Annotated in this window: 94 protein-coding genes, 1 tRNA gene and 3 pseudogenes (3 of these 98 running past the window's edge); 61 read left to right on the top strand and 37 right to left on the bottom strand. The window is 60.8% G+C overall.

The features are described 5' to 3' along the window. The 4 genes from QA649_RS02890 to QA649_RS02875 form a co-directional block, all read left to right on the top strand. Positions 1-87: the 3' portion of a hypothetical protein gene (locus tag QA649_RS02890; protein WP_283022879.1), read on the top strand. The gene continues 51 nt to the left of window position 1, outside the view; only the last 87 of its 138 coding nucleotides appear in the window; its start codon lies beyond the left edge, outside the window; it ends in the stop codon at positions 85-87. A gap of 123 nt (positions 88-210) precedes the next feature. Then, positions 211-1,350, top strand: a complete 1,140-nt coding sequence (locus QA649_RS02885; protein WP_283022878.1) for a beta-propeller fold lactonase family protein — start codon at positions 211-213, stop codon at positions 1,348-1,350. A gap of 69 nt (positions 1,351-1,419) precedes the next feature. Next, positions 1,420-1,590 (top strand): hypothetical protein, encoded by a 171-nt coding sequence (locus QA649_RS02880; protein ID WP_260387545.1) that lies wholly within the window; start codon positions 1,420-1,422, stop codon positions 1,588-1,590. Positions 1,591-1,777: 187 nt separating this feature from the next. Next, the gene (locus QA649_RS02875; protein ID WP_283022877.1) at positions 1,778-2,671 is read left to right on the top strand and encodes an HlyD family efflux transporter periplasmic adaptor subunit; all 894 of its coding nucleotides are present in this window, start codon (positions 1,778-1,780) and stop codon (positions 2,669-2,671) included. 247 nt (positions 2,672-2,918) lie between these two features. On the opposite strand, the gene QA649_RS02870 is transcribed toward QA649_RS02875, so the two are convergent. After that, a complete protein-coding gene (locus QA649_RS02870) occupies positions 2,919-3,770 on the bottom strand; it encodes a caspase family protein (protein WP_018645919.1) in 852 nt (283 codons plus the stop codon). A 424-nt stretch (positions 3,771-4,194) separates the two neighbouring features. On the opposite strand from QA649_RS02870, the gene QA649_RS02865 reads away from it, so the two are divergent. The 3 genes from QA649_RS02865 (at position 4,195) to QA649_RS02855 (ending at position 8,176) form a co-directional block, all read left to right on the top strand. Beyond that, positions 4,195-5,922: a hypothetical protein gene (locus tag QA649_RS02865; protein ID WP_283022876.1), complete on the top strand. Its 1,728-nt coding sequence runs from the start codon at positions 4,195-4,197 to the stop codon at positions 5,920-5,922. 236 nt (positions 5,923-6,158) lie between these two features. Continuing rightward, on the top strand, positions 6,159-6,881 hold the full coding sequence (locus QA649_RS02860) for a thermonuclease family protein (RefSeq protein ID WP_283022875.1): 723 nt from the start codon (positions 6,159-6,161) through the stop codon (positions 6,879-6,881). Between the two features lie 107 nt (positions 6,882-6,988). Continuing rightward, positions 6,989-8,176 (top strand): aminotransferase class V-fold PLP-dependent enzyme, encoded by a 1,188-nt coding sequence (locus QA649_RS02855; protein ID WP_283022874.1) that lies wholly within the window; start codon positions 6,989-6,991, stop codon positions 8,174-8,176. A 174-nt stretch (positions 8,177-8,350) separates the two neighbouring features. Here the strand turns inward: QA649_RS02855 and QA649_RS02850 are convergent, their stop codons facing one another. Beyond that, a complete protein-coding gene (locus QA649_RS02850; RefSeq protein WP_283022873.1) occupies positions 8,351-9,457 on the bottom strand; it encodes a hypothetical protein in 1,107 nt (368 codons plus the stop codon). Continuing rightward, a complete protein-coding gene (locus QA649_RS02845) occupies positions 9,457-10,893 on the bottom strand; it encodes an MBOAT family protein (RefSeq protein ID WP_283022872.1) in 1,437 nt (478 codons plus the stop codon). Before QA649_RS02845 ends, QA649_RS02850 begins: the two co-directional genes overlap by 1 nt. 336 nt (positions 10,894-11,229) lie before the next feature. On the opposite strand from QA649_RS02845, the gene QA649_RS02840 reads away from it, so the two are divergent. Further along, complete coding sequence (locus tag QA649_RS02840; protein WP_283022871.1) at positions 11,230-13,329, top strand: S9 family peptidase; 2,100 nt, start codon at positions 11,230-11,232, stop codon at positions 13,327-13,329. A 123-nt stretch (positions 13,330-13,452) separates the two neighbouring features. On the opposite strand, the gene QA649_RS02835 is transcribed toward QA649_RS02840, so the two are convergent. From QA649_RS02835 to QA649_RS02810, 6 genes are all read right to left on the bottom strand, one after another. Beyond that, positions 13,453-14,544 carry an SMP-30/gluconolactonase/LRE family protein gene (locus QA649_RS02835; protein ID WP_283022870.1) on the bottom strand — a complete coding sequence of 364 codons (1,092 nt, stop codon included), beginning with the start codon at positions 14,542-14,544 and terminating at the stop codon, positions 13,453-13,455. Positions 14,545-14,619: 75 nt separating this feature from the next. Continuing rightward, positions 14,620-15,339, bottom strand: a complete 720-nt coding sequence (locus tag QA649_RS02830; protein WP_283022869.1) for a ribonuclease activity regulator RraA — start codon at positions 15,337-15,339, stop codon at positions 14,620-14,622. Positions 15,340-15,442: 103 nt separating this feature from the next. Next, positions 15,443-17,182, bottom strand: coding sequence for an L-arabinonate dehydratase (gene araD / locus QA649_RS02825; RefSeq protein ID WP_283022868.1), 1,740 nt, complete (start codon positions 17,180-17,182; stop codon positions 15,443-15,445). Next, the gene (locus tag QA649_RS02820) at positions 17,179-18,039 is read right to left on the bottom strand and encodes an ABC transporter permease (protein ID WP_283022867.1); all 861 of its coding nucleotides are present in this window, start codon (positions 18,037-18,039) and stop codon (positions 17,179-17,181) included. The genes araD and QA649_RS02820 overlap by 4 nt, the downstream gene beginning before the upstream one ends. Before the next feature lie 11 nt (positions 18,040-18,050). Further along, positions 18,051-18,812, bottom strand: a complete 762-nt coding sequence (locus tag QA649_RS02815) for an ABC transporter ATP-binding protein (RefSeq protein ID WP_283022866.1) — start codon at positions 18,810-18,812, stop codon at positions 18,051-18,053. Beyond that, complete coding sequence (locus tag QA649_RS02810; protein WP_283022865.1) at positions 18,812-19,828, bottom strand: ABC transporter substrate-binding protein; 1,017 nt, start codon at positions 19,826-19,828, stop codon at positions 18,812-18,814. The genes QA649_RS02815 and QA649_RS02810 overlap by 1 nt, the downstream gene beginning before the upstream one ends. Before the next feature lie 97 nt (positions 19,829-19,925). Here QA649_RS02810 and QA649_RS02805 point away from each other — a divergent pair, with 97 nt between their 5' ends. After that, entirely contained in the window at positions 19,926-20,639 is a 714-nt protein-coding gene (locus tag QA649_RS02805; RefSeq protein ID WP_283022864.1) for a GntR family transcriptional regulator, read from the top strand. 1 nt (position 20,640) lies between these two features. Here QA649_RS02805 and QA649_RS02800 read toward each other — a convergent pair whose 3' ends face one another. Next, complete coding sequence (locus QA649_RS02800) at positions 20,641-22,782, bottom strand: methyl-accepting chemotaxis protein (RefSeq protein ID WP_283022863.1); 2,142 nt, start codon at positions 22,780-22,782, stop codon at positions 20,641-20,643. Positions 22,783-23,176: 394 nt separating this feature from the next. Between QA649_RS02800 and QA649_RS02795 the strand changes: the two genes are divergently transcribed. Together QA649_RS02795 and QA649_RS02790 are read left to right on the top strand one after the other, a co-directional pair. Next, positions 23,177-23,596 carry a response regulator gene (locus QA649_RS02795; RefSeq protein WP_283022862.1) on the top strand — a complete coding sequence of 140 codons (420 nt, stop codon included), beginning with the start codon at positions 23,177-23,179 and terminating at the stop codon, positions 23,594-23,596. Next, positions 23,574-27,170, top strand: coding sequence for a PAS domain S-box protein (locus tag QA649_RS02790; RefSeq protein WP_283022861.1), 3,597 nt, complete (start codon positions 23,574-23,576; stop codon positions 27,168-27,170). The genes QA649_RS02795 and QA649_RS02790 overlap by 23 nt, the downstream gene beginning before the upstream one ends. Before the next feature lie 117 nt (positions 27,171-27,287). On the opposite strand, the gene QA649_RS02785 is transcribed toward QA649_RS02790, so the two are convergent. Continuing rightward, positions 27,288-27,923 (bottom strand): response regulator, encoded by a 636-nt coding sequence (locus QA649_RS02785; protein ID WP_283022860.1) that lies wholly within the window; start codon positions 27,921-27,923, stop codon positions 27,288-27,290. Positions 27,924-28,072: 149 nt separating this feature from the next. Between QA649_RS02785 and QA649_RS02780 the strand changes: the two genes are divergently transcribed. Next, entirely contained in the window at positions 28,073-28,378 is a 306-nt protein-coding gene (locus QA649_RS02780; protein ID WP_283022859.1) for a hypothetical protein, read from the top strand. A 45-nt stretch (positions 28,379-28,423) separates the two neighbouring features. On the opposite strand, the gene QA649_RS02775 is transcribed toward QA649_RS02780, so the two are convergent. From QA649_RS02775 to QA649_RS02745, 7 genes are all read right to left on the bottom strand, one after another. Beyond that, a complete protein-coding gene (locus tag QA649_RS02775) occupies positions 28,424-28,927 on the bottom strand; it encodes a response regulator (protein WP_283022858.1) in 504 nt (167 codons plus the stop codon). 138 nt (positions 28,928-29,065) lie between these two features. Next, a complete protein-coding gene (locus QA649_RS02770; protein ID WP_011083221.1) occupies positions 29,066-29,383 on the bottom strand; it encodes a hypothetical protein in 318 nt (105 codons plus the stop codon). Positions 29,384-29,385: 2 nt separating this feature from the next. After that, complete coding sequence (locus QA649_RS02765; RefSeq protein ID WP_283022857.1) at positions 29,386-30,264, bottom strand: protein-glutamate O-methyltransferase CheR; 879 nt, start codon at positions 30,262-30,264, stop codon at positions 29,386-29,388. A gap of 62 nt (positions 30,265-30,326) precedes the next feature. Further along, positions 30,327-30,713, bottom strand: coding sequence for a response regulator (locus QA649_RS02760; protein WP_018321619.1), 387 nt, complete (start codon positions 30,711-30,713; stop codon positions 30,327-30,329). Between the two features lie 32 nt (positions 30,714-30,745). Next, a complete protein-coding gene (locus QA649_RS02755) occupies positions 30,746-31,219 on the bottom strand; it encodes a chemotaxis protein CheW (protein WP_283022856.1) in 474 nt (157 codons plus the stop codon). A gap of 27 nt (positions 31,220-31,246) precedes the next feature. After that, positions 31,247-34,027: a hybrid sensor histidine kinase/response regulator gene (locus tag QA649_RS02750; RefSeq protein ID WP_283022855.1), complete on the bottom strand. Its 2,781-nt coding sequence runs from the start codon at positions 34,025-34,027 to the stop codon at positions 31,247-31,249. Positions 34,028-34,437: 410 nt separating this feature from the next. Beyond that, positions 34,438-34,857, bottom strand: coding sequence for a response regulator (locus tag QA649_RS02745; protein ID WP_283026239.1), 420 nt, complete (start codon positions 34,855-34,857; stop codon positions 34,438-34,440). A gap of 507 nt (positions 34,858-35,364) precedes the next feature. On the opposite strand from QA649_RS02745, the gene QA649_RS02740 reads away from it, so the two are divergent. The 4 genes from QA649_RS02740 to QA649_RS02725 all read left to right on the top strand — a co-directional run bounded on the left by QA649_RS02740 (position 35,365) and on the right by QA649_RS02725 (position 37,830). Then, entirely contained in the window at positions 35,365-36,072 is a 708-nt protein-coding gene (locus tag QA649_RS02740; RefSeq protein ID WP_283022854.1) for a Crp/Fnr family transcriptional regulator, read from the top strand. Positions 36,073-36,264: 192 nt separating this feature from the next. Then, the gene (locus tag QA649_RS02735; protein WP_283026238.1) at positions 36,265-36,963 is read left to right on the top strand and encodes a Crp/Fnr family transcriptional regulator; all 699 of its coding nucleotides are present in this window, start codon (positions 36,265-36,267) and stop codon (positions 36,961-36,963) included. 148 nt (positions 36,964-37,111) lie between these two features. After that, positions 37,112-37,489 (top strand): Hpt domain-containing protein, encoded by a 378-nt coding sequence (locus QA649_RS02730; RefSeq protein WP_283022853.1) that lies wholly within the window; start codon positions 37,112-37,114, stop codon positions 37,487-37,489. Positions 37,490-37,584: 95 nt separating this feature from the next. After that, a complete protein-coding gene (locus QA649_RS02725; protein WP_283022852.1) occupies positions 37,585-37,830 on the top strand; it encodes a hypothetical protein in 246 nt (81 codons plus the stop codon). Between the two features lie 55 nt (positions 37,831-37,885). On the opposite strand, the gene QA649_RS02720 is transcribed toward QA649_RS02725, so the two are convergent. Next, on the bottom strand, positions 37,886-38,509 hold the full coding sequence (locus QA649_RS02720; RefSeq protein ID WP_283022851.1) for a LuxR family transcriptional regulator: 624 nt from the start codon (positions 38,507-38,509) through the stop codon (positions 37,886-37,888). A gap of 338 nt (positions 38,510-38,847) precedes the next feature. Between QA649_RS02720 and QA649_RS02715 the strand changes: the two genes are divergently transcribed. From QA649_RS02715 to QA649_RS02705, 3 genes are all read left to right on the top strand, one after another. After that, positions 38,848-40,011, top strand: coding sequence for a hypothetical protein (locus tag QA649_RS02715; RefSeq protein ID WP_018646896.1), 1,164 nt, complete (start codon positions 38,848-38,850; stop codon positions 40,009-40,011). Between the two features lie 382 nt (positions 40,012-40,393). Further along, complete coding sequence (locus QA649_RS02710; RefSeq protein WP_283022850.1) at positions 40,394-40,792, top strand: hypothetical protein; 399 nt, start codon at positions 40,394-40,396, stop codon at positions 40,790-40,792. A 285-nt stretch (positions 40,793-41,077) separates the two neighbouring features. Beyond that, positions 41,078-42,292: an EAL domain-containing response regulator gene (locus QA649_RS02705; RefSeq protein WP_283022849.1), complete on the top strand. Its 1,215-nt coding sequence runs from the start codon at positions 41,078-41,080 to the stop codon at positions 42,290-42,292. An 11-nt stretch (positions 42,293-42,303) separates the two neighbouring features. Here the strand turns inward: QA649_RS02705 and QA649_RS02700 are convergent, their stop codons facing one another. Further along, positions 42,304-43,164: a DMT family transporter gene (locus QA649_RS02700; protein ID WP_283022848.1), complete on the bottom strand. Its 861-nt coding sequence runs from the start codon at positions 43,162-43,164 to the stop codon at positions 42,304-42,306. Between the two features lie 106 nt (positions 43,165-43,270). Here QA649_RS02700 and QA649_RS02695 point away from each other — a divergent pair, with 106 nt between their 5' ends. Beyond that, positions 43,271-44,680: a PLP-dependent aminotransferase family protein gene (locus QA649_RS02695; protein WP_283022847.1), complete on the top strand. Its 1,410-nt coding sequence runs from the start codon at positions 43,271-43,273 to the stop codon at positions 44,678-44,680. A gap of 13 nt (positions 44,681-44,693) precedes the next feature. Here QA649_RS02695 and QA649_RS02690 read toward each other — a convergent pair whose 3' ends face one another. Continuing rightward, positions 44,694-45,299 carry a GDYXXLXY domain-containing protein gene (locus QA649_RS02690; RefSeq protein WP_283022846.1) on the bottom strand — a complete coding sequence of 202 codons (606 nt, stop codon included), beginning with the start codon at positions 45,297-45,299 and terminating at the stop codon, positions 44,694-44,696. Further along, positions 45,296-46,567 (bottom strand): DUF2157 domain-containing protein, encoded by a 1,272-nt coding sequence (locus QA649_RS02685; protein WP_283022845.1) that lies wholly within the window; start codon positions 46,565-46,567, stop codon positions 45,296-45,298. Before QA649_RS02685 ends, QA649_RS02690 begins: the two co-directional genes overlap by 4 nt. Positions 46,568-46,861: 294 nt before the next feature. On the opposite strand from QA649_RS02685, the gene QA649_RS02680 reads away from it, so the two are divergent. Then, a complete protein-coding gene (locus tag QA649_RS02680) occupies positions 46,862-47,848 on the top strand; it encodes a tripartite tricarboxylate transporter substrate binding protein (protein WP_283022844.1) in 987 nt (328 codons plus the stop codon). Between the two features lie 123 nt (positions 47,849-47,971). Here QA649_RS02680 and QA649_RS02675 read toward each other — a convergent pair whose 3' ends face one another. Together QA649_RS02675 and QA649_RS02670 are read right to left on the bottom strand one after the other, a co-directional pair. Beyond that, the gene (locus QA649_RS02675) at positions 47,972-48,952 is read right to left on the bottom strand and encodes a tripartite tricarboxylate transporter substrate binding protein (protein WP_283022843.1); all 981 of its coding nucleotides are present in this window, start codon (positions 48,950-48,952) and stop codon (positions 47,972-47,974) included. A 78-nt stretch (positions 48,953-49,030) separates the two neighbouring features. Continuing rightward, on the bottom strand, positions 49,031-50,671 hold the full coding sequence (locus QA649_RS02670; protein WP_283022842.1) for an FAD-dependent oxidoreductase: 1,641 nt from the start codon (positions 50,669-50,671) through the stop codon (positions 49,031-49,033). 113 nt (positions 50,672-50,784) lie between these two features. On the opposite strand from QA649_RS02670, the gene QA649_RS02665 reads away from it, so the two are divergent. After that, positions 50,785-51,696, top strand: a complete 912-nt coding sequence (locus tag QA649_RS02665; RefSeq protein WP_283022841.1) for a LysR family transcriptional regulator — start codon at positions 50,785-50,787, stop codon at positions 51,694-51,696. Between the two features lie 153 nt (positions 51,697-51,849). Continuing rightward, entirely contained in the window at positions 51,850-53,439 is a 1,590-nt protein-coding gene (locus QA649_RS02660) for a DUF6538 domain-containing protein (RefSeq protein WP_283022840.1), read from the top strand. A 628-nt stretch (positions 53,440-54,067) separates the two neighbouring features. Here QA649_RS02660 and QA649_RS02655 read toward each other — a convergent pair. After that, on the bottom strand, positions 54,068-55,108 hold the full coding sequence (locus QA649_RS02655; protein ID WP_283022839.1) for a Gfo/Idh/MocA family oxidoreductase: 1,041 nt from the start codon (positions 55,106-55,108) through the stop codon (positions 54,068-54,070). A 5-nt stretch (positions 55,109-55,113) separates the two neighbouring features. Continuing rightward, a complete protein-coding gene (locus QA649_RS02650; protein ID WP_283022838.1) occupies positions 55,114-56,076 on the bottom strand; it encodes a nucleotidyltransferase family protein in 963 nt (320 codons plus the stop codon). A 199-nt stretch (positions 56,077-56,275) separates the two neighbouring features. On the opposite strand from QA649_RS02650, the gene QA649_RS02645 reads away from it, so the two are divergent. The 18 genes from QA649_RS02645 (at position 56,276) to QA649_RS02560 (ending at position 77,696) form a co-directional block, all read left to right on the top strand. Next, positions 56,276-56,512: a hypothetical protein gene (locus QA649_RS02645; RefSeq protein WP_283022837.1), complete on the top strand. Its 237-nt coding sequence runs from the start codon at positions 56,276-56,278 to the stop codon at positions 56,510-56,512. Positions 56,513-56,648: 136 nt separating this feature from the next. After that, a complete protein-coding gene (locus QA649_RS02640) occupies positions 56,649-58,559 on the top strand; it encodes a radical SAM protein (RefSeq protein WP_283022836.1) in 1,911 nt (636 codons plus the stop codon). After that, positions 58,556-59,230, top strand: a complete 675-nt coding sequence (locus QA649_RS02635; RefSeq protein ID WP_283022835.1) for a hypothetical protein — start codon at positions 58,556-58,558, stop codon at positions 59,228-59,230. The genes QA649_RS02640 and QA649_RS02635 overlap by 4 nt, the downstream gene beginning before the upstream one ends. Positions 59,231-59,411: 181 nt before the next feature. Next, positions 59,412-60,260: a hypothetical protein gene (locus tag QA649_RS02630; RefSeq protein ID WP_283022834.1), complete on the top strand. Its 849-nt coding sequence runs from the start codon at positions 59,412-59,414 to the stop codon at positions 60,258-60,260. A gap of 6 nt (positions 60,261-60,266) precedes the next feature. Continuing rightward, complete coding sequence (locus QA649_RS02625; RefSeq protein WP_283022833.1) at positions 60,267-61,076, top strand: inositol monophosphatase family protein; 810 nt, start codon at positions 60,267-60,269, stop codon at positions 61,074-61,076. Beyond that, entirely contained in the window at positions 61,073-62,800 is a 1,728-nt protein-coding gene (locus tag QA649_RS02620; RefSeq protein ID WP_283022832.1) for a carbamoyltransferase N-terminal domain-containing protein, read from the top strand. The genes QA649_RS02625 and QA649_RS02620 overlap by 4 nt, the downstream gene beginning before the upstream one ends. 16 nt (positions 62,801-62,816) lie before the next feature. After that, positions 62,817-63,884 (top strand): inositol-3-phosphate synthase, encoded by a 1,068-nt coding sequence (locus QA649_RS02615; RefSeq protein WP_283022831.1) that lies wholly within the window; start codon positions 62,817-62,819, stop codon positions 63,882-63,884. A 4-nt stretch (positions 63,885-63,888) separates the two neighbouring features. Further along, positions 63,889-64,509, top strand: coding sequence for a DJ-1/PfpI family protein (locus tag QA649_RS02610; protein ID WP_283022830.1), 621 nt, complete (start codon positions 63,889-63,891; stop codon positions 64,507-64,509). 32 nt (positions 64,510-64,541) lie between these two features. After that, a complete protein-coding gene (locus QA649_RS02605; RefSeq protein WP_283022829.1) occupies positions 64,542-65,159 on the top strand; it encodes a hypothetical protein in 618 nt (205 codons plus the stop codon). Continuing rightward, entirely contained in the window at positions 65,159-65,890 is a 732-nt protein-coding gene (locus tag QA649_RS02600; protein WP_283022828.1) for an SDR family oxidoreductase, read from the top strand. The genes QA649_RS02605 and QA649_RS02600 overlap by 1 nt, the downstream gene beginning before the upstream one ends. Before the next feature lie 12 nt (positions 65,891-65,902). After that, positions 65,903-66,322: a RidA family protein gene (locus QA649_RS02595; RefSeq protein WP_283022827.1), complete on the top strand. Its 420-nt coding sequence runs from the start codon at positions 65,903-65,905 to the stop codon at positions 66,320-66,322. Next, the gene (locus tag QA649_RS02590; RefSeq protein ID WP_283022826.1) at positions 66,319-67,290 is read left to right on the top strand and encodes a PfkB family carbohydrate kinase; all 972 of its coding nucleotides are present in this window, start codon (positions 66,319-66,321) and stop codon (positions 67,288-67,290) included. Before QA649_RS02595 ends, QA649_RS02590 begins: the two co-directional genes overlap by 4 nt. Further along, positions 67,287-68,228: a nucleoside-diphosphate kinase gene (locus QA649_RS02585; protein ID WP_283022825.1), complete on the top strand. Its 942-nt coding sequence runs from the start codon at positions 67,287-67,289 to the stop codon at positions 68,226-68,228. Before QA649_RS02590 ends, QA649_RS02585 begins: the two co-directional genes overlap by 4 nt. Before the next feature lie 237 nt (positions 68,229-68,465). Next, positions 68,466-69,941: a hypothetical protein gene (locus tag QA649_RS02580; RefSeq protein ID WP_283022824.1), complete on the top strand. Its 1,476-nt coding sequence runs from the start codon at positions 68,466-68,468 to the stop codon at positions 69,939-69,941. After that, positions 69,916-71,088: a hypothetical protein gene (locus tag QA649_RS02575; protein ID WP_283022823.1), complete on the top strand. Its 1,173-nt coding sequence runs from the start codon at positions 69,916-69,918 to the stop codon at positions 71,086-71,088. The genes QA649_RS02580 and QA649_RS02575 overlap by 26 nt, the downstream gene beginning before the upstream one ends. A 334-nt stretch (positions 71,089-71,422) precedes the next feature. Further along, positions 71,423-72,856, top strand: coding sequence for an amidohydrolase family protein (locus QA649_RS02570; RefSeq protein WP_283022822.1), 1,434 nt, complete (start codon positions 71,423-71,425; stop codon positions 72,854-72,856). Between the two features lie 429 nt (positions 72,857-73,285). After that, complete coding sequence (locus tag QA649_RS02565) at positions 73,286-75,976, top strand: molybdopterin cofactor-binding domain-containing protein (RefSeq protein ID WP_283022821.1); 2,691 nt, start codon at positions 73,286-73,288, stop codon at positions 75,974-75,976. After that, positions 75,900-77,696 (top strand): ferritin-like domain-containing protein, encoded by a 1,797-nt coding sequence (locus QA649_RS02560; protein ID WP_283022820.1) that lies wholly within the window; start codon positions 75,900-75,902, stop codon positions 77,694-77,696. Before QA649_RS02565 ends, QA649_RS02560 begins: the two co-directional genes overlap by 77 nt. A 381-nt stretch (positions 77,697-78,077) precedes the next feature. Here QA649_RS02560 and QA649_RS02555 read toward each other — a convergent pair. Next, positions 78,078-78,153 (bottom strand) — tRNA-Ala (locus QA649_RS02555). Between the two features lie 281 nt (positions 78,154-78,434). On the opposite strand from QA649_RS02555, the gene QA649_RS02550 reads away from it, so the two are divergent. The 5 genes and pseudogenes from QA649_RS02550 to QA649_RS02530 form a co-directional block, all read left to right on the top strand. Further along, on the top strand, positions 78,435-79,721 hold the full coding sequence (locus QA649_RS02550) for a hypothetical protein (protein WP_283022819.1): 1,287 nt from the start codon (positions 78,435-78,437) through the stop codon (positions 79,719-79,721). A gap of 15 nt (positions 79,722-79,736) precedes the next feature. Next, complete coding sequence (locus QA649_RS02545; protein WP_283022818.1) at positions 79,737-80,723, top strand: phosphoribosylaminoimidazolesuccinocarboxamide synthase; 987 nt, start codon at positions 79,737-79,739, stop codon at positions 80,721-80,723. A gap of 8 nt (positions 80,724-80,731) precedes the next feature. Continuing rightward, a complete protein-coding gene (locus QA649_RS02540; RefSeq protein ID WP_283022817.1) occupies positions 80,732-81,040 on the top strand; it encodes an AbrB/MazE/SpoVT family DNA-binding domain-containing protein in 309 nt (102 codons plus the stop codon). Then, positions 81,037-81,552: a hypothetical protein gene (locus tag QA649_RS02535; protein WP_283022816.1), complete on the top strand. Its 516-nt coding sequence runs from the start codon at positions 81,037-81,039 to the stop codon at positions 81,550-81,552. The genes QA649_RS02540 and QA649_RS02535 overlap by 4 nt, the downstream gene beginning before the upstream one ends. A 474-nt stretch (positions 81,553-82,026) precedes the next feature. Further along, a pseudogene (locus QA649_RS02530) lies at positions 82,027-82,670 on the top strand (IS66 family transposase); the annotation flags it as partial. 141 nt (positions 82,671-82,811) lie between these two features. Here the strand turns inward: QA649_RS02530 and QA649_RS02525 are convergent. Further along, on the bottom strand, positions 82,812-83,198 hold the full coding sequence (locus QA649_RS02525; protein ID WP_283022815.1) for an addiction module antidote protein: 387 nt from the start codon (positions 83,196-83,198) through the stop codon (positions 82,812-82,814). Positions 83,199-83,477: 279 nt separating this feature from the next. Next, positions 83,478-83,746, bottom strand: a pseudogene (locus tag QA649_RS02520) (DNA polymerase/3'-5' exonuclease PolX); the annotation flags it as partial. Between QA649_RS02520 and QA649_RS02515 the strand changes: the two are divergent. From QA649_RS02515 to QA649_RS02495, 5 genes and pseudogenes are all read left to right on the top strand, one after another. Continuing rightward, positions 83,744-84,040 (top strand): annotated as a pseudogene (locus QA649_RS02515) (Ku protein); the annotation flags it as partial. The pseudogenes QA649_RS02520 and QA649_RS02515 overlap by 3 nt on opposite strands. 620 nt (positions 84,041-84,660) lie before the next feature. Further along, positions 84,661-84,909, top strand: a complete 249-nt coding sequence (locus QA649_RS02510; protein WP_283022814.1) for a helix-turn-helix transcriptional regulator — start codon at positions 84,661-84,663, stop codon at positions 84,907-84,909. 412 nt (positions 84,910-85,321) lie between these two features. Then, positions 85,322-85,912: a hypothetical protein gene (locus QA649_RS02505; protein ID WP_283022813.1), complete on the top strand. Its 591-nt coding sequence runs from the start codon at positions 85,322-85,324 to the stop codon at positions 85,910-85,912. A 436-nt stretch (positions 85,913-86,348) separates the two neighbouring features. Beyond that, positions 86,349-88,451 (top strand): AAA family ATPase, encoded by a 2,103-nt coding sequence (locus tag QA649_RS02500; RefSeq protein ID WP_283022812.1) that lies wholly within the window; start codon positions 86,349-86,351, stop codon positions 88,449-88,451. Between the two features lie 291 nt (positions 88,452-88,742). Then, complete coding sequence (locus QA649_RS02495; RefSeq protein ID WP_283022811.1) at positions 88,743-88,871, top strand: hypothetical protein; 129 nt, start codon at positions 88,743-88,745, stop codon at positions 88,869-88,871. Between the two features lie 26 nt (positions 88,872-88,897). Here QA649_RS02495 and QA649_RS02490 read toward each other — a convergent pair whose 3' ends face one another. Continuing rightward, positions 88,898-90,031, bottom strand: a complete 1,134-nt coding sequence (locus tag QA649_RS02490; RefSeq protein ID WP_283022810.1) for a helix-turn-helix transcriptional regulator — start codon at positions 90,029-90,031, stop codon at positions 88,898-88,900. 125 nt (positions 90,032-90,156) lie between these two features. Here QA649_RS02490 and QA649_RS02485 point away from each other — a divergent pair, with 125 nt between their 5' ends. The 3 genes from QA649_RS02485 to QA649_RS02475 all read left to right on the top strand — a co-directional run bounded on the left by QA649_RS02485 (position 90,157) and on the right by QA649_RS02475 (position 93,639). Beyond that, positions 90,157-92,328: a recombinase family protein gene (locus QA649_RS02485; protein ID WP_283022809.1), complete on the top strand. Its 2,172-nt coding sequence runs from the start codon at positions 90,157-90,159 to the stop codon at positions 92,326-92,328. A gap of 370 nt (positions 92,329-92,698) precedes the next feature. Then, on the top strand, positions 92,699-93,136 hold the full coding sequence (locus tag QA649_RS02480; protein ID WP_283022808.1) for an antitoxin Xre/MbcA/ParS toxin-binding domain-containing protein: 438 nt from the start codon (positions 92,699-92,701) through the stop codon (positions 93,134-93,136). Next, positions 93,133-93,639: an RES domain-containing protein gene (locus tag QA649_RS02475; RefSeq protein ID WP_283022807.1), complete on the top strand. Its 507-nt coding sequence runs from the start codon at positions 93,133-93,135 to the stop codon at positions 93,637-93,639. The genes QA649_RS02480 and QA649_RS02475 overlap by 4 nt, the downstream gene beginning before the upstream one ends. 145 nt (positions 93,640-93,784) lie before the next feature. On the opposite strand, the gene QA649_RS02470 is transcribed toward QA649_RS02475, so the two are convergent. From QA649_RS02470 to QA649_RS02460, 3 genes are read right to left on the bottom strand one after another with little or no spacing between them, the layout of a single operon-like run. Then, entirely contained in the window at positions 93,785-94,078 is a 294-nt protein-coding gene (locus QA649_RS02470; protein ID WP_283026237.1) for a DUF6527 family protein, read from the bottom strand. Between the two features lie 38 nt (positions 94,079-94,116). Continuing rightward, the gene (locus QA649_RS02465) at positions 94,117-95,520 is read right to left on the bottom strand and encodes a ThiF family adenylyltransferase (RefSeq protein WP_283022806.1); all 1,404 of its coding nucleotides are present in this window, start codon (positions 95,518-95,520) and stop codon (positions 94,117-94,119) included. Next, complete coding sequence (locus QA649_RS02460; RefSeq protein ID WP_283022805.1) at positions 95,517-96,203, bottom strand: E2/UBC family protein; 687 nt, start codon at positions 96,201-96,203, stop codon at positions 95,517-95,519. The genes QA649_RS02465 and QA649_RS02460 overlap by 4 nt, the downstream gene beginning before the upstream one ends. A 98-nt stretch (positions 96,204-96,301) precedes the next feature. On the opposite strand from QA649_RS02460, the gene QA649_RS02455 reads away from it, so the two are divergent. From QA649_RS02455 to QA649_RS02445, 3 genes are all read left to right on the top strand, one after another. Next, on the top strand, positions 96,302-97,327 hold the full coding sequence (locus QA649_RS02455) for a WYL domain-containing protein (protein WP_283022804.1): 1,026 nt from the start codon (positions 96,302-96,304) through the stop codon (positions 97,325-97,327). Between the two features lie 51 nt (positions 97,328-97,378). Then, positions 97,379-100,702 (top strand): TM0106 family RecB-like putative nuclease, encoded by a 3,324-nt coding sequence (locus QA649_RS02450; protein WP_283022803.1) that lies wholly within the window; start codon positions 97,379-97,381, stop codon positions 100,700-100,702. Positions 100,703-100,910: 208 nt separating this feature from the next. Then, a complete protein-coding gene (locus QA649_RS02445; RefSeq protein WP_283022802.1) occupies positions 100,911-102,224 on the top strand; it encodes a DUF2130 domain-containing protein in 1,314 nt (437 codons plus the stop codon). A 132-nt stretch (positions 102,225-102,356) separates the two neighbouring features. Here QA649_RS02445 and QA649_RS02440 read toward each other — a convergent pair whose 3' ends face one another. After that, positions 102,357-103,526, bottom strand: coding sequence for a hypothetical protein (locus tag QA649_RS02440; RefSeq protein ID WP_283022801.1), 1,170 nt, complete (start codon positions 103,524-103,526; stop codon positions 102,357-102,359). A 182-nt stretch (positions 103,527-103,708) separates the two neighbouring features. On the opposite strand from QA649_RS02440, the gene QA649_RS02435 reads away from it, so the two are divergent. Both QA649_RS02435 and QA649_RS02430 read left to right on the top strand, forming a co-directional pair. After that, on the top strand, positions 103,709-104,368 hold the full coding sequence (locus QA649_RS02435) for a hypothetical protein (RefSeq protein WP_283022800.1): 660 nt from the start codon (positions 103,709-103,711) through the stop codon (positions 104,366-104,368). Positions 104,369-105,080: 712 nt separating this feature from the next. Then, positions 105,081-106,850, top strand: coding sequence for an AIPR family protein (locus QA649_RS02430; RefSeq protein WP_283022799.1), 1,770 nt, complete (start codon positions 105,081-105,083; stop codon positions 106,848-106,850). Between the two features lie 16 nt (positions 106,851-106,866). Here QA649_RS02430 and QA649_RS02425 read toward each other — a convergent pair whose 3' ends face one another. From QA649_RS02425 to QA649_RS02415, 3 genes are read right to left on the bottom strand one after another with little or no spacing between them, the layout of a single operon-like run. Continuing rightward, positions 106,867-110,169 carry a helicase-related protein gene (locus tag QA649_RS02425; protein ID WP_283022798.1) on the bottom strand — a complete coding sequence of 1,101 codons (3,303 nt, stop codon included), beginning with the start codon at positions 110,167-110,169 and terminating at the stop codon, positions 106,867-106,869. Between the two features lie 26 nt (positions 110,170-110,195). Continuing rightward, positions 110,196-111,989, bottom strand: a complete 1,794-nt coding sequence (locus tag QA649_RS02420) for a hypothetical protein (RefSeq protein ID WP_283022797.1) — start codon at positions 111,987-111,989, stop codon at positions 110,196-110,198. Then, positions 111,986-113,095: a hypothetical protein gene (locus QA649_RS02415; RefSeq protein WP_283022796.1), complete on the bottom strand. Its 1,110-nt coding sequence runs from the start codon at positions 113,093-113,095 to the stop codon at positions 111,986-111,988. The genes QA649_RS02420 and QA649_RS02415 overlap by 4 nt, the downstream gene beginning before the upstream one ends. 580 nt (positions 113,096-113,675) lie before the next feature. On the opposite strand from QA649_RS02415, the gene QA649_RS02410 reads away from it, so the two are divergent. Continuing rightward, on the top strand, positions 113,676-115,343 hold the 5' portion of the coding sequence (locus QA649_RS02410; protein ID WP_283022795.1) for an EH signature domain-containing protein. It continues 12 nt past the right edge of the window; only the first 1,668 of its 1,680 coding nucleotides appear in the window; it begins with the start codon at positions 113,676-113,678; its stop codon lies beyond the right edge, outside the window. Continuing rightward, positions 115,334-115,343 carry the beginning of an SNF2-related protein gene (locus tag QA649_RS02405; protein ID WP_283022794.1) on the top strand. 3,761 nt of this gene lie beyond the right edge of the window, so the window shows 10 of its 3,771 coding nt (coding positions 1-10); its start codon is at positions 115,334-115,336; its stop codon lies off the right edge, out of view. The genes QA649_RS02410 and QA649_RS02405 overlap by 22 nt, the downstream gene beginning before the upstream one ends.

Here is a 115,343-nt window from a genome sequence, read left to right as displayed (position 1 = left end):
GTCGCGGTGTGGACCGTGCTCGGGCCGCCGGACCGCCCGGCCGGCCCGCATCTGCCCTCCCGCAATTTGACGGCGGCGGTGCGATAGCCACACCCGTGCGACCGATACAATTTCGGTATCGATCAATCTCAATTGGAATTTGGTGCGGCAACCGGCTGCCCGCTATCCTCTCCGGCAAAACGACAACACTTGGTCCCGAGGAGAACGCCCATGTCGAGTCCGACCCGCCGCATCGCGTCCAAAACGCCCCGCGCTGCGATCGCCACCACTCTCACCTTTCTTGCCCTTACCTTGGGAGCCCGTGCCGGCATGGCCGAGACCTTCGCCTATGTCGGCAATGCCGACAGCAACGACATCAGCGTGTTCAAGCTGGCCGAGAACGGCGAGATGACACCGGTGCAGACCGCCGCCTTCACCGGTGTGGAGAAGCCGGGCTCCTCGACGCCGCTCGCGATCACGCCCGACCACCGCGTGCTGATTGCCGGCGTGCGCTCGCAGCCGTTCCAGGCGGTGAGCTTTTCGATCGATCCCAAGACCGGTCAGCTCAGCCATATCGGCAACGGGCCGCTCGCCGACAGCATGGCGAACATCGCCACCGACCGCGGCGGCAAGGTGCTGTTCAGCGCCTCCTATGGCGGCAACAAGGTCGCCGTGAATCCGCTTGGAGCGAACGGCGTGGTGGCCGCGCCGACCCAGGTGATCCCGACCGGGCTGAACGCGCACGCCTTCCTGCCCTCGCCCGACAATCGTTTCGTGTTCGCGACCAATCTCGGCTCCGACCAGGTGCTGAGCTTTGCGTTCGAGCCCACCACCGGTGCGCTCACGCCGAGCGATCCGCCGGCCTACAAGGTGCCGGAAAAATCGGGGCCGCGGCACTTCGTATTCCACCCCAACGGCAAGTTCGTCTATCTCCTCCACGAGCTGAACGGCGATGTGGCCGCGTTCAACTATGAAGCCAGGAGCGGCGCATGGGACGAGATCCAGCGCACCACCGCGCTGCCTGAAGGGTTTTCCGGAAAGGATTCTGATAAGAAGCCTTGGGCCGCCGACATCCACATCACGCCGGACGGACGCTTCCTCTACGCCTCCGAGCGCACCACGAACACGATCGCCGCCTACAAGGTCGATGCGGCCACCGGCAAGCTGACCACGATCGGCAGCGTGCCCACCGAGAAGCAGCCGCGCGGCTTCAACATCGATCCCAGCGGGCGCTACCTTGCCGCGGTCGGCGAGCTCTCCGACGGCATGACGGTCTATGCGATCGACCAGTCGAGCGGCGCGCTGGCGAAGCTGAAATCCTACCCCACCGGTAAGAAGCCGAACTGGGTGGAGTTTTTGAGCCTGCCGTGAGGGCCTGCGACCGACCTACGTAATCATCCGCAATTTCGCAGGATCCTGCATTGCCATCATATGGCGGTCATGGACCGCCATATCCTCTTCAAGTGCCCGCAGACCGGCATGAACGTGCAGCATCGGCTCGGCGACGCGCCAGCCGAGGGCACGCACGTGTCCGTCCCCTGCCCGGCCTGCACGCGCCTGCACCTGATCGACCGTTCCACCGGCAGGCTGCTCGGCGATCGCCGGAGCTGAGCCGTCCCCTTTGGCCCCCTTGGGACCGGCTTGGCCGATAGCGAACCTGTTTCCCAATTCCGCGACTAATCAAGGACTTGCCGCGCCAGCCCGGGCGGCGTGGCATCCCGCTCTGGGACAACGCTGCCGTAGTCCGGGCTCCCGCCATCTGCTATCGGTTGGAGGCATCGCCCCAGTGGAATTTCCAATGCGTCATTTGCCCCGTTCCGTCGTTCGAAGCCTGTTTCCCGCCGCCATCGCCGGAGTGTTCGTCCTCGGCGTGCAAGGCGCGCCTGCCGCCGAGGACGATGCGCCCAAAGGGCCGGCGGTCACGGTGCTCAAGGTCGCGAAATCCTGCTTCTCCGACATCGTCGAGGCCACCGGCACCATCATCGCGCGCGAGGAAACCTCGGTGCGGCCCGAACGTCCGGGCCTGAAGGTGACCGAGGTGCTGGCGGAAGCCGGCGACACCACCACGGCCGGCCAGGTGCTGGCGCGCCTCGCGCTGCCCGAAGGCGGCACGCTTCAGGTCACGGCGCCCGTGGCGGGCGTGATCGCGACCTCCACGGCGCAGATCGGCAATCTCGCCTCGGCCAAGGGCGAGGCGCTGTTCACCATCGTGGCGCGCAGCGAATACGATCTCGTCGGCCTGGTCGCGACCACCGACATGCGCAAGCTCGCCGTCAATCAGCCGGCGACCGTGCGTATCGCCGGCGCCGGCGACCTCGAGGGCAAGGTGCGCCGCATCGGGCCGACCGTCGAGCCGAACATCCAGCAGGGCATGGTCTATATCGGCATCTCCTCGCAGAAGCGGCTGCTGCTGAACGCGAGCGGGCGCGCGCTGATCAAGACCGGCCAGAGCTGCAACGTCGCGGTGCCGCTCACCGCCGTGCAGTATTCGTCCGCCGGCACCGTGGTGCAGGTGATCCGCCGCAACCGCGTCGAGACCAAGCGCGTCGAGATCGGGTTGATGTCCGGCGGCAATATCGAGGTCCGCGACGGCCTCAACGAAGGCGACGTGGTCGTCGCCCGCGCCGGCGCGCTCTTGCGCGAAGGCGACCCCGTCCGCCCGGCGATGGCGAGCGCGGAAGCGGCGAAGTAGCAGCCACGATCGTCATTGCGAGCGAAGCGAAGCAATCCAGAATCTCTCCGCGGAGGGATCCTGGATTGCTTCGTCGCAAGAGCTCCTCGCAATGACGGTGGAGAGGCAGACGGGCCTACGTGCACATCATCGTAGGGTGGGCAAAGCGAAGCGTGCCCACGTCTTCTATCGAGATGTTGGAAAGATGTGGGCACGGCGCGTTGCGCCTTTGCCCACCCTGCGAGAGCTACGGTTGCCGCGAGAAAAACTAGCCGCCGGCCTGGTCGAACTGCACGTCTTCGAGCAGCGAGGACGACACGGTCGGGACCTGGCCGCCTTCGGAAGCGCGGGAGATGGCGACGCGGGTCTTGTTGAAGACGGCTTCGGCGCTGCCGCTCTGCGCATTGAGATTGCCGAGCAGCTCGCCGACCAGCACGCTGTGCTCGCCCTTGCCGTCGTCGACGACCTTGCCGGGCGAGGCCGAGGAGAGGATCAGCGCATTGTCGGGCGCGCTGATCGGCGCGAGGCCGTGGCTGTAGGAACGGAAGCGGCGCTCGTAGGGATTGCGGCGGGAGGCGTCGACGACGACGAGCTTGGCCTTGGCGCCCTGCTCCTTCATCATCTCGAGCACGCCTTCGATGGAGACGCCGTGGCGACGAACGTCGCTTTCCTTCCAGATCACGGCATCGACCGGCAGCATGTAGCTCTCGCGGCCCGCCTGCACGCCGAAGCCGCCGAAGAACAGCATGACGACGGTGTCGCGCTTGATCCGGGACTTCAGGCGATTGACGGCGCGGACCATGTCGTCCTTGGTCGCGTCTTCCACCATGTCGACGTCAAAGCCGCTCTTGCGCAGCGACGAGGACAGCGCGCGGGCGTCGTTGATCGACTGCGTCAGCGGCGCACTGGCGTCGGGATAATGTCCATTGCCGATGACGAGCGCGAGGCGCGAGGTCTGGCCGATCGAGCCGGTGATCTGGTCGGTCGTCACGGCCTTGGCGGCATCGAGCGCACGCATGTTGAGGGCAGCATGGGCGCCGATCACCAGCGACACCGTGCCGATGAGGGCTGCGGCCACCGCGATGGTGCGTCGGGAAATGTCGAGCTGCCTTACATTCATCTCGGTTCATTCCTGTCAGTGCCAAAGACCAGCCAAGCGCGCGCACACTGTTTGAGTAGCGCGATAGCGTCTTTAGGTTTGAGGGATTGGCCGGGGGAGTGCCCCCGAATTGCGCGCAATTTGCGGCGCCGCACCAAACAAACCCTTAACCGGATATCGCCCCCCGAGCAATAGATCGCCCAAAATTTGAACTAAGTCACTGAAGTTATTGGTTAATTCTCCAAGCCGGATTTCTCGATTTATGACATCCCCGTAGGCACCCGGGGGCTGATCATGCAGGCTCCGTGCCGGTTAATTCCGTGACATCAGTCACATTTGTTTTTCCTGCGAATCCGGGTAGCTTTTCAAAGACTTGCAGAAGGTGGCGGGCGGTCGGGTGCGCGCGCTCGCCGCTTCCGCGCAAGGCCCCGCGACCAGGTATTTCATGAGCTTTCATTATTTTGCCGGCGCCGCCTGCCGGGCGCTGACGGCGCGGAAGGACGGCCCCTCTCTTTATGAGGTCTGCGATCCCGTGCTGGCGGCCAGTGCCAGCGGCGATCCGCACCTGGCAAAGTTCTACAAGACCGCGCTCGGCAATCCCGCATTGCGGATGCTGCTGCGGCGGGCCGGGCTGCCCGAGCTGCGCGACGCGGCGAAGCTGTCCCGGCTGCGCGAGGCCCTCGCCCGCGCCCGCGACGATGCCGAGCCGGATTGGGCGGCGGTCGGTCAGCCCGTGGCCGATCTCGTCGACAGCATCGCGCTCGACCACCCGAAGCCGCCGCCGGCGATGTTCACCGGCACCATGCCGCAGACCTCAGAGATCGACGGCGTGATCCGCGACTGCGCGCAGCACCTGCTCGGCTCGTACCGCAAGAACGGCTTCCTGCCGACCTATGCCGCCTTCAACCTGATCGGCGATCCCGACGTCCGCGGCCGCGAGCTGATCATGGCGCTGACGGGGCTGAACGCGCGCGGCTACAAGAACTCCTCGCTGCTGTTCAACCTCGCGCGCGTCTTCATCGCGCGCTCGCACGCGCGCGCCGTAGTCAATCCGCCCTGGAAGGGTATTGCCGAGCCGATGTGGGAGCCGGTGCAGATCCGTCACCGCTCGGCCTACTACGATGCGTTCTTCATCGAGGCGCTGCTCGGCTATGTCGAGACCGGGCTCGCCTCGCCAGCGGACAAGACGGCGGCGGAGCGCGCCATCGCCGACATGGTGGATTTCTGCGTCAATATCAGCCGCGAAGAAGTCGAGGGCATCGACGGGGCGCGCTTCAACGTCATCACGGCGCTGGCGCCGGCGCCGCATCCGCGCTTTTCCCGCTTCTTCGCCCAGATCAAGCAGGAGCTCGGCTTCGGCATCTATGTGCCGGATTGCGACACCACGGCGTGCTCGATCTCGGCGGCGACGCAGGCCGGCTGCCTTGATGCGATCATCGACCAGCCGCTGCTCGACTTCTACAGCGGCTACCAGGTGCGTGCGGGTGTCAACGCGCCGCGCGTCACCGTGCCGCTCAACGACAACATCGACTATGAGGGCGGGGTTGCGACCTGGATCGACAATCTCAGGGGCGAGCGGCCCTATGGCAACGATCTCGATCCGACGCTCAATCTCGACATTCTCGAGGTGAGCTTTCGCAATCTGGCGCGCTGGAAGGTTTTGGAGACGCCGGCGCGGCTCGCCACCGTGCATCGGATCATCGGTTTCCAGAAACGGCTCGCGGCGAGCGGCGCCTTCGCCAATCCGCGCTCGCACATCTATTATCTGCCGGAGCTCTACAGCGCCTATTTCGGCCGCTGCTACGCGGCGTTCCTCGCGCTGCCGCTGGCGGCGCAGGCGGCGATCGATCCCGACGGCGATTTCGATTTCATCCGCCACCGGGTGCTCTCCTACGTCAAGGGCGAGCTGATGGCCGCGGAGATGAACGTGTTCGACGCCGCGCTGGCGCTGATCGCGCTCGGCCATCTCGGCGCCGACCCGCGTGCCTTTGCGCCGGCGCTGAACGTCATCATTGCAAGCCTCGGCGAAGGCGGCCGCCGCGGCCCGTTCCGCGCCTATGAATGGAACAAGATGAAGACGCCGACACGGATCCTGGTGGGTGGGCCGGAGGTGACCTCGGCGTTCGTGCTGATGGGACTGGCGGTGGCGAAGCGGGCGATGGCGCGGGGTTAGGTCTCGTGCCCCGGACGCGGTCTCGTAGGGTGGGCAAAGCGAAGCGTGCCCACCACGCCTTGCACCACAAAGAGAAGGTGGGCACGGCGCGAAGAGCGCGCCTTTGCCCACCCTACGGGACCTCCCACAATGACAGGAAGTTGAAAGCTCAACTGTTAGGCATAAGCTGGCCGAGTGGCCAAAAGCCGACCACAATTGCGCGGCTTATCGAGATTGTCCTGAACACCCGGACCGGCATGCTGCGAAAATTCCTGATTGCGCTGTCCTTGCTCGCCCCGTCGCTCGCCCAGGCCGCCGACATCACCGGCACGGCAAAGGTCCGCGACGGCGATTCCGTCGTGATCGGCAACACGCGGATCCGGCTCGGCGGCATCGACGCGCCGTCGTCCGACCAGCTCTGTCTCAACACCAAGAGCGAGCGCTGGACCTGCGGCGTGGCCGCGCGCGAGGAACTCGCCAAATACACGGAAGGAAAGACCTGGGTCTGCCACACCCGCGCCATCGACCGGCGCGGCCGCACCGTGGCGCGCTGCGAGGTCGGCGGCGAGGACATCCAGAAATGGCTGGTGCGCAACGGCTGGGCACTGGCCTACACCCGCGTCTCCAAGGACTACGAGCCCGACGAGGCTGCCGCGCGCGAGGCAAAAGCCGGCATGTGGCAGGGCGCCTTCATCGCGCCCTGGGACTGGCGCGTGCGCAACAAGAAGACCGCCATCCTGGGCGCCACCAAGCCGCCGGAGGGCGCGCATGCCGTGCTGCTGGCCTCGGCCTCCGGGCCGGTCGCGCCCTCGCCCGACTGCACCATCAAGGGCAATGTGAACAGCGCCGGCGAGTGCATCTATCACCAGCCGACCAGCCGCTGGTACACCCAGATCAAGATGAAGATCAGCAAGGGCACCCGCTGGTTCTGCTCGGTGGAGGAGGCGGAAGCCGCCGGCTGTCGCGAGACCAAGAGATAACCCACTTCAGACCTGCGTTTTGGGTGCTTTTCTTGCATCTCCGCGCCACGTAAAAGTAGGAATCAGCGACCCACCATCCTGTTCTCTAGCAACAAGGACCGACAGCAATGACCGTTCGCGCGGGCCGGGAATTTCTGGCCATCCCCGGGCCCACCACGATGCCCGACGAGGTGCTGCGGGCGATGCATCGTCCGGCGATCGACATCTACTCCAAAGAGATGCACGAGCTGACCGATACGCTGCTCGCAGACATCTCGAAGCTGTTTGCGACCAAGGGCAATTCCTACATCTACATCGCCAACGGTCACGGCGCCTGGGAAGCCGCGCTGAGCAACGTGCTGTCGCGGGGCGACAAGGTGCTGGTGCTGGAGAGCGGCCTCTTCGCGATCGGCTGGGGCAATGCGGCCGCCCTGATGGGTGCCGAGGTCGAGGTGCTCAAGGGCGACTGGCGCCGCGCGGTGCGGCCGCACGAGGTCGAGGAACGCCTGCGCCGCGACAAGGAGCACAAGATCAAGGCCGTCGTCGTCGTCCAGGTCGACACGGCCTCGGGCGTGCAGAACGACATCGAGGCGATCGGCAAGGCGATCAAGGCCAGCGGTCACCCTGCGCTGTACATGGTCGACACTGTCGCCTCGCTCGGCTGCATGCCGTTCGAGATGGACAAATGGGGCGTCGACGTCGCGATGTCCGGCTCGCAGAAGGGGCTGATGACACCGCCCGGCCTCGGCTTCGTCTCCGCCAATGCGCGCGCGCTCGAGGTGCACAAGAAGGCGAATATGTCGACGCCCTATTGGAGCTGGAGCGAGCGCGAGGGCACCGAGAACTATCGCAAATATGCTGGCACCGCGCCGGTGCACCTGCTGTTCGCGCTGCGCAAGGCGATCGACATGCTGCACGAGGAAGGGCTGGAAAACGCCTTCCGCCGCCACAGCCTGCTCGGCGAAGCCGCGCGCCGCGCGGTTGCGATGTGGTCGGAAGGCCAGGTACTCGGCTTCAACGTTGCGGAGGCCAGCGAGCGCTCCAACACCGTGACCACGGTGACCATGAACAACGGCCATGATCCGGCGGTGCTGCAACACTATTGCAAGGACAAATGCGGCGTCGTGCTCGGCACCGGCATCGGCGACCTCTCCGGACAAGCCTTCCGCATCGCCCATATGGGCCACGTCAATGCACCAATGCTGCTCGGCACGCTGGGGGTGATCGAGGTGGGGCTCAATGCGCTGAAGATCCCGCATGGCAAGGGCGGGCTCGAGGCGGCGGTGTCGTATCTCGGTGAAGAGGTGGCGGCGTAAACGCAAGCGCGCCCTTCTTCCTTCTCCCCTTGTGGGAGAAGGTGGCGCGAAGCGCCGGATGAGGGGTATCTCTCCGCGCACTCACGAGAGTTGGATACGCGGAGAGACACCCCTCACCCGTCTCGCCGCTATGCGGCGAGCCACCCTCTCCCACAACAAGGGGAGAGGGAAAGATCAGCGCTCGACGCGATACGCCTCGACCTGCGCCTTCAACTGATCCAGCGAGGCGAGCGGCTTCTTCGGATCGACGCGATACTCCCCGCTTCTCAGCCACCTCAGCACCATCGCGTCCACCACCGGCGAGTGGTGAATGACGTCGCTGTAATTATTGAGATCGTGCGTCACCGCCTTGATCGCGCGGAAATCGTTCAGGCGCACGTTGGGCAGCTGCGTCAATCGCTGCGCGATATGCGCCGTGAGATCGGTGACGATCTTCAGCGTCTCTGGCGAGGCATCGCGCATGGCGACGAATTGCAGGATCGAATAGGGCGGGAAGTAGATGTCGAAGGTCACGTCCGGATGGCGCGTGATGAGACCGACGGCATCCTGCTCGAAATGCCGGGCCATGGCCTCGTAGCCATAGCCTTCGCCGAGGAAACGGCTGCGCGCGGGAGCGGTGATATGGGCGAAGGCGGCGAGCGTCTTCTTTGCATTGTAGTCTCGCGCAATGTCGAAATTCCGCGGCAGCGCGTAGATGTCGTCGACATCTTCCAGCGCGAACTTGACTGGAAGATAAGGCGCCGCTCGGGTCAGAGGCTCCCGCAGCGGCGGGACAGACCGCATCACCGTGAACAGCGATTCCTTCGCCATCGCCGCGCTGAAGACGTAGGACGCAATCCCCCTGGCCGTCCCGCGATAGAGATCGACGGGCAGATAGGGATCGGCCTCGATATCGGCCGCATCGACGAAGCTGAAATCGTCCATCGCCCAGATCACGCGTCGGGCGCCGCGGTCGATCGCCTGCCCCAGCACGAAGGCCTGCTGGCGCGAATTGGAACCGGTCATCGCCAGCTTCAGCGAGCGGACGCCGAGCACCCGGTCGATGTCGCTCTGGCGGAAATGGATCGCGAGGGAGGTGCCCATGAAGGCGGTGTCGAACGACTGGCTGCGGATCAGCCCGGCATTCTGCACGCGCGTGTCGTCGGAGTAGAACGCTGCCATGAGACGCGAGGGACGAAACAGCTGCAGGGGATCGACGACGTAGGTGAGCACTGCCGCACCCAGCAGGCACACGATGCTCGCGAGGAGAAGACGCTTCAGGCTGGTGAACGATGTGCGCATCAGAACCGGAAATAGATGAATTCGCTGTGGCTCTGGATGCCCAGGATGCCGAACGCGAGCACCAGCGACGCCGCAGAGAGAGCCAGCGGTCGCATGCGCCCTGCCGGCAAGGCTTCGCCGACCCGGCGATTGCCGTGATCGTAGCCCATGATGTCTTGCGTGTTCGGCGCCAGCCACACCAGCGAGGCATAGACCGTGACCTGCACCAGCGCCGCGATCTCCTCGCGGCCAAAGACGATATTCGCGGGATCAGCCATCGCATGCAGAACCCGCAGCGCCCAGGTAACGCTCTCGGCGCGAAAGAACACCCAGGCGACGACGACGGCGAAGAAGGTCAGCACGGCACCGGCGATACGGACCGGGCGCGCAAGCAACGCCGGAACGTTCGGCACCAGCGCGTTGAAAGCGTGGTTAACGCAGAGATAGGCGCCGTGCAGCGCGCCCCACACCACGAATGTCCAGGCCGCGCCGTGCCAGAGCCCGCCGAGCAACATCGTGATCATCAGATTGACATAGCGCAGCACGCGGCCACGCCTGTTACCGCCGAGCGGGATGTAGAGATAGTCGCGCAAAAACTGCGACAGCGTCATGTGCCAGCGCCGCCAGAACTCGACGATGCTGGTGGCCTTGTAGGGTGAGTTGAAGTTGATTGGCAGGAAGATGCCGAACATCAGCGATATGCCGATCGCCATGTCGGAATAGCCGGAGAAGTCGAAATAGAGCTGGAACGTGTAGGCGAGCGCCCCAAGCCAGGCCTGGTCGAAGCTCGGCGAGCGCGCCTCGAAGGCGAGCGCGACCAGGGGCTGAATGCCATCGGCAAGGCAGGTCTTCTTGAACAGGCCGATCGCGAAGATGATGATGCCGCACAGGATCAGATGCGCGTGCGGATGCTTGGAGTCCTCCCGCTCGAATTGCGGAATCATGTCCTTGTGGTGGAGGATCGGCCCTGCGATCAGATGCGGGAAGTAGGTCACGAACAGCGCGTAATGCGGCAACGCATAGGCCGCGACCTGGCCGCGATACGCGTCCACGAGGAACGCGATCTGGGTGAAGGTGTAGAAGGAGATGCCGACCGGCAGCAGGATATGAATCACGACCTGCGTGCCGAGCAACGCATTGATGTTCTCGACCGCGAAGCCGGCATATTTGAAGATGCCGAGCACGAGGAGGTCGCCAACGACACCGAGCGCGAGCGCCGCCTTTCGCTGCGCCGGGCCAAGTTTCGCCACGATGAGGAGATGACCGACGCCATAGTTGAACGCGATCGAGAGCAGCAGCAGGGCCACGAACTGCCAGCTGCCGATCGCATAGAAGGTGATCGAAGCCAGCGCCAGCCAGATCACCGGGGTCAGATTGCTGCGCCGCCCAAGCCAGAAATAGCCGACCAGTGCGACCGGCAGGAACAGCAGGATGAACGGGTAGGAATTGAACAGCATCAGGCTGGACCGGCGGCGGGGAAATGGAGCCTAAGCATACAAGGGGCGGATCAACAACCCGGCGACTTGGCGCAGTCACGCTGGCAATTCGCGGAATCGGGACGATATAAGGGAACGCGGCGAGCCGCTTCTTCTCCCTCTCCCCGTTCTTACGGGGGCGGGACGAGCTACGCTCGCCCTGAGAGGGTCGGGTGAGGGGCTCTCTCCACGGATGAGGTATTCGAGAGACCTGTACCCCCTCACCCGGAATTTTCTCTCGCAAATTCCGACCCCTTCCCGCAGGCGGGGAGAGGTTAAGAAGGGCGACGCCGCGACACATAGTTGAACGAGGACCGAGTGACACAAGCCAAGACGCCTTCAAAGCCCCCCGTCGCCCCGCGCCGGCCGCATTCCTTCACGCGGCACGGGATCACCGTGACTGACGACTATGCCTGGCTGAAGGACGAGAAGTGGCAGGAGGTGTTGCGCGACCCCAAAGTGCTCGATCCTGATATCCGCAAATATCTGGATGAGGAGAACGTCTACACCGAGAGCCTGCTCGGCCATACCGCGTCCCTGCAGAAGACGCTGGTCGGCGAGATGCGCGGACGGATCAAGGAGGACGATTCCAGCGTGCCGTCGCCGGATGGGCCCTTTGCCTACTTCCGCAGGTTCCGCGAGGGCGAGCAGCACGAGCTGTTCGGCCGCATGCCGCGCGACGGCGGCGAGGGCGAGATCGTGCTCGACGGCGATGTGCTCGCGAAAGACCACAAATATTTCAAGTTCGGCGGCAGCCGGCATTCTTACGATCACAAGCTGCAGGCCTGGAGCGCGGACACCAAGGGCTCGGAATATTTTTCGATCCGCGTGCGCGACTGGGCCACGGGGAAGGATCTCGACGATCTCGTCGAGGAGACCGACGGCGGCGTGGTCTGGGCCGCAGACTGCAAGAGCTTCTTCTATGTGAAGCTCGATGACAATCACCGGCCGATGCAGGTGTGGCGGCACAGGCTCGGCACCAAACAGGCAGACGATTCGCTCGTCTATGAGGAGCAGGATGCCGGCTGGTTCACCCATCTGCACGAGAGCACCAGCGGCCGTTTCTGCGTGATCGCGGGCGGCGATCACGAGACAAGCGAGCAGCGGCTGATCGATCTCGCAAACCCTGCGGCGCCGCCGCGCCTTGTCGCAGCGCGCGAGGAAGGCGTGCAATATTCGCTCGCCGACCGCGGCGACGAGCTGTTCATCCTCACCAATGCCGATGATGCCATCGACTTCAAGATCGTCACGGCGCCGCTCGCTTCACCTGAGCGCAAGAACTGGCGCGACCTGATCCCGTATCGGCCCGGCATCTACATCATCGACCTCGATCTCTATGCCGGCCATCTGGTGCGGCTCGAGCGCGCCAATGCGCTGCCATCGGTCGTGATCCGTGACCTCGCGACAAATGACGAGCACGCGATCGCCTTCGACGAGGCGGCCTATTCGCTGGATACGATGGGCTCCTACGAATTCGAGACGACGAATCTGCGCTTTGCCTATTCGTCGATGACAACGCCGTCGGAAGTCTACGACTACGATATGGTCAAGCGCACGCGCACCTTACGCAAGCGGCAGGAGATTCCGTCAGGCCATAACGCCGCCGACTACGTCACCACGCGCATCATGGCGAAGGCGAAGGACGGCGCCGAGGTGCCGGTCTCGATTCTCCATCGGCGCGGGCTCAAGCTCGACGGCACGGCGCCGCTGCTGCTCTACGGTTACGGCTCCTACGGCATGGCGATGCCGGCCTCGTTCAACGCCAACCGCCTGTCGCTGGTCGACCGCGGCTTTGTCTACGCCATCGCCCATATCCGCGGCGGCGCCGACAAGGGCTGGGGCTGGTATCTCGACGGCAAGCGCGAGAAGAAGACGAATTCGTTCGACGATTTCGCCGCCAGCGCCCGCGCGCTGATCGATGCGAAGTACACCAGCGCCAAGCGCATCGTCGGCCATGGCGGCTCGGCCGGCGGCATGCTGATGGGCGCGGTCGCCAACCGCGCCGGCGAATTGTTCGCCGGCATCGTCGCCGAGGTGCCGTTCGTCGACGTGCTCAACACCATGCTCGACGACACGCTGCCTCTGACGCCGCCGGAATGGCCGGAATGGGGCAACCCGATCGAGAGCGAGAAGGATTTTCGCACCATCCTGTCGTACTCGCCCTACGACAACGTCGCGGCGAAGGACTATCCCGCGATCCTCGCGATGGGCGGCCTGACCGATCCGCGCGTCACCTATTGGGAGCCCGCCAAATGGATCGCGCGCCTGCGGGCGACCATGAAAGGCGGCGGGCCGGTTCTCTTGCGCACCAACATGGGCGCCGGCCATGGCGGCGCGTCGGGACGGTTCGACCGGCTCGACGAAGTCGCGATCGTCTATGCGTTCGCGCTGTGGGCGGCGGGGATGGCGGAGGCTTGATCTTGTAGCCCGGATGGAGCGCAGCGAAATCCGGGGTTCGCGCAACTGGCAAGACTGCTCCCGGATTACGCTTCGCTCCATCCGGGCTACGGCCTCTCCCCGCAAGCGGGGAGAGGCAAGGGCTCACACCGCCCCGTGCGCCTCCACGTACAGCGCATAGACCGAGTGGCTGCTGGCCATATAGAGCCGGTTGTTCTTGGGACCACCGAAGCAGAGATTGGCGCAGCGCTCGGGCAGCTTGATGAAGGCGAGCGGCTTGCCTTCGGGATTGAACACCATCACGCCGTCGAGGTCTTCGGACTTGCCCCTGAGCTGAAACACCTTGCGGCCGCCGATGTCGGTCGGCTCGCCCTGCAGCGCGCCGTTGGAGCCCCAGCCGCACCAGAGATTGCCGTCGCGGTCGACGCGAAAGCCGTCGAGCGAGCCCTGGTCGGCGGCGTCGATCAGCTTGGTCTTGCCGCTGAGCGAGCCATCGTCGCCGACATTGTAGCTCCAGATGCTGCGGTTGGGCGTGCCCTTCCACTCGACGACGTAGAGCTTCTTCTCGTCCGGCGAGAAGGCGAGGCCGTTCGGATTGACGAGGTCGGTGAGAACGGCGCTGATCTTGCCGTCCTTGGCGATGCGGTAGACGTTGGTGGTGGCCTGCTCGGCCTTCTCCTTCTTGCCTTCCCATTCGCCGTTGATGCCGAACAAGGGATCGGTGAACCAGATGCTGTCGTCCGACCTCACTACGATGTCGTTCGGCGCGTTGAGCCGCTTGCCCTCGAACTTGTCGGCGAGCACGGTGATCTTGCCGTCCTTCTCGGTGCGGGTGATGCGGCGCGTGACCGAGTGCTCGCAGGTGACGAGCCGGCCCTGGCGGTCGCGCGCATTGCCATTGGCGTAATTGGCGTCGGCGCGGAACACGCTGGTCTGCCCCGTCTTCTCGTCGAACTTCATGATCCGGTTGTTGGGAATGTCGGAGAACAGAAGATAACCGCCCTCGGGGAAATAGGCGGGGCCTTCGGCCCAGCGCATGCCGGTCGCGACCTGCTCGACCGTCGAGGAATAGAGCCGGTATTTTCCAAAGCTCGGATCGAGGATCTGGATGGCGGGATCGGGATAACGCTGGTTCGGCGTGAACACGAACGACTGGGCGCCGGCGGCGCGGGCAAATAGCGTCGAAGCCGCCGCCGCACCGGCGCCGGCCATGAGATTGCGTCGCGTGAAATTCATAAAAGTCCTCCCTGCTTGATAAAAGGCCGGCGCTTGATGCGCCGGCTCATGTCTTGATGCGAGTTCGTCTCGGCCTTAGCGGCCGTTCTTCTTCCGCCATGCCGCAAAATCGGTGAGCGTTTGCGGATCGGTCGCCGGATAGAGACCGAAAATGCCGCGGCCCTTGCCGACCTCCTCGGTGACGAAATCCTCGAACGCGGTCATCTCGAAAGTCTCGCTGGCGATCTCGTCGGCGAGATGCGCGGGGATCACGATCACGCCGTCGGCATCGCCGAGGATGACGTCGCCGGGGAACACCGGCGCATCGCCGCAGCCGATCGGGACGTTGATCTCGATCGCCTGGTGCAGCGTCAGGTTGGTCGGCGCCGACGGGCGATGGTGGTAGGCGGGAATGCCGAGCCTGGCGATCTCGGCGGAGTCACGAAAGCCGCCGTCGGTGACGACGCCGGCAACGCCGCGCTTCATCAAGCGCGTCACCAGGATCGCACCGGCCGAGGCCGCGCGCGCGTCCTTGCGGCTGTCCATCACCAGCACCGCGCCCGGCGGACAGTCCTCGACCGCCTTGCGCTGCGGATGCGAGCGGTCCCTGAAGACGTCGATGGTGTTGAGGTCCTCGCGCGCCGGCATGTAGCGCAGCGTGAAGGCTTCGCCGACCATCGTGGGCTGGTCGGCGCCGACGGGGTGCACATCCTGGATCATCTGGATGCGCAGGCCGCGCTTGAACAGCGCGGTGGCGACGGTGGCGGTGGAGACGGATTTGAGCTTGTTGCGGGTGGCTTCGGAAAGTTTGGACATTTTGTGCATCCTCATCTGTCATTCCGGGGCGATGCGAAGCATCGAACCCGGAATCTCGAGGTTCCGGGTCTGGTCCTTCGGACCATCCCGGAACGACGGTGAATCAATAAATCGAAGGCTCGCCGATCGGCGCGCCGAAGTCGGTATCGAGGAAGTCGAAGTCGCAGCCGTCATTGGCCTGCTTGATGTGTTTTGTGAACATCCAGCCATAGCCACGCTCGAAACGGCGCTCGGGCTGCTTCCAGGCGGCGCGGCGCTTTGCGAGCTCGGCTTCGGGGACGTCGAGATTGATGGTGCGTGCGGCGACGTCCAGCGTGATGCGGTCGCCGTTCTGCACCAGCGCCAGCGGGCCGCCGATATAGGATTCCGGCGAGACGTGCAGGATGCAGGCGCCGTAGCTGGTGCCGCTCATGCGCGCGTCCGAGATGCGCACCATGTCGCGCACGCCCTGCATCACGAGCTTGGTCGGGATCGGCAGCATGCCCCATTCCGGCATGCCCGGCCCGCCCTGCGGCCCGGCATTGCGCAGGATCAGGATATGGTCCTCGGTGACATCGAGATTGGGATCGTCGACCGCCTTCTTCATCGAGGGGTAATCGTCGAACACCAGCGCGGGGCCGGTATGCTTGAGGAAGCGCGGCGCGCAGGCGGAGGGCTTGATGACGCAGCCGTCGGGCGCAAGATTGCCCTTGAGCACCGCGAGCGCGCCTTCCTTGTAGATGGGATTGTCGACCGAGCGGATCACGTCGGCATTGTGAACCTCGGCGCCGTCGATGTTCTCGCCCACCGTCTTTCCCGTGACGGTGATGCAGTCGAGATGCAGGTGCTGCTTGATCTCGCCCATCAACGCCGGCAGGCCGCCGGCATAGAAGAAGTCCTCCATCAGATAGGCATCGCCGCTCGGGCGGACGTTGGCGATCACGGGCACCTTGCGGCTGGCGATCTCGAAATCGTCGAGCCCGATGTCCTGGCCGGCGCGGCGGGCCTGCGCGATCAGATGGATGATAGCATTGGTCGAGCAGCCCATCGCCATCGCCACCGCGATCGCGTTCTCGAACGCCTTGCGAGTCTGGATCACCTTCGGCGTCAGATCCTCCCACACCATCTCGACGATGCGGCGGCCGCATTCACTGGCCATGCGGATGTGGTTGGCGTCGGCGGCGGGAATCGAGGAGGCGCCCGGCAGCGTCATGCCGATCGCTTCCGCGATCGCGGTCATGGTCGAGGCCGTGCCCATGGTCATGCAGGTGCCGTAGCTGCGGGCGATACCGGCCTCGATGTCGAGCCAGTCCTTGTCGGAGATTTTTCCGGCGCGGCGCTCGTCCCAGTACTTCCAGCCATCCGAGCCGGAGCCGAGCGTCTTGCCCTTCCAGTTGCCGCGCAGCATGGGACCGGCCGGCAGATAGATCGCCGGGATGTTCATCGAGGTCGCGCCGAGGAGCAGCGCCGGCGTGGTCTTGTCGCAGCCGCCCATCAGCACCACGCCGTCGACGGGATGGCTGCGCAGCAGCTCCTCGGCGTCCATCGCCAGCAGATTGCGATAGAGCATGGTGGTCGGCTTGAGCAGCGATTCCGACAGCGACAGCGCCGGCAATTCCAGCGGCAGGCCGCCCGCCATCAGGATGCCGCGCTTGACGTCGTCGACGCGCGACTTGAAGTGCATGTGGCAGGGCTGCGCATCCGACCAGGTGTTGAGGATCGCGATGATCGGGCGGTCCTTCCACTCCTCGGGCGCGTAGCCCATCTGCATGGTGCGGGAGCGATGGCCGAACGAGCGGAGATCGTCGGGCGCGAACCAGCGCGCGCTGCGGAGCTGGTCGGGCGTGATTTTCTTCTTGGTCATGATTGGGTGCCCCATTTCTGGACGGTGTTCCGCTCGATGGCGCGGAAGATCAGGTTCTCGACAAAGAGCCCGATGATGATCACCGTCAAGAGGCCTGCGAAGACCGCAGGTATGTCCAGGAGATTGCGGTTCTCGAAGATGAACCAGCCGAGTCCACCCTGACCCGAGGACACGCCGAACACCAGCTCGGCCGCGATCAAGGTACGCCAGGCAAAGGCCCAGCCGATCTTCAGGCCGGTGAGGATCGAGCCGAACGCCGCAGGGATCAGGATCTTGGCGACGTAAGGCAGCCCGCGCAGGCCGTAATTGCGCCCGACCATACGCAGCGTGTTGGACACGCTCTTGAAGCCGGAATGGGTGTTGAGCGCGACCGGCCACAGCACCGAATGGATCAGCACGAAGACGAGGCTGCCATTGCCGAGCCCGAACCAGATCAGCGCCAGCGGCAACAGCGCGATCGCCGGCAAGGGATTGAACATCGCCGTGACCGTCTCCAGGAAATCGGTGCCGATGCGGGTCGAGATGGCGAGGATCGTGAAGATCGCGGCCAGTACGATGCCGGCCGAATAGCCCATGAACAACACTTTCAGCGACGTCCAGGCGCGCGTTGGAATGGTGCCGTCCTTGACGCGGTCGTAGAGCGTGGCGATCGTATCGTGCAGCGTCGGAAACAGCAGCGGGTTGTCGAGGGTGACGCCGTAGGCTTCCCAGACCGCCGCCAGGAACAGGATGATGACGGTCTTGCGGACAAAACCGTCGTTCCAGAGCAGCTCGGCAACGCTGAGCTTGCGCTCGACCTCGTCTGCGCCAGTGGCGGCAACAGGCGCGTCACGCAGCAATATTCTCGCTTCGCCCATCGGAGGCTCCTTCAATGCGCGGTGGCTTCGCCGGCGAACAGGAGATCATGAATCTCCTTCTCCAGCCGGCCGGCGCTGCCGTCTTCGTTCGAGACCTTGTCGACATCGATCACCTCGGCCTTGACCCGGCCGGGATGCGGCGACAGCAGCAGGATGCGGTTGCCGATGCGGATCGCTTCCGCGATCGAATGCGTCACAAACAGCACGGTGAATTTGGTCTCGCTCCAGAGCTGGAGCAGCTCGTCTTGGCAGGTCCGGCGCGTCAGCGCGTCGAGCGCGGCGAACGGCTCGTCCATCAACAAAATGTCCGGCTCCATCGCCATGCCGCGCGCGATCGCGACGCGCTGCTTCATGCCGCCGGAGAGCGTGTGCGGATAGGCGTCGACCACACGGGTGAGACCGACCTTCTCGATATAGGCCCGCGCCTTCGCCTCGGCATCCTTGCGCGACAATTTTCGCGCGGTGAGCAGAGGAAACATCACGTTGGCGAGCACGCTCTTCCAGGGCAGGAGCTGATCGAACTCCTGGAAGATCATCATGCGATCGGCGCCGGGGCCGTGAATCTCACGATCGCCGATCGTCATGCGGCCCTCGCTCGGGCTCATGTAGCCGCCGACAGCCTTGAGCAAAGTCGACTTGCCGCAGCCGGACGGCCCGAGCAGCACGAAGCGATCAGACTTGTCGACCGTAAAGCTCACCCTTTCCGTGGCGGTGACGACGGCGCTGGAGGTCTTGTAGCGCAGCGTCACGCCGCTGACATCGAGCAGGGCCATCAGTTGCCCTTCAGGTCGTGCGCGACGGGGAGGTAATAATCCGTCCAGGCCTTGGGCTGGTTCTTCAGCGTGCCGGTCTTGAACAGATGTGCCGCGAATTTCATCGTGCCCTGCGGCTCGAGATTCCACTCCATCATGCCGGGCTCCTTCAGCAGATCGAGCAGCTCCTCCACCGAGGTCTTGTCGCCGGTGATCTCCTTGTAGATCTCGACGGCCTGCTTCGTGTCGCTGCGGATCAGATCCTGCGCTTCCTTGGTGGCGTCGCGCACGGCCTGGATGATCTTCGGATTGGCGTCGGCGAATTTGGTCGTGGTGAAGAACTGCGCCTGGCTGAGCGGGCCGCCCATCACGTCAGGCGAATTCAGCACGACATGCGCGCCCGGCACGTTCTTGAGCTCCAGGAACGTGAACGGCGGGATCGAGAAGTGGTTGTGCACCTCGTGCTTGGGGTTGGCGAGCGCCGCATAGGCGTCGGGATGACCGAGCTGCACGGTGTTGGCATCGAGCTTGGACCATTGGTCGGCCCCGAAGGCCTCGGCAGCCGCGATCTGCAATACGATCGCCTGCGTCGAAACTTTCACGGTCGGCACCGCGATCTTGTCGCTCGGGCCGAAATCCTTGATCGACTTGATGTTCGCGTCGCGGCTGATCAGCGTCATCGGCTGCGCCGAGGTCGCGACGATACCCTTCACGCCGCCGCGGGTTCGATCCCACAGCAAGAGAAGATTGCCGGTGCCGGTGTTGAGGATGTCGACGCCGCCCGCGAGCAGCGCGTCGGTCTGCGCGCCGCCGCCGGAGAAGGTGATCCATTTTGTGGTGACGGCGGGAACGCCGAGAGCCGCCGCGTGCTTCTCGATCAGCTTCAGCTTCTCCATGATGTGGCTCGGCATGTAGAAAATGCCGGGCTGGCGCGACAGCGCGATCTCGGATTTCTGCTGCGCCTGCGCCGCGGGCGCGAAAAGTGCGGCGGCGGTCAGAACGGCGGCCGCAAGCTTGCTGCGAAGATGCTCGATCATTGTTGTGTGTTTCCTCCGGGTGCGCGTCGTGCTGCGTTGACCCTGCTGATGCACTAATATATTAGTGCATCAAAGGCAAGCCCGCGGGACCCGACATATGGAAGCAGCCCATACCGCGCCGCGCGCGGCGTCACGACCCGCCCGGCTCGACCGCGCCCGCCAGGCCGCGCCGCAGGTGTTCGAGCGGCTGCGCAATGCGATCATCGCGCTGGAGCTGCCGCCCGGTGCCCCGCTGTCGCGCGCCGAGCTCGCCGCCCAGTTCGGAATCAGCTCGACCCCGGTGCGCGACGCTCTCATGCGGCTGGAGGAAGAGGGCCTGGTCGACGTATTTCCGCAGCATGCGACCGTGGTCAGCCGGATCGACATCAGCCGCGCCCAGCAGGCGCATTTCCTGCGCCAGGCGCTGGAGCTGGAGATCGTGCGGCTGCTGGCCGAACAGCACGATGAGGCCCTGATCATCCGCCTCGACCACGCCATCGCACTCCAGCAGCAGTTCGCGAAAGCCGGCGAGTTCGAGGCCTTCATGACCGCCGACAACGACTTCCATGCCCAGCTCTACACAGCCGCCGGCAAGCAGGATCTGTGGGCGCTGGTGCGCAGCCGCAGCGGACACATCGACCGGCTGCGCCGGCTGCATCTGCCCTCACCCGGCAAAGCGCAGAACATCGTGCGCCACCACCGGCTGATCACGCGCGCGATCGAGGCGGCGGATGCCGATGCCGCGCAACAGCATCTGCGCAAGCATCTGTCGGGCACGCTGAGCGAGCTCGACAAGATCCGGAGCCACCATCCGGAGTATTTGACGGATTGAATCAGGCCGCGTCGCGACCGCTGCGCCGTTCCGTCGGACCGGTGCGCAGCCTGACGAAGAAGGCCTGGACCTCGGTAGCGAGACGCTCGGCCGCCCCCGATACCTGGTTCGCCGCCCCCATCACGTCGTCGGCCGAGCGGTTGGTTTCCGCAATGGCGCCGGAGACGGTGCCGATGCTGGTTGCCAGCGTCTGCGTTCCCGATGCCGCCATCTGGACGTTCTGCGAGATCTCCCGCGTCGCCGCGCCCTGCTCCTCCACGGCGCTGGCAATCGCCGCGGTCACCTCGTCGATCCGGCGCATGGCAGTTGCAACCTCCTTGACGGAGGCGACCGCGCTGCCGGTCGAGTCCTGGATCGCGGCAATGTGCTGGGCGATCTCCTGCGTCGCGTTGCGGGTCTGGTCGGCCAGCGCCTTGACCTCGGACGCGACCACGGCAAAGCCGCGACCCGCCTCGCCGGCGCGCGCGGCCTCGATGGTGGCGTTGAGCGCCAGCAGATTGGTCTGGGCCGCGATCGCCTGGATCAAATCGACCACCGAGCTGATGCTCTGCGCGGCGTGAGCGAGCCCCTCGATCTCGCGCTCCGAGCGTGCGGTCACCTCGCCCGCGGAGCGCACGGTCTTGTTGGACAGTTCGATCTGCCGGCCGATCTCGACGATGGAGCTCGCGAGCTGCTCGGCTGCGGCGGCGACGGTCTGGACGTTGACCGCGGTCTGTTCGGAGGCGGTCGCTGCGGACGCGGCCTGGCTCGTCGCATGATTGGCGATGCCGCCGAGGCTCTCCGCGGTCTGCCGCATTGTGCCCGCATTCTCGCCGACCAGCGCGAGAAGGTCGCGCGAGGTCCCGCGAAATTCCTCGACCGCGTCCTCCATGTTGCGGTTGGCCGCCTCGCGCGCCCCGGCCTCGTGCGAGAGAGACGCCGCCGCCTGCTGCTGGGCGATGACGTTGTCGCGGAATTTGGCCACCGCCTGGGAGACCACGCCGATCTCGTCGCCGCGCTCGGCGGTCCTGAATTCGACACTGGTGTCGCCGCCGGACAGGCGCGCGGAATCGCCCACCAGCTCGACGATCGGACGGGTGATGGAGCGCGCAACCAGGATCGCAATCACTGTGGCGAGCGCAAGGCCCGCGGCGAGCAGGATCCATTGCAGCAGCAGCAACCGCTCGACCGCGTCGGCCACATTGCGGGCCTCGTCGGCGAGCTTCGACTGCTGGTCGCTCTTGAGCCCGCCCGAGCGCTTGCCTTCGGCGTCCTTGCGGCCGTCGAGCAGATCGAGAATGCGGGCGGCGCGCGGCGCGGCCTCGGTGGACAGGATGAAGACCGGCGTGTTCCATTGCGGCGTCTGGCGGATCGCGAAGATCTTCTGCGGCAGCGGGGTGAAGGCCTCGTTCGCTTTGACGATGGCCCGGTAAGCGGTCGCTTGCCGTTCGGTGAGCAGATCCGTCTGGGTGCCGACCGATGCGAGCGCGGCCCTGAAGGTTGCCACCGGCTTTTCGAACTTGTCACGATCGGCAGCCTCGCCCGAGGCCACGTACAGGCGCAATTGCGATCCCGCGGCGGCGAGATTGCCGCGCACGTCGGCAAAGGTCTTGAGCAGACGCTTGCGCTGCGGCGTCGCCTCCAGCGTCTCCTCCTCGTCGATCATCGCGGTGATCTCGGCGAACATGGTCGCGATCAGCGGCGCGGCCTCCTTCGCCAGGAGCTCGCTCGCCGGATAGGCCGATGGGGTGAAGGCAGCGAGCTCGGCCTTGTCCTGGGCCTGGCGGAATTCCGCCATCAGCGCCCTGGCTTCGCTCCAGTTGGTCTTGTTCTGCGGATTGGAAAAGCCCTCCGCCATGCGGTCGACCGCGGCGGCCGTGCGGTCCAGCTCGGCCCAGACGGCGGCCCGGTCGCGCTTGCCCTGCGCATCGCCCGTCAGCAGATAGCCGCGCAGCGTCGAAAGCGTGGAATAGAGATTGCCGACGAGCTCCGTGCTGGCGATCGCGACCGGCGCACGCTGGTCCACGACCTCCCTGATCCGCGACGAAATGTCCGAGACGGCGGCAACGGTGTAGATCACGGTCGCCGCGAGCAGGCCACAGATCAACGCAAAGCCGCCGAGCAGCCGGGTGCGAATTCCGGTATTCGCGATCGATTTGAACATGAGAGGTCTCGTGCTGATGCCGGTTGGGGGAGACGGCTTCGTCGGTTGCCAGAATGCGGAAATGAAATGCGCGAAATACGTTCGGAAACTATCGGAGATTGTAGCCCACGGCCTTTAATCCATCGTGAAGGCCGAGGTTACGTACAACTACGGCGAGAGTAATATCTCTCGTTTTTGAAATGGGTTACTGCATTCGGAACCGAAATTTGAACTCATATGCACGCAAGAGTGCGTATGGTGCTCGAAGGCATTTGGCTCCCGGCGCGCCAGCGAAAGGCAATCGCGGCAGACGCGAGGCGCTTGCGGCGCAGCCAGAATCCGCGCAACAATTTCGCATTTGTTGCTTTGATTGGAGGTCGCGGGAACGTGCCATGCGACCCGGAGGATTCTTGACGTGGCCAACATCCTGATCGTGGATGACGACCCGGCCGTGCAGATCACCATCCGGCTGCTTCTGGAAAGGGCCGGCCATCACGTCACGGTCGCCGGCGATGGCCACAAGGGACTTGCGCTGTTCGAGGCCAGCCCGTTCGACCTGCTGTTTCTCGACATCTTCATGCCCGGCATGGACGGGCTGGAGACGATGCGCCACATCCGGGCGCTGGCCCCCGCCATTCCGATCATCGTCATTTCCGGGCGCTCGATCACGCCGGACGCCTATGCGGAACCGGATTTCCTGAAAATGGCGACCAAGCTCGGCGCGGTGGCGAGCCTTCAGAAACCGTTCCGGCCCGACGCGCTGCTCGCGGCGGTCGACGGCTGCCTGAAGGCGAGCGAGCCGGAAGAATCCGATGTCAAATCCGGCCGCCGATGACGAGCCCCTCCTCTCTGCACCGGATCGGAGCAGGCGCGGCCGTCCGGCAAGTCCTGCGAACATCCGCATGACGCTCGCAACGCGGCTGGCCATCGCGATGATCCTGCTGGTGGCGGTGACCGTGGCCGCCGTCGGCTGGCTGGGCTATCGCAACACCACACAAGCGGTCATTCCGCGAGTCCTGGAGCGGGTCGAGGCCCAGTCGCGCCTGCTGGCCACCAATCTCGAATCCTACGTTGCCGGCGCTCGCGGCGATTTGACCGGCTATCGCTCCGCCGCAGCCATCAACGGACTGATCCGCGCTCACCTCGGTGGAGGCATTGACGCTTCCGACGGCGTTTCAGAGCAGACCTGGCGCGAGCGCATCGCGGCGCGGCTCGTAGCCGAGATCGAGGCCAAGCCCAGCTATGCGCAGTTTCGCATCATCGGTCTCGACGATAACCAGCGCGAGCTGGTGCGCGTCGATCGCTCCGGCCCGAATGGAACGGTACGGATCGTCCCCGACAACGAACTGGAGCACAAGAGCGAGCGAACCTATTTTCAGGAAACGATACGGCTGGCACCCGGCGAGATCTATGTCTCGCCCATCGATCTTGCCACCCGCCAGGGCGGCACGACGGGCCTCCACATTCCGACTCTTCGCGTCGCGATGCCCCTGTTCACGTCGGGCGGCAAGCCGTTCGGGATCGTCATCGCCAATATCGACATGCGTCCGGCGCTCGACCGCGTCCGCTCGACCAGGAGTCCGGGAGGAGAGATATACGTCGTGAATTCGCGCGGCGACTATCTCGTCCATCCCGACCGCACGCAGGAATTCGGCTCGTTGCGCGGCCATCCTGCCGATTGGCGCAAAGACTTTCCGTTCTTCTCGGGGCTGGCTGGCACGCCGGACGTCGCCACGCGGCTCACAACCGACGAGTCGGGCCGGCCGAGCGGCGCGGCGATCGCGCCGGCGCTGCTCGCGGGCAAGGAATGGGTCGCCATCATCGTGACCGTTCCCCCGTCCGTCTTCGGTCGCGTGCCGGCCGCCATTCAAAAGACATCCCTTCTCGTCGGCATACTTGCCGTGCTCGGCGCAGCCTTGCTCGCGGTGCTGGTGGCGCGCTCCTTGACCCGTCCGATTGGGCGCCTGACCGCGGCCGTGGAAGCAATCGGCAGCGGGCGGCCCGCAGACATTCCCGTCGATGCGAGCGGGGAGACCGGCGTGCTGGCGCGGGCTTTTGCCCGGATGGTCGAGGAGACGCAGGCGAAGACGGCCGCGCTCGAACGCGAGGTCCGGGAGCATCGCCGCACCGAGGCGGCACGAAGCCATCATGCGGCCCGCGAGCAATTGTTCAGCGCTGCCGTCGAATCATCCGACGACGCGATCGTGATGCAGTCGCTCGATGCCGTCATCACGGGCTGGAATCCCGCCGCCGAACGTCTCTATGGCTATGCGGCGAGCGAGGCGATCGGACAATCCACTGCGATCATCGTGCCGCCCGACCGCCGCGAGCAGGGCAAGGACTATCTGCGACGGATAGCCCGGGGCGAGCCGATCGAACGCTTCGAAACGATACGGCTGCGCAAGGACGGCACGCCGGTCGAAATCTCGCTCAGCCTCTCGCCGATCAAGGGACCGTCGGGCGAAATCGTCGGCGCCTCCGGAGCCGCGCGCAGCCTCACCGAGGCGCGGCGCGCCGAGCGGGCGCTGCAACAGCAGCTCGAGGAGCGGCGACAGCTTTTCGACGCCTCGCAGGACCTGATCATGATCATGGACCCGGGGGGCCATGTCGTGCAGATCAGCCCGAGTTGCGAGGCCATTCTCGGCTACCGGCCCGACGAGATGATCGGCCGCAGCGGCGTGGATTTCATCCACCCCTCGCATCTTGAGCGATCCCAGGAGGAGATGCGCGCGCTCAGGCGCGGCGAGCACCCGAAGCTTGCCGACACCCGCTGCTTCCACAAGGACAGGCGTGAGGTCTGGCTGTCCTGGCTCGGCAACTGGTCCGAGAAGGCCAAGCGCTTCTTCTTCGTCGGCCGCGACATGACCGAGGCGAGGCTGGCGGATGAATCCCAGCGCGAGAGCGAGCAGCTCGCGCGCAACATCGTCGAGACCGCGCTCGACGCCTTCGTCCAGACCGACGAGCGCGCCATCATCCTGAACTGGAGCTCGCGGGCCGAAGAGCTGTTCGGCTGGCGCCGCGACGAAGCGCTGGGCCGGAGCTCGATCGACCTCATCGTCGCTCCCAGCGAACGTGACAGGGTCAGGGAAGGCCTTGCTCACTTCCTCGATTCCAGGGACGGCCAGATGCTCAACCGCCGCCGCGAGCTGATGTGCTGCCGCCGCGACGGCAAGGAATTCAGGGCCGAGCTGAGCGTCACCGCACTGAAGCGTCGCGAAGGCATCCTGTTCAACGTCTTCTACCGCGACCTCACCGACAAGATCGCGTCCGAGGAGCGCATCCGCCACGCCGAGAAGATGGAGGCCGTCGGCCAGCTCACCGGCGGCGTGGCGCACGACTTCAACAACATCCTCACCGTGATCACCGGGACGATCGAAATCCTCGGCGATGCGGTGGCCAAGGAACCCGAGCTCGCGGCGATCACCAGGATGATCGACGAGGCGGCCGGACGCGGCGCCGAGCTGACCCAGCACCTGCTTGCGTTTGCGCGCAAGCAGCCGCTGCAGCCGCGCGAGATCGACATCAACTCGCTGATTATCGACACCGCAAAGCTGCTGCGGCCGACGCTGGGCGAGCAGATCCAGATCGAATCGGTGTTCGAGGACGAGAGCTGCGTGGCGATCGTCGATCCCAACCAGCTCACCACCGCGATCCTCAACCTCGCGCTCAATGCCCGCGATGCCATGCCCGGCGGCGGCAAGCTGATCGTGGAGACGGGCACCGCCTATCTCGACGAGGTCTATGCCAGCGTCAACGATATCAGGCCCGGCCACTACGTGCTGATCGCCGTGAGCGATACCGGCACCGGCATTCCGGCGAACATGCTGGCGCGGGTGTTCGATCCCTTCTTCACCTCGAAGGGACCGGGCAAGGGCACCGGGCTCGGGCTTTCCATGGTCTACGGCTTCATCAAGCAGTCTGCCGGACACATCAAGATCTACAGCGAGGAAGGCCACGGCACCACGATCAAGATGTACCTGCCGCCGGGCAAGACCGCGACGGCGGTCGGCGACGGCGTGACGCCCGCGGCGATCGAGGGTGGACACGAGACGATCCTGGTGGTCGAGGACGACCGTCTGGTGCGCGACTACGTGCTGGCGCAACTGCACGCGCTGGGCTACGTCACCCTGCAGGCTGCGAACGCCGCGGAGGCGCTCGCGATCGTCGCCACCGGAAAGCCGTTCGACCTGCTGTTCACCGACGTCATCATGCCCGGCAAGATGAACGGGCGGCAGCTCGCCGACGAATTGACGAAGACGCGCCCCGATCTCAAGGTGGTCTACACGTCAGGCTATACCGAGAACGCGATCATCCATCACGGCCGGCTGGATTCCGGCGTCCTGCTGCTGGCAAAGCCCTATCGCAAGTCGGATCTGGCGCGGATCATCCGCAAGGCGCTCAACGGGTGAGGTGATACCCCGTAGCCCGGATGAAGCGCAGCGTAATCCGGGACAAGCTCATCCACGGACGCAGCGGCCCCGGATTTCGCTGCGCTCCATCCGGGCTACGAAGCGTCACTGATAGCCTTACGACGCGCGCTGGGCCGCGGTCATCACGATGCGGATCAGGTCGGCGGCATTGCGCGCACCGAGCTTCTTCATGATGTTGGCGCGGTGATCCTCGATGGTGCGCGGGCTGATGCCGAGGGTACGGCCGGCTTCCTTGTTGGAGGCACCGGAGGCGAACTGCTCGAGCACCTCGCGTTCCCTGCGCGTCAACGGCTCGCGCCCGGGGAAATGCAGCGAACCGAATTTCGGCGCCGCATTCTCTGCCTGCCGGCGTGCATAGGCACCGATCGCCTCGTCGAGACGGCCGACGATCTCGCTGCCGCGGAACGGCTTCTCGATGAAGTCGAGCGCCCCGTTCTTGATGGCGCTCACCGCCATCGTGATGTCGCCCTGCCCGGAGATCATGAAGATCGGCGCCGGATAATCCTCGCCGTGCAACTCCTTCAGAATGTCGAGACCCGACTTTCCGGGAATGTGCACGTCGAGCAGGATCGCAGCCGGTGTGCGGTTTCGCGCAACGGACAGCAGCGCTGCGCCGTCCGCAAAACAGATCACCTCATAGCCCGCCGCCTTCAACACCATCGACAAGGTGTCGCGAACGGCAGGGTCGTCGTCGACTACGAAGATTTCACCGCGAGAGCTTTGTTCGGCCATGTGCCACATCCAGTTGGCATGAAGGACTCGCGTCCGCGCCTCCCGTTATGGCGTTCGGCGCGGATTCGGCCCACCCGTATTTGTACGGGACATGGACTTAACGCACAAGTAGCGGCTGGGTGCCTTATTGCGGGAGACGGAGAATATCCATGCTAAATTACGCAGGCACACCCCCGCTCGCTGCGATGGCCGACACCGACAGCCGTCAGTTGATCGCAGCCGAACTTCGCTCTCTGATCGCGCGCATCGACCTCAGTATGCGTCTGATCGACGCGGCCATGACCGTGGAGGACATGGAGCCGGAGGACGACAGCGCTACCGCGGGTTCCAGCGAGATCTTCGTGCTCGACGACGTCACGCCCCGTTTTGCCACGGCAGGCGCCGCTCTCAACGCCTGCCGGGCGGAGCTCGACCACGCCCTGCAGCAGCTGTCGGCATCGGACGGTCCTGCGTAGGCCGCAATCGCGCGCGCCGCGACCACCGCATGGCAGGCCCGCGCGTCAGGCGCGATGCCGCTCCACGATTGCGTCGGTCGCGACACCGCCCCAGGTGTGAATCGCCGGCAGGCCCATCGCGGTCTTGCCGAGATTGGCGAGGCTGATGCGCAGGGCCGCCAGATCGAGCGGCTTCGGCAGGCTCTGGAGCTCGATCCCGACCGAACGGGCAAAGCTGCGGGCGGCGCTGCGGCGCTTGCCGTCCATGCCGCTGATGACGATCACCGCGCCGGCGAACTTCGCCTCGGCCATCTCGCGCAGCACGTCGATGCCGTCGCCATCCTCCAGCACGAGATCCAGCGTCACGCAGTCGAAGCGCGCGGCGCGAAGCTTCTCGATCGCCTCCGCCACCGATGGCGCCACCGTGACCTCGTGGCCGGCCTGCTTGGCGGCGACGGTGATCAGGCTGCGCTGCGTGGCGTCGTCGTCGACGACCAGGAGCTGAAGCGCACGCCGCTCGGCGACGTCGGGCAGGTTCGATGTGACGGAGGAGAGGGAACTTCTGGGCATTGCCGGATCCTGAGATTGAGACGGGCAATGGATACACGGCGCGCGCTTAGGCCCCGTAAAGCCGCTGCGGCAAATTCATTCGGATGTTTCAGTAAATATAAAGCAACCTGGCGGAAAGCGCTGGGCACCAGGTGCCGATCAGGCTGCCGCGTCGTGACCGCCGGCCGCGCCGCGCTTCTTGCGGTTCTTGCCGCGCAGGAACTGGATGTCCATTTCGGCGCCGTTGACCCGCACCAGCTCGCAGCGGCGGTAGGCAAGGCCGGTCGACGACAGCAGCAGGAAGAACTCCTTCAGGTTCAACCCCTGGATCGAGCCTTCAACCGTCAGGATGGCATCGGTGTCGGAAATGGCGTTGAGCTTGCAGTCGCGACGCCAGGTGCCGTCGATGGCCATGATGCAGACATCATAGCCACGGCTGAACGTCACGCGTTCGGCGCCCTTGCCATCCTCGGCCATGCCTATCGTCCTGCCATCACCGCCATGCGCGGCGCCGCGCCGGCGAGAGCCGGCCTGGCAGCCGCCGCACGCGGATCGTTCGGCTTGTAGAGGCCGCGCCGGTCCGGAATCGGCCTGAACGTATCGGTCAATCCGACCACGGTTTCCGCCGCGCCGAGCACCAGGAAGCCGTCGGGCTCGATCTGGCGCGCCAGGCGGTTGAAGATGTTGATCTTGGTGTCCTGGTCGAAATAGATCAGCACGTTGCGGCAGAAGATGACGTCGAACGTCCCGAGCTGGGCAAAATCGTGCAGCAGGTTGAGCTGCCGGTGCTGGATCATCGCCCGCAATTCGGGATTGATCTGCCAGGTCTCGCCGGTCTGCTTGAAATACTTCACCAGCATCTGGATCGGCAGGCCGCGCTGCACCTCGAACTGGCTGTAGACGCCGGCCCTGGCCTTTTCCAGCACTTCCTGCGACAGGTCGGTGGCGATGATCTCGACGCGCCAGCCGGTGAGGGCGGCGCCCATCTCCTTCAGGCACATCGCCAGCGAATAGGGCTCCTGCCCGGTCGAGCCGGCGGCGCACCAGATCCTTACGCTGCGCTTGCCGGCGCGCGCCTTGATGATCTCCGGCATGATGTGGTCGCGGAAATGATCGAACGGGACCTTGTCGCGGAAGAAGAAGGTCTCGTTGGTGGTCATGGCTTCGACCACGTCGGTGATCAGCTGGCGCGAGCCGGCTTGCAGCTTCTGCACGAGCTCGGCGATGCCGGAGAGCCCCGCCTTGCGGGCGAGCGGCAGCAGGCGGCTTTCGATCAGATATTGCTTGTCTGCGGACAGGTCGAGACCGGAATTATCCTTCAGAAACTTACGCAGATACTCGTACTCGGTCGGGGTCACGGATGGCCTCTTAGAAAGCTGTACTGGAACACTCTGGCCCAAACACTTTGGGCCAGACACACTCAGACCATGGCTTGTCCGACCGGGATCAAACCAACTTCAGCGAACTTGTCGGCGATAATGTCTTTGTCGAAGGGCTTCATGATGTACTCGTTGGCGCCGCCGCTGAGCGCCTGAGCGATATGAGCCACGTTGTTCTCGGTGGTGCAGAACACCACCTTGGGCTGGTCGCCGCCGGGCAGGCGGCGCATGTGGCCCATGAACTCGAAGCCGTCCATCACCGGCATGTTCCAGTCGAGCAGCACCGCGTCGGGCAGCTGCCGCTGGCAGATCTCGAGCGCCTTCGAGCCATCCTCGGCCTCGGTGACCTCGAATTCGAGGCCTTCCAGGATCCGGCGCGCGATCTTGCGTACGACGCTGGAATCATCGACCACCAAACACGTTTTCATTTTGGTTCTCCGGCTTCGATGTTTTCGTTGGCTTACGCTGCCATTTGCACTTTGGTTTCGAGGTCGAGGACGCGATCGACGTCGAGCACGACCATGAGCTGGCCGTCGAGACGGTGGACGCCGCCGGCGAGCTTGGCCATGCGGGGATCGAGGTTGACGGGGTTCTCCTCCATGCCGGCCTCGGGCAGGCGCAGCACCTCGCCGATCTGGTCGATCAGCAGGCCATAGGATTCACCGCGCAAATCGACGCCGACCGCCATCGGGGTCTTGCCGTCCTCGTCCCTGGGCAGGCCGAGACGCGAGCGCATGTCGACCACGGTGACGATGCGGCCGCGCAGGTTCAGAACGCCCGCGATCTCGCGCGAGGACAAGGGCACGCGGGTGACGCGCTCGGGCATGAACACGTCCTGGACGCGGGAGATCGGCAGGCCGAACAGCTGGCCGCCGATCATCGCGGTGACGTACTCGACCATGGCGCCTTCGCTGGACTGGGTCTTCTTGGTCATAGGCGTATCTCCTGATCCCTGTCCTGCTTATGCCGCGGCCCGGCTCAGCTCGGAGGCGCCGGCGGCGCCTGCGGTCTGCTCCTTCAGCGCCGCGATCAGACCGGGACGGTCGAACTTGGCGACGTAGTCGTGGAAGCCGGCCTGCCGGCCGCGCTCGATTGCCGCCGGCGACACCAGCGCCGAGAGGCCAATGATCGGCGTCGCGGCGAGGTTGTTGTCGGAGCGGATGGTCTCGGCGAACTCGAACCCGTTCATGTCGGGCATCTCGATGTCGGTCAGGATCACGTCGAAGCTCTGCGCGCGCAGCGCAGCCAGGCCCTCCTGCGCGGTCGGCGCGGTGCGGACGCGGTAGCCGGCCGCCTTCAGCACCGGCGCCAGCATGTTGCGGAAGAACGCGGAGTCGTCGACCAAGAGCACCGACTGCGAGTGCATCGACGGCTTCATCTCCTTGCGGGTGAACCAGTCGGCGAACGCCATCGGCAGGAAGTGGCCGACGTCGATCACCTCGGTGGCCTGGCCCTTGATCACGGCCGAGCCCAGAATGCCCTGGCTGGAGCCGCCGACCTCGATGTTGAGCCGTTCCTCGACGATGTCGATGATCTCGTCGACGACGAGGCCCATGGAGCGGCCGTCATCGGCGAACACCAGGATCGGCTGGGCGCCCTGGCTCGCAATGGTGACGCCTTCCATGGCCACCAGCGGCATCAGCTGCTCGCGGTACTGCACCATGTAGCGGCCGTTGGAGAACTCGATCTTGTCGGCCGGCAGCTCTTCCAGGCGCGTGACGAGGCCGAGCGGGACCGCCTTGGGCTGCGACGAGCCGGCGCGGAAGACGAGCAGCGAGGTGGTCTGCTCGCCCGAGCCGATGTGGTGCGCGCCGTTCTCGTCGCCCATGTCATGGGCCGAGGAGCCGGCGGCGCCGAGCGCCTTGGCAATGCCGTTGGGATCGATGATCATGATGACCGCGCCATCGCCCAAAATGGTGTTGCCGGAGAACATGTCGATGTGACGGAGTTTCGTGGACATCGGCTTGACCACGATCTCTTCGGTGTGGAACACGCCGTCGACGACGATGCCGAAGGTCTGGCTGCCGACCTGCGTCACCACGATGAAGCCGTTCTCGGGATCGCTGGCCGCGCCGTCGTCGATCTTGAGGAGCTTCTTGAGGTGGATCAGCGGCAAGAGCTTGTTGCGCAACCTGAGGACCGCCGTGTCCTTGATGCGCTCGATGCGGTGCTCGGAGTTGGCGCGGGCGCGGACCAGCTCGACCACCGAGAGCTGCGGAATGGCGAAGCGATCGCCGGCGGCCTCCACGATCAGCGCCGAGACGATGGCGAGCGTCAGCGGGATCTTGATGGTGACGCTCGAGCCTTCACCCGCCACCGACTTGATGTCGATGGTGCCGCCGATCTGGTCGATATTGGTGCGCACCACGTCCATGCCGACGCCGCGGCCCGAGACCGAGGTGATGGCGGCGGCGGTCGAGAAGCCCGGCGCGAAGATGAACTTGTGGATCTGGGCTTCGCTCATCTTCTCGAGCTCGGCCTCGGTGACGAGACCTGAGGAGATCGCCTTGGCCTTGATCCTCTCGGTGTTGAGGCCGCGGCCATTGTCGGCGATGCAGATGATGATGTGGCCGCCCTCGTGATAGGCGGACAGGCGAATGGTGCCCTGCTCGCCCTTGCCGCTCGCCAAACGCTCGGCGGGGGTCTCAAGACCATGATCGGCGGAGTTGCGCACCATGTGGGTGAGCGGGTCCTTGATCAGGTCGAGCACCTGGCGGTCGAGCTCGGTGTCGGCGCCGTGCATCTCCAGCTCGATCTGCTTGCCGAGTTCGCTCGAGAGGTCGCGGACGATGCGGGGCAGCTTCTGCCAGGCATTGCCGATCGGCTGCATGCGCGTCTTCATGACGCCTTCCTGCAGCTCGGCGGTGACGTTGGAGAGGCGCTGCAACGGCACCTTGAACTCGGTGTCCTCGTTGCGCCTTGAGATCTCCAGCAGCTGGTTGCGGGTCAGCACCAGCTCGGAGACCATGGTCATCAGATGCTCCAGCGTATCCACGTTGACGCGGATCGACTGGTTGGCGATGCGGTCGCCCTCGCTCGCGGTCTCGTCGGCCATCGACTTCTTCGGCGCGGCTTTTTCCTTGGCGGGCTTGGCGGCTTCCTTCGCGGCAGGGGCCGGCGCTTCAGCAGCGGGTGCGGGCTCCGCCTTGGCGACGGGCGCAGGGACCGGCGCTTCGATCGCGGTCTCGCGGAAGGCGCGCTCGAGCTCGTCGAGCGAGACTTCGCCGGGGCGCAGCGGGCGCTCCAGGGTCTGCTCGATCAGCGAGCCCGTGGTCATCTCCTTTGCCGGCGCAGCGGCAACTGGTGCTTCCGGCGCCAGCGGCGGCGCTTCGGCAACGGGAGCTGCACCGGCCGCCATGGCGGCCATGCCCTGCTCGACCATCGCTTCCAGCTTGTCGATGAGGTCGCGGTCGTTACCCTCGGGCTCGGCTTCGGTCGCCTCGAGCCCGGCCAGAATCTCCTTGATGCGGTCGATTGAGGACAGGATCACCGTCACCGCTTCGGCGGTCACCGGCATGCCGTCGCGGAATTTGCCCATCAGCGTCTCGCCGGCATGCGCCAGCGCTTCGAGCCGCGGCAGGCCGAGGAAGCCGCACGTGCCCTTGATGGTGTGGACCAGGCGGAAGATGTTATCCAGGATCTTGGCGTTGTTCGGCTCCTGCTCGAACTTCACCAGCTGATTGTCGACGGTGTCCAGGCTCTCGCTGGTCTCCGTCAAAAACTCCCGCAACAGATCATCCATGGGGTACGCCTTACTGAGCTGGACTTCGACGCCTGCGCCGCGCCTGGAGTTGGCGGAAGTCTTCGCTTTAGATCGTTAGACAACCCCTTTCACGGTCCCGTTAATTTCATCCTCCGTCCTAATACGGATATTGAAGAGAAGTTTGCGGTTCGACCGCACGTGGCAACGCTTTTCGGCAAAACCGGCGCCGCGGCGTGACGACGATTAACGTCGGGTAAACATGTCCGGAGAGGCGGGACGACGCGCGCGAAAAAGTCCTGCTCTTGAAGGACGATAGGCACAGCGAGCGCGAAATCGCCCGCGGCCGCGCGTGCTCAGGTGGCCATCGCGTCGTGACCGGCGGGACGCCGCAGGATCCGCATTTAGAGTAAACGAACGCTTACCTCGCCCTCGATGCCACCGGTGCAGCGCTAACCGAGGCGCGCGGCCGCGGCGACGTCGTCGGGACGGTGCTCCGCGAGGCAATCGTTGATGGCGGCGAGCAGCGCGTGCGGCGTGAACGGCTTGCGCAGACAGCGTGCCGCGCCGAGCTCGAGCGCCATCCGGAGGAAATCGGGCGCCGGTGAATTCAGATTGGCGAAAGCGTAGCCGGACATCGCGATCAGCGGAATGGCGGGCGCGCGCTCGTGGAAGACCCTGATCGATTCGAAGCCGCGCATGTGCGGCATGAAGATGTCGATGATCATCAGATCGAACTGTTCGTGTTCGAGAGCCCGCAGCCCTGCTTCACCTCCGTCGGCAATCGTCACCCGAAAATGGTTTCGCTGGAGATAGACCTCGATGGCCATGCACACCATCGGGTCGTCGTCGACAACGAGAATATGGCGCAGACTTTCTGTCCCCGTTTGGATTTCCCGTTTCGGCGATTCAAGAATTGAACCGTGGGGCACACCGTTCTCCTCTGGTTTGGATCGAAATATTGACGGTTGCGAACGCCGGTGGCGGAGTCAGGAAAAAGGCGACGACGGACGCGAAATATGTGGCGGCGTCACTGAATGGCGCGAAGCAATCGCTGACGAGTGATGTAGGTTGGTGGCAAGGGAAGCTGCGCGGATCGCCGACGTCCGATGGCATTGGCAACGCAATGTCTGCCGCCGACCGAAAGCTTCCGGCTCATCAAGGCCCCCCTGCCGGTTCTTCCCGGCTGGCGACATTGGATTGCACGCCAGCCGCGTGCGCGAATCAGCACGCAACCTATATTTCCGTCGCAAACGCGCCGGCGTGTCTGCCCCCTAACGGGTATATGGACACTTCCACAACCTCTAGAATAGGATTTATCCGCCGTGCAACTGGGCGCGGCTCCGATCGTAGCTTGAACGCATTGGGATTGATCCTGCATGACCGCGAGCGGCCGCCCGCCCAATCAGTTGCTGCAAATGCTCGACGCCGCAGATTTCGATCGGCTGCGCCCCCATCTGGCGACCGTTGGAATGGTCAGAGAATCTGTCCTGGGCGAGGCCGGCGCTGCGCTGAGACACGTCTACTTCCCCCACGGCGGTTCCATTTCGATCTCGGTGAGCTTGTCCGAAGGACAGACCATCGAGGTCGCGATGCTGGGACGCGACAGCGTGATCGGCGGCGGCGCGGCGCTTGCCGACGGCATCGCACCGACGGACGCGGTCGTACTCTTCCCCGGCACTGCTTCCACGCTGGAAATCGCGGCATGCCGGACGATCGCCGCCGCAAGCCTCCGGTTTCGAGGACTGATCATGCGTCATGAGCAGGTCCTGCTTGCGCATGCGCAGCAATCGTTGCTCTGCAATACGCGGCATCCGGTCGAGGCGCGGCTGGCGCGCTGGCTGCTGCGAGCCCGCGATCTGTCCGACAGCGCAAGCCTCCCGCTGACGCAGGAGGCGCTGGCGCAGATGATGGGGGTGCGGCGCAATGCCATTTCCCTGGTCGCGCATGCGATGCAGCGGGCCGGCATCATTCGCTATACCCGCGGACAGATCGAAATCATCGATCTGCCCGCGCTGAAAGCGACGTCCTGCGACTGCTATGCGGCGGTGAAGAAGTCACATTCGCGCCTGCTCGGAGCGCCATAGTGACGCGAGACAAGTGCCGTCATCTGCATGCTGCGGTGAACACAGCACCGCGGGCGCGATCGCTGCACCCGGACATCTTGTCCCAATTGCCAATATATCCCGACGTGAACATGATGGAACTTACCCGTGTCGGGAGCAATCTCGCTCGCCGCGACTTACCGATGCAGGAGACGGGAGGCAGCTTTGGAAACGATGGTGCGCCCTTCCAATGGTTTCCTATCCGCGCTGTCGGCGGACGATTTTGAACTGCTCCGCCCGTACCTGCGCACGATCGAGCTGCCGCACGAGGCCGTATTGGTCGAGGCCGGCGAGACGCTCAAGCGCGCCTACTTTCCCCATCGCGGCGTCATCTCGCTGGTGGTGAAGCTCGCCAAGGGCGAACATGTGCAGGTCGCCATGATCGGCCGCGACAGCGTGCTCGGCGCGCTCTCGGCCATGGGCGACGCCTGCGCACTGAATACGGCGATCGTGCTGGTCCCCGGCACCGCATCCGTGATGGATCTCGACCGGCTGCGCTTCGCGGCCGACCAGAGCGGGCCCCTGCGCACCTTGCTGACGCGCCACGGGCTGGCGGTCTATGCGCAGGTGCAGCAGACCGCGGGCTGCAACGCCGCCCATCCGGTGGAATCGCGGCTGTCGCGCTGCCTGTTGCACACCCATGATCTGTCCGGCGACTACCGGCTGCTGCTGACCCAGGAGGCGATGGCGCAGATGATCGGCGCGCGCCGCAACAGCGTGTCGCTGGTCGCCAACACCCTGCAGCATGCCAATTTCATCCACTACAGCCGCGGGCACATCCAGATCCTGAACCTGGACGGCCTGCGCCAGACGGCGTGCGAGTGCTACAGCACCGTGAAGACCCAGTACGACCGATTGCTCGGCCAGCGCTGAGCGGCACGTGGTAAATCTGCGGCTAACGGCGACCCGCAAACATTTTCCGTTCCGCTACCGGAACTGAAATTCAAATGCCGTAGACACGGAGGGCAAGCCGCGCGCTGCATGCGCCGCGCGACCAGCGAACCGTGACCAGGGCGAGACCATGTTTGACGTGACCGTTGCACCCGCGCAGGGAACCTTCGATTTCGAGCCTGCGCGCGAGCCGGGCGCGTACGCGGCGCTGGTGCGCGAGATCGGCGAGGACGGCGCCGGGGAAGTGCGCGCCGTGTTCTGGAGCGAGACCCGCGCGCGCCTGCAGCTGTTCCGGACGCTCTCGCTGGCGCAGCAGCACGCCAAGATCGCGCGCGAAGCCCATTCGCTGAAGAGCGCAGCCGGGACGTTCGGCTATGTCAGGCTCGCGGCGCTGGCGCTGCGGCTGGAGAAGACCGCGGAGAGCCTCGGCGAGACCGAATTCCGCGATCTCGTCGACCGGATGGATGCCGCCTACGCCGCCGCGCGCGCGCAGGAGCCGCAGGCTTAAAGCGCGGGCTAAACCCGCCGTACTTCTACGGTTTGTGATTTTTAGAGATGGCTAATCATAGGTGGCGATAGTCGCGGGAAACCAGGAGGGTTTCCATGTTCACCTATGAGACTGCGGACCAGAAGGAGGTCCGTCGCTTCCGCATCGCCCAGTTCAACGGCCGGATGGCGACCGTGAAGTCCGGCGAGTCGACGGTGACTGGCTTCGTACGCTCGGTGCTGGAGCAGGAATCGAGCCCTCCGCGCTGGACCATCACGATCATCCCGAACGTGCCGAAGGAAGAGCTCAAGCCGCTGCGGCCCTCATCGCGCGCGCGTCCCTTCGCTGAAGATTATTTCTGACCGCGATCGGGCTTCTCCCGCCCCGCACCGCCGGCGGCGGCGCAAGACAAGAACCTCAATCGATCGAATGCAGCAGCGCCGCGCGGACGAGATCCGCGGTGTTGCGCGCACCGAGCTTGCGCATCGCCTCGGCGCGATGGCTCTCGAAGGTGCGCGGACTGATCTGCATCCGAAGCGCACCCTGCTTGTTCGAATAGCCCTCGCTGATCAGGCGGAGCACCTCGCGTTCGCGCTTGGTCAGCCGTTTCTGGCCCGACAGACCCATCAGTTCGGCGCTCGGCACGCGCTGGGCTTGCTGTGCGCGCGGGGCGTTCGATTCTGCGTCTTCGATCCGGGACGGAATCGGCGGGGCACCCTTGTGGGGGCCGGCAAGCTGCTTGACCAGGCCGCAGACGCGCTCGGTCTGCGTCAGCGCATTCTCCACCACCCGCTGCAGATAGGCACGGTCGGCCGTGACAGGCGCGAGCTGATCGCTGTGATGCTTGATCTCGCCCATATAGAGCAGGAGCGCAGTCAGGGGTCCGTTGAGCTCGCGGGCGATGGCCGCCGCCATTTCGTCGGCTGCCTTGGCCCGGGCGGCGTTCAGGCGGACGAAATCGAGCTCTTCAGCTGGAGCGGTGCTGCTTTCGTACCATTCCGACGGCCGCGAATCGGCGGCCGTATCATTCTGTGACCCCATGTGACCTGTTTAGCGGAACCGGGGCCGATCTGTGGTTAACTTTTTGCTCCGTAAGACTACGGTGATTTTGTCAGTTTTGCGCTAAAACCTCGGCATCGGCACAATTTATGCTTGCGCGAGGCTTGCTTCGACCATGCAAGGGTTGAGAACTTCGCCCAAATCCCCGGTGAACACGCCGAAGCCTGCTTGGCCGCCACCCCGGCCGGACGCCCGGGCCCCCGGATTTTACGGATTAATTAACGGCGACTTGCTTCTCTAGGTCACAATTGAGAGCGCGCAAATGCCTCCATGCATTGGGCCGGTAGGCCTGCTGGAATCGTTGCGGAAGATTGCGTGCCATGAACGAGATCGATCGGCTGTCGGAATTCCTGCAGAGGCTGACGCCGCTGTCGCGCAGCTGTCTGCTCAGCGAGCTCGAGCGGCTCGAGCTGTGCGGCATCGACATGCCCGGCTCGGCCGAGGTCCAGGCCCGCCTGCGCGCCGAATTTCGCAAGGACGGATCGACCCAGGCGCGCGCGACCAGCCCCTCGCGCTATTTCTTCGCCCCGCTCGAGCTGCTGCTGATCGACGGCGCGCCCGAGCATGCCAATGCGGGACGCATCTCGCGCAACACCCTGACCCCGATCTGGGAGTGGATCTGCCGCGACCTGCTGCCGACCATGGCACGCGACTACATCAAGGCGATCAACGACCAGGTCACCGCCAACAATCCGAAGGAAGTGCAGAAGATCGCGTCGAGCTTCCAGACCAAGGTGATCAAGGTGCTCGAGAACACCCTTGCATCAGTGGAGAGCGCCGAGTTCGCCCGCGGCAAGCTCGCGCAATATACGGCCTCGCGCACCGCCTTCGACGACGTGAGGAAGATGCAGCACGTGCTGCGCGCCGGCGACGCGCTGCCGAAGTTCAACGGAAAGCTACCCGAGAAGATCGCGAAGTTCGACGACGGCCAGGTTGCCCAGATCACCGCGCAGCTCGATGCCTTCAGGAAGTCACATCCCGAGGCGCTGCCCTACGCGCTGGCGCTGGTGGCGCGGCGGCTGAAGACGTCCTGGCAATTGGTGCACCTTGCCACCAAGGCCGCCGCAAGCAAGGCCGCGGCCGACGTCGCCGCCGCGCCCTATGCCTGCGTCGTGCCCATGGTGCTCGACCGACTCGACGACAAGCGCCTCGCGCTCAGGGTCGCGCTCCGGCACAACCGGGTGCTGGTCGCCCGCGACCTGCTCGCCGAGATCTACGACACCGAATATGCGCTCAAGGTCCGCATCGACGGCATCGAGGCCAGCGAATGGGGCGTCCGCCTCCAGCAATTGATGGACGCGATCGCGGCGCTGGTGTCCGCCGAGGTGAGCCGCTTCCCGTCCAATGTCGGCCACATCCTCGGCTCGCGCCGGCTGCGCAGCCACGACACGCTCGGCGGCAAGCTCTCCTATCTCGCCTGGAAGGGGCGCGACGCCGTGCAGGACGGCGCGGCGGCGTTTCGCAAATTGATCGGGCAGACCTAGATCGGGGTTCGGCCGCAAAGGGCCACGTTGCGCAGCGCGGCTAACGCGGCAGGCACAGGAAGCGATCCATAAACCGCCCTGACAGCACGAACCTGAACCACCAATACATCATTCGCCGCATCGACATAGCTGCAATCCTCGACAGCCCACCACCGGCTACGTGGACCATTACCGCAGCTGCGGCAATGCACATGTGATCTGCTTCACACACGCGCCGTCTCGCCCGCGCGCATTGTCGCAGAACCGTCACGAGCGACGGCGGAACATGCGCGCATCGCGCGAATATGAGTTTTTCCGCTGCATGTGTCGCTTCTATGCTCCGGTCCATCTGACGAGCATTGGGAAGGAATCCGCGATGATATCGAACCGACGGACGTTGACGATGGCTGCCCTGCTGACGGTCGCGCTGGCGCTGACATCGACGACGATGGCACAGACGTCGCCGCCGCAGGGCGATGCGGCGCCCACCGCGGACAACGCGGTGCTGCTCACCATCTTCTTCAAGCACGACCAGTCCCGCCCCTTGAGCGAATTGAATGCGCAGCTCGACAAGCAGGGCTTCCGCAAGGCGTTTCCGCCGCCCGGCATCGAGGTCGTGAGCTGGTACGTGATTATGGGCATCGGCCAGGTCGTCACGCTGCGCCTGCCGGCCTCGCGGCTGCGCGAGGTCAACCGCGTGATCGAGGACACCGCGTGGGGTCCCTACCGCACCGAGTTCTATCCGACCTACGACTACAAGGCGGTCGGGATGGCTCAACACGAGAAGGCCACCGGCAACTGATACCGCCGTTATTCAATTGGGCGAAACGCGAACGGCTCCGTCCTATTGCAGGACACCGACCTCGCGCGCGCAACGAGCCGCATCATTCGAGATTCTTCCGCGATGACGGTGTCACGCGGCCGTCATGTGCGGTCAGACGTAAAAACTTCTGCAACGAGATCCGGACAATTTTAGACGTGGTGCGCGCTTTAACGTTACCCAGATAATTCAACAATCGGCTGAAGCTCTCCATATTTGAAACTGCTCCCGTCGCTAACACCTGTCGCGGAACGGGAGTGGTTTGCGATGAACGATGAAATTGTTGAGCTCGCCGGACGAAGGCCCAAAACCTTCGGGCGGCGAAAGATGACGCCGCGCGCTTGCGTCGCCGACGGCAAGCGCCACCTGCGCGCCTTCCTCGCCGAAGTGCTGGAGGATCTCGGCTTCGTCACCAGCGAATGCGCCAGCGCGGACGAGCTGCAAGCCGTGCTGACGCGCGAATTGCCGGACCTGATCCTGCTCGGCATCGCCGCCGACGGCATCGAGCCCGGGAAATTCCTGGAGATATTGGTGCGCGAGTCATTCGACGGCAAGGTTCTCGCCGTCGGCGCCCGCGAGTCGATCATCGTCAGGGCCGTGCAGCAGGTCGGCGAGGAATACGGTCTTGCGATGCTGCCGCCGCTGACCACGCCCTTTGCCGCGGAGACGCTGCGCGACCGCGTCGCGATGCTGCTGCCGGAGGAGCCGGCGCCGAGCCCCGCCGTGCATGTCGGCGAGGCCCTGCATGCCGGCTGGCTCGAGCTGTGGTACCAGCCCAAGATCGACGCGAGGACGCTGATCCGCAGCGGCGCCGAAGCGCTGGTGCGGATGCGGCATCCGACCTGGGGCGTGGTGCCGCCCGCCTATTTCATTCCCGAAGCGGACGATCCGCATCTGCGCAGCCTGTCGGAATTCGTGATCGAGCGCGCCGTGCAGGACTGGCACTATCTGCTGGAGCGGCAGGGCCCGGTCGATCTCTCGATCAACCTGCCGGCCTCCTACCTGAAGGAACCGCAGGCCGTGCGCGATCTCTGCCGCCGTGTGCCGACGCATCCGGCCTTCGGCGGACTGACGATCGAGATCGACAGCGAAGAGGCGTTCCGCGACCTCGATCACCTCGTCGAGGTCGCCCGCGAGGTGCGCCTGCACAATATCGGCCTGTCGATCGCCAATCTCGGCGCCAACTGGCCTTCGCTGATGGACCTCGGCAAGATCCCCTTCATCAAGCTGCAGGCCGACCGGCACTTCGTCACCGGCAGCGGCGATGATCGGCTGAAGCGAACGGTGTGCCGCCACATCGTCGAGCTTGCACAAGGCTACGGTGTCGGCGCCATCGCCGAAGGCGTCGAGAGCCGCGCCGATCTCGTCGCCGCCAACGAGCTCGGCTTCGACCTCGTGCAGGGCTTTTTGTTCGGCAAGCCGATGCCGCTGAAGAAGTTCGCAAAGAGCGCGCTGGCGCGGACGGTGATGGGACAGGCGTGAGGCTTTCAGCCTCATGCGAACCGCCGCGCGAAGAAGACGCAGACGACGACGAATGCGGTCGCGGCGATCATGCTCCAGGCGACCGGCTCGTGCAGCAGGAAGCCGGCGAGCGCGAGGCCGAAGAACGGCTGCAGCTGCTGCAACTGGCCGACGCGGGCGATGCCGCCAATGGCAAGCCCGCGGTACCAGAAGATGAAGCCGACGAACATGCTGAAGACGGAGACGTAGGCGAGCCCGATCCAGGCGGGCGTATCAACGCCGCTCCACGTCGATGGCCAGGTCAACGCCACGACCGGCACCATCAGCGGCAGCGCGAGCAGCAGCGCCCAGGAGATCACCTGCCAGCCGCCGAGACGGCGCGACAGCGCGGCGCCTTCGGCATAGCCGAGCCCACACAGCACGATCGCCGCGACCATCAGGAGATCGCCTGTCAGCGAGGCGGAGCCGTCGCTGGAGAGAGCGAAGCCGACCACCGTGGCGCTGCCGAGGATCGCGAACAGCCAGAACAGCGGCTTTGGCCGCTCGCCGCCGCGCAGCACGGCGAAGATCGCGGTCGACAAGGGCAACAGCCCGATGAACACGATCGAATGCGCGGACGTGATGTGCTGGAGCGCGAGCGCCGTCAGCAGGGGAAAGCCGACGACGACACCGATGGAGACGATGGCGAGCGAGGCGAGATTCCGCCGCTCCGGCCAGCTTTGACGCAGCAGACCGAGCATTGCCGCACCGATCAGTGCGGCAATGACCGCGCGCACTGAGGTCAGGAACAGCGCGGAGAAGCCGCCGACCGCCACGCGCGTCGCCGGCAGCGAGCCGCTGAAGATGATGACGCCAAGAAGCCCGTTGCCCCAGCCGCTGCCCGCCGATTGCATGTCCACCTCTTTTTGAGACGGCGATCTTCGGCCTTCCGCGCTGGCGGGGACAGCGACAATGCAGTACAATTGCGCCAAACTGTATGGATATGGAAGGTCATACACTTTGGACGGCGCGCAAGGAAAGGGTCGCAACGGGACGCGGACGAGCGGTGTGATGACCGCGATCCGCGCCAGGGTCGCGGGCCGCGCGCTCGGTGCCGGCGACCGGCTGCCGTCGATCCGCGGTCTTGCCGCGACGATGGGGGTTTCGCCCTCCACGGTGGTCGAAGCCTACGATCGCCTGGCGGCCGAGGGCCTGATCCGCGCCCGCCGCGGCTCGGGCTTCTATGTGTCGCCGAGCGTCATGCCGCCACTTGTGTTGACCGAGGCCGAGCCGCGCCGCGACCGCGCGGTCGATCCGTTTTGGGTGTCCAGGCAATCGCTAGACGCCGACGAGAGCGTGCTCAAGCCCGGCTGCGGCTGGCTGCCGCCGGACTGGATGCCGGAGGACGCCCTGCGCCGCGCCGCGCGCGCACTTGCCCGCACGGATGCGAGCGTCTTGACCAATTACGGCTCGACGTCAGGCTCCCCCGCTCTGCGCCGGTTGCTGCTGAAGCGGCTGGCCGAAGATGAGATCGAGGCCTCGGTCAACCAGCTGATGCTGACGGGTTCGGGCACGCAGGCAACCGACCTGATCTGCCGCTTCCTGCTCCGCCCCGGCGACACCGTGCTGGTCGACGACCCCTGCTACTTCAATTTTCGCGCGCTGCTGCGGGCCCATCAGGCCAGGATCATCAGCGTGCCCTATACGCCGTCGGGCCCTGACGTCGCACGTTTCGAACAGGTCCTCGCCGGCGAGCGGCCGCGGCTCTACATCACCAATTCAGCGCTGCACAACCCGACCGGCGCGACGATGTCGCTGCAGAGCGCGTACCGGCTTCTGACGGCGGCCGCCGCGCACGATCTCACCATCGTCGAGGACGACATCTTCGGCGATTTCGAGCCGGAGCGCTCACCGCGCCTTGCCGCGCTCGACGGGCTCAACCGCGTGATCCGCATCGGCAGCTTCTCCAAGACGCTCTCGGCCTCGGTGCGCTGCGGCTACATTGCGGGACGCGCCGACTGGATCGAGCAACTGGTCGACCTCCAGGTCGCGACCAGTTTTGGCGGCCCGAGCCCGGTTGCGACCGAACTCATCGCCAACGTGCTGGCCGGCGGCAGCTATCGCAAGCACATGGACGAGCTGAGGCAGAGGCTCACACGCACGCACCGCGACATCGCGCGAAAACTTCAGGCCCTTGGCATCGAACCCTGGCTGATGCCGCGCGGCGGCTTCTTCCTCTGGTGCCGCCTTGCGGGCGGACAGGACGCCACGGCCGTTGCGCGCGCCGGGCTCGAAGAAGACGTCGTGCTCGCACCCGGCAACGTGTTCAGCGTGTCGCAGACGGCAACGAACTTCATGCGGTTCAACGTGACGCATATGAGCGAGCCGCGGATATGGGACGTGCTGCGGCGGGCGCTGAAGGCGGCTTGAGGATCAGCGACGCCTAGTACCACGGCTCCTCATACACCGGCTTGCCGTCGAGCAGCAGCCGCTTGATGGCGGCGCGGCCTGAAGGCAGCACGGCGGCGACGACGCGCAGCTTCTGCTGATTGCGGGCCTGCTCGAGCGTCCTGCCCTCGCCTTCGGGCACGAAATAGCTTTCGAGACCGTATTTGATCGTCAGCTTGTCACAGAAGATGGGGCTGGTCGAACCGCAGGAATAGAGAACGCGGCCGCGGATCAGGATTTCGGGCGCCGTGACCGGAACAGGCTCGGCATGCACCGAGACGGCCTCGTAAAGCCCGTTGGCATTCGGCGCGAGCTTGACGAACACGACGGGATTGCGCGTCCCGGACGGCTTGCCGGTGAGCGCACCCGACGGCAACTGCGAGATGTCGTAGCGGAGCACGACATAATCGCCGCGCAGGAGATCGCGGGGATCGACGGGCTGGGTTTGGAGGGTCACCTCGCGGCCGTCGCGCAGGATCTGCATGCGATCGGCAACCATCAGAACCAGCAGCGCGCACTGGATCAGGATGGCGGCACCGAACAGCACGGCTTTCGGAATGCGCTGCCAGAGTTTTGTGACGGATGCGATCAGATCGGTCATCGCCCAGCCCTCGGCAGCACGCGATTGAGTGCGGTTGCAAATGCGACGGCCGCGACGCCCGCCGCTGCCAGGAACGCCGAGCGGCGCAGCAGCGATCCCTTCACCGCCCAGGTGATGCCCGCGATGACCCCGGCAATCCCGAGCCAGCCGGCGACGATGCGCGGACGCACGTCATCGAGCATGCCGGAGACGACGAGACACAGCATCGCCAAGAGCAGCGCGGCATAGGCGAGCCAGGACTCGCCGGCCATGGAGGCCGGCCACACCGGCGCCGCGAGCAGGACCAGCCCGATCGCGCCTGCTGCAAGGACTTCGCCTGCGCGCCTGGTGATCGCGGCCGACGCCAGCGCAAGGACCACACCGGCAACCCCGCACACAATGGCCCAAAGCGGCTGGCCCGCACCAGAACCGGCCCGGAAGCGGACGATGTCGTCGACCGTCGTCACCTCCAGGAACGCCACGATGGCCAGCGATAGCGCTCCGTAGATCGACAGGACGCTACCGAGCCGGAGCGCCCTCGGCGACGGCGCAGCAGCGATCGCAAGCCCCGCGCCGAACAGCAAGGCCGCGCCGTTGGCGAGCACGAATGACGGCTGAGCTCCGTCGAATTCGAAACGAAGCGACGTCGCAATCCACCACGGCAGCACCGCGATCGCAACGAGATGGGCGGCGACGCGGGAATGCCAGGCGAAGGCGAGAGCGGCGGCGAACAGCCAGACCGCCACGAACGGAAGATGCAGGACATCAGGCGCATCGTAAGCCCGCATGCAGGTCCAGACCGAGGCGGCCACGAGGCCGACCGCCAACGCACCGCGCGAGCCGGTCAGCACTGCGGCGGCAAGCGCGCCGATCGACCACAAGAGCATGCCGCCGGCAAAGTCTTCGCCGAGATGATACATCTGCCCGACCAGCGCGATGCCTGCGCCGAAGATGATCGCGCCGACGCTCGCACAGAGATCGGCGAGAACGGTGCGCTCCCGCGCGGCGAACCAGGCGCCGAGACCGCCGGCGACGGCCATGCCGGCGATCAGGATCGCAAACCGCATCAGCCGCGCGATCTCCGTCCAGTGCGCCGCGACGAAGGCGAGGAACGCGGCAGCGATCAGGAGACCGCCGACGATGGCGACGACCACGGCGATGTTGATGCCGGGCGACAGTGGCGGCAGCGCATGACGGATGGAGGCGGCGGCCGCCGGCGCAATCACGCCGTCGGCTTCCCATTGCGCAAGGTCAGCTTCGAGGCGCTGCCGGTAGGCTTTGTCGAACATCGTCGTAAATGACCTCGTTCCCAGCCGGCCGGCGGGCTGTTGCTAGGTCGGCCCCCGCGGCCGGCAGGTTCAACCCGTCACCGCTCCTGTTCCGGCAACACTCCTGAAAGCGATTCATCGATCTTTTCATATTTTGCAAAAGAGATGCTCAGACTGCGCCAATGGTTGGAGGAGACTCAACGCTGTAACTTTCGGTCAACATGGCCGTAAACGGCCACACTGCAGCGAGGGAGGACTTCATCCATGGGATTTGGCGCGGGCAGCGGCCTGAACGGTCGCCGCGGATCCACGGTGATGAGAGCGCTTCTGTGTCTCGTCGCCGCGACGACGCTGGCGCTCCAGGCGGGCGCCGCGGGGGCCCAGACGCCCGCGGACTCCTGGCCGAACCGCGCGATCACCTGGGTGGTGCCGTTCGGGGCCGGCGGCGTCACCGACCTCGTCTCGCGCAAGATCGCGGAGCTGCTGCGGACGCGGCTTGGGCAGCCCGTGGTGGTGGAGAACCGGCCCGGCGCCGGCGGGACCATCGGGACGGAGTTCGTGGCCCGGGCCCAGCCCGACGGCTACACCGTGCTCTACGCCTCCGGCGGGCCGATGACGATCCAGCCGAACCTGGGGCTGCAGAAGCTCAACTACGACCCGCTTCTGAGCTACGTCCACGTCCGCGGCGTGAGCTCGGCGAACCAGATCCTCGTCGCGACCGCAGCAGCGCCCTACAGCACGCTGGCTGAGTTCGTCGCCTACGCGAAGGCCAACCCGGGCAAGGTCAATTTCGGCTCCCCCGGCCCCGGCACCGCCCAGCACCTTGCCGGCGAGATGTTCCAGGCGGCCGCCGGCATCAAGCTGACCCACGTGCCCTACAAGTCGGGCTCGAGCCAGATGACCGACATGATGTCGGGCATCCTGGACGTCTCCTTCGACTACCTTACCGTGCTCAGGCCGCTGATCGACACCGGCAAGGTCAAGGTGCTCGGCACCACCGGCACGGCGCGGCTGGCCGCGCTGCCCAACGCGCCGACGGTGCTGGAGGCCGGCTACCCGGACGCCGTCAGTGTCGGCTCGACCTGGGTCTCTGTCCCGGCCGGGACCGACCCGAGAATCGTGGGCAGGCTCTCCGAGGCGCTGGCCGCCGCGCTCGCCGACCCCGCCATCGTCGCGGACCTCGCCGCCAACGGCCAGGTGTCGATTGCCGACAAGGCGCAGGCCGAGATGGGCCCGTTCATTGTCGAGGAGACCGCACGCTACAAGCGGGTGATCGAGAGCGCGGGCATCGGTGCGCGTTAGCTCAGGCGCGGCCGTGTACATCGCACACGCGAAGGAGCGGTCGTCGACGTGGCGCCGACCGATCGCGACGTAGCGGAAGGAGCCGATGTCGAGATGCGGGCCAGCATCGCGTGAAGAGCGAACCTAGTTCGCCTTGATGCCGGCCTCGCTGATGAGCTTGCCCCACTTCGTGCTTTCGCTCTGAATGAAGCGGCCGAACTGCTCTGGCGCCATCGGTGCCGGCTCCGCGCCGAGGGTCCTGATCTTCTCAGCCACCGAGGGATCCTTCAGGGCTTTGGTGAAGGCTTCGTTCAGCCGACCAATGACGTCTGCAGGCGTGCCGGCGGGAGCAACGAGCCCGAACCAGCCCACGGATTCGAAACCCGCAATGCCGCTCTCGGCCAGCGTCGGAACGTCGGGTAACGACGGAAGACGGCGCGCGGAGGAAACGCCGATGGCGTTGAGCTTGCCATCGAGGATCAATTGCCGCGACGACGGAATATCCAGCACCGCGAAGGGGACATGGCCCGCGAGAACGTCGACCGTCGCCGGCGCCGTCCCGCGATACGGGACCAGCTCCATGGCGATCCCGGTCTTCTGCGTGAACAGCGCGGCCGTCAAATGCATCGCCGTCGAGTTGCCGCCATGCCCGATCGACAGCGCGCCCGGCTTGGCCTTGGCGAGCGCGATCGTCTCCGCGGCAGTGTGTGCCGGGATATTCGCGGAAGCGACCAGCACAAAGGGAATCTCCGCAAGCAGGGTGATGGGTGCGAGGTCCTTCAACTCGAACGGCATCGCGGAATTGAGGTGCGGATTCACCGTGAGCGCACCCGCCGGCGCAACGCCGAGCGTGTAGCCGTCGGGCTTGGCCTGCGCGACTGCGGCCATGCCGATGTTGCCGCCGGCGCCCGCGCGATTTTCGATGACCAGGCTCTGCTTGAGCTCGGCGGTGACGAGCGGTTCGAGCGCGCGGATGACGGTGTCGGCGCTGCCACCGGGCGGGAAGGTCACGATGACCTTGATCAATTGCTCCGGATAGGCGGCACGGCCTGCCTGCAGCGGCAACACGGCGAAAGTCGCAGCCGTCAGCACGGCCAGGATGCGGCGCCTTGCAACGTGAAACACGTTCTCCTCCTCAAGTGTGCTTTGTTCTTGAAACACAGCCGGCGGCCTGCGCCGCCGGGCTATCCGCTTGAAGTCGTCTTACGCCGCGGCACCGGTGATGCGCGCCAGCAAGCCCAGTGGATTTTCCGGCGCGGCCTGGCCGCGCCAGGCGATGTGCTGATCGGGCCGCGCCAGCACAAGCTTTTCGGCATAGGCGCCGTTCGCCTCATCAGGCGCGATGTCGACCAGCGCAAGCGGCACGCCGCGCTCCTTTGCTGCAGATTGCAGCCGCGTCACATCGATCGCCGGATCGAACCGCAACAACGTGTAGCCGGCGCCGAACGCATCGTAGAGCGACCGCCCGTCGCGCAGGAACAGATGCGGCGCACGCGCGCCCGGCACGGTGGAGGGCGTGAAGCTGCCCATCGCATAAGGCGGCGGTGTCTCGCCATCATACGCGACGATCGGCGAGGCGTCGTAGTAGTAGCCGAAGTTGAGGCCGGCGCAGCAATATTGCTGGACGTTGAGATCGTAGGCCGCTCGCGCCAGCGCCGCGCGCGCGGCGTGGCCGCGCGGCGTGTCGTCCTCGATCTCCGCCGAGACGCCGCCGCGCTGCGCCATCATCTTCATCGCGTGGTCCATCGCAAAACGCGACACCTGCTCGGTGATGGGCTGGCGCTCCGCCTCGTAGGCATCGAGGATCGCAGCCGGCGCCCAGCCGTTCAGATGCGCGGCCAGCTGCCAGCAGAGGTCAACGGCGTCCGCAATGCCCGCATTCATGCCGTAGCCGGCATAGGGCATCCACAGATGCGCGGCGTCACCACAGATAAAGACTCTGCGGTCGCGGAAGCGATCGGCCACGAGGCGGCGTCCGACCCAATCCTCCTTGCTGAGGACCTTGTACTCGAACCGCTCGTCGACGCCGAGGATGGCGCGGATCGACCAGTCGCGATCCACCGAGTCGAATTCGGGCTCGTCGGGCTTCAGGTGATTGTGGATCAGCCAGCGGTCGTGACCGTCGATCGCAACCGTGGTGCCGGAGCGGCGCGGATTGAGCGAGAGCACCATCCAGGCCGGCTTGTGCGCGCCCATCAACTCCTTCAGTTGCGGGGCCTCGATGAAGGTCGACTGCACGCGCTGGATCACCGGCGTGCCGGACAGGCTGGCGCCGATCGATTTGCGCACGAGCGAACGGCTGCCGTCGCAGCCGATCACGAACGACGCTTCGATGCGAAGCGAGGTGCCGCTGTCGAGATCGCGCGCCAGCGCGACGACATGGTCGCCGTGCTGTTCGATATCGGTGATTTCCGTGCGCGCCAGGATCTCGATGCGTGCTTGCGCCGCTGCATGGCTGAACAGGATCGGCTCGAGATAGATCTGGTTGATCCGGTGCGGCGGCTCCGGCGTCGGCCACCAGGTGTCGGGGCCGCCGGTTGCGCCGTAGCGGCGCGCGCGGGAGGGAATGTCGATCCGGCAGAGCTCGATGCCGGTCGCCGTGGTCCGGTAGGAGCAATCATTGGGAAAGTCCGCAGGCAGGCCCGCATCGCGCAGCTTGGCGGCAACGCCGAGCCGTCGAAAAATCTCCATCGAGCGGGCCGACACATGGTTGCACTTGACGCTGGGCGGATCGCCGGCGTGACGGATCTCCGCGACGACGACGTCGATGCCGCGCGAGGCCAGATCCATCGCCGCGGTCAATCCGACGGGCCCGGCGCCCACCACCAGTACCTGTGTCCTCATGTTCGTTTCCGTCCCTTGTCACCGCGGATTCGTTGCCCACGCAGCATGCATTTTATTGCAGGTCCGTTTATGCGATAAGCCGGAAAGAACTCATCAATTCATGAGCTTTTGCTATGAATGTCACCTTGCGCCAATTGCGGGCCTTCACAGGCGTGTACCGGACACGCAGCATCACGCGGGCCGCCCGCGAGCTCGGAATCACGCAATCGGCGGCGAGCCTGTTGATCCAGCAGCTCGAGAGCCAGCTCGGCGTCAAACTGTTCGACCGCTCCACGCGCTCGGTGCAGCCGACGCTGGCCGCCGACGAAGCCTTCCACGCCGCCGAGCGCATGCTGAGCGATGCGCAGGGCCTGTCGCGCCGGATGCGCGACCTCGCGCAGGCCCGCGCCGGCCGCGTCGCGTTTCTCGCCTCGGCCGGCGCCGCCTCGGCGCTGCTGCCCCTGGTGCTCGCAAGATTCCGCGCCAGCCATCCCGACATCGAGATCGACATGCGCGATGTTGCCGCCGACGATCTCGTCCCGCGCCTGAGCGCGGCCGACGCGGAGTTCGCGATCGGCAGCGTGGAAGGCGAATTCGCCGACATGACGATCGAGACGCTGACAAGCGGCCGCCTCAGCGCCATCGGCCGCCGCACCGCGGACTTCGCCGCACGCCGTGCCCTCACATGGGACGAGCTGGCGCAACTGCCGACCATCGCGATGCGCCGCGAGACGCGGATCCGCATGCAGATCGATCAGGCACTTAGCGCGCAGGGCAAGCGCCTCGATCCAACCTATGAAGTGACGCTGATCAACACCGCGCTCGCCATGACCGCGCAGGGCCTTGGCCTCGCCATCCTCCCCGCCACGATGCTGCCGGCCGACCAGTTTCCGACGCTGATCGCAAGGCCGTTGGTGCGGCCCGCCCTCACGCGGCCGGTGTCGCTGCTGCAGCGTCAGGGCCGAACGCTGTCGCCGGCGGCGCAGGCGTTTGTGGCGACGGCGCGGGCGGTGCTGGCGGGCCGAGCGGCACCGGCATCAGGCTGATTTTGCGGAGCTATTTGGAAGCATCGTCTTTGATATGGCGGAGAGGGAGGGATTCCTAACCCATCGGCGGGATTTTGTCAGTCCGTTCAAATTGTTCCGGTCTGATAAGGGCTTGCGCAGCATCCGGGTGCTACACAGGGATGCTACACAGCCATGGTTATTCGTATGCCCGCGCCGGTCCTGCGTGACAAGAAAAGCAAATCCTATTGGATGCGCAAGCGGGTGCCGCAGCGCTACCGCGACATCGTCGGGCGCGGCGAGATCTGGCGCTCGCTGGAGACCGAGGACGAGCGGATCGCCACCGTCCGCTGTGCCACGCTGTCCCTCGAGCTGGACACCGAATGGGAGAAAAGGTTCGAAGCGCGCCGGGCCGGCCTGCCCGACCCCGTGACCCAGGACCTGCCGATGACGGCGCTCAGCCCGAAGCAGGCATTCGCACTCGCCGGCGAATACTACCGCGAATACGTCGAAAAGCATGGCAATGATCCTACTCCCGCGCCCTACCAAGCGGCAGAAGTCCACAAGAGGAAGTCCAAACCCGTCGTCTGGCAACCCAATTGGCAGCTGTTCGCCTACTGGGAGGACATTTTGGGCTTCCTAGAGCGGAAAAAGCTGCGGCTCGACGTTAACAGCCAAACCATGTTCGTGCGTGCCTTTTTCAAAGCCAGGGGACATGCGACGGCAGATCTGGTTCGTGCAGCGAACGGGGACTTCTCGCCTTCTCCTCACGCTGCGAGCTATCCGCCGCCCGAACCTGAAAAACTCGATGCCCTAGTCTGGTTCGACAAATATGCCGATGCCGCGGGGCTGGCTGCGTCGACCCTGGAGCGGTGGCGACCGGTCATCAAGGAGTTCACGGACTGGGCCAAGGATTCGAATCTCGCCAAGGTGACGAAAAAGCAGGTCATCGACTGGAAGAACGCACTTCTCCGGCAAGAGGTCAGGATCGGGCGAGAGATCAGGAAGCGCGCACCGCGTACCGTCAAGGACGTCCATCTCGCCGCCCTGAAGGCCGTCTGCCAATATCTCGTTGACGAGGACAAGCTGGCGGTCAATCCCGTCGCCGGCGTCGTGGTTCGAAATGTCGAGACCGAAAAGGACGATGACGAGAAGGGATTTAGCGACAAGGACGCTCGCACCATCCTGGCCGCGACCCTCTGGAAGGGCTCGCATTTGCTTTCCGTTGAAATGGCCGCGGCCCGGCGCTGGGTCCCCTGGATTTGCGCTTATACGGGCGCGCGGGTAAACGAGATCACGTCTCTCCTGCCTTCAGACGTGGTGACGGTTCAAGGCATCCTCTGCTTCAACCTGCCGAAGGATCGCACCAAGGGGCGCAAGAGGCGCCTCGTCCCGGTCCACTCCCATCTGATCGATCAGGGTTTGCGGGCCTACGTGGCAGAGCGCAAGAAATTTGGAAAACCGTTGTTCTACGATCCGGCACGATCACGGGGCGGCAAGGGTGCGCACCCTCACTATCAGAAGGTCGGCGAACGGCTGGCGGAATGGGTCAGGAACATGCCAGTCGATCACAACGTTTGGCCCAACCATGGCTGGCGGCACCGCTGGAAGTCGCAGTCGCGCGACGTCGGCATGCACGCGCAAGTGGCGGATTTCATCCAGGGCCACGGCAGTGGTTCGGTGTCTGAGAAGTACGGCTCCAAGTGGCCAAAGACGCTCAAGAGAGCGATCGAGATGATTCCGCGCAATCAAATTTCCCGCGCCAGCACCGCCTCACATTCATAGCCTGACAAACCCTTTAGAATTACTGGCTGGGCTCGGTCTTCGATTCAAAGCCGACGGTTTTCGATCATTTAGTTCGCCGAATAACCGCAAGAGAGCATCGAGCGCCTACTTCAAGCCCGTAAAGATACGTTCCGCGACATGAAATAGATCCTAGCTAGGTCCTGAGGGCGATTGCTGCTCGTACTCTGAGCCAGATATGATCATTGTTAGTTGGTGTGTCTTCTTGCCTTAGGTAACACCTTGCTTGTCCCACAAAGAATAACCTCAGCGACCGATACACTTCGATCGGTCAGGCAGTATTCGCATATCAGAAAGCAGCAGCCGACGTCGCAGTCGCTGCAACCGCCGAAGCAGATACAGCTTCAAGGACATGGAAGATCAATTGGCGAAAGCAGTTAGCGAAGGAAAACAAGATAACAATACGGATTACGACCACGTACGAGGGCGCAGCCGTTCGTCCTGCTCGATTGGAAGTAAATTACACAATTGATGGCCAGCAAGCCGGTGTGGCGTAGCTTAATAAGGCACCTTGAACAATTGATGGACCGCTCTCCGCCGGTTTGATCGGGAGAGGGACGTCACTGCGATCGTCAGCCCCCTCTGCACGACAGGAGGGCCCTCCGGCAATCTAAGAGCCGGTCTCGTGCCTAAGATTTGCGATAATACCATCGAGCAGCTCTTGAGCTATTGCTCCATCAACCAAACTGGCACAGCGGCCAAAGGAAGTTGCATCTGCATCAAGCCAAAGGCGATATGGGTTCTCGTTTGGAAAGTCAGGCAAGGCTATTGCGGTCGAGGCATCTACGTGAATTTTGTAGATTGAGTTATCAGTATTTACAAGGAGGCGTGCCGTCCCCCTGTCTCCGGTCAAGGTTGCGCTAATTTCTCTGCATCCGGACGCTGATCTCGAGACAAAAATACTCGCGAGCGTATCGTCGCTGAAACAAAGGGCCGCCTGCCCGAAATCTTCCGTTTCGGCGACCACTGTCTTGCCGTCGGTTGTCTTTCGTTCACTTCGCAAGCAGCGACCAAACGCAGCCCTTACCCTTGGAGTGTCTTGTTTGAGCCAGTGCGCTAGATCGAGCAAATGAACGCCCTGATCTGCGAACGCGCCTGCAGCCGCTTCGCTCCATACATGTCGCCATGGCCATGCCGTCTCACCTGCGAGGAAGTCGTGGCGAAACTGTAAATCGATATGATGAACATGTCCGAGGACCGCCTGGTTCACAATCCAGTGCATGGCCCTAAAGCCCGGGTGATGGCGCCATTGAAAGAAGGTCATGCAGCGATGATCCTTACCTTGTTTGGCGAGCGACCAAGCTTCACTAGCATTCAGACAAAGTGGCTTATCGACGATGATATTCTTGCCTACCCTTAGTGCACGCGATCCGAGATCGTAGTGAGAGCTTACAGGAGTAGCTAAAACCACCAAGTCAACATCGGACTTTATGATCTCCTCATAGGAATCTGTAACAGCAGCCACGCCAAAACGGTGCGCGAGAAGTTCAGCCCTAGCACGATCGTTCTTATAGCAGATGTAGCGCAGCTTGAAGGATGGCAATTCCGACAGCAAAGCTAGGTGGCTCGACCCAAATCCCGTGCCGACCACGGCCACGCCGCAACCAACACTGTTAGCTCGTTGGAATGCCCCATCACCCGGCTGTTGCATAGGCACTAACACCAAATGTTTGGCGGTGGCTCTACTGTGTCAAAAAGCTTCCCAAGCTGCCAGCCCCAATCTCGATATCGGAGACCACGGCGCGGAGACAATGCGTCAAGAACACTGGGATCAACCACGTGGCCAGCGAGATCATCCAGAAAGCTCAGGAAGTAAAAGAGCGCGGGCCTGAGCTCATGCTCGGCCGCCATGTTCGCGATCAGGCTCCAATCCAAGCTCCCACGCGTCAACAACGGCGCAAGATATCCAAAATCGCGCAAAGACTGCTTTCCATACAGCGCGACCTCGGCGTAGAGCCTGCTCAAGCCGAACCAGAGGTGATCGGAATCAGAGAACGTACGCCCATGCGGGCCGGTTACTGCGCGGTCAAAAAAGAAGTCGCAGTCCATATCAGTGGCGACGCCGTGATGAAGGTCGACTTCCATCAGAACCTGAGGCCGGCCGTCAATAAGACGAATAGCATGACGATGGACCCCCTGAATTGCGGAAATTTCTGCCCCCGACAGTTCGATCGGTTCAAGTCTGTTGTACGGCACCAGTTCGTAATGCTGCGCTTCGTGGTGCAAGATCTCGGCTTGACTGCGCAATCTGAGGACACCGTGGTCGCCATGAAATTCACTAGGCCTGTAACCTAAATCGTAAAGTATTTTGATCGTCGCAATAACCGCATCCTTATGCACAAGGAGATCGACATCGGCCATGCAACCTAGCGGACGCCCGTACCAGCGGTCCGTTAGTGCCGCCCCCTTAAAAACAAGGCTTTCGATGCCGGCGGATGCAGCTTCTTTCTGAACTTGCAGGTAAGCTGCTTTTTGCTTCCGCCAGACCTCGTCATAAAGGCGCTGCACGTGACTGTCGGGCTCAAAGGCGAGATAGTAAAGGCTATCCAAACCTTTTTCCCTAAGGGCATCAACATGCCTGAAACAATCGTCGACGGCACAAGAGAGTTGGCCGGTCATCGTCCAACGCAATAAACCACGAGCGGCTGCTCGCCAATCTGACATCTAATAAACCGGATTTTCTTACTTCACCGGCTTCCGTCCGGAAATGCCAGCCGCAACCGAATCAGTCGCTGAAAACCCGATCCGGGCAGACACGTGTGATACCCTCTTGCTAAGCGACGCTACCACCGAGGCTATCATTCTCGGCTTTCCGTGAATGTGGACGACAGCCGACTTCGATATTGAAGAAAGCGCCGAAAGCTTGGAAGCAAGTTCGGCCAAGGGTACCCGGATCGAAACTGCTGCACTGTCCGTCGACATGGACGCTAAAGAGACCATGGCACTGTCGGTCACCGCGGATTTCAACGAGGCTTTGGCACTATCCTTATCCTTCATTGGCAACTCCCATTTTCAGAAAACAGGTGTCTGGCGGCTTCTAAGCTTACATGTATAATGCACCTGCTGCAACCTGCTTTTGAATTAGACCGGAGTCCCTTGCTCGCGATCAACCGATAGCTTTCAAGCCGACGACAGCTAGGATTTCTCCGGCATGGGATTTGAGACGCTGATGAAAGTTGCAAGGAGGGACGATGGGATTCTCCGTGGGACTCATTCACCCATTTCTGACGGAAGCGCAGAATAAAAACAGGCTGAAGTTTCGCGAAAGCCTGGCACTAGGATATCTGTCGGCAGCGCTCCATCATGCCAGAATCAAGTATCGGTCCATCAACGCCGAGCTGCAATTTCTTGATCCAAACGAAGTCGCCGACTTGCTCGCGATCGACGACGACGTCGGCTTGGTTGGGTTGTCGTGCAAATCCCAGCGAACCTACCGGGCCGCCAAGGACATTGCGCGCCTATTGAAACGTAGTCGGCCGGATATGCACATCACCATCGGCGGCGTTCTCGCAACAGCAGCCGACATCAAACTCCTTGAAGATTGTCCGGACATCGATTCCGTTGTCAGAGGGGAGGGTGAAAACGCTATCGTTGAACTCGCGACGCGTGTGCGCGACCAGATTCCACTCGACGACATGCTTGGCGTCACGTTTCGCAGAGATGGCGGCATCGTGCGTAACGACCCGCGCGCGCGAATCGGAAACCTCGATGACTTGAATTTTCCCCTGCGCGACGACCTCCGTTATGTGATGAAGACCACCGGTGCCGCCGAGGCGTCGGCCTATATCGTCGCCTCCAGGGGATGCTACGCCGCCTGCACCTTCTGCTCGATTCACCAGATCTACGGTAACCGCGCGGTGGTGCGACGGACACCAGGAAACGTCGTTAGCGAGATTGAAAAGATCATCAACGACTACGGCATCCAACGCTTTTCGTTTGTCGACGACATCTTCTTGATTCCATCCCGAAAGGGAGTTCGTTGGGTCGAGGAGTTTTGCGACCTTATCTGGGACAAGCGGCTGGACATCAATTTCTACGCGGAGATGCGCGCCGATACCCTCAATCAGAATCTACTGAGCAAGATGAAGCGATCGGGTATGCACCGCATCTTCATCGGTTTCGAGGCCGGCGTTGATTCGGTGCTGCAACGCTGGGACAAAGGGACCACGGTGGCCGACAACAACAACGCAATCGAAGAACTCAAGAAATCGAGCTTTGAGCCGTTTCAGATCAACATGGGATACATCATGTTCGATCCGGAAATGACCTTGGCTGAACTGAAGCAGCAGTTCGCCTGGGTGAAGGGCACAGGATACGCGAAGGTTCAGCACCTTCAGAACAAGATGAATATTTACTGGGGCACTCCACATTATGATCGGATGGTGGCGCAGGGGCGCGTCAGCATTGCGCCGTTCGGTGAGAGATGGGAGTATGAATTCGATGACCCAGGCGTTAGATTTGTCGAAAAATGCGTTCGATTGCATCATCGCCGTTTTGAGGATGATGAATCTCGGGAGCTTCTCGATGCCAAAGAACGCTTTCGCGTCTTTGTCCGCGGCCACGAGGATATCGATTCTAGCAAATCTCCACGCTGGCTGACCGACCTTGTAAGCCAAGCGCATCGTCGACTGGAATGGCTGGAGCGCGAAATCTACTTCACGGTCTTTGAAACCGCTTTTAGACACCTGGATTCCGGCGGTGACCATTCAGCGGTGCAACGCGAAAACTTCTTTCGGAAGCTATGGACAGCGCTGCTACCGGCGATTCAGCGGCTACGCGAAGAAGCAATCTGTCTCAACAAATTGATCGCCGGAATTCCCGACATGATAATCGGGACGGCGACCGCAGACAAGCTCAATCCCGGGCCCAATCAGGTGCTATTCAACTCGACTCGTCAAATCGCGGCGCTCCGTCTGTCGACTCCCGACGGGGGGGACCTCATTTATACGGCGAGTATCGGCTTTCGCGGAGAGGATCGCTATGATCACAGCTGCAAAATTGATCGGATCATCGATGGAAGTCGTCGAGGCTGGAGTGACATCGACCGATCTTCGCTGAGACAATGGACCAGCGCAGTCATTGAAGCGAGGCTTGTTCAATGACGATCGATGGCCGGGGCGATTCCGCAACCCAGGTCCGAGCGCTTTGTGACGCGGTCGGCTGGAATGATATCCTGGGCGCACACCAAGGCGGTTGCGCCGCGCTCGAGCATGCGTCTCGTCCGTCCGTGTTGGGGGCCCTTCTCGAAGGCGTCTTGAACTCGGAAGTTCTTCTCGCGCAATGCGAGAGCTTCAATTTGTTTTCGAAGATTGTGCTTATGGAGGGCGTTGAGAACGCTTGGAAGTTGAGACTGCATGTTTTCGGCGAAGAGGTTCTAGAAGCTCATCACCACCGGGCACATTTCTGCGCGAGAATCCTGTCCGGTGAATACAAGCACCTACTATTCGGTGCCAATTCCAGTTTGGATGCAGACCGGCTATCGTTCCCACTGAGGCCGCTGCTTGTGCAGGCACAAGCTGCCGGTTCGGCCTACATGATCGACAGCGAGATGGTTCATTCAACGTTTGCGTCGGCAAATACCGTAAGCCTTATGCTGCAGGGACCCATAAATCGCAATTCATTCGATATCTACGAATTGCGAACCGGTAGACGACGCACGCGGGTCGGGAAATCAGCACACGAAGGCATTCAGGAAGAGGGAGAGAAGAAAATTGATGCTACGAAGCTTAACGCGCTGATCAGGGCGCTGCGCCGCATGGGCCTAGCAACGTGAGGCCGACATGAATTCGTCGTACGAGCAGGCTGTCCGACGGTTCGGCTGCCCGCATTACTGGATCGTAGACCTTAACTATCTTCGCATCGGGGTGGCTTCGAATTCAGCCCCGTTTCCGGGCTCGAGCTACGTTTATTCGCACTCGAGTTCGAAATCAGAGTTTGAACAATGCAAGTATCGAGTGTCGCTGTTCGAGCAAGAGAGTTTTAGCAGCGAGGAGCTCAGTTGGCTGAAGAACTACTGCGACAAATCTTTTCGCGGCGATCGATTTCGCTCCGGCTTCTACATTACGCACCATTTCGGTGATCCTGCCTTTATTTTCACTGCAGGATCCGAAGTTCTCGTGATCGGGACAACGTTGAAAAAATTGATCTGGCCATATTTTACCAAAGTGTTTTTGACACTGGAGGCCGAAAAGCGGGGCGACCTGCATCTGAAGGCAGCTTGCGTGGAGTTGAACGGAAAAGGCATTCTGCTTATCGGGCGAGGGAGTGGCGGCAAGACCGTCATGCTCAAAGAAGCCTGCAAACACGGCGCCATCTTCGTCGCGAATACGCATTGCGTTGTATCGACCACGCGAGTGATCGGGGTTCAGAGTCCGGTCCGCGTCCGCGACGACCCGATCTTTGCTGACCAAATTCGGGCCAGCGGCGCCCAACCGCATATCGAGGCCGACGAGTACACCCTTAGACATGCATCATTTTTCGAGCACACCAAGAGCGAAACAACGCCAAACATCATGTGCGTAATAGATTATCGTCCGGAGCGGCCTGCTTTGATACGACGAATGACAATCGATCAGATCTACGGGTTCGCAGAACTATTCGCTTTTCCGACCGTGACCTACGGCATCAAGGACGATATCCTTGCGTCCGTGCAAGGCGATCATTTCCAACTCGCGGAAATGTACGGATCGATGAAGGCAAAGCTAAAACACATCGTGTCCGCAATGCCGGTCTTCTATGTCAGTATTGACGCGACCAAGAAGGGAGACTGGGCCTATCTGCGAGAATCCCTAGCCATCGAGTAGATCAGAATGTCGTCCGCGTCGGTTAATCTGGTGCCCTATCTGGAATTCGCGCTTGCCATCAGTCACGAGGCCGGCGCGACCCTACTTCGGATGCGCGAGCGCGCGCATTTCGACGTCTGCTCCAAGGGCGGCTTCGAACTCGTAACTACGGCCGATATTGAGGTTGACCAATTGCTCCGCGCGCGCATCGGCGAGCGCTGGCCCGATCACATGATCTTATCGGAGGAAGGCGCCGCTTTCGCTTCGGCCGGGTCCGATCCGTGCTGGATCATCGACCCGCTCGACGGGACAGCGAACTTCGCGCATGGCCTCGACCACGTGGCGATCTCGATCGCACTGTCGTTGGGAGGCGATATCGTCTTGGGGGTCGTCCATGCGCCCTTCCAGTCCCAGACATTCCACGCGACGCTGGGAGGGGGCGCATTCCGTGACGGCGCTCCGATCAAGATCTCGAGTGCGGTCGATCCCGCGCGGGCGCTAATTGCCACCGGCTTTCCTCACGATCGCAGGAACATCGAGCGTATTCTCGACCGATTGAAGCCGTTGTTGCTGATGTTCGGCGACATTCGGAGGTTGGCCGCGCCGGCGCTAGACATTTGTTGGGTCGCGGATGGCAGACTTGAAGGGTTTTTCGATCGTATCCGCATTTGGGATGTTGCCGCTGCCGGTCTGATTGCAACCGAAGCCGGCGCGAAAATGGCTCGGCTCACATTGCACGGAGGTCAGGACGCCAGCGATGGCGAAGACTTCCTGATCGCTTGTCCGCCGATATTTGACCGATTGCGGTCGGTTCTAGAGACTGGAAGAGCCGGATGATCACCTGTGGCGTCAAGCTTACTCACGACGGAGGCGTAGCGCTGGTTGATAACGGGCGCCTAATCTTCTCCATCGAGATGGAGAAACTCAATGACGCAGAGCGGCATAGCAAGATCACCGATCTGGGACAGGTTTTCGATATTCTCGCCGACAACGGTTACGATTCCCGCGACGTCGACAAGTTCGTGTTCGACGGATGGCGGCGAACCTTCAAGACATCCAGATTGTTTCACGAAGAAGTGGAGGTAAATCTCGCGCCGTACCGACGGGGCATCCTAGGCAATAATCCGCTTCAGGAATATCGCTTCAAGGTGTGGGATCTTCCCTACTCCAGCTTCTGTCACTATTCCGGTCACCTTCTCGGCAGCTATTGCGCCAGCCCTTTCGCGGCCGCTGGCAAACCGAGTTGGATCATCGTCTGGGACGGCGCGATGTTCCCGTGCCTGTATTATGCCGATCCGGCCGCCAACAACGTCCAATCCATTTCGACGATTTGCCCACTGATCGGCAATGCGTATCACGAGATGGCACTGCGGGTGCCCCCCTTCGACACCGGAATTCAGTTTCCGGATACCCTTGCTGTTCCTGGGAAAATAATGGCCCTTATCGCGCGCGGACAGGTGGACGAACGCCTGCTGGCGAGATGTGACGACGCTTACAAACGTGTCTGCGCGCTCGTGATCGACAGCCGCCGAAGCCATGACGACTTTTACTGGCAGGAGCCTTTAGGACATCAGCTGCTGCAGCAGCTCCTCAGCCGGATCGACTTCCACGACATAGCGCCGGAAGACGTGCTCGCGACCTGGCATGAGTTCATCTGGAGGACGTTTCATGCTGCGTTGGCAGCCCTACTCAAGCAGCAGACAAGACAGTGCGGGGATTTGGTGTTTTGCGGCGGATGTGCGTTGAACATCAAGTGGAATCGTAGGCTGCGGACCTGCGGACTTTTCGATAGCGTCTGGGTGCCGCCCTTCCCGAACGACTCTGGCGCCGCGCTGGGCGCGGCCGTCTGCGGATGGGTCGCAGATGGCGGACTAGCGCCGCTCGAATGGTCGGTCTATAGCGGGCCGGAGCTGGTGCTCAAGGGTCCGCCTCCCGGCTGGAGCGGTGCCTCATGCGCCATTGCGGAGGTCGCGGATCTTTTGCATTTGACCGGTGAACCGGTCGTAATCTTGAACGGCCGCGCGGAATTGGGTCCCCGCGCCTTGGGCAACAGGAGCATAATCGCGCCGGCTACGTCCACCGCCATGAAGAGCCACCTGAACGTCATCAAGCGGCGAGAAGGCTATCGTCCTGTGGCTCCGATATGCATTGAGGATCTGGCTGCTGAATTCTTCCTGATCGACCGGCCCGACCCTTACATGTCGTTCGAGTGGGACGTGCAGCCCGGCTGGAAGAACCGAATTCCGGCGGTCCTCCACGAGGACGGCACAGCGCGTGTGCAGACCGTCAATAAAAGACAGAACTCTACGATCTCGGACCTGCTGCACCGCTACAGCGCGATCAGCGGATTGGCTGTATTGTGCAACACCAGCGCAAACTCGGCGGGACGCGGCTTTTTCGCGTCTGATGAATCCGCAATGCGATGGGGCGGCACGAACTATGTTTGGGCCGGGGGAATCATGTTCTCCCGCAAGAACAGGATTGCCTTTCCGGAGCTCGAGAAACGTGATGGCATTCTTGCGGCGGACGAATGCGTCGACGAAAGTTGGGTCAAGGCGTGATGGGAAAGGAAAGATCATGGCGAAGCCGTTGCGGCTAGCGGTTGCTGGTGTGGGGAACAATATCTCGGCACTATTGCAGGGCATCTATTACTATCGAACGCTGATTGCTGACGGGGCCGACACCAATAAGCTGCCCGGAATTCGCCATTTCAAGATCGGCGACTTCGCAATCGGAGACATAGAGCTGGTTGCCGCCTTCGACGTTCAACCAGAAAAAATCGGTTTGCCGATCGAAAAGGCTATTTTCTGCGCGCCGAACAACTATCCGAATCTTGGTCTCGACATCCCGCACTCGACCACCATCGTGCACAATGGTGTGCACCTCGCCGACAAGGGTGTGATGGGACAGGCTGGCGTCGCGACGGAACTGCGTCAATCCGAAGCGGATGTCCTACTGTACTCGCTGCCGACCGGCCTGCAACGTGCGGCCGATGCCTACGCGGAATGCGCGCTGGAGGCTGGAGTCAGCTTTGTGAATTGCACGCCAGAAGCGGTCGCGCGCAATCCAGAGCATTTGCAGCGATTCGAGGAACGAGGTCTGTCCCTGATCGGCGACGATCTTGCAAGTCATATGGGCACGTCGATGCTACACCGGGCCATTCTCGACCTGCTGATTAACCGCGGGCTGACGCTAGAAAACACCTATCAACTGAACCTCGGCGGCAACGAGGATTTCCGCAACTTGCAGAACAGGGGTGAGTCGAAAACTGTCAGCAAGCGCAACGCGCTGGCGCGGACCGGCCTCGACATGAACAGAGTCCACGTCATTCCCTCCGCAGGCGTAGTGCCGCACCTCCAGGATCGAAAGGTTGCATATCTCAACGTCATCGGGAGGGGCTGGGCGAACATGCCGATCTCGATCGATCTGAAATTGGAGGTTCAGGATTCGAGCAATGCAGCGGGCGTAATTATCGACCTGATCCGCATTGCCGCGTCAGCGCGCCGGCGCGGATTGGCCGGATTTAACGCAGCTGCGGCTTCATTCCTGAAATCCCCTCCACACGGTCATCTGGCGGACGAGCAGGAGAGAGAGCTTGCGGAACTAAGACGGCTCAACGCCGCTTGCGCACAAGAGTTGGTGTGATCCAATGGCCCACATCGGCGTCGTTGCATTTGACGGGATGGATGATCTCGACTTTGTCGGGGTCGCCTGCGTCCTGCAAAAGGCGTCTGAACTCGTCGCTGCCACTCCAAGACTGACCGTAATTTCTTGTCTGGGAATCGACCTTGCCATAACCGCGGGCGGGTTACGGGTAAATTGCGAAATCAATCATGGAAGACTTCGGGAATATGATGCGCTGGTTTTCCCAGGCGGAAGGGCTGCGCAATGGGTGCGGCCGTCGATGTCTTTCCAGGCATCCTTGCGCGAAGCCACCCAACAAGAGACGATCATTTGCAGCGTTTGTTCCGGTGCATTCATTCTAGCTGGGTGCGGACTTTTGTCCGGTCGCAAGGTGGCTATTCATGCGGACAAAAAGGATGCCCTGGCACTGGCAGGGGGCTGTATTCCCATGGGCGGGATCGTTCGGGACGGAAAGATCTGGTCGATTGGCGGTCAAAAAGAAAACGTCTGCCCGAAATCGATAGTCATGGGTTTCCTGATCCTAGAGCATTTCCACCCGGCGATCGTGGGGCAGGTCAGAAGACGTTTGGAGATATTTTCCACGCGCACTCCTGCTGATGGTCTCACGGACGGCGGCGGAGCTTAGTCGGCGGTATCAGCACTAAATTGGTTTGGAAGATGGCTGTCACGATCGAAGTTCTTAGCGACCTTAAGCGAATTTCCGTTGCGGATCTAAGATCATACGGGCTGACCAACGTACCGGAAGGCGTACGCTTTAGTTATCACTTTCCGGATGGCAGAGCGGGCAAAGCGCGGCTGCGCGTGGCGCTTCGCGGCGCCGATGGATCGAAATGGTCTGCGATCGCCAACGAACCAATCACTGCCTATATCGCCCCGCCGAACCATGCCTTCCACAACTCAGCGGAGATGATCGTCGTCGAAGGAGAATCAGATTGCTGGACGGCATGGACCCATGGCGTTCGAACTCTCGGCATTCCAGGCTCCGACCAGACAATGGTGCTAAGCCAAGACCATTTGGACGGGGTACGGACGGTCTACATTCAACGGGAACGGTTAGACGGTCCCAACCGTACTTTTCCCAAGGGTGTCGATCACTTCGTCGATGAAATCTCGGACCGCCTAGTTCAGATCGGCTTCGATGGCGTCATTCGAATCCTAAGAATGCCGGACCCGTTCAGTGACTTGAGCGACATGCATGTTGCCGACCCTGCGAGTTTTGACGAAAGGCTTGCAACCGCGAGGGTCAATTCAATTCTGCATCCAAGGAGCCTGTAATGGAAGAGGGCGAAGGATATGTACTGGTGACCGGCGCAAGTCGGGGAGTTGGCGCAGGAGCGGCGCTTGAACTCGCACGAAGCGGTTTCGATCTCGTACTGTGGGCGCGGACAGGCGGGGAACTTGCGAAGACTGCAGAAAGGTGCCGGGCATTTGGTGTGGACGCAAGAACGGCGATCGTCGATGTCAGCAATGAGGCATCCGTCAACGAAGCAGGGGCTGCTTCGCTCGTCGATCTCGATTCCTTACGCGGTTGCGTGGTGAATGCCGGCATTGGAATCTGGGGGACCGTCACCGAAACCAAGCCGGACGAATGGCGAGCTGTGATGTCGACAAACCTCGACGGCGCGTTCTACACAATGAAAGCCTGCCTTCCGCTAATTGAGCGGCACGACCGTGGACAGATCGTCATCATGGGGTCAGATTCCGGCCGGTTCGGATTTGCGGGCCGCGCAGCTTACTGTGCATCGAAGTGGGGCCTGAACGGATTTGTCGAATCGCTGCGTCGTGAAACCAGAAGCTCGGGCATTCGCATCACTAACCTGACCATGAGCCGGGTCGACACGTTCTTTCGAACAAAACAGCCAGGAGACCGGCCTTCCAGTCTTTCCATCCAGGAAATTAGCGAGGTGGTCAGGCTTGTTTTCTTGGTGCCGGCACGAGTGGAAATGCGCGAGTTGCAACTATCGTCGATCAACGACACTTTTGGACCATATCCTGAGCAGAATTGAGGTTCTCGCGCGATGGCTAACAGAATCGTCATTTCGCCAAAAGGACATACCAAGCCGATCGCTCGCTATTCGCCGGCGATCTCGGTTTCAATATCGCCGGGTGACCGTATGGTCTTCATCAGCGGTCAAGTTTCCAGCGATGCGGCCGGAGAAACGGTATCCGTCGGCGATCCAGCCGGCCAGGCGCGGTACGTTTTTGAAAAGATCGAACACCTGCTGGTCGAGGCCGGAGGGATAATGGAGGACATCGTGAGCCTCGTCATTTACCTCACCGACATGGAAAACTTCGAGGCGATCTCCGAAGTCAGGAACAAAGTCCTCACCGAGCCGCCGCCGAGCAGCACGTTAGTGGAGGTGTCGCGGTTAGCGGTGACAGATCATCTAGTCGAAATCTCCGCGATTGCCGTGCTGCCTTCGGAACGAAAATCATGATCGGCAAGGCGGATGAAATTATCCGTCAGGTGGCGCGTACCAAGGTACTGGTTGCCGGCAGTATCAACCACGATCTGTTCATTCATGTGGATCGGATTCCGCCTGATGACGGAACGGCAGAGATACGCTCCTTCGGCACGGGATTTGGAGGCCATGGCGCCAACTGCGCCGTTGCCGCGGCGAGACTTGGGGCGTGCACGCAACTTATCGGCGCAATAGGTGACGATCTCCATGGAAAGGAACTATGCAATGATCTAAATACCAATCGGGTCGATACGTCGGCCATCGCCGTCGACGCGCAACGACAGACCGGATCGGTCGTTATCCCGAGTTCCCCGACCGGGCGATACATGCTGATGCACCGCGGCGCCAACGACGCGAATTTGGATTGGTCAGCAAGACTCTCGAAGCTGGATCCAACCGAATTCGACGTCGTCATCCTGATGGATCCTGGCTTGGGTTTGACAGACGCCATCCTGTCCCGTCTGAAAGCACAATCAAGACCACGCCTGGTTTGGGCACCGGGAGGACTGTTTGCGTCCTTTGAGCGTTTTTCCCGTATCAGCCAAATCGCTGATACAATCATTCTAAACCGTCGCGAATATCAAGCGACGTTTGGCGAAGCGGTTGCCGCTCTGGTCGAATCGGGTCCGCGCGCGGACTGCGATGTAGTGGTAACTATTGGCCCCCAGGGCGCGCTGCTGTTCGACAGAAGCGGAAATCGCATTTTTTCGCCGGCGTTCGACGTCAGTGTTGTCGATGAAACCGGCGCGGGCGACGCTTTCGTAGCAGCGTATTCTATCGCCCGATCGCTCGAACGAGCTTCGGATCTAGACCGGCTACGACTAGCAAACATGGCCGGAGGCCTAGCGACAACTGGCGTCGGCGCTCGCGCTGGACATTGCTCCTTCGCAAGTCTCCTCGCGGCGCTTAGTCGGACCACTGTAGTTTCGAGCGCTCTCGCATGATCGAGATTCCGCCTTCTCTGACAAGAAACAGCCGGAAGCGGGATTTGTTCGGAGGCGATCCTTATTTCCGCGATGCGTGGGACGACATCGTCAACCTTTGGCCCGACAGCCGCGAACAGATTATGCGGTTGCATCAAACCGCCCTCGTGGTGTTTCGTCCCGATGCCATCGTAAGCCGGCGCATCGAATTCGCTCTTGAGATCTTTAACGCGAAGGGCCTGACCCCTGTCGCGGTGACAACCTTCAAATACGATCGAATGAGGGTTCGCGAAGGTTGGCGGTATCAGCTCAATATCGCCACCCGTGATCGCATCGATGTCATGGACATGTTGCTGACTTGTGGACGATCGATAATGGTCCTTTATCGGCAGGACTTGCCAGATGCGCAGTTGCCCACCACGGTTTGGCTCAGCGAAATGAAGGGGCCGAGTTTACCAGCTGGCCGTGCACCCGGACATCTGCGTTTCGTTCTGGGAAAAGCTCAAGTCTCGGTGTTGACGTTTGTGCATATTTCAGATGAACCGGCCGATGTAGTTCGTGAACTCGGCGTCTTCCTACCCTACGCAGCCAGACAACGAGCGCTGCGCTCCGTTAATGCAGGGCGCGATGTGACGACCAAACTTCGAGCAGTATTGAATGAGCAGTACGCGTCAAGTGCGGAACACGACCTGCTGATGGCAAATGTCATTCAGAAAATACGACTGATCATCCGCGAGCCGCCGCACCGCAAGGAGTGCGATCCGTTGGTTGACCGCCTAAATGCAATTCAAGCGGGCGCCAGTTCAGATTGGCGGGGCCTGCTGAAAACTCTTAAGGACCGACGCATTCAGCTCGACCGCTGGGACGAAATCGCGATTGCCGCCGAGCTTTGCCAGCGGCATTTCCCCGATATGTTGCCAGTGATACCAGATGTCGGCTTGGATGCCTGGACCAGGTAGATAGGGAGATCTACCCTGAATTGTCGCCGCCACTCGCGTGCTTCGAATTTTGCTATTCCTCTTTCATGCGAGCTACGATAGACTACCAACCTTTGGTAGTAACCTCAGAGAACTTTTTGAACGCCGACGACCGGCAAAGGCGCTGCATGGGCTGTCTTGCGGTGACGTTTCGCCGGATGTGCGGGGAAGGCCCGAACAACGACGACCCTGCCTTTTATTTCAAGCGGAGGCTCTCACATGGCTGATTCGGATGGCGCTTACAGAATTGAATTTGCTGAAACTCTGGCCGCGAATATCGCCGCGGTCATGAAGGAGATCGGCCCACAACTCAAGAGCAAGTCATCCATCGGTTCGATGGCGCGAGGAAAGCTCTTCGAGATCACTAAGAATTATGAGTTGTCGATCACGTCGTACCGAGACGCCGTGGAAAACGACGACCAAATGGACGAAGCTCTCGCAAGGCTCGTTATCGTAGAGCTTCAGGCGGGGAAACATGAGGACGCCTTGAGGTCGGCCATAACACTGGCCGGACGAGCAAAGTCATTTACCTTTCGCTCGCTCTGCTTGGGAGAAGAATACTCCCCGATGACGCTACTCGGGGAAGCACTGTTACTGAACGATCGCACTGACTCGGCTCAAGAAGCATTCGAAAAAGCGCTTAAGGCCAATAAGAACGACACTTTCGCGGCAGGTCGCTTGGCTTACATCCTCCTAGCCAAAGGGGAGAACGACGCTGCAGCTAAGCTCGCTTCAACGGTGAGTGCCTCCGTACGCTACCGTCAACTAGAGCCGCTTTTAAGATTTGCCGCGAAGAAGACTCAGATGCCGTTCGTCAAAGCAAGCATGGCTATAACGATTGCAGGCCGGTCGATGCCAGGCCGACCGATCACGGTGAATGGCGACGTCAGAGTTGCGGGCCTTTCAGAGAGCCCGGATTGGTGTCTGGATGCAGGGATGGAAAGAATCGAACTTTCTGAGGCTGACACTCTCGCTACGATTCATGCCTGGACTAAGGCAGGGTTGGGCGAGCATGCTTCAATTGCGGCATTTGCACGGTTCGTGCTGCAGTTGCTAGGACTCGGCGCGCCGCCCGATCTAGTACGTGACGCTATAAGGGCGATGGCCGATGAAGTCGCACACGCCAGCGACTCCTTCATGATCGCCGGTCATATCGCGGGAGCGCCGGTCGGTCCGGGAAACCTAGACGTTTCAGACATTCTGGCGGATGGAGGAGACAAACGCAGGATTTTTTTGGAAGCCGTTCACGAAGGCTGCATCGGAGAATCGATTTCTGCGGAAGAGGCTATGATAGCTTGCGAGCACGCAGAGGATCCGATCGTCAAGAGGGTCCTTACCAAGATCGCCAAAGAGGAAGCCGGTCACGGCGATCTCGCCTGGCGTTTTGTGGAGTGGATGCTTCACGACGATCCCGATCTCGCCGATGAGATCAATATTAACGCCGCGCTCGAGGCAGCGTTATCGGACGGGGATGACGCGCCTCAGGCGAGCAAACTGGTTGAAAAATATGGTGTCTTGACCAAACAAACCAAGGACGAGGTCAAGCAACACGCGATTGACAACAAGATACGCCCCAGACTGATGGCGTTGGTCAAGAAAGCTAAAGAAGCGAAGAAGTTTGCGTCGCGGCAAGAACAACATCGAATAGACTTGGGTTGGCTATCGACCAATGGACTTGACAGAATACCTGCATAGACGCGGTGCCACTCTTACCGACCTCGATATCGGGGTCGGCAAGGCTCTGGGTCGGAGCGGTGAAGATGTTCTGTTCGCCAGCGGCTCGTTGGTGGAAGATCTCGGCAACCCGCATTCCGACCTTGATCTTTACCTAATTTCAGCGCGAACCGACGTCCCGTGTGATATACATGTTCTTCCCTTAGGATCCGTAACTGTCGACGTCGCAGTGATGAGACCCGACGAGCTTGATCGGCTGCTTGCGCGGTTTGAAGAATATACACGGCAGGAGCGCGATACAGGAGAAGCGTGGAAGTTTAGCCCTGATGAACGCCTGTTGCTGCACCGCTTAGTCGTCGGACGAGCAATCTGGCGACCAGACACATTAGGGGCGTTGCAAGCACGCATTAACCCCATCGCGTTAGCGAGCCACAAACTGAATTACGCGCTGCACGCCGCCAAACGACTTCAACTCGACTTGGAAGGATGTCGAGTTGCGGGCGATTGGCAAACCATGCTGCTCGCGGCGCAGGACCTACTGAACCAAACAATTGATGGCCTTCTGGCCGGCTACGTGAAAACTAATCCTACGGAAAAGTGGCGCGCTCAACTGCTGAAGCGGCTACCGTCCAATTGGGACCTTCAGATTCCTGGGCGGGTCAGCGGCCGGCCCGCCTTGGATCACTATCTTGTACTCAATCGTTTACCTTCGTTCTTTGATGCCGCAAGTGTTTACGATTACGCTTTGCAGATTGCAGCGTTCTCGCGCAGGATCTTCCCTTGGGCAGGGTGGAAGTTATGCTCCTTCGGTCGAACGGAGTCCTCGTTCGGTAGCTTGTATGATAAGGCGCCGGCGCGAAAAGCAGCCGAAGTGTGTGAGGAGAAGCTTTGCCATCTCGAGCTCGACGTTCTGTTCGTTTACTCTGAGGAGAAATTCCAAGCTCGCCGACTTTCCACGACGGACGGCGCGTTTGATCTGTCCGCTGAAGCGGTGAATATCCTCTGCCATTTTGACGGCGTGTCGGATCAAGAGACTGCCGAAAAAGCGGACGGAAGATGTGAAAGCATGCCGCTTTGCGACGCACACTCATTCATCGCTTCTGCAGGCTTCAGAGCCCGAGGCATGGTGGATGACGATACCATCGGAAAGCTGCTCAAGCGGTCATAATTTGTAGATCATCTCGCCCGTTCAGGTTTTGCTGCCCGAACACATATTGTCCACCGACATACGTCTTATCGTGCTTTACCAAGGTTTCTCCTCTGTACGGGGTTGAGGCTCCCTCAGTAAACCGCTGAAGCTCTCCTCCGTGTAAGTCCTGATCTTGCGTGCAGCGACCTAAACGGATCCAGGACTGCGATGGTTTGGAGCAACTTTTCGAGCTCGCCGGTCGACCCGTCTCCCGAAACCTCCTGAAAAAAATTTTCTATACAAGCCTTCGTTGCTCTTGAGGATTATGACAACCGCTTCATAAAATGCTGATCAAACCACCGAGGAGCATCTTATGGACGTCTCGGCTTCTATCGCAGCCCGCGTGATCGCCAGCTTGATGATCGTTGGATCGTGGTTGGACCCGGCGGCGGCCGACGATTGGACGATCGCCGGCACCTTGCTGACTCCCTCCGGCATCGTTACCGACGGCGCCATCACCATTTCAGGACAGAAGATTGCGGCTGTGGGGACAAGCGCCACACTTGCATCCGCCCCCACCTCGATCAAAGTACCGGGCATCGTCCTTCCCGGATTCATTGACCTCCACAATCACCTCACATGGAACATTCTGCCCCGCTGGCTGCCGGGCAGGACCTTCGCAGATCGGTATGAGTGGCAGGACACCGCCGAGTACGACCGGTTCCTTGTAACACCGCACACCTTGGCGCTAAACGCGGCGGCCTGCGAGTCAGAGATCTACGCGGAAATTAAGGCGTTGGCTGGCGGTGCGACCTCGGTGGTCGGGAGCCTTCTACCGATCGGGCATCCGGAAAACGCGAAATGCGCAAAGGGACTGGCTCGCAACCTCGACATGGCGTCGGGCCTCCCGTTCACACAACCAGCCACGAACGACCAATGCAACAAAGGGGTGGGATCCGATGCCCTGCTTGATGTGGTCGACTACGAAGTGTTTCCCCTCGAGTTGCCGCACGCCCGACTTGATTATCTTCTCTGCGAACTCGGCACCGGAAATCTACGCAGCCTGATCGTTCATCTCTCCGAGGGGAATCCGCGTGACTCCAGTGCGCATCGCGAGTTCACGATGCTTAGCAAGAGCAGTTCGCTGCCACCGGGGCTGATCTTCGTGCACGGGACCGCGCTGCGTTCCGAAGACTTCGCCAAGATGACCGACGGTACGAGCGTCGGCTTGGTGTGGTCCCCCCGAAGCAACGACGAACTGTACGGCTCGACCACGAACGTGGCTGCCGCTCGGCTAGCGAACGTGACGGTCTCGATAGCGCCGGACTGGAGCCCTTCGGGTAGCGCGGGGGTACTCCAGGAGATCGGCTATGCCGCTCGTCACCATTTCGTTGCGTCGGAAAAGCTGATCGAAATGGCGACTACTGCGCCCGCAAAGATGTCACGCCTCGACGCATATATCGGGTCGTTGGAGCCCGGCAAATTCGCCGACTTCGTGGTCGTTGACGCGAAAATTGACCCGAATGCGAAGAAGCCGCTCGATCCGGTCGTCAAGGCAACACCGGCGGACATCAAACTCGTCGTTGTCGGAGGTCAGGCAGTCTACGGAGACCCGACGCTACTGGCCCAGTTGCTGCCGCAAGGGACGAAACTCGATACCCTAACGGTTTGCGGATCTCAGAAGGCGGTTTATCTCGGCCAAAGCGGAGCAGTGGAGCTGAGGAAGAGCCTGTCCGATATCCAGGCCACGATAAATGCAGCCTTAGCTAAAGCCGGCTCAAGCATTCCCGACATTGAATGCTATTGAGAGCACCGCTTCCAAAAAAAATGCCTATCAGAATGGCGAGCCAGGCGCGAAATGGGAAATCTAGACCTCCAGCTAGGCGATGCTCAGCGCGCGTTAGGAATGTACGAGCTGGCTTTGCGGCACGAAGCTAGCGATCCAGATTTAAATGCGATTGCGGGCTTCGCGGCCTCTGAGCTTGGAGATAGTAGGCGTGCGCTTGACCATGCCCATGTTGCCATCAGAGTGAACCCCCATCACCCGGCAGCCCATAATAACTTGGCGGTTGAACTCCTGAAGCTCGGGGATTTCGAACGAGTTGCGCAACAGGGGCGCATGGCTACAGAGTTTGGAACCGACCCAAACTATGCGACGAACTTGGAGATTATACAGACTTTTTGCTCAGAGCGCGAGGCTCACCACCACGAGGACCATACGACCAGCATTAACTAGTTGAACGAGATCAACATGGCTCTAGAGACATCCCTCTTCCGCACCGAGTCCGACCTCCGTAAGGCGAAGATCACTGGCGCAAAAGTCTTCGCAAGCGATTTTCGAGTGGCGGATATCGCCGAGCAATTTGGGTGGCCACAAGAATGCGCTCACGCCCTTCTTGTCCGAGCTGCTTGGATCGATCGTCGCTTCAAAAGTCTCAATATTGATCGCTTAGGTCTCGAAAACAGGCCAGAAATTGTCATCACTGCAGAGGAGCTAACGGCGCGAGGGATGGACAACACGGCGGGTATGGCCGCCGGTACGGGAATGCAGCAACTATGCCCGATAGGTCACGTTCCACAATTCCTGAGCCAACCTCTTGCGATTCTAGTTTTCCATGACTTTTTGACATACCGAAGAGCGGCGCAGCAGTTGCGCGAGGATCGGAGCATAGTGAGCTACGGCGAGATAGAGCTCGCGGCAGCCGAAAAGTCTACACAAGAATTGCTAGACGATTGGCGGACTCTGGTTGCTCCGGCCGCATTATCTACACAGCACTATTTGTTATCGCTTCCTCCCAATCAACTTTCGAGCCAATTCGACAACGGACCTCTTCGACGAAAGGAGGGGCGGTTCTTCCGCGGAGACGCTCCGGATGCAACGGCGGAAGCCATCTACAACGGCTTATCAACAATGAAACCCGGAGCGCTCGTTGTTGAAACTACGACTTTCACACAACAGATTGACCCGGCGTTTCTTGAACCAGAAAGCGGCCTAGCTGCTGTCGTGAACGGGACTTTGACAATATTGACTGGGACACAGTCTCCGTACGGCGATCAGAATGACGTTCGCAAGGCGGTTGCAGCAGGCCCTACCAATCCTAACATTCGCAATGTTCGGATTCTGAGTGCAGATCCAGGTGGCGGATTCGGCGGGAGAGATAAAGCGCCGCTAAGTGTCCAATTAGCTCTCGCGGCTGCGTTTTCTGACAGGCCCGTACGGTTAGCTTACGATAGGTTTGAGCAATTTCAAGCCGGCCTGAAACGTCACGGCTCCGGCGTCCATAGCATGATATCTTGCAAGCCGGATGGCATCTTGGATAAGGCACTCGTCCATTTTGTATTCGAAGGAGGAGCAGAGCTCAACCTGAGCAACCCGGTGATGCAATTGGGCGCTCTTCATGCGACAGGGTTCTACAAGTTCAACCAAGCTAGTGTGCACGGGGTTGTAACCCAACGTCGTATCCCCATCGTTGGTTCGATGCGTGGGTTCGGGATACCACAAGTGACCTTCAATATCGAGACCGCCATCGACAAGCTGGCTGTCCTAAAACTCAACCGCGATCCAATCGAAGTTCGGCGCCAGAATGTTTTGCACCATGACCCTGACCCTCGCACGGCCGATCGGGACATCGCCGGAACTCCACTCCGTTTCCACGTTGCCACCGCCGAGGTCTGTGAACGAGCTGCCAAACACAAATTGTGGCAGAGTCGAGCGGAGATTCGAATAAGGGCCGCCGCAGATGGACTCTATTGTGGGGTTGGCTTTGCAGGCTGCATGGAAGCATATGGAACATCCAGCGACACCGTGTACGCAGCCGTGCAACTGGACATCGACGGAAGAGTTACAGTGTGGAGCGAAGCCGTCGATATGGGTCAAGGTTCACGACGGTCGCTCGGCAAAGTTGCTTCCGATCTGTTCCAGACTTCAGCTAGGGTTTCACTCGGCAAAGCCCAGCCCTTTCTCTCGTTCGCAGAGCAACTCCAGCCTAGAGGAAGTACGTACGGACACGCGTCGACAAGCGCGTCGAAGACAGCTTTCTTCCACGTCCACGTCTTGCGGCAGGCGTGCAACGCACTCATCAGGCTCAAACTCTTTCCCGGCATAAGGACCCTCGTCGGCAGAAACATTCCGGACGCCGAACTTTTCAACTCCTGGCGCGACGGCCATTTTCATATGGGCAACGGCAACGCTCTATCGCTTGCCACTGTCGCAGCCCACCTCGACGCAGCCGGCGTTCCCCGCTTTGCTATTGCGCATGGCTACTTCGCGAATGGTTGGTCTCGCGCGACGTTTATAGATTCAGGTGTTACCTACGAGGGGTTTATAGACGCGCTTGGTTTCGCAAAGGACGCAGATAGTCGAGCTATCCTCGTTCCAACTCAAGGCGATCCCACGTTCCCTCCGGCGTTCTCGGCCGATGGAAAGACGCGCGTTCCTCGTTCGGGATACGCCGCTGGAGGCCATATTGCGGTCGTTGAAATTGATCCACGAACGCGCAGCCTTCGCATTACCGATGCTGTTTCTTTTTTGGACGCCGGAGACCCGATCACACCAACCATTCTCCAAGGCCAAGTCGAAGGCGGATTCCAAATGGGGTTGGCGCATGCGCTTTTTGAGACATTGCCTCCCGAGGTTGGGCAGGACCGCTTCGTTAATTTCGACCGCTATATGCTTCCCCGGGCTTCGGACATTGCGACAATCAACCTCGAAACCGTACTTCTGCCACTGCCGGAAGATGGAGCGCTCAACGCACAAGATGCGAACATCCGCCACAAGGGCGTCGGCGAAGTCACAATGACGACTGTGGCCCCCGCAATCGCGAACGCAATCGCGCACGCCCTTGGACATCATGACGAGCGCGCTTGGCCAAGCGCGCTACCGATTAGGTTCAAAGATCTTCAAATCAGGAGTGAGCCCGGTGCTTAGAAAAAAAACCGACGCACATCTGATTATCAATGGTCAGCGGCATGACCTTATTGATGTACCAGATGATATGCACCTTGGCCACTATCTCCGCGAGATAGTGGGTCTAACCGGCACCCGAATTGGATGCAGTATTGGGGAATGTCGCGCATGCACTGTGATGGTTCGTCATGCTCGAAGCGAACCTCCGGTGACGAAGCAGGCTTGCATGATAAGCTTACGGCACGTCAATGGTTGGGAAGTTACTACCATTGAAGGCCTATCCTCTGGCGATCAGCTACATCCAATTCAAGAAGCCATTCTCCAAGAAGATGCCATGCAGTGTGGCTACTGTGCGGCGGGCTTTGTCGTTGCAGGCGCCGTCGCTTGTGAACATATGCTACGCGCACCTGGTCAGGACGTTGCTGCGATAGTCGAGGCGGTCACTGGCCACAACCTCTGTCGATGCACAGGCTACATCCGCTATCGAAATGCAATCAGTAAAGTGGTCGCGTCGTTTGCTACCAAATCCTCTCCACTAGTCGAGTCTTCTAGCGATCGGCTTCCGGACCTGCCAGGGACCCCAAATCGCTTACTGACCGCTAAGACCCCGCTCCGCGAAACGCTACCATGGGACACCCAAATCGCTCTAAAATATGTGCCGTTATTTGACAACCCGTTGCTCGAACTGATCCGGTTGCTGCGGGACGCGGCGGAGATCGAGCATTCCCTACTAGTTCAATACCTGTTTGCCGCTTTCTCGATTAAGACTCCGCAGTATGCCGCGCTCGCGGGCTGGCCCAGTCATCGGTACGGCGGCCCTCCACTGCATGTGCTGGGCGTAGCAATTGAAGAGATGATCCATCTAGATGTGGCAAACAATTTGCTCTTCGCGTTAGGAGCAGCGCCGCATCTCGGCAGGCAGGAATTTCCGTATGAACAAGACATCTATCCGTTTGACTTCAAGCTAGAGTCATTGAGCCTGGAGACCGTAGCGAAGTACGTTTACGTCGAAGCTCCTGCCGACGCAGTTGATCCAGATCGACAAACCAATCCGGCAGACCGGGCCTTCGTGAAACGGCTCTATGAAGTGCTTGGAACGACCCGCGCAAATCACGTCGGCTCGCTCTACCGCAAGATTGAGGCGGTTCTGGATCAATTGCGCATGCGCCAACCTGACTTGATCGATTATAGTGTATGGCAATCTCGGCTCGAGGCGGTGCGCGAAGAAGGGGAAGGCGAGCACTTTGCATTATTTCGCTCTCTATTTGAGGGCACTCATCCAGCACTACCCGGTCCACAGATTTGGGACCCGAGTAATCCCAACTACCCAGCCTTTGATTTATCGGTCACCAGCGGCCTTCCTCCGGCGGGTGAAGTCGTGCCTGACTCCGAGCTTCCGGCCTTAAGGCATCTCGGAAACCTTCATTATTGGACCGTATGCATGCTCCTCGACCAATCATATCGGCGAGGCGGACGATTTCATAACGCTGCTCGCAGGCACATGACAGGACCATTGCGCAGCTTGGCAGCGGCGCTCGCACTTTCGGGTGAAGGAATGCCATTCGATGTTCTACCGACTGGCTATGCGCCTGGGAAAGACAGCGACAACAACCTCGGTCTCACGTTGACTCTGGTCAACGAGATCACTTTCGCCGAAAAGCGATTTGCCTCTTTCTTACCTTCAGACTATTTCCGACGCTGCGCTCTGGAAACATCGCAGGAGCTCCGCATGGTGATCTAGGTCGATGCGTTGAATGTCCACCGGTTCATTAAACTCGTTTGTTTCCATTTCACCGAATGCCGGCCCTCTTCTCTGGGCTGCAATCAGCGGCTTGGGTTCGCTACTTCGTTCAGTAAGCCGTTATTATCGACCACGCCTTCTTCGATCGACGTCCAGCCGCCACTTTTTATCCGTACCCCTTAGCCGAATGCCTCGCTAGGGAAAATGAATTCAATGCCTTCGCGCTCAAAGCTTCTAAAAGTTGCCAAGTGGCCCTCAAGCGAGGTTTGTTGGACTGGAAACGAGATCATCGGGCTGCGTGATCGGCTTAGTGCGGGCGGGGGAGTAGAGCCCGCGGTCGCCCTTCGGTCTATAGCGCGGCAGCCCTCGCTATGCGAAGGCTGGCGGAGCCACGAGGGATCGAACCGCGGACCTCTTGCATGCCATGCAAGTGCTCTCCCAGCTGAGCTATGGCCCCTTAGCGCGTTGGGCATGCGAAGGGAATTCGAACCGTTGGATACGGCTTGGGGAGGCCCGATCGACCCCCTACGATCTGGGCAGTATTGCTGAGAGTGGCCCGGAGAACAGCCGAAAGCGACTCCGGTCCGAAACATTCCCGTCCGTCCTTACCAGGACACAAGATCGGGATTGTTCAGATAGGCATGGGCCAATCGGCCAGCGTTTTGCTGATTGGGCCGTAGGCGAACCAGAGCGGCTCTGCTAGTCTTCGACCATTCAACCGGAGGTCGTTCGCGAAGCATGGCTTTCCCGGAACTGGTCGTCGATGTGCATACGGTCGAACACCCACCTACGTGGCGACCAGAGCCGTTGAAGGTGACCTTCCTAACGCTTTCTGCTGACGTGAGTGGCGAAAACCTGCTGAGGGCCTTTCAATGGGCACGTAATGCGGGTTTGCCCAACCCGCGTGTGATATCTCCTGCTCTTCTCAGATGGTCTTCTGCATTTCACCCCGCCTTCTTCAGGTCGGCTCAGGGCTGGTCTTCCCGGCAGTTCTCCTCAATCTCATTTCCGACCGGGCACTTTCTCAACGATTGGGGCAGGCGAGAGAAATTCCATCTGCAGTCACTTGTTTTCCTTGCTTATGTAACGCTTTCGGCCGCGATCATTCAGAACCGTTGGTCCACAGGGACCATCGCAAGCAAGCTGGACAAGCTCTGGCATGCCAGCGATCCTGGCAGGTTGTCCCACCTGCATGAGCCGGGCCTCCGGGATGAAGTACGGCGGCTCGCTTCAGCGCCCCCCGGTCCAGACATTCTGTTGGGGATAAAGCACCTCTTCGCCGACGCTCTCCGCGTTCTGTCGGGCGACATACACGCAAGCAAGGTCAGCATGCGGCAAGCCAAGCTGCCCCCAGCGCTCGCAGAGCGGTTCGGTTTCCTCGGAAGCCTACTTCATTCTGTCGCCAAGATACAAGCTGTGATTGTATATGGATCGAGCGTTTCTAGTGAGATATTTGCGGACTACGATATTGTTCTCGTTGTAGAGGATGCAGATGCAACCCTGAAGGCGTTGTGCGGTACGACACCGAGCTTCAACGGGAAAGAGCTGAACATAAGTGTCTATTCGCAGGACGAGCTTTGGACCATGCAGTTGATTTCCGGGGACAATTTGGCCGATTACGGCCTGTGCCTGTACGGTGAGGCCTTGCTCCCTGAAAAGACGACTGAGCTGCTGCTGGCACGCAACTTCAGCTTCGGGATGATCAGACAGCGACAGCAGCTTGGGATGATACCGAGTGCCCAAGACAACGATGATCCAACAGACGACCGGAGAAATCTTTATGGATACTTCGTCAAGATACCGGCCAACGTGGTGAAAGGTACGTACGGGGCGGTCGGACAGCGTTGGCCCAAGGAAAGAGTGCACGATTGGCTGCGCGAAAGATGTGGCTTCGATCCGGTCGCTGAGCAGCACGAAGCAATCAACGGAGACCGGGCACTCCCGCTCGCCCGATCGGCCGTGGCGACCATGACCGCGCTTCTACGATTGAATAGTGAACTATCTGTTGTCCAAATTACCGATTGAAACCGGTTCGAGTCTATGTCCCCGCGAGCAAGTGCTGCAGCAGAGAAGCTCCTAGACGAATGCGACGATCTGGAGCTTCCGATCCGGATCGAAACAGCCGATGAAGCTGGAATCCACGTGCGCGGCGCGAACGGCGAACAGATCAGCCTGGCGCTTCTGAACAATCGGCGTTCGCTGATCGAGCAATTCGTGCAGGGGCTACGGTTTGACTTTGCATCTCTCCCTCTTCTGGCAAAAGGCGAGAGCAAGGAAGTACGTGGTCTTTCGCCGCGGGTCTCCGTCGCGAAGCTCATCCCGTCGGTCTACTCGTACACGAATAACCGATATGGATTTGCGCCAGGCACAGAGAGAGTAAGAACTCACTTCTGCGCGGAAATCTTCCGCGAGATGTCCCGGCATCCCGGCAAGCGGCACCTGTCCACGGCATTCATAGGTCTGGTCGAACAGGCGGATTCCCCACTGCTGGTCGAGCGTCACGTCCGCGCCAGCAATCTCGAGGTTCGCGTCAAACGCTATCATATAGGATCGCCGACGCACCGGTACAAATTCACCGAAACGTTCCAAACCGCGCATGGGGGCCCCCCACTGGCGAGGTGGACACGATTTGAAAAGCCCGTGGTCTGCTTTGATTGGCGACACCCACTTCATGATCTCGATGGCACGCGGCTCGCTGACGAGCCTCTGCCGGACGACTATGCCGCTGTCTGGATTGACGATCTGAATGCAGCGAAGACACTCGCGCGGGATGCGTTTGAGTGGCTGGAAGTGCGTTTCGATGCAAAGGGACTGAAGCTTATCGACATCTGTTTCTTCATCGATCGGTCCGGAACATCAATCTTCGGAGAAATAAGTCCGGATTGCATGCGGGTGCGCAGCCGCGCGTCCGATGATGCGGACGCTTTGGACAAGGACGAATGGCGTCAGGGCGGCGACGCCAATTCCGTTCTGCGGCGTTATGCCAGTCTTTACGAGAGAATATTTGATCAACGGCAAGATCGATAGGAGGGAACGTGACGGTCATTACGCTGAAGAATCGCAGTCTCAAGATTTCACCGGGTGGCATTGTCACTCTTCCGGTGTCCGCGCGAAAGACTCTTAAGATGCAGCCGAAGAAGGGGGGCAGGGTTACGGTCGCCGTCGACGGAGACAAGGTTGTCATCCGGCCCGCTGGCGAAGCAGCGGGCCACCGCATCTCACCGAAGGGCCAACTCGAATTGCTCGGCGACGCGCGTGCACTTCTGGAGCGTGGTGTGAAAAGGCATTACTGGTGCGTAAGCGACGATGATGCCGGCACCATATCGTTGCATCCTTTTCAATGATCCTTCTGGCCCTCGACGGGCATGATGGAGCTGGCAAGACGACGCTTGCGAGAGCTCTGGCCGGGAAATTGAAAGCCCACTATGTTCGTCCTTTCGGCGGCGAGCAGGGATCTCGGCTGCTGCGCGCCTATAAAGGCGGCGATGAAGATGAGGTTCTTCGGGTCGGCGAGAGTGCGTTGTCGCATGCCTTGAATGGCCTTCCCCCGAATGACCTCGCGGTTCTGGACCGAGGGTGGCTGACCGTTTCGACGCTCGTCTCGGCCGACAAGATGATGAGCGAATGGCGCCTTTGGGTTCCGACGGCACTTATCTGGTGTGATCTTCCCACGACATTATCGCGGCTGACGCACAGAAGGGACGAACGAGGCGAAACGAACGACTGGCATGCACACTTTCTGGCCACGTATGTCGAAAGAGCGACACTGCGCCAGGTACCCGTCATAAGAACCGACCAGAACGATGAGAGTGAATGTATCCGCCAATTGGTGCAATTGATCGATCAGCAAAGGTGAGCGCCGCGTCGACCGCGCCAGTGGTCCGCATCTGGCCCCAGCCGCAAACTCGACCTCGATCGCGGCGCTGCTGGTCGGCCCGACTGGACCAGGCGTAACCCCTGGGTCCGGGACCGCCCTGGTTGGGACGAAGCCCATTTGTGGCCCCGTGGCATCCTTTGGCTCCGTGTGAAAAGACCATCGCCATCGCAGCAGCAAGGACCGCGAAAGGCCATATCGCCGCTACCAGGCGCGGCACCTGTAAGCTTTCTAAGACGATCTTGAGTTTCTTATCCTCGGACCAGCGCCGCCGCCGGCTCGTATCCACCAGTTTAAGCCGCTCGACTGGGCACTGCGCTTATCACTGTCCATAAGGGCAGTTCTCAATACTGCGCCTCACTCGGCAAAGCAGCCTTCAGCGGGCGGATACGCTTCATGCCAATGGCGGCCATGTGGATTGCGACACGCCACACCGGTATGCGTCGCGGTATGAACTCGCTGCAGGCCGACGCCTACGCTGGGTTCAGCAGGCTCTACGAGACCAATCGCCAAGCAGCCCTGATCATCGAGGCCGCGTGCTGGGCACACGGCAGGCGCAAGTTCTTCGATCTCGCGCGGCTCAGCAAGGCGCCGATCGCGGCCGAGGCGGTCAAGCGCATCGATGTCCTGTTCGCCATCGAACGTGAGATCAACAGTCTTGCTGCGCAGGCGCGCCTGCGCGTGCGCCAGGAGCGTACCCGCCCTCTGATCGTCGAGCTCGAGGCGTGGTTGCGAGAGCAGCGCGCCAAGCTCTCCAGCAACAACGACACGACCAAGGCGATCAATTACTGCCTCAGCCGCTGGGACGCATTTAGCCGCTTCCTTGATGACGGACGGCTTTGCATGTCGAACAATGCTGCTGAGCGTGAGCTACGGGCGGTCGCCGGGGGCAGGAAAATTGGACCTTCGCCGGCTCCGATGAGGGCGGCCGGCGTGCGGCTGCCATCTACAGTCTCATCGCCAGCGCCAAGCTGAATGACATCGACCCACAAGCATGGCTTGCCGACGTGCTGGCGCGCCTACCGGATCACCCTGCCAAGCGCATTGACGAGCTGCTTCCTTGGAATTGGCAGCCCCAAAGCGTCGCTCACGCCGCTTAATTACGATCAGCCTTGCCAAAAAACGGCGTAGCCGGGGCGGTCGTTGGACGCGCGCAAAAGCACCAGGGGGATTATCGACGGATTGACCTGCCGCGCCAATGGCAGGTGGGATCGTCGCCCACCAGATAGCGCATGATGAGACTAGTATCGATTGCGAGCATGCCGCCGTTTCGCCTCCGCGGCGATCCCCGCCTCCATATCCGCGATCGACTTTGCTGGCCCCTTATATGGGAGGGACCCGAATACGCCTTTCGGTTGGGCGTGCAGTTCAACACCAAGAGAACCAAGTACTTTCATAACGGTGCTGAACTCGGGATGTCCCTCTGAACTAAGGGTCTTATAAAGGTTTTCGCGTGAAAGACCTGTATCCTTAGCAAGAGTGGACATACCGCGCGCGCGGGCAACAATGCCGATAGCGTCGGTGACGAAGCCTGGATCATTGGTTTCGAAGGCTTCGCTTAGGTAAGCGGCGATCGCCTCAGGACTGTCCAGATACTCGGATGCGTCAAATGGTCTAGTTTTGGCCATTGCTCTTCTCCAACGCCACTGGCGAGCGCGCCAAATCACTAACGGATTAAGACAATTGGCCAGTTTCTCTAACCTACGCCACGCCGTATTTTATAAGATACAAATGCCGCAGCAACAACTCAATGCCGTCGTTTCTCGCTCGATCTGGCTGCCAAACCACCGAGTCAACGGCGAGCTTGCGGGACCAGGGTCTTGCCCGGACGCGTACCAACCTGGTGTCATCAGCTTTGTTAGTCGAGACGAATGATGGTGTCCTAGGGGCCTACACCGGACGGATACGAAATACTCGAACCCGCGCTGGCGCGTCGCCTTCGCCATGGTCTCCAGGGTCTCTGTCCCATCGGAAGCATCGGTGTGTGGCAGTGCAGGATTCCGCGCAGGTCCTTACCCTTCAGAGCCAGCTCGACCTCGCCGCGCCGCTCCCGGAGCTCAGGATCGATGAAGGGCAGACCGAGGGCGCGATAGATGTCGGCCTCCTCGCCGGCGACCAGTGTGCGGCCCTTGCGCAGGCCGTCAGCGTCTAACCGCATTCCCTTCTCGGCGGCTACCCGGCCACCTCCGAGTCCGAGAAGATCTCCTTCAACCAGCTCAACCGGCAGACCGGCCACCGCATCAAGTACGTCAAGGTCGATGCCGACACCGGCGACGAGGTGCCGAACGAGGACATCGTCAAGGGCTACGAGCTCGACAAAGGTCAGTACATCGAGGTCACGAAGGAGGAGCTCGAGGAGATCGCGCTGGAGTCTACGCGTACCATCGAAATCGACGAATTCGTCGACAAGTCCGACATCGACCCGCGCTACCTGATCCGCCCGTACTACCTGCGTCCGGACGGAAAGGTAACGTACTGGCGATTTTGTCTCGAAGGGCGGAACTAGGCCGGCCATTAACAATAGAACTTCGCTGATCGCCGGCGGTCGGATCAGTGACGCTCGGCCAGGTTCTGCCGAAGGATCGGCGATACGGATTGGCCGCCGTTGCCAAGGACGCCAAGGAATACTGCTTCACGACAATAAGGCATGGCGCTCAAGGCGCTCGCGAAACAGCGGTTGCGGGCGAGCGGCCGTCAAGACTTCCTCGTTGCGCACGGCAGCTGCCCTGTCGTCCACAAAGGACTCGTCCGCTGACGCCTGATGGACCGGCCGGGTCTTGCCTAAGCTGCCCCGCTAATACTCCATCGATAGTCTACTACTCTCATTCCGGAAGTCAGTGAGATCAGGCAGGGTACTACGTATCGGGGCGCCTGCTGCAGCCATAGTCGCGGGCTACAATGGCGTCCGATGGACGATTCCTTCGCAAGATTCGGTTTTTCGTCCCATAGCGCCGGCAGAGCTGGCTAACGAAGGATAATCCTTGCGCACGGACGCTATCCCGGTGGCGGGAGCACCCGAAACGTGGCAACGTTAATCAAGACCTTCTCTCAAGTCTTGATCGCCGAACAAAGGATATTCCGGAGAGGCTCATGACGGAATCCGAATCCTTTGTATCAGTCAGCACGCAGCTGAGGGACACCTTCGGCCGCAAGGTCAAAGAGCTAAGGCTTTCCATGAAGATGTCCCAAAGGGATCTGGCCGAGGGGGCCGGAGTCCGTCAGGCGCTCGTCAGTCAAATCGAGAGGGGAGAAGCGAACCCGACGCTGGATTCGATCCTGAGGATCGCAGCTGCGCTGAACGTGAGCTTCGCCGAGCTCTTCGAGTTGCCGCGCTCCTAAAGAAGCATACCGGCCCCTCGGTTCCGAAGTGGCGGACGAGGCACTCGCAACGGTCGATTTGCCATATCTTCGGCACAATCCTATGACACGCTATAACGTGTCAATCGCTTTTTGCCTGCGAGCATTGTGCGGAGACGTGGCAATGCATCTTAGAGCTCTCGCCGACATCGATCAGCAATAACAACTGCCATGACAGGGGGCCGAGGGACGGCCCCCTCGTCGCTTACACAATGCGCTAGGTCCAGCAGCCTTTCAGCAAACGATTGCCCGCGCGCAATCGCAATTCCAAGGCCTTTTGGCGATCGATGTAGGCGTTCGATCACGCAGGAAGGAACATGCCCATGTTCATCGACCATCATCATGATCTTGGTCACACCGTCCCTCGCCCACAACGTGTTCAGGACATTGTGCCATGGATAGCAATCACCCCCATCTACGGGCCGCGCCCGCCTTCTTCACCAGCCCGAAGTGCAAAGTTGCGATTCCCGTACACCATTTCCTTACCCGCGACGCACTCGCGCAAGCGAGCCTTGACCATTCGGTTCGCGCGATCGGCTATCGGAAGGCTCCGGACCTGTATGATCGTCAAGAAAGGTTAGACGGCATCGTCCTAAACAGAATTGACGGTGATTTCCTACTGTCGGTTTGCAGAACGCGACCACAGCGAAGCGACTGGGAATTAGCACACCTCTCTGGTGTGCTTGAGTCAAACGGGCTGCGTCTGCTCGAACGCGATGCGGTCGATATTAGACGGGAACCGCTGTTCTCCAACGCCCGCGCGGTCTGGTCGCACGAGCGCTACCACGTATCTGTGAATGATAGGCTAAAGATCGCGGCTGCACTCGCGGAAGATGGCCCGCAATCGATACTCGAACTCGAGGAGAATGCGCGACCGAGTAACGATATCCTGGCTGCTGTGTGCGCCTTGGCCTGCGAGGATCTGGTGGAGCTTAGCATTTATGAAGCGCCTTTGGGTCCTCGTACGATTGTGTGCTCCCGTTAGAGATTCACGGCCGCCGCTGAAGACCTCCAGTGCTGCAGCGGCGGCATGCAGTCAATCGACGACTTTTCGGCGCGTCAGAGAAGTTCGGCGCGCTTAGAACAGAACCCCCGTTATGCGCGGAAAAGCAATCTCGGGTCGTAACCTATTGCCGTATGTGACTGGCAGTTCGAGATTGCATTGCGCTCCTGAAGGGATGCTCCGCCTCCATGCGTGGGAGTATCGGCAGCAAGCACACTCTTCATCCTGTTGGCGTCAGCATCAGCCGCTGCACCCGCACGCGAAGCCGGCGCAGGGGCCAGCAGCGAGCGCCATCACGAACGTCCATTTCGCCGGTAGCGTGAGGCCGACGGGTCTCGAATTGCGCCACGGCGCTGTCCCGCGCCGCTCGCAATCGGACACCTCCTCGCCCAATGGCGCTTCTCGATGGAGTGAAGTAATGAACATGTACGCAGAAGGTAAGCGGGACCTCCTCGCCCGCGCCTACCTCGATATGTTGGCCGCCGAAGCTGGCACAAATAATAGCCCGCTCCTGCGAGGCGGCGACCCGGATGATCCCATCGAGCGTCTGATCGAGGATTTGTCGACCGCCCCAGAGTCGGTGGGAAGGACATCGATCCGGGCGGACCTGGCGGCCGCAGCGATCCTCGTCGCGCGCGCAATCGAGCCGGTCGACGGGCTCACTCGCGAGTTACGCCGCGGTTGCCCGGTCGTGTCGCTCGCCACGCACTGCGCCGAGGTGGTTTCTCTCGTTCGGCAAGTCCTAAAGACATGCGCCTTCGGCTCTGAAGCAAGAGTTCTCGACGACCGCTCCTTCAACGAGAACCACTATACGCGTCCGGTATTGTTGCTGGCGCGGGATGGAACATCGACCGAGCACAAATCGGAGCGGGGGAACGACACGATTGCGAAGGCTCTGCATGCCCGCGCGCCGATCTTCGGTGCTGCACCGGATCCCCGCCGACACCTGCCGCGCGATCTCCTCCGCGCGGCGGAACATCACCTTTTGCTCAGCCAGCTCGACGCTTCCGCGATCGCGCTGGTGATCGAAGCCGTGACCGGAAACCCTCCGAACGCAGCGGTGAACGAGCAAGTTGTCCGCGCAGTCGACATCGCAGACCTAACGCTCGCAGTTCGCTCGGATCGCACGGCTGACGATTGCGTGAAGCGCCTGGAAAAGGTCGTCTCGACGAAATCGTTCTTCGACCATCGCGGTCCCGGGTTGGAGGAACTTGCTGGCTACGGTGCGGCACGCGAATGGGGAATGAATCTGGTCGCGGACTTGCGCGAGTACCGGGCAGGATGTCTCGATTGGGAATGTATCGAAAAGGGCCTTCTGCTGGTCGGCGCGCCTGGCGTAGGCAAGACGCAATTCGCCCGCGCGGTGGCGAAGTCTGCGGGTGTCCCCCTTGTGGCCACGTCAGTCGCAGACTGGAATGCAGCGGCCTATTTGTCCGGCACACTAGCGGCCATCAAGGAAGCATTCTCGCAGGCGCGCAAACTTGCGCCGTGCATTCTATTTGTCGACGAGTTGGACGGAATCTCGGATCGCGCAACCCTGACGACCGAGTACAAGGAGTATTGGACCCAGATCGTCAATCTACTCTTGGAGCTGTTGGCAGGCATCGAAGAGCGGCCCGGCGTGGTCGTGATCGGCGCAACAAATCACCCCGAGCACATCGACGCGGCTGTACGTCGCGCGGGGCGCCTCGACCGCACGATCGAGATCGAACTGCCTGACACCGAGAGCCTCACCGCGATCTTCCGCTTTCATCTCGGCCCAGACCCTTTGCCCAATGTCGATCTGATGCCTGCCGCGCTCGCCGCCGCCGGCAAAACCGGCGCGGACGTCGAGGCATGGGTCCGGCGCGCGAAGTCGCGCGCTCGCCGCGGCAGGCGCGAGCTCATGTTGGAAGATGTCCTCCACGAGATCAGGTCTGGACGCGAAGGAATGCCGCAAAGCCTCAGGCGATCCTGTTCCATCCACGAAGCCGGACACGTTGTCTCCGGCGTGGCTCTGGCCGTTTTCGAACCGCAGGCGTTGACGATTCTAGATCACGGTGGGGCGACGCGCGTCGAGCTTTCGCGGGCCAACTCCCAAACCCGAGCAGGCATCGAAAACTACATCACAGCCCTTCTGGCCGGCCGCGCCGCCGAAGAGATTCTACTGGGCTCGTCTGAGGCGACGGCGGGCGCCGGCATCGGCGATGATAGTGATTTTTCGCGAGCTACCCAAGCGGCAGTCGACCTTGAACTCAAGTACGGCTTCGGAGTGATCGGAGTGGCGCATTTTCCGGACCGAGCGACCGAAATGCTTCTTCACGATCCATCCATTGTAGCTTTGATCACGAAGCGCCTGGATCGTTGCTTGATACGTGCGCGCGAACTAATCGCAAACAACCGAGAAGCCGTAGAAGCGGTGGCACGGCGATTGGAGGCGACGGGCTACCTCGATCGCGCTGCCATTGGCGAACTCCTCAAAACGCATCACGTGCAAAGCGGTTTGTTGAAGAACGATACGAGGGAAAGCTCGTATGACTAGTATGGGGACTTTGCCGACGCACAAGCCGGTATGGGGCTGCCCCCTCATCACTTGAGTGACTTTGATGATGTCCGTTCGGTCGGCCGATCCACCTGCGCGATGAATAGCGCAAACTTTTTTCGGGGACGGGCGAGCTGAGATTCTGGCTCAACAATTACAGGGGAGTGGTCGATGATTTCCAACAAGACGCTGCAGACGTCCTCAAGGGTGCGAATAGTGTACACAAGTTCGAACGCGGTCGAGCCACACCTCAGCGGAACGCCGAGTTCGGATGTGAGGCGGAGAGAACTGATGCGTATCGTGCTGGCGGTAATGGCCAAGGCCGACGTCGAGCGGCAACTTTGCGATAGAGCAGAGCGGCGGCGCAAATTGTGCAAAGACGGCGCAAACAAGTCCTCAAACGAGAGCGGTTCGACCTGAGTTTGTGCTGCGCGGATTGACCCAGTTCAATCGTGAACTTGCATTCGCACAAATATTGCCACGACTCTTCCGATGAGCACCCCGGTTTGCTCCACCGGGATCGCATGTTGGCCCATGGGATGAGTTCGGAGGATGAGATGACCCTTGCCATAGGAATATGCGAACTGTCCTCCCAGTCCAACATCACGGCATCCAGTATCAACGAAGACTCGGTCTCCAATTTTGAGGCCTTCATTCGGGACATCGACTGCTACTGCCACCACCCGAGAGGGATTCGCCGAAAGCATATGGGAAACGAATCCTTTGGGAAGTCTCCAACGTCGTGTGCTGGCTATCGCTCTTTCGTTCGGGCCCGACGGCCCGAACTGGTCCGGATTCATCTCAGGGATATCGTCAGCGTCTGATGCAGAGACTCTCTGTTTGTGGATTGCCTCCTCAACAAGTCTCCGGACCTCAAAGTAATCGGGGGGAGTCTCTCTTTCGGCGAGGCTCCGAAGCTCGCGAAAGCTTATGGTCTCAAGGCTCGGCTGCACGGCCAAGCGCTGGTCAACGCGCGCCCCGAGACCGGATGGCTGAATGCCTTTTAGAAGCCAGAGCGAGCTGATGCCATAGGCTGACGCGTACGCCAGCGCCATCAATTCGCTCACCCGATTGGTGCCAGCCTCGTGCGCGGCCAGGGTGGGGTGCGCTAACCCGAATTCTGTAGCGGCAGCAGCGACGGTTTCGAACCCACGCAGTTTGCGTGCAATCTTAAGGCGAAGTCCCACCTGCTCGTTCGACGAGCTGTTCTCTTCGATAGGCGAATCTTTAAGCCTGGAAGCCTGTGCCCGGGTCAGCTCGCCGAGCTGGTACTCCGCTAGGTGCCGATCTTGAAGACTTCCTGCTGGAAGGCCGAAGGCAGCTTCGTACTTTTCCGCGTCGGAAGCCCCTATCTTTCGGCCTCCCCGCTCATGCGCCCGTAGAGAGGCTTCGGCCCACCCATAGGCCAGCGCAGCAGCTGCGGCCGACGAAAACCCAGCCCTCTTGCGGGCGGCCGCCAGAAGTTTGCCTAACCGAGGATCTCCGAAGTCCTTGGTTTTACGACTGCTTTTCTTATGACCGATCATTTGCGGTTCGTTAACCGTGATTTGCGGCACGAATTTCCTTGTACCGTGATACATATTATATTGCATCGGCTACAACACATCATGACTCATCAACGTCTCAACCTCAACGCCCTCCACTCCCGGTACCCGACCTGCGTCGGCGCCCGAGAAGGAGTTCGTGTTCTTGATCGGGCGTCGCGATGAAAGAGTTCGTGATGCATCAGGTACCCCCGAAGGGTGGTGTGTGGGCTAGCTATTGCCGAGTATCGACCCCTGGTCAGATCGAAAGCAACATTGTTCAGCGTGACCTCAACAGAAGGTACGTTGACGCGGCGCAGGGCGCATTGCGCTACGAGTTGTCAGACGTAGGAACGGGCTCACGCGTCAAGAACCGTCCCGGCTACCAGAAGCTCCTGAATCTGATTCGCGAGCGCAAGATAACGCATATCGTCGCTCGAGACCTTAGTCGCTTTGGGCGCAGAATCAGACATCTCTATCATCTGATGGAGCTCTGTACAGAGAACGGGGTGCTCGTCTACGACACGCAGATGGGACAAATTACCGACATGCACATCTGGGCGGTTGGTATTGTCGCGCAGATGCAGTTGCAGGTGTTATCCCTCCAGATCAAAGAGGCACTAGTTGCGAGGCTAATCAAAGGACTCCGAACAGGCGGGAGAGTCTTCGGATACGACAACGTGGAAATCGACGGCGAGAAAGGCCATCTCGTAAAAAACGAGGAAGAAGCTGCGATCGTGCAGCTGATGTATAACCTTGCCGACGAGCGTGGCCTCGACGACCGAGCAATTACCCGAACGTTGAACCGCAAGCGCACCCCAGCGCCCGGCGGCGGCAGGTGGCACAGAAAGACCGTCGCTTACATCTTGACGAACGCTGTCTATCGTAAAGATTTAATCTGGAACAAATGCAAGACATACTTTGATGCGGACGACGAGAAGCTGAAACGCGAACCCAGGCCGGAAGAACAATGGCTCAGGCGCCTGGGGCAGCACGACCCGATCATTGACGCCGACCAGTTCGACCGCGTCCAGGCAAAAAGAAACGGCCGCAAGAAGCCGCGGCCCATCACGAAGAAGACCGGGCCCGCCGTGTTTCTCTCCGGCAAGCTAAAATGCGCCCACTGCACTAAACTCGACGAGGACGGCATCCCGAGGGGCGGGACGATGAGTGTCTGCGGTGGTGACGGGCGAGCGACGCGCCTTCGTTGCTCGTATTACAGCGATGACAGAGACAAGTGCAGTAACAACCGTACCCACTATCGCCATGAGATCCTGACGGCCGTCCTTCAAAGCCTAGTGCAGCAGTTGGAAACGCCGGAGGCGGTGGCCATCTTTTTGGAAGAGCATAACTTGGCGAGCCGTACCAATCGAAAGAAGAAAGGTGCGCACCGGGCAAAGCTCTCGCGCGACCTGCAAAAACTGGAAGCACAGATCAAACGCTTGGCCACATCCATTGCCGATGGTGCGCCCAATACCGCAATCATTCCTCACATCGTACAGCGCGAAAACGAGAAGCAGAAGCTCAGTGATCAACTGGCGGACTTGGACTCCGAAGATGTGGAATTCGAAATCGAGCCCGCTTCCCTAGAACGCTATTTGGACATGGCCAAGGGTATGCTCGATCGGCTGACGAAGAGCCCGACTGACGCGCTGGACATCGAAGTCGCCGAGTGCCTTGAGGCGATGATCGACTACGTGCTGGTTAGCCCGAATCCTGAGGGACGCGGCTTTTCGGTTGAAGTCTTCGGCAAGCTTGCCCAATTGGTGGCGGACAACTCGTCACACAAAACCGACTTTCGTAAGGGTTTTGGACGTACGGATATCCGTACGTCCGAAACCCTTACGAACACAGGCGCCGCCCAGAAGCTAAAGTTCCAATTCCCAACGGTGGCGGTCACACCTAAGCCAAAGCCCGTTCTCGAATGCCTGCGAGGGTCGCAAGTGCCGATCACGGCGGCAGTAATCGTTAAAGACCTGGAAAAGCGAGGCATCTTCCGAACATTGGGATCCGTGCACCATGAGCTCAAAAGCCAACCCGATACCTACGTCCAGATTTTTTCAAAGGGGTTCATGCTTCGTTGCGAGTGGGAAGCTCTACCAGAGAGGTACTTCCGGACTTCCGAGGAAGTCCTCGAACTGGTCCAGGTGGCCATGAAACGCGCAGGTCAGCCTATGCGCCCGATCGAACTCATAGCTTTCTTCGAGCAGGAAGGGTTGCGGATCTACAGTGACGGGTCAAGGTACCTTTGTACGTTACTCAGCCGACATAGCGATACTTTCCAGGCCCATGGACGGAATAGAGCCAGGTGGTCATTGAAACAGGATGACGCGCGGGACAATCAAGCCGCCTAGAAGCTCCATTGCCTGCCCCAGGGAAAGCCGCCGGGTCGCGCTTGCGGCGAGGACGGTGAATACAGGGATAGGCAGCAGAATCAGTCGAGGTAATTGGGCGTCGGGCGCGCCGGATTGCGGGAGGCGAGATCGGTTACCGACTGGTATGCCGGCAGCTATTTTTCTTACCTTCAGTTCACTACCCGATCCGCTCTACGAGGGCCAGCAGGGGCGCATAGGCGCGGAGATTCCGCCGAATCTCGGCTTTGGCAGAGTTCGGGAGGTGCCTTGAATTTGATGCCAACTGTCATATATAATGCGACACTTGTCGCAGAGACCTTTCATGCCGAGCCGATGGACCGACCGACCTGAGCCGATTGAGAAGACACGGTTGGCTGCGATCGCCAGCCTGCTTGGGGCGCCGTCTACCTTTCGAAAGGTGCCAGAGAGCCCACTGGAAGCGCATGAGATGCTCCTGAACGGGCTGCCGTCCAGAGCACTATTCCATCTAGTTCAGAACCTGGCGTCTCTTCGCTGGGACGACTCGTTCGCCAAAGCGATTGGAATGAGCCATCGCACCTACCAACGCCACGCCTCCGCGGGAGCCAAGCCACTCAGCCCCGAGCAAAGCGGACGAACATGGAAACTTGCGGAAGTCCTGGCGAAAGCGACCTCCATTTTCGGCTCCAAGCAGGAAGCTGAGCAATGGTTGGAACGGCCGGCTATCGGCTTGAACCAGCATAAACCAATCGATCTGTTGGCCACGCCGGCTGGCGTCGAACTGGTGGAAGATTTCCTCGTTCGACTTGAGCACGGTGTCTACGCTTGACGCCGTTACCTGGGGCGCTGGGGGGGACCGAGCTTATCGCTTGGCGGTTAGACCTAGCGATATACGCGGCCACATGGGACAGCGGTGAGGGAGCTTTTCTGGTCGGGGGCCGCTGGAACAGCAGGGGACTTCGGGCCGTGTACTGCTCGATCGATCCCTCTACCGCAATTCTGGAGGTTGCAGTCCACAAGGGATTCAGAGCGCTTGATACGGTCCCCCACGTAATCACCGCCATTACAGTCGACCCGGCAAGCGTGTTCGTGGCGGACCCGACAATAATTCCAAATCCAAATTGGCTTCGGCCCGGCATCCCCAGCGCCGGACAGCAAGCATTCGGCGACGATCTTCTTGATAGACATAAGGTCGTGCTGATTCCGAGTGTCGTGTCGACCGCGAGCTGGAATCTGATGTTTGTCGCGTCAAACGCAGCTGGCTGCTATAAGGTGAATTCGCAGGCAGCGTTCGCCCTCGATCCTCGCCTGCATCCTCCGGCCAGACCTTAGCCGCGACATACGTAATGCAGGCTTCGAATCGACAGTTTGTGAAACTCTCTGAGGGGGAAGTTCGCCGTTTCCAACTTTCCTGGTAACGAGCCCGTCGACAGCCAATTTGAAAGCATCTAGCCCTCCTAGGAGCTGCTCTTTGGGGTCAATCGCACCAAACTATTCTTCCGTTGCGGATCCAAAAATGAGAGCGGCAGCCCGTTCTCAGCCATACGGATGGATGGAGGCTGACCCGGCCCTTATCGTCGAGCATGACGTCCCAACGCGGCTTTACCGCTTCCAGCAGCATCATTTCGAGGCGCTCCCCACACCCACACGGGCAACGCAGTCCGACCGACCAGTCTTCCTGACCGTCCCGCGCCAGCACCAGATCACGAAGCGGGAGCTTTGCCGGAAGCGAATCCCCCTCGACGACGCGTAATTTCCGCCGCGGCCCCATGGTGTCCAGGAGACGCCGCCACCATACGATCTTCGGCCTCATGCGGCTCTCCTTTGCTTGCCGAGGGCCGGCAAACCGAGGAGCGGCTCTTGCGGACCGGCCGCAATCGGATAGGCGCCGGAAGCCGGGAAATCACGCTCTGCGAACACGTCTGCATCGCCATCAGCCAGCATGAACAATGTGCGCGCGCAGCTACCGTTCGGCGCGTGCCGGAACGGAAATGCTCGCGCGATGAATTCCATGACCGCGTCCGAAGCGGCGCGCATGTTGAGGGTGATGACGGCGGGAGCCTGCTCCTCGATGCCGCGAAGGTATCCATCGTTGAGTTTTTGCCGCAGTGCTTCCGGCGCCGTGCGGGCGAGGTACTCGGCCTCCAGCACACCGGCATCGTAGACACTTCGATCGAGGAGCGTTGAGCCGCCCGGAAACACATAGTCGATGCGACCGCACACCTCCGCGATCTCGTGCTCGTCTCCCCAACTCCTTCGCGTCGGAATCGAGACGCCGAGATCGAAGAGCGGCATGGCGAAGTAGGCGGCGAGCCGATCCGCGATGTGTCGCCCTTCGGCGGTATCAACGCACGAGAACAGAATGTCGGCCTCGCTTGCCTCAAGAGCCGCATCACGGGTTGCGATTGAGCTCGGTACGCACCGGACATCGCATCCTTCGCGGTAGTATCGCACGGCGGAGGCAAACATTTCGACCTTCAGTCGACCGATTCTCGCATCATCGATCGTCGCATTGAGAATACGATTGAGGTTGCGAAGCTCTACCTTGTCGAAGTCAACAACGATTATTTCACCGAAGCCAAGGCGGGCAAGCTGCTCGGCGACCACTGAACCGGTCCCGGAGACGCCGATAATGCAAGCGCTGAGGCGGCCCAGCCATTCTGTCATCCCGCTTGTAAACGCAGCTGGCCTCTTGGGTGACATTCCAAAGTGGGTATCATGGTGCCACCAGAAGCGCAGATCGTCACCGAATACGCTTACAAGGTCGACCGGTTTTGCAAACTCATCAGGCCCACATAGGCGTCCGAGCATCGCACCGTCCGGGAGCATAATGGCCGAGCCAGCCACCTCGCCCGTTCCATGAAAGAGAGCGGGCAGCAGCAGCCTGTCGCTCGCGTCATCGAGATCGGAGAAGGCGAACAGGCCGCCGGGGTGCGAGTGCACCGCGACGATGCTCAACCCGGCAGAGTTCGCACGCTCGATTGCCATCTCGACGTAGCTGCCTGGCCAACTCAAAAGGCTCTCCGTGCGTTGCGCACATGCTTGGTAGGGCACCGCGACAAGGTCGCAGGCCAGAAGTTTGCGACGTCGTCCGGTCGCGCGTGTGCAGAGCAGCAGGGCTGCGGCTTCCAGCCCGTCTCCCGGAAAGAGGTGACGATGCAGCAGCTGGAAGATCGGCTGTGGGAGCACCAACGTCTCTTGGCGCGTGATCACCGCTCGACCTCCCGACGGAGCGACTCGTCCACGAGCGCGAGGTGGGTGCCGACATTATCGCGCGCGCTGTCCCATGGGCGGTGCCGCGACCAGCGCTGAAAGCCAAGGCCGGTCACGGATTCGATGCATTGCACCTGAGGGATAGGCTGGCCGTTCGCCAGCGCCAGATGTGGGTGACAATAGAACATGTCGAGCTGAGCGCCCGGATAACTCACCGGTACCTCGATCGCGATGTCCGTGGCCGCAACGGTGTAGCCCTGCGGCAGCGGATACGAGTGGAGCAACAACCAGCGGCGTGCGCCATCAACGATGGTTTCCCAGCGCAGACTCAAGCGGTCCAGATGGACCTCGTCCTGCGGAAGGAGAGCGAAATCGTGACGGCGTGGCGTTGCGACCTCGCCGTTGTTGATCTGCCGCGGGGTCAGCCGCAGCTTCTCCACGCCCGGATGCGTGAGGTCGATGGTCGCGTTTAATTCAACCTCCTTGCGAGGTTCGCCGGCGACCTTCAGGACAATGATCCAACCGGCATCGGGATCGAAGCCCGCCAATTTGAGCGCATCCCGCACCACAATCTGAGGGGAGCGCGATTCGATGACAACACCTTGGACGTTGAGCTTCCAAGTCTGTTCCCGGCGAGCACCGTCTCTTGCCTCAGACCTCGCATTAACATTCTGATTTTCCATATTTTTCTCCATCCGACCGAGTCGCCAGACCAAGCTTTGGGTGACCGTCGAAAGGAACTTTGCTACCGTCCTACGTCAAAATCGGTCGTAGGATTTCCATGCGGCACGAGAAGGCGGCAGCCATCCTGAATCTTGCGCGGACGCTGGCCTCCAGCGCCGAAGGCTTGACCTTGGACGAGATGGCTCAGGAACTTGGTGAAAACCGGCGCACGATCGAGCGCATGCGTGATGCGCTCGCCTCCGTCTTTCCGCAGCTCGAAGAACACCAGGATGGCGCCACAAAGCGTTTCCGCATTCCCGGCGGGCTCGATGGCTTCATCAACGCGCCCACGAAGGAAGAATTGCTGGAGCTGAACAAGGCGATCGAGGGCCTCCGCCGTCGCGATGCGAACGCCAGCGCCGATGCTCTACAGGCTCTTGAGAAGAAAATACGCTCAGCCATAAAGCGGCCGGCACTCAACAAGCTTGCCCCAGATCTGGAGGTGTTGCTGCGGGCCGAGATGATCGCCGTGCCAGCAGGACCTCGGGCTGTTGAAGATCCCGACGTGCTTCTCGCGATTCGCGATGCCCTCTTGCAGATGAAGGTTCTGCAATTTGTCTATCACGGCGGCTCAAGGCCTGGCGCCGCGCGCGAGGTCGTGCCGTTCGGCATCCTATTCGGGCGCTGCAACTACCTGATCGCCGCCGATCTCGGCACCATCAAGCCCAAGCATTGGCGACTCGACAAGATCGAGTGCATCACCGTGCTCGAGAAGACCGCGTCCCGACCTGCCGGCTTCAACCTCGTTCAGTTCGCCACCGGGTCATTCGGCTTCTTCCAAGGCGAACAGGAAGATGTGGTGCTTCACGTCCTTCCCCATGGCATGGACGAATTCAAGAATTGGCAATTTCATCCTAACCAGAAGGTCGAGTTCCTTTCCGACGGCGGCGCGCTTGTGCGATTTCGAGCAAGCGGCATGCTTGAGCTCGCCTGGCATCTCTTTTGTTGGGGCAACCAGATCGAAATTGTTTCCCCCGTCTCCTTACGCCAGCTCATGACCACGGAATTGCGTGTGGCCCTCTCCCGACATGAGGAGCCGCCACGGCTTTCGTCCACCGTCCCGAGCTCCGGCGCTGTCGAATAATTTTCTTGGCTACGACCGCTTTTGTCGTAGGTCGCTGGTTGATTCGCCTCCATGAAAACACCGCTGTCACCCTCGCGCCTGAACGATTATCTCGGCTGCCCGCACCAGGCGGCGCTATGGCTTGCGGGCGCCAAAGCACCGGCGCCCGACGCTACCATAGACCTGATCCGCACCAAGGGCTTCGAGCACGAAGCCAAGGTTCTCGCCCACCTTGAAACGCAATATGGGAAAGCCGTCCATATTTCCGGGTCGGCACCGGCGAGCGAGCGCGACGCGGCAACGCGTGCCGCCGTCGCGGCTAAAGCGCCGCTCATCTATCAGGGCGCGCTGATCCACGGCGACTGGATCGGGTTTCCAGACTTTCTGGTGCGGAAGCCTGTAACTGGCGGCGCGTTTGTCTACGAGCCGGAAGACGCCAAGCTCGCCCACAAAGCCAAAGTCGAACACGTCCTTCAGCTCGGCATCTACGCCGAACTTCTGGCCGCAACACACGCCATGCCCGTTGCCCGGGGCACCCTGCACGTTGCTTGCGGCGGTCCGGTATCGTTCGATCTCGCGCAGACGCGGCAGATCCTGCGCCGCCTCATGCGCCGCTTCGAGGCGTTCTGCGCCGCCGAGACCCGCACTACGCGCGCCATTCCATGCGCCGCCTGCGCCCAATGCGACTTCAAGCCCAACTGCGAGGCGGAATGGCGCGCGGCCGATAGCCCCTTCTTCGTCGCAGGCGTCAGCGGGGCGCAGGTCCTCAAGCTCGAAGAAGCTGGGGTCAAGACACTTGCGGAACTTGCCGCTGTGCAACCGGATGTGAAGGTGGCGGGCATGGGCGCCGATACAGTCGCAAAGCTTGCGGCCCAAGCCTCTCTACAGTTGCGCGCGCGTGCCGATGGCAAGCCACATCTGGAGATCCTGCCGACCGTTCCTGGCCGCGGTTTTTACCTGTTGCCGCCGCCAGATCCAGGCGACCTCTTCTTCGATCTCGAAGGCGATGCGCTGTATGAAGAGGGCCTTGAGTATCTCTTTGGCGTAGTCGGACCGCTCGACGATAGCGCGCCGGATACATTTCATGTCTCGTGGGCTCACAACCATGCAGAAGAGAAGGCGGCTTTCGAGGCGCTCATGCGACGCTTCGTTAGGCACATCGCCAAATATCCCGACGCCCACATCTACCACTACGCTGCTTATGAACTGACCGCGCTCAAGCGCCTAGCGATGCGATACGCCACCATGGAGGCCGAGCTCGACACAATGCTGTACGAGCGCCGCTTCGTCGACCTCTACCGGGTGGTCCGTCAAGCGATCCGCGCATCAACGGAAGGCTACTCGCTGAAAGACCTTGAGCAGATTTACCGCGGCAAGCGCGCCGGCGACGTGACCACCGCGGCAGATAGCATCGTGGAGTACGAAAAGTGGCGGCTGACGGGCGAAGCTGCAATTCTCGAATCGATTGCATATTACAACAAGGAAGACTGCGTCTCCACCGCGCAGCTCCGCGATTGGCTCGAAGACATGCGTCCCCCAGGCGTTGATTACCGGGTCGTTGACGAAGCCGATGACAAACCCGAACAGAGTGCCGCGCGGAAAGCGCGCGAAGCAGCGAAGCGGGATCTCGCGAGGCGGGTGCGTGCGAGCGCTTCAGGAAATGCTGACCTGCGGGAGCTCGTGGCGGAACTGCTCTGGTTTCACCAGAGGGCACAAAAACCCGGCTGGTGGTCTGTCTTCGAACGTCAAAGTTGGTCGGAAGACGAACTCGTCGATGACCCGGAAAGCCTCGGCGACCTCGTACCCGATCCGTCATCTCCACCGGTGCTGGACAAGAGATCCGTTGAAACCACTTTTCGTTTCCCCCCGCAAGATACGAAGCTGCGTACTGGAGGCACCCCAAAGATTGCCGAAACCTTGGCTCCTGCCGGGACGATCGTCGACCTGATGCCGGAAGACGGATTCATAGTTCTTCGGCGCGGCACTAAGGCCGGAGGCTTTCCAGACCGCTTCAGCCTTTTGTCGACGCCACTTAATCAGCGTGATCTACCCGAGGCGGTCATGGCGTTCGCAGAACGCTTTGCAGCCGGTGCCCTTGAAAGCGATACGGCTGTCATGCATTTGCTCGAACGGCGTGCGCCAAGGCTCAAAGGCCGCGCGGCTGGCCTTCCGCTTCAGGATGTCGGTGAGCCGGCCGGAGCCGCGGCTACAAGAGCAGTTCTGGACCTCGACAACAGCTATATCTTTATTCAAGGACCGCCTGGCACCGGAAAAACCTATACCGCTGCCGAAATCGCGGCGCTCCTGTTGAGCAAGGGCTTTCGTGTTGGCGTGGCATCGAATTCGCACAAGGCTATCAACAACGTGCTTGAGGAGATCGAAAAGCGGGCAGTCCCGGTAAGGCTCACCTTCTCAGGTGCCAAGAAAGGCCGCAACGACGAGCCGGATAGTCATTTCAATAGCCGAAATGTCCGAACCGTATTCGATTCCAAGCACATTGGTCGTGCATTCCAGCTGGTCGGCGGTACCGCCTTCCATTTCTGCCGCGACGATCAGAGGCAACAATTCGACTATTTGATCGTCGATGAGGCAGGCCAAGTGTCGCTGGGCAACATCGTTGCCATGGGGTCTGCGGCTCGAAACCTCGTGCTGGTGGGCGATCAAATGCAACTAGCTCAGCCTGTGCAAGGAGTGCACCCTGGCGAAAGCGGGCTCTCATCGCTCGAATATCTCTTGCAGGACAAAGCGACCGTTCCGCCTGACCGCGGTATCCTCTTGAATGAAAGCCGGCGGCTTCATCCAACGCTCTGCACTTTCATATCGGATGCCATCTATGATGGTCGTTTGACAGCGCATGCTGAGGCCAAAGCTCGTCAGCTCATCCTGTCACCTGGAGCGCATCGCGCGCTCCAGCCGGCCGGGATCACCCTCTTCGGCGTGCAACACGAAGGGTGCACACAATCGTCATCTCAAGAGGCTGACGCAATCGCAGCGCTGATCCAAGACCTGTTGAGGCACCACGTACAAAGGCATCCGACGTCAACAACTCCATTGTCCATGGCCGACATCCTGGTCGTCGCGCCTTACAACATGCAGGTCAATTTGCTCAAGCGGCGGCTGCCGGCTGGCACCAAAGTCGGTACCGTCGACAAGTTTCAAGGCCAGCAAGCAGCCGTCAGCATCTTATCGATGACCACCTCTCGAGGTGAAGACGCGCCCAGAGGTACGGAATTTCTGTTCAACCGCAATCGATTCAACGTCGCTGTCAGCCGTGCACAGTGCCTTGCGATTGTCGTGCTCAGCCATGAGCTGATGGAAGGCTCGTGGCCGCGGCAAGAGGACCTCTTGCGCCTCAATTTGTTTGCGCATGCAGAGGCAGTCGCCAAATGCGTCTAGGCACTCTGCGGCAGCGAGATCCACTTGCGGCCTCTTCGAGCGGCCGCCGTGGCAGCTCAATTTGCTTTCGGTGGAAAAGCCCGTTCAGATCACCAATGTACGCGTCGAACGTGCGGAACTCGCGCTAGAGCCGCAGTACTCTACACAGAAGCGGAATTGGCCCGATCCTGATTCGGGGCATCACAGAGCGGCAAAGGAGAGAGGGCAAATGAACGTTAGAGCAGCCGCAGCGGCAATTGCGAGCGAACCCACTCTTTGCTGTCCAAACTGCAATCATGAGATCCGGCTGACGGAGTCGCTCGCCGCCCCCCTTATCGAGGAAACACGGCGGCACTTCCACGAACAGCTCGCCAGAAAGGATGCTGAGGTCTTCCAAAAATTGGAGACGATGCGCCAGGAGCGCGAGCAACTCGCCAAGGCGCGCGAGCAGATTGAAGATCGGGTTGCAGAGCGGCTCGCGGCCGAACGAAACCAGATAGCCACCATCGAAGCGACGAAGGCGCGCGAAGCCGCCGCGGCCGAGTTGCTGGCCAAGACGTCGGAAGCTGCAGAACTCCGTCGGTCCTTGGAAGCCAACAATATCAAGCTGGCGGAGGCGCAACAAGCGCAAGCCGAGCTGATACGCAAGCAACGCGCCCTTGATGAAGAAAAGCGCGAGCTCGACCTGACAATCGAAAAGCGTGTACAGGCCTCAATCGACGAAATCCGCACAAGAGCAAAGCAGGAAGCGGACGAGGCCGCGCGCCTCCGAGTGCTCGAGAAAGATCAGACCATTGAATCGATGGCGCGCACGATCGAGGAGCTCAAACGCAAGGCCGAGCAAGGGTCCCAGCAGTCTCAAGGCGAGGTGCTCGAGCTGGAGCTCGAGGAGCTTCTTCGCGCGCGTTTTCCTACAGATCTCGTTGAGCCCGTCGGCAAGGGCGAGTTGGGCGCCGATGTCGTCCAACAGGTTAATGGTTCTATCGGTCAGTCTGCTGGCATAATTCTCTGGGAATCCAAGCGCACCAAAGCTTGGAGCGATGGGTGGCTAGCAAAGCTGCGCGACGATCAACGCCGCTGCGGGGCAGATGTTGCACTTATCATTTCTCACGCACTCCCGAAGCATGTCGAACACTTTGACTTGGTCGACGGCGTGTGGGTGACCCATCCACGTTGTGCGGTGCCAGTTGCCGTCGCGCTTCGTCAGACTCTGATAGACGTCAACAGCTCGCGCCTGGTCCAGCAAGGACAACAGACCAAGATGGAGCAAGTTTATCATTATCTGACTGGCACGAAATTCCGCCAGCGGGTGGAAGCTGTCGTCGAGAAATTTAACGATATGCGAGAAGATCTCGACCGTGAAAGAAAGTTCATGGGCCGGCAGTGGGCAAAGCGTGAGACGCAGATCGTCGCCGTGATCGAGTCCACCGTCGGCATGGTCGGAGATTTGCAAGCGATTGCCGGCAAGGCGATGCCTGAGATCCCTAGCCTCGATATGCCTCTGCTGGAAAGCTCGGCGGAAGGTGAGCGGAAGGCGTCATAATCGATCGCATTCGAACGATGAGCAAGTCGAACCGACTTGGACGGGCGTCTCCTCGCACCGAGAAGCCTTTTTGATATTGCTCCAGTACTGCCATGGGCCGGTTCAAACAGACGAGGCTATACGTCCCTCAACTCAGCTTCCGTGACAAGGCTCCTCAAGAGCTTGCGCAATCGCACCATTCTTCAACGGATCTATGCGATCCGCTTCCTGTAGCGCCCAACTCGCCCATTTTTCGAATTCTGCCTCTGTCATCGCTACCTCGGCAAACCGCAAGCGGGCCGACTCCACGTAAGTCCGTATCTGGTTGGCGCGATCCAGCGCCTTGGCCTGAAACAGCAAACGTCGAATCCGTTCCCTCTCTAGCCTCTCCTTAAGCTCCCGTGCTCTGCGCTCGGCCTCGTCCCGTCGTCGCTTGAGTTCAGCTTCGGCATCGGCTTTTCGCCCAATGACCCATTCTCTATGGCGGATGAGACCATTGCGGTAAGAAACTTCCGCGCTGACGAGCATTTCGACGAAGATACCCGTTAGCTGGTCTTCAAGCGGGCTTTCGTCGCCATCTTCCCAAAATTTGTTTGCGTTCGCTCGAACACGCGCCGTGCCGAAAGCAAGACGCAAACGCTCTTTTTGGCCCTCCTTTCTCGATTTTATCGGTTCGATAGTAAAGTGCACATGGGATCGGCCGATCGTGATACAGATATCCCTTTCGCTGCTAGCATCTTGTCCATACTTAGAGGTGCTCATTGATGGCCGGCACCCAAGGCGAGCAGCGGCGAGAAAGAGCGCATTAATCATCAGTAGACGCCTCCGTTCGATTCCGGCGTCGTATCTTGGCGCGTAGTAATCGGAACGCCATTTCGTAAAATCCTTTCGTCGCTCATCGTCATGCGAAAGTAGTTTCGCCACGAGCGGATGTGCAGGCGCGAATGCGCGCCTACAGCGCACCTGACCCACCAACTTTCTGACGCGCTGCTGAACGGAAGGCATGTCCTCATCGAAAGTGGGGACTGGCGGAATGGCTACTTCTTCGAATTTTTCTGCCCAATCCGAACCCCAATTGTTGTTGCCCGGTGATGCACCGACACGATCAGAAGCCCCCGGAAAACGAGGAGGCAACGCGATTTGTACGGTCGGTTTTCCAGCTTGTTTCCTCGCCCAGTATCCTCGTTCCGGCACAGGAATGTCAGCCTTCTTGCAGTGCTTTGCGAGGGCAACGTCGGAGATGCCGAGGCTAGCTGCCATGGTCCTCATGGGTTGAGACCACACGAGATCGTATAGCTCCTTCCGGGTAAATTCAGTATCCATGCTTGTGGCTTTTCTTGAAGACGGCCTCCCCAGCCGGAAGGGCCGCATGATAAGTATAGACGACGTTGCGAGCGGCCGGGATGGGGATCCGCTGCTTAAACCAACCCCAAACGGCCCTACTTCGGCAATCCCTTTGAGATTTAACGAGTCGTTCAGCGGTCTTCGCACCACGGGTGGATTAGATGGATAGAGTCGATATTCAAGAACTAGCTGCTGCGCTCGCAAAGGCTACCGCCGAGTGGCTCGCCGAGAAAGCAAGCTTAGGATTTGAACAGAGTCTCTTTGCGGAAGCCTTGCTAATGGTTCCTGTGGGAGAGTTTTTTATCCGTCATCACGGTGCGGATCGATGGAAGCTTCAGGGAGAGTGGTACGACGTGAATGATGCCAAACATGGAACGATTAACTTCGACCTGTTGGCTGAGAGCAAGGGACAAAGGCTGCTTGTTGAATTCAAGTATCTAAAGAAGCAAAACGACTCAAGATTGCTGAAGGATTTCGTGAAACTGGCACCCCCGAGGCACGAGGACTATTCCCGCCTGTTGCTGGTTGCAGAATACACCATCGGCCGGATTGGATATCAATCCAAGTCAGCCCTAATCAACGAAATATGTGCCGCGGGAGGAAAAATTGAATTCCAGGTTTGCAACGAAGGTAATGTACCCAGCGTAAGCAGCGGCCTCAAAGCCAAGCATTCTCTTTACGCTGATGACGCAAAGGACGTCGGCCGGATTGTGAGAGACCATGCTGTGTCGCGCTTCACCGCGGAAGAAGCTGGCAGCCATCGAACATCGGGACAGTTTGTCTCGGTTTTTTCAATCGGTCGCGTCCTAACCACCGGCTAGGACCCTCACCCTTCAGTATGAGCTTGAGTTAACTCGTCACCGATCAATGAGCCCACACTCATGCGCCGAGCTCAGCAGTTCCAAACGATCGGCCTCGGTACTCGAAACGATCCCCGTGAACCCAAGCACCCATCTCGGTCTTCGAGGGCGATATGATCAAACAAAATCAGGAGGAAAACATTGGTGAGCAAGATAACCCACACAGAGGCCTTCAAAACTTATGGCGTTAAGCCGCGCAATGCGAACTGGAGTTGGTCAGGTAGATCGGCGGATGGGAAAACCGTTGTTGTAACTCTTTGGAAGGACGAGTTTAGAGGCTTAGCTGGCCAATTCGTATATTCGAGATCCGAACGGGGTGATTGGACCGACGACCCCGGCTATCGCTTCTTCATGGAGGATCTGACGTGGGCTCGCGACAACTGCAATGGCATAGTCAGAGTAATCGTCGCTAACCCCAAGGAAGAGAAAGGTCAGACACGTCGGATTGCCGACTGTTATCCCCAGCAAAAGCTAGTTATGCGAGTGACCCACGTTGACACGAAAACTGGCGCCTTCACTCTCGAACAAACCGTTGAGTAGTAAGAACCATCAATCGTCCTCTCAGATTGAGTTTCTGGGATCGACGTGCGTTCTTAGGCTGTATTGCGCCAGCCGATCCAGGTAGCTTTCGCGAGGGCAATTCCAGAGATAGATTTCGGCGGGTTCAAAATACATGGGCATCACAAATCGCGATCTTGACCAAGCATATGAACTATACAAGACACAGTATGGTGGCAGAAGGGAAGATTACTTTGCACTGCTCTATTTAACGCGCGAATTTGATAGAATCCCCGAGCAAGTGGCCCGTCATATTGCTTTCGGAAAAGACGCGACAGAGGGCGTAAATGCCTTTCACGTCGACCCCAATCGTCGGAACCTCTACCTTTATCAGTTCCAGTGGTCCGCGCAGCAACAGTCCTTCAAAGAGCCGCTGCGGCATTTGGCACGTGAGGGTATGGAGCGCATCTTTGGCCCCGCCCCCGAGGCGCCTGGGCTTCTTTTGGCAGAACTCCGTGACCGACTGCACGAGGATCATGCCGTAATCGATAAGGTTCTCATCCACTTTGTCTACAATGGTGATCCGTCTGATGCTGACCAGAGTGCGACGCTCGACGCGCTGCGGGAGGATCTGGAATCAAAGAAACACTTGATAGACCGGCGCTTTGATGGGCGCAACGTCACCCTTACGTTCCAGTTCATCTCTAACGAAGCACGGGGGCCCCGTGTTGGAAGCCATACGCGCAGCACACATCGATATGAGCTTGGGCTACCACACGTGATCACCAGCAAGACCGAGGCCGAAGAGCAATTGCACGTCGGCTTTGTCGGTATTGTCGACCTTTACAAGATGTTTCGTGAAATGGGTCAACGGCTGTTCGAGCGAAACATCCGCGCTGGCCTCGATCCCGACGGACCAATCAACAAAAAAATCCGGGCAGCGTTCGCGGATGTTGTAGAGGGTAAGTCGTCTGCCTCCGCCTTCGTTTTCAACCATAACGGTATAACCATTTCGGCCGAGCAGCTCGATATTCAAGGCGAACGAGCCCACATCACGGAGCCTCGCGTTCTCAATGGCGCTCAAACGATCACCAGCTTCGCAAGATTCATTGAGAGCTACGATTTCGAAAAGGCTCCAGCTGAGCATGCCGACCGCTTGGATGCTATCAAGGTGCTCGCCAAGATTGTGACGCGAGCCCAGCAGCCCTTTATCACCGCGGTAACCATCAACACCAACCGACAGAATTCGGTTGAACCCGCCAACCTGCGCGCAAGCGACCCGATTCAGCTCGAGCTTCAGGACAAGTTTCGCGACGAACTTAACGGCTTGCTCTACGAGCGACAAGAAAAGCTTTTCGCAAGTTTGTCGGAGGAGGAGATGATCGAGCAAGGCTTCGATCCGACCCAGAGCCGCGCGATTGAGATGAAGCGATTAGCCAAGACTTTTCTTGCTGCGCAAGGCGAAGTGGATCGGATGTCACGCCTTAACGACATGTTCGAGACTGAAAGTCAGTACCGAGCGTGCTTCGCTGAAAGGTATTTGAAGACTGATGCTCGTCGAATTCTACTTGCTTACAAGATCCAGTACCGATTGCCCAAGATCGCAAAGGAGATCGACGAGTCCGCAAAGGGCTATTGGTATGTGCCCCGCGCCAAGAACCTATTGTGGGCGCTGCTTGTGCAGGGCGTATTGAACCACCGACAGTTGCCAGTGTGGCTCGAGGCATACGGGAAGACAATTAGCGTGGAGACTGATTTCACGCAGGAACTTCTGTCGCTTGGTGTGCAGAAGGTGCGACACATCATTCGTGAGGCCGTATCGGAACAGAAGTACAAGGAACAACTCGCTGAAGGACGCCTCAGTTTCCTTCAGAACAAGGCCCTCTACATATACTCCATGGAAGTCGCCGAGCGAAGAGAGGGGTGGAGCAAGCTGGGGCTGTGAGGGAGGAAGGAAACGGCTAATCTGCCGCCGACGCTAATTTTATGCTAATGTCCGTCGCACTGTTCCTTCGGACTGGTGATAGATCGATCCGGATTTCTCGAAGCCACTTGTGAAGTGCGGCCCGCTCTTCCTCGCTGTCAGCGCCCTCAATCCGGCGATGGAGAGCGCGAAGGAGATGTTCAGGGTCTGATTGCCCGAGCGTAAGGCGATAGTGAGATAGAGAGGCAAGCAGGCGATCCAACTCGCCTGCTTGCTTAGAGAGCGGTGGTAGAAACACTGTTCGATTGATCACCGCTCCATCTGTACCCCACCACGGGGCCATGCCCTCGCAGGTCTCTTCCAGCTCACCTGTCAAGACAAGCCAGGGGCTGCCCTCGATGGGGATTTGTGCCGTTCGGTCGTTGTGCCGCCGAACCAGAGCTTTTCGGATCGAAAGTCCGCCATAACGGTTTACCCGTCCATCGCGCTGTTCCAGATCTACGGGCGAAGTAGGCAGATCCCAGTGAACAAGCTGGTCGCAGTAGACGTGAAAGTCTAACCCTTCCTGACCAATCGATGTTGTCGCCAATACGAAAGGGCGGAACGGCGAGTTGAACGCATGGCGAAGTGCATCCGGACGAGTCTCCGTACCGCTTTCGTCACGCTGCTCGTCTTGGTCGGGCGTGAGCCCGAAAGGCATGGCAGAGTGGCAGCGCAGCCCAAACGCTTCTGAAGTCTCAAGGTTCTGGACCCGAATACTCGAAACCCGAATGGCGAGTGCTTGCTCCAACGCGTCGAGCGCCTTCCCTTCCCGCCCCGGGTCGATGTTAATGGCCAGCTTGCCAAGCCCCGCCTGTACCGCGAAGTATTCATCAAGTGCGGCTTCGAGATTACCATGCCAGATCGCCCTGCGCACGCCTTCGGGATGATTGGGTTTTGAGCGATCACCCCTTGCGAGAGTCAGATGGAATTCTGGCTCGTCGAGGTAGCTCCGGAGCGAACCGAGCGCGATTTCTACCGAACGTCGCATTCGGAGGTTCCCGTCACAGGCACTTCCGAACACACGTTCAGCGGCACGATGCAGAACGACGCCGGGACCCACAAGCGCAAGCTCCGCCAATTCCTCGAGATCTCCCTGCGTGATCGTCAACGGCGATGATACCAAGGAGCCAATATCTTGGGCCTCACGTAGCCAGGCACGAACGACTGCTTTTGCTCCCTGATTTTTTGTCTTGTCAGACCAATCTTTGAGGGCGTCTCTAAAATCCGGCCACGTCACACCGTTGGCGCGTTCGAGGCGAAGCAAAGCGCGCCATGCCTGACCTGTGCGCCCGCCTTCAATCACGCGAACATTGCCACCTGAACGTTCGGCTAGTAGAGCGCTAAGTTTCCTTTCGATTGAGTCTAGCGCCTCGCTACGGCGAAGATTACCACGCGCAAAGCCGACAATCCGCTGCGGGTCTCCAATCTCCCCGAGCCGGGGAGCGGGAACAAAAAGACTCAGCAAGAGATGGTCGAACTCGCGCTCACCAGTCTCTCGTCGCCGCCAGGTGAAAGACGGCGCAGGCAACGCCTCAAGTCCGGGCTCCAGCGCCACTTCCTCTTCGCCACCGCCGCGGCGACGGGCCTGATAATCGTAGCTTCTGCCTCGACTGCGAGCCTCTGCATAGACGCGACGTTCCGAGTCGAAGCTAACGAGTGATGCGACCGCACGGGGTACCGCGCGAAAACGAGAAAACAGCAGGATCTTCGAGAGCCCACCGGATGGCGCTGCTTCGACGGCATCTTTAAATGGCGCTCCCAGCGGCCACCATGGCAGCGACGGCGGCAGCCACGGCAATCCGAGCATCGTATCACCTAGTCCGGAGAACAAAGCCCGCATCCGGGGGTGAGGCGGTGTAAGTTGCTCATAGTGACGTACTTGCCGCGCGCGGAGCACCAATGGGCTTGCAGCAATCCTATCGATAGGCGCCGGCGTCGCGCGCTTCCGAAGCAAATATCGCTGGTCCATCATCTGAAGGGGATAGGGAATTGAGCTCCAGTAGGGAGTTACCGCGCTCCGATCGTGCTCGCTGGCCGAATCCCATAGGTGGCGGTAGACGCGGACGTCATCGGTACGAAGCTCTACCGGCCGCCGCTCAGGCGAAGTCACGTCGGCCTTCCCGCCCAGAAGACCCGCGCGCTCGGTGCGTGCAATCACTCGAAACAAGCGAGCCTGAATGTCGTCACGCAGCCGAAGAACCTCTTCATTCCCTGGGGCAGCTTCACGGAGGAGGATGCCGTAACGACGGAAAAGCGTACGGAGTTCGGGCACTTGTGTTTTCGCTTGCTGCCCATAAAGGAACTCCAGCAGTCTAAAGAACTGCTCGTAGTGACGCATACCTGCTCCATCAATGCCTCCGGCCGGTGGACGATATGGCGTCGCCGACATGAGTAGGATTGCCGGAGCCGCATGGTCGCTTCTCGCGCCAAGCAGAAGTTTGAGTAGGCTATGGGCGTCCTCATCATCATCGTCAGGCTCTTCGTCGGCCTCCACGGCAGCGGCCTGCCTTTCGAACTCCTTTGTCCCGCGGAACGGCTCGAGCAATTCGAAAAATCGCTGGAACTCGTCAAGAATTACGAGGTCTGGCTTCATCGTGGCGAGCCCGAGGCGCCCTAGGCGCTGACGGAGACTCTGGATCGTTGGAAGCTGCGACTTCCCATCAAGCCGGTGGATCAAGGCATCTGCGACCGCTCGATCTCCTGCGCCGATGAGCTGCAGGAGTGTGCGCACCTCAGCTATGAAAGGCTTGGCGAGATCCTTTATGCGGCGCGACATCACGCCTTGACTCCGGATATCGACCGCCGAACGCCAGGTTTCTTCCTGGACCAACTTGAGACGCTCTTCGAGCAACCGGAGAGTACCACCGGCTTCGGATAGTCCTTCGCGAAGGAGACACCAAATGGCGGCGCGTTCGTCGACACGGCCACGCGACGAGCCCTTTATGGGAAGTGTACCCGGCGTCAACGTGAACAGTGTAAAGGCGTTGCTAACGGGTGGATCGGCCCAGGGGAGTAGCGTTGGCCGATCTACCTTTACCGACGCGCTTTCTCGGTCCGCAGGTGGCAAGACCTCAAGCAAGCTATCCCGATTCTGGTTTGCAATTGTAAGACTAGAGCAGACGTAGAAGACGTTGAATGGACCTGAGCCATTCGCCAGGTGCTGCAGAATGCCCTGGGCGACCAACGTCTTGCCAAGCCCCACTTCGTCGGCAATGAGAAAGCGTCGCGATCCAAGGTGATCGCGAAGTTGAGCAACCGCATGCAGAACCGTCGCCTCCTGAAACGGCTTGCGCCCCATTTGAGGCGGCCTTAGCCGCGAACGGATCATCGGCTGAATGCCTCCCGAATCACACCCCACGCCTTGAGAAAGTCGGCAAGTAACTCCCGCTCGTTACGGGAGAGCTGGCCCATTTTTATCAACTCGCCATAGCGGATGACCGTAAGGTCCATCTCGTGAAAGGCCTCTGGATCGGCGACGAGCTGCCTCAGCAGTCCTTCAAGGCTCACGCTATCGACTAGCCTAGCTTGGGGATCTCGCGGAGGCTCCCCCGTGTTATTATCTCTCGAGTCCCCTTCGACGATTCCGAGAATGGTCTCGTCGGACCGCAGCGACTGGAGGTATGCAAGAAACTCGCGAAGACCAAGCAATTGCGCCGCGAGCTCACGATCTCTCTCATCACCGAGGGGCGGGTCCAGGGTAGCCGCGGCGATCCAGGCCGTCTCGTCGTCACCGCAACGGAGCGTGCAGACGACAAAGCAGGTTCGCAGTGCGGGTGTGCAAGCGGGAATGCTTACGGTGCTACTATCACTGGGAAAAGACACGGCATCGCGGGGTGTGGTGTAACGCGCCACCTCCATTCGAACACCTTCAGGTAGCTGGAGCTTCGGTGGATCTAGCATTACGAGGCGGGACGGAGCTCCTGCCCCAGGATCCTCCAGTCGAAAAAGTACAGCATGGAGTTTACTTCTCATCTGTTCAAGAATGTCAGGCGGGGATTGGGGCGTTCCAAGCTCTGGGAAGTCAAAGACTTGCGCCTGCGCGCCGGCCCAGTCCCAAAGCGCATCGCAGATTGAGGCATCACCAACTAACCGAACATACGCCTCGGTGTTACCGCCGCACCAGCCAGGGCCCGTGAGATTATTGCTCCCGACAATTACTGTTGCACGCCGACCATCTTCAATTGCGATGACCTTTGCATGAAGCGCACGAACTTGCTCAATTTCGTATTCGCTCGTTTCGCCTGCCTCTGCTTCCGGAGGATCTGCTGCCTCGGAGGCAGCTACCATTTCGCGCGGCTCGAGCACCTGCAGCGCCCGTCGCTTGGGTCCGAGCGCGACGGATCTGAGGCCTTCCCTACCAGCGATAAGGCGCCGGGTCCGGACATGACGCCACCGCGCCGCCGCTTCCTCAACCATCCGCTCGTCGATGAACGGCGACAAAAGCAGTACGCGCGAAGGCTTGGCTGTGAATGTGCCCCACTCACTGTGCAACTGTTGTGAGTCGGCGCCACCTGCCTGAAAATCGAAAGCTAGCTGTCGGACATGCGGCGGTAATCTCCATCGAACATCATCTAGCTTACCTAGGGTGCTGAGCCTATCGACCTCACCTGCTAGCCCCAAGACATGCTCGGCAAAGGCGCGAACGCGCGGCAAGGTCACGCCGCCACCCTCCAAACTACCCTCTAGAGCAATGCCAAGATCCCAGTCCATTGAGGTGGTGATATTGCGAGAGCTCACCACGAGAACGAAGCGTTCCCTGCTCATATTATCGATTTGACGTACCAACCAGACCTTGGGATGAAACGATCTTCGTCCTGAGAGGCGGATAGGCGCCACTATACGATCGAGTAGCGCCAAGGATGGGTATTTTTGGCCGTCACGGCGGCTAAGGCGGCCGGCGTGATAGCAAATGCGGACCTTGTCGCGGAGACGATCGAGAGCACGGTAGGCCTCAACCCGGCCATAGCAAAGTTGCTCTGTATCGCTACCATCCATTGTCGTCAGAACGGCCATACAGGCGAGAAGGTCTGCTGAATAAGTTGTGCCAAGCGCAGCCACGGTCTTAAATCCCGTTGGCGGACGCAGCTTCTCCAAAAGGCCGATGGTGGACTGCATCATGCGCGGGTTAAGCCACGGTGGAGATCCGCGAGCAAGGAGCGGACTTGGCCCCAGCGGTAGTCGAGGTCGTATACATTGATAGTATTTCGATCAAAGCCAATGCGGCGCGCCGCACCTTGCTCCGTTCGGGACAACCGAGCACGACCCCCCTTTCGACGTCGCTCGACGAGCTCGAAGAGCCGGTGTGTCACGTTATTCATAAAGACTGCTTCGGCCTTTTCACCACCCGCCACCTTCCGGAGACCAACTTGGACATGGTGAAGGCATTTCTGCAAAGCACCGGGAATTCGCGGCACATCAGCGAAGAGCGAATGCAACGAGAGCGCTAGGGCGACATCGCGCATTGCTCGGTCTTCGGCGAGGTCACCGAGTAACTCTCGATAATACCTGAGCGGGAGATCGCGGCGCGGTGATGCCGTAGTCTCTACGACCCATTCAACAAGCGCGGCGTAAATCGCGCGAACGTAGTGGCTGAGGTAAGACGCTTGTCTTGCTCTCTCGAGACGATCAAGCTGCATCGCTGACTTGGCCGATTGTCGAATCAAGACGTCGTCCCACAAGCGAATCGAGGAGGGCTCCAATTGAGGCGGCGACTCCACGCACAACTCCGCAGCCTTCGCGAGTAGGCACGGCCCCTCTGCCACATCTTCGATCGACAGAAGTCGATCCCGCAGCCAAACGGCTTCAGCGCCCTTCAACTCAAAGTCGAGGCCCTCTCCATCTTCGCTTTGCCACCCCGACGGCGCTTCTGGAACAAGGAACTCCGCGAGCCTTTCTTCGCGAATTACGTCATCGGCGGTCTCGCCTATATCATCACCCACGCGGCCAATTGCTGATCCACGCCAGCGATTAAATAGACGTGCTCGTTCTTGAGCGATACGGCTGCGGTAGAAGCCCCATCGACGCATAGCTGTCCAATAGATGAAGTCGACGCGCTGCGCTGGAACCCGAGGCGGCTCCTCATCAAAGACTTGAATGCCTATGATTCCGTCCACACTAGCCGTGGGCTCGTTCAAAGCTGAGATTCGTTTCCTTGTGGCCACGAGTTGGCCGGTCACCCACAGCTCGGCCTCATCCTTCCTTTTAAGTAAGTTCGTCGCGCTCACTCCCCGTTGCCGAGCTAGCCATAGAAAATTCCAACAAGCGAAGAACAAGTATCGCGGGCGAGTCTGAAGCACCGATGTGCCGGGAAAAAAATAGTCTGCGTAGCCCGCGTGGATCGCAAGGACCCCCATCTCGTCAACGACCCCTTGCCCCTTCTGCTCTAGTTCGCTACGCAAACGCTGCAGGGCTGTGTCCGATATTTCGATCCAACCCAAAGGCGAAGTAGTTGAGCTTATCGCTGGCCTAGCCATGCGCCGCCGCTTCTCCAGGTTCTTTCAGTGCGCAAAGACCGTTGACGAGACGCACCTCTTCGACACTACTTACGGCCCCTCAAGGAGATCCGGATTGGCAAATGCCGGCAAAAGCGCCGCTCCCTCGAGCAACCAGCCAAGCGAACAGCAGAAATAATCCGAACGGATGCCGTTTCCTTAGGTATGCCCACCTTGAAAATTTTGTGGCTGCTACAGTACAAATGAACGTGCTGGTTGTGAACGCCTATATGTGTTATTAACATGTCTTTCAATTTAGAGCGGCATCGGAAGACACTTTGGCCGCTGAAGAACCTAGATTCGAGAAGACAAAATGCCGACGGGCAAGGGGGGCATGGCTTCGCGACTGTCTAGCCTCAGTCAGAGGATGCGGCAGATCAACGACACCGCCTTTGGCGGCCTGACGTTTGATTTGCGTCAGCTAGAGCGCGAAGTTGGCACTCTCAGAAAATGGCTCAATGATGCCGAGGGCACCAACGCACCACCTGACGATATCATTGCAACCGCTATTAGGCGTTTCGTGGGATCTCCCAACGATAAAGTATCGTTTCGCGATCTTCAGTTGATAACGTTCGGTTGCCTGAACGGCACTGGCGACACAGTTCCCGGCTTGGGGGACAAGAAGAACCTCTTTCACAGGCTTTTGGATCTCGTCGCCAAGTTGCGGGATCGCCCTCGCCTGCTTCGAAGGTGCTATAGGGGACTTCTATCTAGCTACTTCAACTATGATTTCGGCGACAGCACACGGTTTGCACCAGTGAAGCCTCAGTTTGAAAGCTTGCAGGCTTTTTTGCTGAATGAGATTGGCTGTCTTGAGGGAACGGCTTACGTACCTGATTGGATTAAGACGCTTCGTCAGCACGTCAACTTGCTCTCGAATGAGCCGACGAAGCGTTATTCTACAGCTGAGACGGCCGATGCAGAGTTTCGATCCGTATGTTCTCAGCTCGATATTTCAAAGCGATCCTGGATTCAGAATCGATATTTGATCGATCGAATTGAGCATGCGGCGAAAGCCCCGGATGATGAGTTTAGGGCTGGCCTTCCGCATCTCTTGGGCTTGCTGCAGGAAAATGGTCAGGTGCTAAATTCTGGCCTTAGACTCATCCTCGAGCGGTATGCCGACTGCTCCGAGCGAACACAAAATCTTGCCCTGAGTGATTTCGCAGTGAAGTTCTGGGGCATTCCTTGGCTTCCTTCGAACAGTGGCCGCTGGTTTGCGCTATCTGCGTCTGCGCGCCAAATGATAGTCGATTGGCTTAAGCTGGAGTTCATTCAGCAATTCTTTAGCGTCCTCGCTGAGGACGGCACCAATGATAGGCGCCGGCTGAAGTTTTGGCGATCTTATCATGACAAGATCGATGACATGTACTTTGCGTTGGGCAGAACTGCTCAGGCGAGCTTGTCGCGAGATTTAGCCGAGCTACGGAAGAAAATGACCGGCCGCGTTCTAGAGCTGCTAAACGGTGGCTCTGCACATAACAATGCATTCATCATGCAGATTGGGAGGTTCACGGTCGTGGAGTTCGGAGCTAAGGGAAATGCCTGCTTCGTCTTCGAGAAAGATCGAGCTCCATTTAATCTGAATCAAAGATCCATTTCGGGCGATCGCACTGAACTAAAAAGCCAGGACTGCCTGCATCGCCTGTTGCACGTAGATGGAGCTTCCGAGCCATGGGAAGGAAAGTTTCGTGGGATTCTTAGTGAGCTCATAGGCAGCAGCTCTGGAACACGACGGTCATCAAATGATGGTCGATTGAGAGCAGCGCCGTCCAGCACTACGCAACAGTCAGCGCCACCCTTGCTTTCATATTCACGCGGGGCCTTGGAGGCCTTTTGTAAGAGCCGCAATATAAAGGTTCGAGATTTGACGGAAGTAAGCGGAAATCTCTGGGTTGAGAGCCATGAGGCTGAAGGGAATGTTGCCCAGCAATTGCGAACCTGGGGTTTCCAGTTTCGTCAAAGCCGCGGATGGTGGCGC

Origin of the sequence: Bradyrhizobium sp. CB1717, from assembly GCF_029714325.1 — a bacterium.
GTDB lineage: Bacteria > Pseudomonadota > Alphaproteobacteria > Rhizobiales > Xanthobacteraceae > Bradyrhizobium.
This window is presented reverse-complemented; position numbering and strand designations above follow the sequence as displayed.

What these genes read in the sequence shown, in the direction of transcription:
- QA649_RS02690 (WP_283022846.1), bottom strand. Translation starts at nt 45,299, where the DNA reads ATGACCGATCTGATCGCATCCGTCACAAAACTCTGGCAGCGCATTCCG.
- QA649_RS02485 (WP_283022809.1), top strand. Translation starts at nt 90,157, where the DNA reads ATGAAAGAGTTCGTGATGCATCAGGTACCCCCGAAGGGTGGTGTGTGG.
- QA649_RS02570 (WP_283022822.1), top strand. Translation starts at nt 71,423, where the DNA reads ATGGACGTCTCGGCTTCTATCGCAGCCCGCGTGATCGCCAGCTTGATG.
- QA649_RS02740 (WP_283022854.1), top strand. Translation starts at nt 35,365, where the DNA reads ATGACCGCGAGCGGCCGCCCGCCCAATCAGTTGCTGCAAATGCTCGAC.
- QA649_RS02595 (WP_283022827.1), top strand. Translation starts at nt 65,903, where the DNA reads ATGGCTAACAGAATCGTCATTTCGCCAAAAGGACATACCAAGCCGATC.
- QA649_RS02700 (WP_283022848.1), bottom strand. Translation starts at nt 43,164, where the DNA reads ATGCAATCGGCGGGCAGCGGCTGGGGCAACGGGCTTCTTGGCGTCATC.
- QA649_RS02770 (WP_011083221.1), bottom strand. Translation starts at nt 29,383, where the DNA reads ATGGCCGAGGATGGCAAGGGCGCCGAACGCGTGACGTTCAGCCGTGGC.
- QA649_RS02755 (WP_283022856.1), bottom strand. Translation starts at nt 31,219, where the DNA reads ATGACCAAGAAGACCCAGTCCAGCGAAGGCGCCATGGTCGAGTACGTC.
- QA649_RS02830 (WP_283022869.1), bottom strand. Translation starts at nt 15,339, where the DNA reads ATGTCCAAACTTTCCGAAGCCACCCGCAACAAGCTCAAATCCGTCTCC.
- QA649_RS02715 (WP_018646896.1), top strand. Translation starts at nt 38,848, where the DNA reads ATGAACGAGATCGATCGGCTGTCGGAATTCCTGCAGAGGCTGACGCCG.
- QA649_RS02445 (WP_283022802.1), top strand. Translation starts at nt 100,911, where the DNA reads ATGAACGTTAGAGCAGCCGCAGCGGCAATTGCGAGCGAACCCACTCTT.
- QA649_RS02605 (WP_283022829.1), top strand. Translation starts at nt 64,542, where the DNA reads ATGGCTGTCACGATCGAAGTTCTTAGCGACCTTAAGCGAATTTCCGTT.
- QA649_RS02730 (WP_283022853.1), top strand. Translation starts at nt 37,112, where the DNA reads ATGTTTGACGTGACCGTTGCACCCGCGCAGGGAACCTTCGATTTCGAG.
- QA649_RS02505 (WP_283022813.1), top strand. Translation starts at nt 85,322, where the DNA reads ATGGATAGCAATCACCCCCATCTACGGGCCGCGCCCGCCTTCTTCACC.
- QA649_RS02835 (WP_283022870.1), bottom strand. Translation starts at nt 14,544, where the DNA reads ATGAATTTCACGCGACGCAATCTCATGGCCGGCGCCGGTGCGGCGGCG.
- QA649_RS02670 (WP_283022842.1), bottom strand. Translation starts at nt 50,671, where the DNA reads ATGAGGACACAGGTACTGGTGGTGGGCGCCGGGCCCGTCGGATTGACC.
- QA649_RS02430 (WP_283022799.1), top strand. Translation starts at nt 105,081, where the DNA reads ATGGGCATCACAAATCGCGATCTTGACCAAGCATATGAACTATACAAG.
- QA649_RS02760 (WP_018321619.1), bottom strand. Translation starts at nt 30,713, where the DNA reads ATGAAAACGTGTTTGGTGGTCGATGATTCCAGCGTCGTACGCAAGATC.
- QA649_RS02640 (WP_283022836.1), top strand. Translation starts at nt 56,649, where the DNA reads ATGGGATTCTCCGTGGGACTCATTCACCCATTTCTGACGGAAGCGCAG.
- QA649_RS02710 (WP_283022850.1), top strand. Translation starts at nt 40,394, where the DNA reads ATGGCTGCCCTGCTGACGGTCGCGCTGGCGCTGACATCGACGACGATG.
- QA649_RS02470 (WP_283026237.1), bottom strand. Translation starts at nt 94,078, where the DNA reads ATGGGGCCGCGGCGGAAATTACGCGTCGTCGAGGGGGATTCGCTTCCG.
- QA649_RS02590 (WP_283022826.1), top strand. Translation starts at nt 66,319, where the DNA reads ATGATCGGCAAGGCGGATGAAATTATCCGTCAGGTGGCGCGTACCAAG.
- QA649_RS02455 (WP_283022804.1), top strand. Translation starts at nt 96,302, where the DNA reads ATGCGGCACGAGAAGGCGGCAGCCATCCTGAATCTTGCGCGGACGCTG.
- QA649_RS02885 (WP_283022878.1), top strand. Translation starts at nt 211, where the DNA reads ATGTCGAGTCCGACCCGCCGCATCGCGTCCAAAACGCCCCGCGCTGCG.
- QA649_RS02425 (WP_283022798.1), bottom strand. Translation starts at nt 110,169, where the DNA reads ATGGGGCGCAAGCCGTTTCAGGAGGCGACGGTTCTGCATGCGGTTGCT.
- QA649_RS02450 (WP_283022803.1), top strand. Translation starts at nt 97,379, where the DNA reads ATGAAAACACCGCTGTCACCCTCGCGCCTGAACGATTATCTCGGCTGC.
- QA649_RS02495 (WP_283022811.1), top strand. Translation starts at nt 88,743, where the DNA reads ATGCGTATCGTGCTGGCGGTAATGGCCAAGGCCGACGTCGAGCGGCAA.
- QA649_RS02720 (WP_283022851.1), bottom strand. Translation starts at nt 38,509, where the DNA reads ATGGGGTCACAGAATGATACGGCCGCCGATTCGCGGCCGTCGGAATGG.
- QA649_RS02680 (WP_283022844.1), top strand. Translation starts at nt 46,862, where the DNA reads ATGAGAGCGCTTCTGTGTCTCGTCGCCGCGACGACGCTGGCGCTCCAG.
- QA649_RS02535 (WP_283022816.1), top strand. Translation starts at nt 81,037, where the DNA reads ATGATCCTTCTGGCCCTCGACGGGCATGATGGAGCTGGCAAGACGACG.
- QA649_RS02420 (WP_283022797.1), bottom strand. Translation starts at nt 111,989, where the DNA reads ATGATGCAGTCCACCATCGGCCTTTTGGAGAAGCTGCGTCCGCCAACG.
- QA649_RS02735 (WP_283026238.1), top strand. Translation starts at nt 36,265, where the DNA reads ATGGTGCGCCCTTCCAATGGTTTCCTATCCGCGCTGTCGGCGGACGAT.
- QA649_RS02775 (WP_283022858.1), bottom strand. Translation starts at nt 28,927, where the DNA reads ATGCCCAGAAGTTCCCTCTCCTCCGTCACATCGAACCTGCCCGACGTC.
- QA649_RS02545 (WP_283022818.1), top strand. Translation starts at nt 79,737, where the DNA reads ATGTCCCCGCGAGCAAGTGCTGCAGCAGAGAAGCTCCTAGACGAATGC.
- QA649_RS02750 (WP_283022855.1), bottom strand. Translation starts at nt 34,027, where the DNA reads ATGGATGATCTGTTGCGGGAGTTTTTGACGGAGACCAGCGAGAGCCTG.
- QA649_RS02860 (WP_283022875.1), top strand. Translation starts at nt 6,159, where the DNA reads ATGCTGCGAAAATTCCTGATTGCGCTGTCCTTGCTCGCCCCGTCGCTC.
- QA649_RS02460 (WP_283022805.1), bottom strand. Translation starts at nt 96,203, where the DNA reads ATGGAAAATCAGAATGTTAATGCGAGGTCTGAGGCAAGAGACGGTGCT.
- QA649_RS02865 (WP_283022876.1), top strand. Translation starts at nt 4,195, where the DNA reads ATGAGCTTTCATTATTTTGCCGGCGCCGCCTGCCGGGCGCTGACGGCG.
- QA649_RS02645 (WP_283022837.1), top strand. Translation starts at nt 56,276, where the DNA reads ATGTGGACGACAGCCGACTTCGATATTGAAGAAAGCGCCGAAAGCTTG.
- QA649_RS02620 (WP_283022832.1), top strand. Translation starts at nt 61,073, where the DNA reads ATGATCACCTGTGGCGTCAAGCTTACTCACGACGGAGGCGTAGCGCTG.
- QA649_RS02550 (WP_283022819.1), top strand. Translation starts at nt 78,435, where the DNA reads ATGGCTTTCCCGGAACTGGTCGTCGATGTGCATACGGTCGAACACCCA.
- QA649_RS02560 (WP_283022820.1), top strand. Translation starts at nt 75,900, where the DNA reads ATGACGAGCGCGCTTGGCCAAGCGCGCTACCGATTAGGTTCAAAGATC.
- QA649_RS02625 (WP_283022833.1), top strand. Translation starts at nt 60,267, where the DNA reads ATGTCGTCCGCGTCGGTTAATCTGGTGCCCTATCTGGAATTCGCGCTT.
- QA649_RS02650 (WP_283022838.1), bottom strand. Translation starts at nt 56,076, where the DNA reads ATGACCGGCCAACTCTCTTGTGCCGTCGACGATTGTTTCAGGCATGTT.
- QA649_RS02635 (WP_283022835.1), top strand. Translation starts at nt 58,556, where the DNA reads ATGACGATCGATGGCCGGGGCGATTCCGCAACCCAGGTCCGAGCGCTT.
- QA649_RS02615 (WP_283022831.1), top strand. Translation starts at nt 62,817, where the DNA reads ATGGCGAAGCCGTTGCGGCTAGCGGTTGCTGGTGTGGGGAACAATATC.
- QA649_RS02655 (WP_283022839.1), bottom strand. Translation starts at nt 55,108, where the DNA reads ATGCAACAGCCGGGTGATGGGGCATTCCAACGAGCTAACAGTGTTGGT.
- QA649_RS02685 (WP_283022845.1), bottom strand. Translation starts at nt 46,567, where the DNA reads ATGTTCGACAAAGCCTACCGGCAGCGCCTCGAAGCTGACCTTGCGCAA.
- QA649_RS02805 (WP_283022864.1), top strand. Translation starts at nt 19,926, where the DNA reads ATGGAAGCAGCCCATACCGCGCCGCGCGCGGCGTCACGACCCGCCCGG.
- QA649_RS02665 (WP_283022841.1), top strand. Translation starts at nt 50,785, where the DNA reads ATGAATGTCACCTTGCGCCAATTGCGGGCCTTCACAGGCGTGTACCGG.
- QA649_RS02600 (WP_283022828.1), top strand. Translation starts at nt 65,159, where the DNA reads ATGGAAGAGGGCGAAGGATATGTACTGGTGACCGGCGCAAGTCGGGGA.
- QA649_RS02510 (WP_283022814.1), top strand. Translation starts at nt 84,661, where the DNA reads ATGACGGAATCCGAATCCTTTGTATCAGTCAGCACGCAGCTGAGGGAC.
- QA649_RS02820 (WP_283022867.1), bottom strand. Translation starts at nt 18,039, where the DNA reads ATGGGCGAAGCGAGAATATTGCTGCGTGACGCGCCTGTTGCCGCCACT.
- QA649_RS02880 (WP_260387545.1), top strand. Translation starts at nt 1,420, where the DNA reads ATGGACCGCCATATCCTCTTCAAGTGCCCGCAGACCGGCATGAACGTG.
- araD (WP_283022868.1), bottom strand. Translation starts at nt 17,182, where the DNA reads ATGACCAAGAAGAAAATCACGCCCGACCAGCTCCGCAGCGCGCGCTGG.
- QA649_RS02585 (WP_283022825.1), top strand. Translation starts at nt 67,287, where the DNA reads ATGATCGAGATTCCGCCTTCTCTGACAAGAAACAGCCGGAAGCGGGAT.
- QA649_RS02790 (WP_283022861.1), top strand. Translation starts at nt 23,574, where the DNA reads ATGTCAAATCCGGCCGCCGATGACGAGCCCCTCCTCTCTGCACCGGAT.
- QA649_RS02705 (WP_283022849.1), top strand. Translation starts at nt 41,078, where the DNA reads ATGAACGATGAAATTGTTGAGCTCGCCGGACGAAGGCCCAAAACCTTC.
- QA649_RS02785 (WP_283022860.1), bottom strand. Translation starts at nt 27,923, where the DNA reads ATGGCCGAACAAAGCTCTCGCGGTGAAATCTTCGTAGTCGACGACGAC.
- QA649_RS02660 (WP_283022840.1), top strand. Translation starts at nt 51,850, where the DNA reads ATGGTTATTCGTATGCCCGCGCCGGTCCTGCGTGACAAGAAAAGCAAA.
- QA649_RS02610 (WP_283022830.1), top strand. Translation starts at nt 63,889, where the DNA reads ATGGCCCACATCGGCGTCGTTGCATTTGACGGGATGGATGATCTCGAC.
- QA649_RS02815 (WP_283022866.1), bottom strand. Translation starts at nt 18,812, where the DNA reads ATGGCCCTGCTCGATGTCAGCGGCGTGACGCTGCGCTACAAGACCTCC.
- QA649_RS02870 (WP_018645919.1), bottom strand. Translation starts at nt 3,770, where the DNA reads ATGAATGTAAGGCAGCTCGACATTTCCCGACGCACCATCGCGGTGGCC.
- QA649_RS02845 (WP_283022872.1), bottom strand. Translation starts at nt 10,893, where the DNA reads ATGCTGTTCAATTCCTACCCGTTCATCCTGCTGTTCCTGCCGGTCGCA.
- QA649_RS02810 (WP_283022865.1), bottom strand. Translation starts at nt 19,828, where the DNA reads ATGATCGAGCATCTTCGCAGCAAGCTTGCGGCCGCCGTTCTGACCGCC.
- QA649_RS02575 (WP_283022823.1), top strand. Translation starts at nt 69,916, where the DNA reads ATGGACTTGACAGAATACCTGCATAGACGCGGTGCCACTCTTACCGAC.
- QA649_RS02435 (WP_283022800.1), top strand. Translation starts at nt 103,709, where the DNA reads ATGGATAGAGTCGATATTCAAGAACTAGCTGCTGCGCTCGCAAAGGCT.
- QA649_RS02490 (WP_283022810.1), bottom strand. Translation starts at nt 90,031, where the DNA reads ATGTATCACGGTACAAGGAAATTCGTGCCGCAAATCACGGTTAACGAA.
- QA649_RS02440 (WP_283022801.1), bottom strand. Translation starts at nt 103,526, where the DNA reads ATGGATACTGAATTTACCCGGAAGGAGCTATACGATCTCGTGTGGTCT.
- QA649_RS02875 (WP_283022877.1), top strand. Translation starts at nt 1,778, where the DNA reads ATGCGTCATTTGCCCCGTTCCGTCGTTCGAAGCCTGTTTCCCGCCGCC.
- QA649_RS02725 (WP_283022852.1), top strand. Translation starts at nt 37,585, where the DNA reads ATGTTCACCTATGAGACTGCGGACCAGAAGGAGGTCCGTCGCTTCCGC.
- QA649_RS02800 (WP_283022863.1), bottom strand. Translation starts at nt 22,782, where the DNA reads ATGTTCAAATCGATCGCGAATACCGGAATTCGCACCCGGCTGCTCGGC.
- QA649_RS02855 (WP_283022874.1), top strand. Translation starts at nt 6,989, where the DNA reads ATGACCGTTCGCGCGGGCCGGGAATTTCTGGCCATCCCCGGGCCCACC.
- QA649_RS02525 (WP_283022815.1), bottom strand. Translation starts at nt 83,198, where the DNA reads ATGGCCAAAACTAGACCATTTGACGCATCCGAGTATCTGGACAGTCCT.
- QA649_RS02500 (WP_283022812.1), top strand. Translation starts at nt 86,349, where the DNA reads ATGAACATGTACGCAGAAGGTAAGCGGGACCTCCTCGCCCGCGCCTAC.
- QA649_RS02580 (WP_283022824.1), top strand. Translation starts at nt 68,466, where the DNA reads ATGGCTGATTCGGATGGCGCTTACAGAATTGAATTTGCTGAAACTCTG.
- QA649_RS02850 (WP_283022873.1), bottom strand. Translation starts at nt 9,457, where the DNA reads ATGCGCACATCGTTCACCAGCCTGAAGCGTCTTCTCCTCGCGAGCATC.
- QA649_RS02780 (WP_283022859.1), top strand. Translation starts at nt 28,073, where the DNA reads ATGCTAAATTACGCAGGCACACCCCCGCTCGCTGCGATGGCCGACACC.